Raw genomic sequence first — 108,644 nt, forward strand, 5'->3', positions numbered from 1 at the left:
GGCCGCACCCGGCCCGGCCCCGCGCCCGTCGGACAACCGTCAGGCCGGCCGGTACGTGACCGTCGGCGCCGCGTCCCCCGTCCGTCAGCCGTCGGAGCTGCCCGAGAGCCAGGGGCGGATCTGACGGCGGGCGTGGTGCAGGCGGGACTTCACGGTGCCGAGCGGGATGCCGAGCCGGTCGACGATCTCCGCGTACTCCATCTGGCACAGGTCCCGGTACACGAGCGGGGCCACCAGGTGGGGGCTGTCGCGGTCCAGCTTCTCCAGCGCCTCCAGGAAGTCCACGCGGGAACCGGCGATGACGCTGGTCGTGCGCGGGTCGGGGGCGCCGCTCTCGTACTCGGGGTGCGAGGCGAGGGGCTGCTCGGCCGAGCGCCGCTTCAGTTCGCGGTACTTCTGGCGCGCGCAGTTGGCGACGACGGTGTGCAGCCAGGTGCTGAAGCGGCTGCGCCCCTCGAAGCGGTGGATGTTGCGCGCGACCTGGAGCAGCACGTCCTGTGCTGCCTCCTCCGCGTCCTCGCGGAACAGGAGGAAACGGCCGCAGCGCCGTACGATCTCGGGGCGGATCGCCCGTAGGAGCTGATCAAGTGCTGCGGAGTCACCGGCGGCGGCACGCGTGGCGAGGGCCTCGGTGTCCTCACCACCGGCACCCTTTCGCGTACCGGTACCCGCACCGGGGGTGCCGGGTATGTCGGTCTTGTCGGGCCTGTCTGGCTCGTTCACGGCGTCTGCTGAGGCGGTGGACACATCAAGGCATCATAAGGGGCATGCCCGCACTTGATCAGATCGGCCGTTACCGAGTGGAGCGACGTCTCGGGGCGGGGGCCTTCGCCGTCGTATGGCTGGCACACGACGACAGACTCCAGGCGCCCGTCGCGATCAAGGTGATGGCCGAGAACTGGGCCTTCCGCATGGATATCCGAGAACGCTTCCTGGACGAGGCACGGCTGTTGCGCAAGGCGACGGCCGGTGGCGTGGTCCAGGTCTTCGACATCGGTGAGCTGAGCGACGAGCGCCCCTACTTCGTCATGGAGTACGCCGACCGCGGCACCGTGGAGGACCGCATGATGGCGGGCCCCCTCCCGGTCTCCGAGGCATTGGAGCTGATGGCGCAGGTGGCGCGCGGCGTCCAGGGGCTGCACGAGACGGGGATCGTGCACCGCGATCTGAAGCCGTCGAACGTGCTGCTGGCCGGCGGGGGCACCGCGGGCCGGGAACGCGTCCTGGTCTCCGACCTCGGCCTCGCCAAGAACCTCGCGCAGGCTTCGGGGCTGACGGTGGTGGCGGGTTCCGTCGGCTACATGGCTCCCGAGCAGGCGGAGCCGTACGAGGGCATCGACGGCCGCGCCGACGTCTACAGCCTGGGCGCTGTCCTGTACCACCTGATGACCGGGACGGTACCGGCCTCGCCCGACAAGGTCATGCCGCTGGACCAGTTGCGCGAGGGGCTGCCGCCCGGGGTGGTGCACGCCGTCTCCCGCGCCATGGAGCCCGACCGGAAGAACCGCTGGCCCACCGCTGCGGCGTTCGCCGAGGAGCTGGACGCGCTCGCGGAGCAGGTCGCCGCGGGTGCGGGGGAGTCGCAGTCCCCCGCGCCTCCCGCGTCGCCCGTGCCGACGGGGGAGCCGTCGTCGCTGTGGGGGTGGGGGTCCTCCATAGCGGAGCCGGAGTCGGCCCCGAAGTCCGCACCGCCCTCGCCGTCCCCCGTGCCGGAACCCTCCCCCGTGCCGGAACCCGCGCCCTCACCGGTTCCCGAGCCCGCGCCCTCACCGGCGCCTGAGCGCGCGCCCGAGCCCGCGCCGGAACCGGAGAAGGCGGTCGCCGAGCACCCGCCCGCAAGCCCGTCTCCGGCCCCGTCCCCGCCCGCTGCCCCCTCCCCTGCGCCGTCCGCTTCCCCGTCGCCCCAGTCGTCCCCGTCGTCGTTCTCGTCCTCCGCCGAGGTCCTCTCCTCGTCCGGCTCCGGCTCCGGCTCCGGCCCCGGTTCCGGCGTCAGCACCCGGCGCGGCCGGGCGCGCGGGAAGGCCGTCGTGGTCGGTGTCGTGGCGGCGGCGCTGGTGGCGGCGCTGGGCGTGGCCATCACACAGAACGACGGCAGCCCGGCCCCCGCCAGCACGGTCCAGGTGAGCGACTCCACGAAGCGGGTCAGTGTCGACGTCCCGGCCGAGTGGGCGGACGAGGCGGTGGATTCCGGCTGGAGTCCTTCCTCGCTCGGCCTGAGCACGAAGCACGCGCCCGGCCTGCTCGTCGCGGAGGACGTGAGCAGTTGGCCCGACCTCACGGCGGACATCAGCGGCGTCTTCATCGGCACCGGCGGGGTGCGGCAGGCCGAAGGCGCCAAGGCGAACGCGCTGACGGACAAGGTCGCGGGGATCAAGCACGGCGGCTGCTCGTACGGCGGCAGCCGCGCCTACAGCAGCTCGGCGTGGCGCGGCAGCGTCCGCTCCTGGTCCTCCTGCGACTCCCCCGGGCACTCGCTGCGGGAGATCGGGCTCACCTCGAAGAAGAAGGGCGTGCCGCAGGTATATGTGCAGATCCGCTGCGACGCGGACTGCGCCGAGCGCACGGACGCGGTGCTGCGGAGCCTGAAGGTGAGCGGTTCATGAACAACATGAACCGAGGTGAGCGGATCATGAACCCTTTCGCCGGAGCCCACGTGGCGTGTTTGTGTACGCCTGTGGGGGCAGGCGGGGGATACGGGGCGCGTGGCATGCCGCGAGCGGCGGGGCCCACCGTGTGAAGGAACGACCAGGAAGTGACGGCAGCACCATGACACAGCACCAGGACATACCGGCCGCCGGGCCGGTTACCGGCACCGCCGGCGGTCCGGTCACCGCGCGCCCGGGTGTGCGTGTCCGGCTCACCGTGGCTGCCGCTGTGGTCCTGGCGGCGACGGCAGTGCTGTCCGGCTGCGGCGACAAGGTCGCCGGTGCTTCCGGGCCCCACAAGGTGTCGGGTACGGCCGCGCCCGCCGGGGGCGACGCGTCGGACGGCGCGAGCAAGAGCCCCGACGGCAAGGCGTCCAAGAGCGGCAAACCCAGTTCGGGCCCGTCCTCCGCGAAGGGGGAGAAGGGCTCGGGCGGCGGCTCGGCCGGGGGAGGCGGCCAGACGTCCCCTTCCGAGTCCGAGGGCCAGGGCGGCGCGGTGGGCGGGGCCGTGAGCGGCGGCGGGGGCGAGGCGGGCGGCGCCTGCCTCGCGTCGGACCTGGACGCTTCGGTCGGCCCCAACCATCCGGGCGGGGGCCAGCAGAACTACGCGCTGATCCTCACCAACAACTCGGGCCGCACCTGCACCGTCCACGGCTACCCGGGAGTGGCGTTCGTCGACGGCGCGGGCAAGCAGGTCTCCGTCGATCCGACGCGCGCGCCGGGCCAGCCCTCCACCGTCGAGCTGAGCGCCGGGAACAGCGCCTGGGCGCCGCTCAGCTTCGCCAACGTCCAGATGACCGGCGTCGAGACGGTCACTCCCGCCACGGTCGTCATCACGCCCCCGGACCAGCAGGCGTCCCTGCCCACCCCCTGGAACGGCGACCCCGTCACCAACTCGAATGAGGGCTCGGTCCCGAAGGTGGGTCCCCTCACGGCGGGCACCGGCTCCTGATCCGGGCTGTCGAGGGCCGTTGCCGTCGAGGGCTCCGGGGGCTCCGAGGGCTCCGGGACTACGTCTCGCCGCGGTCGTCGCCGTCGTCGCCGTCGGCGCCCTGACCCAGCTCGTCCGGCACGACGACGATGCTGACGAGATGGCGGGTGCGGCCGTCGCCGGGGGTGCTCGTGGTGCGTGAGGTGACCGCCTTCTGGATCTCCTCGACCAGCGCCTCGTACTCCTCGCGGGTCAGCCACACCGCGCCCTGCCGGTACATCAGGCCGTCGGAGGCGGGCTCGATGCCGTCGCGGGAGAGATAGCGCTCGAAGTCCGACATCATCGCGCCCGAGAACGCGGTGAACGCCTGCCGGTGGTCGTCCGGCGTCATCGCCGTCCGCGCGTCCTCGTCGACGAGCGCCCGGTCCTGGCGCACCTGGTAGCTGCGCTCCACCGTCCCGCGCACCTTCTTCTCGCCCACCACCTCCAGCACGCCCGCCTTGGTGAGCGTGGCGATGTGCCGGTACATCGTCGCCGGCGGGACGTCGGGCAGACGGTCCCGCAACTGCGCGGTCGTCAGCGGCTCGGAGCCGACGAGCGTCTGGAGGATGCGCAGCCGGACGGGGTGGAGAAGAAGATTCGCGTTCGTCATGACGCTATGATCTCACGTCTGATAACGTTCTCACTGTTGAGATTGATGAGGGCGGGAAGCGAGAGGCGTAAGCGTGCGCAACATCGATATGACGGTCATCGCGGACGACGCGGTGCCCCTGGCGGGAACGCTGACCCTGCCCGCGGGTCCTGGCCCGCACCCGGCGGTCCTGCTGCTGCACGGATCGGGACCGATCGACCGCGAAGGCAACAGCGCCAAGCTCCGCCTTGACCTGGGCGCCCCGATGGCCGCCGCGCTGGCGGCGGAGGGGATCGCCGTACTGCGGTACGACCGGCGCGGCACCGGCGAGACCCCCGGCGACTGGCGTGCGGCCGGATTCACCGGCAACCGCGAGGACGCCGCCGCCGCGGTCCGCGCACTGGCCGCGCACGCCGACATCCGCGCCGACGCGATCGGCGTGGCCGGCCACAGCGAGGGCGCCCTGCACGCCATGGCCCTCGGCGCGCGTCCTGACGTCAGCGCCGTGGTGCTGCTGGCCGGGTTCGCCCGTACCGGCGAGGACGCCTTCCGCTGGCAGACCCGCTCGGTCACACGCGGCCTCCCCGCGCCCGTACGGCGGCTCGTGCGCGCGCTGATCGCCCGGCAGCTCGACCGGCTCAAGCACACGACCACGGACGTGACGCGCGTGGCGGGGCTGCTGCCCATGAACGCGCGCTGGATGCGGGAGATGCTGCGCCACGACACTCGCGCCGACCTCGCGGACGTGCGGGCGCCCGTGCTGGCCGTCACGGGGGAGAAGGACCTCCAGGTCGATCCCGCCGACCTGGACGAGATCCGCCGCCTGGTGCCCGGCGGGGCCGAGGTCCACCGGATGCCCGGCCTCACCCATCTGCTGCGCCGCGACGAGGGGACGCCCTCGGTGCGCTCCTACCGGCGGCTGCTGCGCGAGCCCGTCGACGCCGACGTGCTGGGGCTGGTCGCCGACTGGCTCGGGCGCCGGCTCGGCGAGACGCCCGGGGGGACGACGCGGGAAACGGAGCGCACGGCCTCCTCCTGAACGCGGGCGCTGCCGCCTCGGCCCGCCTTCCCCCTTCCTCCTCCCTTCCCCCTCCCTTCCCCCTCCGGCTCTGTGAACCCGGCCCGCCGCCCCAGGGGCGGTGTCGGCCCTGTCCTTGGCATGCCCATGCCCATGCCCTTACCCATGCCCACACCCATGCCCGCATCCACGCGAACCCCGTAAAGGACTGACGTCATGAGCGCGACCACCACTCCCACCCGTCGGCGCGGCGGCGGCCTCCCCCTCTTCCTGGCCGTCACCTTCCTCACGAGCTGGACCGCCTGGGCCCTCGCGATGGCGCTCGGCGGGACGGCGATGTCCGCGCCCGCCGTCGCGCCCTATCTGCTCGGCGCCTTCGGGCCGCTGTTCGGCGCGCTCGCGCTCCGTGTCCGACGGGCCCGACGCAAGGAACCCGCACCGGAGCACGCCGTCCGCACTCGCCCCAGGGCGCTGTTCTGGGCGCCGCTGATGCTGGTGCTCACCGTCGCGAGCGTCGTGGGAGGCGCGCTGCTGGCCCGTGCGCTGGGCGGCCCCGACGTGAACCTGTCGGCGGCCGACGGCCTGTTCAAGACGGCGGGCGGCGCCGCGCCGTTCTTCGTCAGCATCCTGGTCTCAGGGCCGCTGTCCGAGGAGGCGGGCTGGCGCGGCACGATGTACCCCCGGCTGCGCGCCTCGATGGGCCGCTTCCTGACCAGCCTGCTGGTCGGCGTCGTCTGGGCCATATGGCACCTGCCGCTGTTCCTCATCAACGGCACCGTCCAGCAGAAGCTGGGCCTCGACACCCTGGGCGGCCTGCTCTTCGCGGTCAGCACCATTCCGATGGCGCTGCTGACCGGTTACGCCTACGAGCGCGCCGGTGTCTTCGCCGCCGTAGCGGTGCACTTCGCGACCAACGGGAGCATGACGATGCTGGGCGTCGAGGCGCCCCTGGTGCAGGGCGCCATCATCGCGACCCAGACGCTGCTCGCGCTGCTCCTGCTGGCGACCCACCGCCGCCCGGCCCCCCACGCCTCCGCCGAACCCCGCCCCGCCACCGCCCCGGCACCACTGGTCACCCACCCCGGAGCCTGACCCCTCCCTCCTCTCCGCCCCCCGGGCCCCTGGCCGCACCGCTCGACACGGTGCGGCCGGGGCCCGTGCGGGTCGTGGTCACAGAATGGCCACTTCTCCCACTTACCCCTCACATGTCGCCTCTGTAGAGCACTACGGTCACGTCACGCGAAATGCACTGGGGGGACGAAATGACCGACCCGTACACCACGCCCATACCGCCGACACCGCCGACGCCGCGCCCGCCCGACACCCGGCCGCTCCACCAGCGCGCGCTCGTGTGGGCGGGGGGAGCGGCGCTGTTCCTCGTGGGGACGCTCTTCGGCGCCGTCGGGAGCGACGGATCGCAGCCCGCGGGGAACACCGCCAGGCCCGCGACGACCGTCACCGCGACCGCGACCACCACGGCCGAGCCCGAGCCCGGCCCGACCGTCACCGAGACCACCAAGGCCAAGGCGAAGCCGGGCCCCACGGTCACCGTCACCAAGACGGCCCCCGCCAAGGCCGCGGACTCCGGCTCCGGCAGCGGCAGTGACAGCGCCGACGAGGACAGCTCCGGCACATGCTCGATCGTCTCCAGCTCGGGTAACTGTTACTCAGCGGGCCAGTTCTGCCGCAACAGCGACCACGGCGCGACGACCACCACCGCGAGCGGCACGAGGATCAAATGCGCCTACAGCTCGAACGCGTGGCGCTGGACCCGTATTTGACGTAAGGCGACGGGCCGCACCCCGGCGAAAAAATCACCTCCAGGCGCCTGCGGCGGCGCTACGTTGGGCACCTCTGAACGGCGAGGTACGCACATGGAGGGGAGTGACGCGTGTGCCGGAGGGCGAGCAGGTTCAGGTGGTGCAGGCGAGTGAGGCCCATATTCCACAGATCGTCCGGCTCGCGGAGTCGCGGAGCTTAGGCAGCGCGGCGCGGGCTCACGAAGGCAGGGCGGTGGCGGACGGGTTCCTGGTGTCCGCGTACACCGAGGCCGACTACCGCTCCCGGCTGGCGACCGCCGAATGCTTCTACGTGGCGGTCAAGGGCACGAAGGTGCTCGCGTTCCTGCTCGCCTACAGCTCCGAGCGGGTCGGGCAGGACGAGTGGCTGAACCGGCGGATCAGGACGACGCTCGGCCGCTTTCTCGTCATCAAGCAGATCTGCGTGGCGAGGGACGCCGCACGCGGCGGCATCGCCTCGATGCTCTACTACCACGTACTGGAGCGGTGGGAGGAGAGCCCCGTGATCGCGGCGGTGGTCAACAGGCCGCCCAACCTGGCCTCCGCGAGGTTCCACCAGAAAATGGGGTTCCAGGAACTCACGCGGATGACCCCTCCCGACGGAATGCCCCGGGTGGTCTGGGTGTGGCGCAAGCCGAGAGAGGCCATGCTGCACGCCCAGTACGCGATCTCCGTCGACCTGTACAAGCACGAGGACAACACCAACTGGCAGAAGTTGAACAACTTCTTCTACATCACCGCCGGCCTCGCGGCCGCCACGGCCTTCGCGCTCGACAACGCGAGCTCGGGCGGGGAGTTCGGGAAGGCCATTGCCGTCATCATCGCGGTCATCGGAGTCGGGTCCTCCCTCGCCTTCGCCATCATGCTGGCCTTCGGGCGGAAATACCTGCTGGCGCGCAAGTCGGCGCTGACCGAGCTTGAGGAATTCATGGCCTGGCACGGTGGCCAGAGAATAGTGACCTGGCATTCGGGCGAGCCGGGGAACGCCTATCTGAAGGTGTCGCCGACCGGGGCCGTCATGGTGTGTCTCCCCGTCCTGGTGGGGCTGTGCTGGCTGGGCGTCCTCGTCATCCTGATCCGCGGCTGAGCGGCTGAGCGGCTGAGCGGCTGAGCGGCCGAGCGGCCGAGCGGCTGCGCCCGCACTCGCTCGCGGCACAGCGCCACCACAGCCGCCCCACCTGCGCAGTCATCGACATGTCAACGGGATGTGATCACCGCTGCCTAGCGTCAGACGCGTTGGTAGCCAGGCAGGTTCACAACCCAAGGGGGACATCACTCATGTCGAAGACGAGCAAGGTGGGGCGGTCCGTTCGTGCCGCGGCCGTCGCGGCGGTGCTGACCGCGGGCACCGCTGTCGCGTTCCCGTCCGCCGCGCAGGCGGCCGACGCGGGGCACTACTACATCCAGATCGGCGGTACAGGGCCCACGCAGGACAAGGACGGCTGCCCCACCACGACGACCACCTACGACACCGCGAACAACGCGCTCGGCCTCGGCTCCTCTGCGGTCAAGGTGTGCTACCCGGCCACCGCGGGCCCGATCATCGGCCCCACCGGCGCCCTCGTCGAGCCTTCCGGGCAGGTGCACCCCGAGGCGCTCACCGCGCCGACCTACGACGCCAGCGTGCGCGTCGGCGTCGAGCGGGGACTCCAGGCGGCGAAGGACACCCACGAGGCCCACCCCGACGCGCGGATCACGATCACCGGCTACTCCCAGGGCGCGCAGGCGGCGGACGAGGTGCTCCAGCAGATCGCGGGCGGCGACACCGGGATCCCGCTCTCGCAGGTCGACGGCGTCCTCTACGCCGACCCGATGCAGCCCGAGACCGGCCTCGGGGCGCACCTCCCCAGGGGACTGGGCATCCCCGGGGTGGCCACCTCCCCCGGCGCGGGGCCCGCGGAGTTCAACGGCATCCCGGTCAAGCGGTACTGCATCGTCGGCGACCCGGTGTGCGATCTGAGGTCCCCCGCGAACGCGCCCAACTACTTCACCCTGCACCCGAAGTACCCGGAGTCCGTCATCCCCAAGAACCTCACCCGGACCGGTGAGAGCGGCGTCCAGTGGCTGAACCAGAACGGGGACCCGGTGTAGGACGCCTGACGTAACGGGGGCAGGGGGCGCCCCCAGGGGGCACGGGGAAACAGGGGAGCGGGGGACACGGGGGAACAGGGGGAAACAGGGGGACGACGGCCCGGCCGGTCATGCTCCGGCCGGGCCCGGTCCGTCCCGCTCCGGCCGCGCCCGCCGGTCCCCCAAGTCGTCCAGCACCCGGGAGATCCTCGCCCGGTTGTCGTCGGCGTCGGGGAGCGCGGTGCCGCGTTCGAAGAAGTCGCGGGACCCGGACAGGTCCCCGGCCTCCGCTTCGTTCCAGACCAGCCGGTGCCGTATCGCGATCTCCGGCGCCGAGCCGGCCTCCTCGTCCAGCACCGTGCGCGCCCGGCGGCGGAGTTCGGCGGCGGCGCCCTGGTTGCCCAGGTCCGCCTCGGCCGTGGACAGCCGGTCGAGGACGGCGGAGTACAGGGGAAGGTCCCCGAGGCGTCTGGCCAGGTCCTCGGCCTTCCCGAGGGTGCCGACGGCCTCGGCGGGCCGGCCGAGGTCGAGTTGGAGCCCGCCGAGGCGCAGCAGCGTCTTGCCGTGGAGCCGGGGGCTGCCCGCCTTCTCGGCCAGGGCGATCGCCTTCAGATAGCGGTCGTACGCCTTGTCGTGCTCCCCGAGCTGATGGTGCATGTCACCTGCCCGCGTCATGATCGAGCCGGTGAGCCAGTCGTCATGCGTCAACCCGCCCGCGAGACGGAGGACTTCGGCGAAATGCTCCATGGACTCGGCGATCCGACCCTCCAGATTGGTGAAGGTGCCGAGACCGGCCGAGGCCCTGGCCTGTTCATGCTCGTCACCGGCCCGACGGCTGATGTCCAGCGCCTCCGTGAACCAGTCCCGCGCCTGCTCGTAACGGCCCTGCACCCCGTACAGGATGCCCAGTCCCGAGCGCAGCGCCGAGTCCATCCGACGGTCGGTGGCCCGGCCCAGCAGCGGCAGCAGCGACTCCAGCGTGGTGCGGCACTCGTGGAAGCGGCCCTGCCGGGTGAGGTAGTCGACGAGGCCCTCGGCGATCCAGCACGCCTCGTCCAGCCTGCCCGCTTCCACCGCCTGGCCGGTCACGTCGACGAGTTCACCGCCCGCCTCGTCCAGCCAGGCCGTCGCCTCCTCCCAGTCGGCGAAGGGGCCGTTGCCCTGCGGTCCTGTCGGGCAGGACGACGTGCCCCAGTCGCTCGCGCACCGCGCGGCGGCCACGTACAGCCGGAACACCCCTTCGCGGGCCGCCGCTGCCTCGTCGGGTGGCGACGCGGCGGCGACGCGACGGGCGTAGACCGCGACCAGGTCGTGCAGGCGGTAGCGCTCGGCGGTCACCCGCTGCACCAGGCTCGCGTCGGCCAGGCTCTCCAGCGCGCGCTCGGCCTCGGGAGGCGCCCAGCCGAGCAGCGCCGCCAGCGTCAGCCGGTCCAGCCGTACGGTCGGCGACAGGCCCAGGGCGCGGAACGCGCGCTGCTCGGCGGCCGGAAGCTGCGCGTAGGAGAGCCGGAACGCGGCTTCGACGCTGCGGTCCTCCACCGCCAGTTCGTCGAGGCGGCGCTCGTCGTCCGTCAGCCGCGCCACCAGGGACTCCACCGCCCACGACGGGCGGTCCTGTATCCGCGCCCCGACGATGCGCAGCGCGAGCGGGAGCCGTCCGCACAGCGTGGCGAGTTCGCGCACGGCCACCCGCGTCCGGTCGGCCCGATCGTCGCGGTCGCGGTCGCCGTCGCCCCCGTCACTCCCGTTCTCCTCGCGGCCGACGATGCGGGTCAGCAGCCCCGTCGCCTCGTCGATGCCGAGCGGGGACAGCGAGACCCTGCGGTCCGCGTCGAGGCCCGTCAGCCGGCGGCGGCTCGTCACCAGCACCAGCGAGCCGCGGCCGGCGGGGAGCAGGGGGCGCACCTGCTCGGCGCGCGCCGCGTCGTCGAGCACGAGGAGCAGCCGGAGGGAGGCGGTCGCTGCGCGCCACGACGCGGCCAGCTCGTCCAGGTCCTCGGAGTCCTCCCCCTCCCCCGCGCCCACGGAGCGCAGCAACCGGCGCAGTACGCGCTGCCGCCCCGCCGTCTCGCGGTCGGCGCGGTGCCCGTGCAGCTCCACGAACAGGCAGCCGTCGGGGTACCGGTCCCGCAGGGCGCTCGCCGCGCGCACCACCAGCGCTGTCTTCCCGACCCCGGCCATGCCGTCCACAGCGCGGACGGTGACCTCGCGTGCGTCGGCGGGCGCGACGAGAAGCTGGTGCTGCCGGTCCCTGCCCGTGAAGTTGCCCGTCTCGACGGGCAGTTCGAGCCGGGCCTGGTGCGTGCGGCGGGCGTGGTCGGGCCGCCGGGGTCCGGCAGGCGGGTCCGGTGGGGACGTCGCGCGCTGCGGAGCCCGCGCTTGCGGTACGGGGTCGCCGCTGCTGCGGTTGCCGCTTTTGCCGTTGGACCTGCTGGACCTGCCGGGCCTGTTGGGTCTGCCGGGCCTGTCGGGCCTGTCGGGCCCGCCGAGTAAGGAGGCGTCGTCGCCACGGAGAACCGCCGCGTGCACCCGCCGCAGTTCGGCGCCGGGCTCCACGCCTTGCTCGTCCACCAGCCGACGGCGCACGGCGGCGTAGACGTCCAGCGCGTCGGCCTGCCGGTTGGCGGCGTGGAGGGCACGCATGAGCAGGGTGGCCAGCGCCTCGTTGTAGGGGTGGGCCGTCGTCAGGGAGAACAGCTCCGCGACGGCCTCCGCGTGCCGTCCGGAACGGAGCTGGCAGTCCACCTTGTCCTGCACCGACAAGAGCCGCTGCTCCGCCAGCCGCAGCCGCTCCCCTTCCGCGAAGGGGCCGGGGATTCCGGCCAGTGGCTCGCCGTAGAACAGCCCCAGCGCGCGGGACCACGCGTCGACGGCGGCGTCCAGGTCCCCGGAGTCCCGCGCCGCACGCCCCTCGGCGGCGGCCTCCTCCCACCGCGCCACGTCCACCCGCGCGCTGCCCGGAGCGAAGCGGTAGCCGCCCCGAACGGTGCCGATCACGGACCGGGCCGTGCCCTCCCCGGCCGGGGCTTCCCCGTGGGCGTCCAGGCGTCGCCGTATCCGGTGCACATAGACGGGGATCACCCTGTTGCCCGTGCCGGGGGGCTCCGTGCCCCAGACCCCGTCGAGCAGTTGCTGCCGGCTGACGGTCCTGCCCGGCCGGAGCAGCAGGGCGACCAGGAGCGCCTGCTCACGCACCGGCCCCAGCTCCAGGTCCACGTCCCCGCGCCGGGCCTGGGGAGGCCCGAGCAGAGTGAAGCGAAGTTGCTGATTTGCTTCCGTGGACAAATCGCGCGGAATCGGCACTCAGCGAGCCTACCCACCCCTCAACCACCCTGCGGCGACCCCCACAAGACCTGCGCTCATCGCGTACGGCGACACCACACTGCCACTGCAAAACAACCAAACCCGGACCCGGCATGCTGGCGGCGTAGCCGCCTTCCCGACCACGCAACGGCCACGCGACCGGTAGCGCCCTCGCACAACAAACAACCCCCAGGTCTTCGACCTGGGGGTTCGTGGTGGAGCGGGCGACGGGAATCGAACCCGCGCTCTGAGCTTGGGAATCTCTTGCGCCTGCGGCTTGGCCTGGGGCCTGAACTGGGGTTTCTCTGCGTGCGGGGGTGATGCGTGGTGAGGTGGGTGGCCGGTGTTGACCTTGCTGTACCGGCCTGGCTGGCACGGGCGTGGCACGAGGGTTTGGGGGCGTCCGGGGCGGTGGTTAGCGGAGCGGGCCGTGAGGTGAAGAGGACCAGCTTCGCAGGTGGGCTAGCGTGCGTTGTTGCTCAGGTGAAGATGCCCGCGGTCGGTCAAGCTGGGCAGATTCCCGCGCGCGGAGATATGAATGTGGGATCGCCTGTGAGACGCGAGTCCTACGGCGTCGGGGGTTCGCCGGGTTGATGGTCACCGGTGCTGAGGCGGAGATCGGGGGCCGCCGGGTACAGATGGATCTCTTCCTCGTGCATGTAGGCGTTGCCGAGTCGGCCAGGACGGGCGGAGGGCGCTCGAAGATCCGCGTCGGCATAGGTATGCGGACTGATGGCGGGCGCACAGTTAGTTACAGGAAGCAACTGACTGTACCGACGGGACTACGAGACGTGTGAGACTCGCTGCGTAGAACCGCACACGCAGGGGGGACGTTGACGAGCACTCATCCCATCGCGGACCAGCAGGAGAGCGCCGCAGCCATGCGCGTACTCAAAGCCATCGCCGTGGCTTACCTCCGCAACCAGCGGGCGCAGACGTTGATCTTCGCCGTCTCGATCGCCTTAGCCCTCGCTGGCCTGCTGACCGGGCCAGATTCGCGGTACGGCCCCGTCATCATTCTCGGCGGCACCCTCTGGGCCGCGCTCTACAAGGGGGTGGTGGCACCCTGGTCCGAGAGGTACCTGCGGATCGCCGCGACTCTTCAGGAGATGTTTGACGCCGACGTGCTTGGCCTGCCGTGGAACAGCGTGGTGGCCGGGAACCGGATCGGCGACGACGAGGTGAGCCGCCTTAGCAGGCGCTTCCGCGGCGGCGAGGACCGGTTGCGAGGCTACTACCTCGTGCTGCGTGCCATCGAGCCCTACGACGTGCTCTTCTGCCTGGAACAGAATCTGGCCTGGGGATCCCGGATTCGGCTTCGCTTCGCCCAGTTGATGCTCGGCGTGCTAGTGCTGTGGTCCACGGCGGGTGTCCTGCTTACCCTTGCCACAGGCGCAACGGTAAGTCGGCTGGTCACCGGGTGGTTCGTTCCCTCGCTCGGCCTATTGCTCCTGTGCCTGGATACGTACCGCACTCAGATGGCGAGCATTCAGGAAAGGCTGCGCGTCCTCGGGTTGGTGCGTGCGGTTATCGACGATCCTACGCAACCGACGATCTCCACACAGGTCGCGCTGAACAGCTTCGCTCGTCAGGTTCAGGACACGCTCTATCAGATGCGGCGGCTCCAGCCGCGGCTGCCATCCTGGTACTTCCGGCGTTACCACGACCAGGACAAGTGCGACTTCCGGATCAGAATGCAAGAGCTGGAAGCGAGGTTTCCTCGATCATGACCGCCCTGGAGGAGCTGACTCGCGAGTTCGGGGACGCTGCCGTCGCGTCGGCGGTCATCGAGTCGCTACTCGACAATGGCCTTGAGATCCGTAGTGGCACCGTCAAGGCGCTCCGTCGCGGCTACACCGGGGCGCGGCTGGCGAAGGCGCAGTTGGCTAACGTCAAAGGGCAGCCCAAACCGCGTTGGTGTGTGATCAAACTCTGTCATCCGGTGCCGATGAGCCACCGAAGGGAGAGCCGACTGCATTCTGCGGCTATGACAGAGGCGCCCCAGGAGTTCCGCCAGCGGCACCTCACTGAGATCGCCTTTTCGCCGGTTACGTGCCCCCAGAATGTTCTCGTTATCGGCCAATCCAAGGCTGACGGGATTCCGTTGGGAACGGTGGAACTCGACCAACTGGCTGACGTCTGCAAGGCGATCTGGGACAAGATGCTCTTCGGGTGGACTGGTGACTGGTACGACAGCGAGCAGTCGACAGTAGCCGAACTGCTGATGTGTGAACTGGGTGATAGTTTCAAGAAGGGGGGATGGCTACACGGCTGGGCGCAATATCGCGGTCTGCTCGCGCCCGCTTATCTGGAACTGCCGGGCGAGGATATTCCGCTGCCCAATCCGTGGCGCCTGTTCGCCGAGGACACGCCCGCGACACGGATGAGGATTGACTATCTGGTGGGCCGGGCACACGGCGACTTGCACGGGGACAACGTCCTCATACCCGAGCACGACGGGACCGTCGATCCGTCCGGCTTCAGGCTGATCGACCTCGCTACCTACGATGCGCGGGCACCGCTAAGCCGAGATCTCGCGACTCTGCTGATCTCGCTCTGCTGGCGCGAGATCGGGGCTTCCTCTTCGGACAGCCAGTCGACCTTCCTCACCTACCTGGAGCGCGACAAGCGTGACGGACGTCTCGACGACGGCATGACGGGTAAGGTGCGCAAGGTTATTGATGCGCTTCGAGAACCTGCGCTCCAGTTCGTCGTCGGAAAGAGCTGGGATTCGGCGCTCTGGTATCAGCAGCTGAAGGTTTCCCTCCTCGCCCAGGCGATGTTGCACAGCGCATACACGTCAGGTACGGCGGATGCTCGTCGCTGGTGCTCGCGATTGGCAGGCAGGCTCACCCGAGTTCTGCTCGGGCCGGGGGACCCTCAGATGGCCCTGACGATACCCTTCGACGCGGGAGAGGTTCTCGGGGCGACTGGCACGGTGGCGACGCGGGCAACCGGCCGAAAGGCGCGGGGCGAACCCATCTTCGTCGACCGGACGGGTCAGCGAAGTCGCCTTCGCGCGGCGCTGGACGACGAGGTCACCTCCGTAATCGTGGTCAGCGGCCCGGCCGGGATAGGCAAGACGGCGCTCGTGCGCGAGGTGCTCGCTGATCTGGGCTGGGCCGATCCGGACGAGGAGTCTTCAGCGGTTCGCTGGCACGAAGCCACGCCGTACGGGGAGATCGGCGTGCTCGCCTTGATCGAGGACATCGAACCACCCCGATCGAGTCAGGTAGCTGGTCCCTCCGCACGGGCACGACTGGAGATCGCTTTGGACGATCTTGACGAAACCGGCGGCATCCGGCCGGTGATCGTGATCGATTCGGCGGAGAACCTCCTCAAAGAGGGGCACGTTCTGCGCGACTCAGAGCTGGACCTGGCGCTGGAGGCTGTGCAATGCCGGTCGCACTCCGTCGTCAAGGTCGTTTTCGTGACCCAGCACGTACCCTCCGCGACGCCAGGCGTGGCGTGGACGGAAACCGCGAGTCAGATCAGGTTGGAGGGGCTTGAACCACCCTCGCTGCGGGATCATTTCGCCGTACTTGATCCGAGTGGCAAGTACGGCCTGGCCGCTCTACCCGAGGACGATCTGCGGCGCATTCACGGTCGTCTGGCCGGTAACCCGCGGCTCGCCGAATTGCTCGTTGCGGTCCTTAGTAGCGATCCGCCGGGGCTACAGATTCATGAGATCGGAGCATGGTTGTCTTCTGTGTCGGCGAGCGAGGTACACCATCGCCTGGTGTACAAATTCGTCGACCAGCTTCCCGCCGAACAGCAGCGGGTGGCGGAGGGTCTGGCGGCGCTTGGCATCCCGGTCAGCACCGAAGTCATCATCGGTGTCCTAGAGCCGTACGTGCCAGCGTCACGAGTTGAGCCAGCTTTGCATGCGCTCGTAGCGGCTCGTCTTGTTCTGGAGCGCCGAGACGGCCGCCTGTATCTGCGAAAGACCGAGATCGGGGCAGTTCTCAGTCGGTTGGACGGAGGTGATCGGTGGGCGGGCGAGGGCGAGCCGCCAACCCGGCGCGAACTCGTCCTGAGAGCGGCCGAGGTGTTGCACGACATGCAGAACGACGAAGACGACGTCCACGGCATGGTCGACCTGGACATGCACTTCGCGCGCGTCGACGTCTGGCTGCGGGCCGGAATGTATGAAGAGGCGCACAGCCTCATCGAGGCGATGGACGATCTTGTGAACCTCTGGGGCAGCGGGGTGGAGTTGCGTACCCAGCGGGAAGCCGTGTGTGGCCAGCTCGGTGACGATCGAGAAGGCGAGATGATGAACCTCGCCGCGCTAGGGGATATCTATTCGTACAGTGGCGATTTCCCCTCCGCTCTGTCAGTTTACAAGGCGGCGCTGAACATTAGCCAGGAATACCAGGACCGCGAGGCGATACGCCGTATCCATATAGGCATGGGCTACATGTTCTGGGAACACGGACATCTCGTGGAGGCCGAGAAGCACTATGGGTATGCTTTGGGGCTGGCCGGTGAGGACCATGACGATGGCGGCGACCGTGCCGCCGCATTAATCGGGTTGGCTGATTGCCGACAGCGGCATGGCAACTATCGGCGCGCGATCACGGATGCTCTCTCGGCTTTCGGAGCCGCCCGTGAGACCGATGTCGGACTGGCATCCGACATCGCACTGCGGCTGGCCGGCTGGTACGCCGAGTTGGACGAAATCCGAGACGCGCTGACGATGCTGGCCAGGTGTGGTGAGCTGATCACGGCCCGTCCAAGTCCCTCGGCACAGGCGGACCTGTTCAGCTCGAAGGCCGACCTGTACCTCTATCGGGATAGGTACGTCGAGGCGCGATCGGCGGCCGAGCGGGCAATCGGCATCGCGCGTGACCGCCGAGATCCGATCAATCTGCGGCGGTCGCTCACCATACTGGCTCACGCTCACCTGCACTTGGACGATTTTTCGGCGGCCCGAAAAGCGATTGAGGAGTCGGCCCGGTATCGGGTAGGCGCTGACCGGGACACAGTGGCACCCGCACTGCGGGGGATCATCGCGCACCATTCCGGTCTCCCGGGCACTGCAAGGGATCTCTTCCGACAACTCCGCGACGAGGCGAGCAGTCGCACTCAGGCGGATCCGAACGACTTGGTCGCCTGGGACTTCACGGGGATAGCCCAGTGCTATTCGGTCCTCCTCGGCGAGGCAGAACCTGCGACAGCGTTAGAGGCGTTCCGTCGGGCACGGCCGGACTCAGCCGAGCGGACGCCGGGGCTGGACGACCGGTTGAGGTTCATGGTGGAGACTCTGGCCAGTGGCGACCCACACCTTGAACCGGTACTTACGGAGCTGGCACGCATACGACCAGGCCGTGTTGCTTAGTTACCGAACCAGCCCCTGTCATGCGCCAGCATGATGGCTTCCAGGCGAGTGCTGACGCCGAGCTTCTGGTAAAGCGCCCGGAGCAGCCGGTACATCGCTCGCTCCGAGTAGCCGGTGTCAAAGGCCAACTGGGACACGGTCCGGCCGTCGGAGAGTTGGCGCAACCATGCGACTTGCTCCGCAGAGGGAGTTGAACCGCGTCGGACCCGGCCGCCCCTTCCGGTCACCAGGAGATCGGCCACATTGGCCGGCATGACAGCCTCGCCGTTGAGGGTCGCGGACACCGCCCGTTGCAATGTCGACGCCGTCGCCTCGCGCGCTACTACCGACCGGGCGCCAGCCCGCATGGCACGCACGCCCAGCGAGGCGTCGTCAGCGGATGACAGCGCGACGACGAGTGGGCGGGGCCGCAGAAGGCAGAGAGTGGTCAGCCGGTCCAGGTCTTCTGCGGAGTTCACGGTCAACACCACCACCCCGCCCGGACGTTCGCGCAACCAAGTTTCGGCGTTCGTAGGCTCCTCTACCAGGTGCCCCAGGCCCGACAGGGATGCTGCGACCCCACGCCGAAACATTGGCAAGGGGTCCAGGACCGCGACATGAACGGTTGCCGTGATCCTGCACCTCCCTGTGACCGCCGGGCTACCAGCCGGAACGGCAGCCGATAGCTTAGGACGGGGCAGGAACCTGCCAGCGGACGGTCATGGTTGCGCACGATCAGTCATGGACCTGCAACGCTCCGCTCCTCTAGCGTCGGATCATCTGACGTTGCTGGGGGAGGTGCGCGTGGTCTACTTCGACAACTCTGGCCGCCGCATCCGTCGGCCCCTTCGGCGTCGCATCCCACCGGCCGGTGACGGGCTCGACAACGCCAAGACCCGGTACATTCGCCAGGTTGCGGCGGAATACCCCAGGTTCACGCCTGACGAGGTGTACGCAGTGATTTACTACCGTCGGCGCCGCCACGATATTCCCAGGCATATGGTGCGCAAGGTCCTGGGTAAGCGGCGACGCAAACTATCGCTGTGGCCCTTCGGCCGTTGACAATGGCCTGGGAGTTCGACCTGCACGGTCGCGGCAGTACATCCGGTGATCTGGCCACCTTTGCCCAATGCAACGGCACCGTGTATGGCCTGGCGAACAGCTAGGTGTCAGTCGATGGTGGCGCTCCAGCCCCTGACCTCCAGGGGCACCGCGCCGTCGGAGCAGATGCGGACGCGGGCGTCCCGGACAGGGAGGTCGCCCTCCGTAGCGAGCCAGTAGACGGCGCTGTAGACCTCGGGGAGGGACCTCCAGCCGTCCGAGGGCGAGGTCGGCTCGGAGCAAGGGGCGGTCACCGGACACACATCGGCGTATACGGGCGTCGGGCTTGGGCGAGGAGGGTGCCGACGTCGCGCGGGTCGAGGGCGTCGAGGAGGCGGACGTTGATGTCGGTGTAGCCGTGTCGGTGGAGCTGGGCGGCCCATTCGTCGGGTTCGTAGGCCCAGCGGTGGACGTGGTTGCGGCGGCCGGTGAAGCCGTTGGCGTACATGCCCTGGATGCCGTAGGCGCCGGGGACGGCCGGGGCGTGGGAGAAGACGAGCCGTCCGCCGGGGGTCAGCCGGTCCCGGATCAGGGGCAGCAGCCGCTCGGGGTCGGTGAACCAGCACGCGCCGAAGATCGAGTAGATCGCGTCCCACTGTTCCCGGGCCTTGCCGAGGAAGTCGAGCGCGTCGGCGTGGAGGAAGGTGGCGGCGGGCAGGTGGGCCCAGCGGGTGCGGGCCTGTTCGCAGAAGTGGGGGGAGAGGTCGATGCCGGTGGTGGCGATGCCCTTGGTGGCCAGGGCGGCTACCTCGTTGCCGCGTCCGGATCCCAGTTCCAGGGCGGTGGCGGGCTCGCCGAGGAGTTCGTCGCCGGGGCCGTGGCCCTCGTACTGGGTCCAGCCGAACGCTGTCTTCAGGGCTTGGGCGTCGCTCTGTTCGGGGACGTTCGCGGCGTAGCGGTCCCAGTATCCGGTGAGGTCCGTGGTGTCCATGCGCAGCCTTGTCCGTGGGTGGCCGGGGAGGCGCCACGGTACGCAGCCGCGAGGTGAGGTCACCGCCGTATTCGGGGAATTCGCCCGGGAGGGGCGGTCGGGAGCACGGGGGCGGGGGCCGGGATGTGCTGTCCCGGCCCCCGCAGTGGTGCGGTTCAGTGGCAGTTGGTGCCGTGCGCGCACGGGGTGCACGCGAGGGAGTCCTTCTCCCACAGCGGCCAGTCGACGATGAAGCCGTTCGCCTCGATGACGCCGGCGGTGCGCATCACGGTGCCGTCCGCCTTGCGGTCGATCTCGGGGACGTGGTGCAGGAAGCGTCCGAAGTGCCGCTGGCAGAAGTCGGCGTAGTTGCGGGTGTCGAGGATCAGCGCGTGGACGGCGGTGTCGACGAGCTGGCCGCAGCCGATCTCCAGCTTCTCGCCCCACTTCTCCATCGCGGTGATCAGGTAGGCGATGGCCTGTCCGAAGAGCCGCTCGGCCATGACGGTGTCGAAGGGGTAGTCACGCACCAGGAGCTTGATCTCCCGGTCCCAGACCTCGGGGGCGAGGAACTGCCGCGGGTCGCGCAGGGCGGTCTTCTCGCTCCCGCCGGTCCGTACAGGGGTTGCCGTTGCCATGGGATGCCTCCAGGAAGAGGGGGTTTCCTGCTGTGCTTCCAGGAGACCGCTGCGGCGGCCCGCTGCCCACAGCCGCCCGGAAGGGCGCACACGGTGTGCGGATCCCGCACATGCTGCCCGAATGCCCCCGTGCGCTGTTGACCGCGCCCTCCCCGCGGCGGACACCGCCGCTAGCGTCGAAGGACCGCCGATGCCTGCGCGCCGGGAGGACCTGGTGCAGACAGCCGAGATGCCCGAGATGCTGCTTCCTCCGCCCGACTTAGGGGCCGTGGTGCGCGCCGCGCGGGCCGCCGCCCGGATGACCCAGACCCAGCTCGGCCTGAAGTGCGGGTACTCCCACAGCGCCATCAGCCGGATCGAGACCGGACAGGTCACCCCCGACTGGCACACCGTACGCACCCTGGCCACGGTCCTGCGCATCCCGCCCGAGGCCCTGGGGATGCCCCGTACGGGCGGATCGCCTCCGCTCCCGCCCCACTGGGGCGCCGACCCCACTAGGGTGCCGGGGAGAGGCGACTTCGAGGCCCCGGAGGATGCGGTGCGACGCAGGAAACTCCTCGCCCTGACCGGCCAGGCCGCCGCTGCGACGGCCCTGGCCGGAGTTCTGCCCGCGCCGTCCGCGGCAGCCGCCCCCGGACGGGACCCGGACCTGAGCGCGTTGGAGCAGGCCCTGGTCCACGGGACGCCGCAGCCGGACATCGAGCCGACGGCCGTCGCACGGCAGCGGGCGGTGGCCGCCGCTCGCCGGGCCCTGGCCGCCGGAGACTATCTACAGCTCGCCGCCGATCTGCCCCGGCACCTCGCGCTCGCCGACGCCACTGAGGGAGAACAGGGCGCGAGCACGCGCTCGGCCCTCTACAGCATCGCCGCCCGCGCAGCCATCAAGTCGGGGGATGACCCACTGGTGCTCCTCGCGGCCGACCGCGCGCTGCTGCACGCCCGCGCCTGCGGGGACGCCGTAGCACTGGCCGAGGCACGCCGCATGCTCTCCTCCGGCTACCGCCGCCACGACCGTCACGACCGCGCCCTGGACACCATCGTGCGGGCCGCCGACGACCTGGCCGCCGACCGCACCGCACCAGCCCCCACCCGCCTCTCCGAACTCGGCAACCTCTACGCCACCGCCGCCTACACCGCCGCCAAGGCAGGCGACGGGCCGACCGCACGGGAACTGCTCGACTCCGCACGCGCCACCGCCGCCCGCCTGACCACCACACCCGCAGTACAGGGAACACCCGGCGGTGCGGGCTGGTTCGGGCCCCGCCAGGTGGCCCTCCACGAGGTTTCCGTTCACCACATCCTGGGCGACCCCGGGGCAGCCCTCGCGTGCGCCCGTCGCGTCGACCCTCGCGGCCTGCCCCGCGAGCGAGCCGCCCGCCTCTTCCTGGACACCGCCCGTGCCCACCTCGCGGCAGGACGCCCCCGCGAGGGCTTCCGAGCGCTGCTCGCCATCGAGCGGGCTGCCCCGCAGGAGGCCCACCGCGAGTCCGTGCGCACCTTGACCCGCAGCCTCCTCAACCGCCGGGGCACCACCGCCGAACTGACCGCCTTCGCCCAGCGCACCGGCGCCGCGTGAACGTACGGCGAAGCGACCCGACGAACGACCGCAAGTGACAACAGCATTGCGGGTGTTGTCGACGGTGGCCGTCACGAAGGCAGCGCGCTCATCACGCCAACGGGTCGGTGGTGCTGTCGCGCAGGTACCACAGTGCGTCTCGGAGGTCACTTGGTGCTCGATCCGCCGCATCTGTGCTGACCACGCGTCGAAGAGTGTTCAGCGTCGCGATGGAGGACACTTCCGCTACCGCGGGAATGAGGGCTTCTGCCGTCTCCCGCGCTTCGTCCCACGCCTCCACATGCAGCAACGAGTCGAGCAACCAGACGTTCGACGCTATGCCGCACCCGACGTGGACGCCCTGGCGCTCGTCCGACGCGCGACGCAGTACCGGGATCGCCTCCCGCCACCGTCCGACCGTGGACAGGACGCGGCCGTGCTGCCGGTCGATCTCGCGTGCCGACACCCACCACGCCCATGGCGGGGCGTCCTCCGGCGGCCCCTCCTCGATCAGACTTCGCGCGCGGGCGAAGGACCGGTCTGCTTCCTTGCGGGCGCCCGCGACGCAGTAGCGGAGGGTGAGTCGACGGACGACACGGTCGTTCCCCTGCGGGCGCGGTGGCTGGCCTGCCACGCTGTCGTCGTGACATACGTCGTGAGCGTGGACACGCGCGTCCCGGAGGGGGCGCCGGAGCTGGATGCGTTGCAGCGAGCGGGGGCCACCGCGTTGCTGAAGGACGGAATCGATTCCGTCGAGGCCGTCGAGGGGCCGGACGGTATCGAGGTCGATGTCGGCGAGGGCATCGTGGCCGTGTATCCAGGCGGGGCCCTGCTCAAGGTCTTCGTGGAGGCGCCGTCGCTGGAGATGGCAGAGGAAGCCGTCGGCTCGGTCATCGAGGAGTTGCTGGAACGGTCGGAGCTGCTGGCCGACTGGACCGTCGAGAGCAGCGAGGTCCAGCTCCACCCCGAACTCGCCCAGGAGAGCCTGGACGCCGCGGACGGCCCGGCATCCCGCCGGGCGCTGCACACGGCCAAGTCCGCGGGAGAGGGCCCTGGCCCGGCGGAGCTGGACGCTGAACGAGAGGCCATGCGGCGCCGGATCACCGCGATGTCCGCTGAACTCAGGTCCTTCGTACCTGCTTCCTTCGGAGTGCTCGATGAGGAGGACAAGGAGGACGGGGGCGAGGAGTACGACAGCGGTATCGGAAGAGGACGCGCGCCTCGCTGCCGGGGCAGTGGTCTGGGGAACGGTCGTGCTCGTGGACGAGCTGTTCCAGGACGTGCACGCGCTGATGAAGGAGAAGTCGAACGTCGCCCAGTGCGAACGCCCGATGTGGGTCCTCGACGAGCTGCCGGACCGCTATGTGTTGCGGTACGACGAGCGATTTGCCCGCCGTTTCCTCGTCACCGTCGTGGCGATGACCACGCGGTTCACCGACGGTAGCTTCCAACAGCTCACCTGCGTTGCGGAGGAACTGGCGCTGAAGTTCCTCCTGGACCAGGCAACCGTCACCTTGGATAGCTTCGGGCTCCTTAGCCCCGGAGTATCGGAAGCACTCGAATGCTTCGCCGACGAGATCTACGAGGACAGGGACTTCGAGTGGCTGTACGACGACTCGATGGACGGCATTGACGAGGACCCTGCGGCCGACTCGCTCGGCGTCACTCCTCTGGGTATCGCCTCATGGTTCAAGCCCTTCGGCAGGGGCAGGCGCGGCCACCCGTTCGCCTTGGACGAGCCCGCCGCGTAGCGGCGCCCCGCAAACGCCCTCTTCGCAGCGGCAACAGCGCCCCCAGCCCACCCATGAGTGGCGCAGGCCACACGAAGTCCGTCTCATGATGCGGAATGACGCCTCATCGGAAGTGTTGGCGAGGGCTTGCGCGACCCTCTCGGTGCGCGGTAACTGGGCACTTGTGGCACGCGAGTGGCACGCGGCCCCGAATTGGCCTAGACAACAAACAACCCCCAGGCCGGTGACCTGGGGGTTCTGTGCTGAGCGGGCGACGGGAATCGAACCCGCGCTCTGAGCTTGGGAATCTGCGCGACATGCAGCAAAAAGGCACTCTGACCTGGGAAAACAACGAGGTCGGTGGGGCGGCAGTTGACCATGTTTTACCGTCAGTTCCCGACCCAAGTGGTGCGGAAGTGGTGCACCTTCGCCTAGCGCGTAGGGGGTGTTACGTGCACTGAGCACTGACGAAGGCGCGGCAGTACGGTGAATCCCCGCCCGAATTATTAGGCAGGGCCTCACCACCATCTTCTCGAAGGCTACGCCTCGTCGACCCGGCCTGAGCTGAGCTCAATCCCGCGAATGCGACGCAGCCACCGCCCCAGGGCGAACAGGCCGCCACCGAGGATCGCGCAGGGCTCGGCGCCGTCCGTCACTACGCTGTGGAAGCCGCCGTCGTAGGCGAAGTAGACCACCATCCCACCCGTTGACAGAGTGATCACGGCGTTCATTCGCGAAGACGTCGAGAGCAGCCAGTCCACCGGTCGCCAGAGCGGCGCCCCTAGGTCATTCATCCGCATCCGGACCGCAGCCCAGAGGAAACCAAGTGCCAGACGACGCCTCTGCCACGGTGTGTACGTCACCCCGTCCCCTGCTAGGTGGGAACACCACACGGGGCCCATATTCCGCTGCTTTCCTGCAAGAGATTCGGCAATATGAGCGACGCATGTACCGGCCGAGGTGCGGCGAGATAGATGTTTCTTCCGGCTGCGAATTTCCATCATTCCCGCTGCGAAACCGCATAGCATTTGTCCCAAGAACAATAGAAGCCAACCGGTCTTTGAAAACCCTGCGTAGTTTGCCGTCGTGACTGATACGACGGAGAAGGGGAGCGCGGGTAGCATGTGTCGCTGCATTCTGGCGCGACGCCTACTTGCGCGGTGTTTTCTCACGCCGTACCACCAGCGAAACCGAACTTTCGAGCCCGTTTTGCGGCGCGCTCTGATATTGACTCCGAAGCCTTCTGGCGACCGCCGCCGGTGAGTTCGTAGTAGCGGCGCGGGGGCCTGCCCGGATGCGGATCAGTCTCGTCGTGAGAAATGATCCAACCGCGCCCGACGAGGCGGTCGAGAATCGGGTAGACCGTGCCGGGGCCAAGATCTGCATCGTTGCAGATCTTGAGGCCCCAGACTGGATCGTCAGGCGTGGCCCTGAGCAACACCATGAGGACGTCTAGGGTGGGTCTCGTGAGTCTCAAGGCGGACATGGGTTCATCTTGGCGTCAGGCGTGAGCATATATCGAGCGCGAGATATGCATTTACGTATTCTGTACGCTAAATGTGGTACGTGTATTGCAGCCCTGAGGTGGAGGGAATTTCAGCGGGGGGATTGGGTACGCGAGAACAGGCGGTGAGTGCTTTCTCGAATGTCTCGTTAGTGGACGCAGCCCGCCGACGCGCAAGCCACTCCAGGTCACGACTACGAGAGATATACGGTGCGGCGTGTCGCAGGCAGGCCAGCACGTCCTGCACCCCGCCCTTCCCCTCCTGCGGAACCGCAGGGATCACCTCGACTGCGGAACTCCACTCGGCGCAGTCCGCGCACGGGCCGAGCGGGTACCAGGGCATCGTCTCGGTACCCATTACCGCGTCCCCTCCCGGTCGGGGCAGCGGGAGGAGCCACAGCGGCACAGCGGGTACCGCTGGCTGATCAGCGGGCCATCCGGCGTCGAGTCCACCGCAGGCAGCTCTGTGCGGGCCCCGGTCTCTGCGTTGATCCGATACACCCGCAGCCTCAACATCGACTGACGGGGCGCTTCATCCGTTCGGCCGCTGCGGCTAGAGTCGTTCACGGCGTCAGCTCCTCAGGCTGGTGTCCGCGCCCCGAAGCCGTTCGCCCGGCTGTCGGGGCTTCTGCGTATCGGCAGCGTAGACCTACTTGTATCGCCCTGTCTCGACTCGTATCGATACGTATCTCAAAGTGCCGCCGCGTATAGGGCTGCATAGCGTCGTGACCATGGCCGCAGACCCGAACGCGGAGATTGACCACGAGGGACCGGTGACCCCGTACCGGCAGCTCGCCGAGATCCTGCGTGCCCGTATCGCGCGTGGCGACTGGGCGGAGGGGCGGCCGATCCCCTCGGAGACCCGCCTCGTGCAGGAGTACGGCTTGGCCCGCTCCACGGTCCGCCGCGCCATCGCACTGCTGGCCGAGGACGGCGTGGTGTGGACCGTGCAGGGACGCGGCACCTACGTTGGCCAACCGCCCGCCGACACCTGAGCGGCCCACCGGCCCCTTTTCTACGACGCCACCAGGCGGCTCGTGAACCCCTCGTCGCGCAGCCGGTCGTAAGCGCCCATCACGTCGTCGGGCACCGGCAGGGCGACCATGAATCCCTGCTCGGGGTAGATCAGCAAGCGCTGGAGCGCCCCCACAAGCATGTCGATGACCAGCCGCGCATCCCCGATCGAGTCGACGTAATCAGTAAGCGTCATCGGCGTGGACGCGCTCACGATCTCGACGTCCGGCCACAGCTTGTGGGCCGTGGCGTACGCCCGGCGCTCCTCGTAGGGCTTGCTGACCAGCAGCACCGACTTGACGTCGACGCCCTGCTCTTCGAGCACGGTCCGGCTGAAGCGGATGTTCTCGCCCGTGTTGCGGGCGTTCGGCTCGACGAGCACGGCGGACTCGGGGACGCCCAGTTCAAGGGCGCGCTCTCGGTAGTGGACCGCTTCACCGCGCGGCATGCGCTCCCGCGTCGTGGGGCTCGTCGAGCCCGTGAAGAGGATGAGCGGCGCCATGCCGCGCCGATAGAGACCGACCGTCGTATCAGCTACGCCCAGGTCGTGGCTGCCCAGGCCGACCGCGACCGAGCACGGGCGCGGTTCGTGGTGCATCTGGTGGTAGTCCCAGATGGTCTGAGCGTCTTCCCATGCCTGTGCTGAGATCACTTCGCCTTCCCGCCTCCCACGAGGCGCAGCGCCTCGGTGGCCTCGTCGTCCGGGAGCTGCTCGGCCCACGTCATGAACTCGGCCTGGACCTGTGCGAGGTCGGTCGCGCCGAGCGCTCCCGCGAGCTGTTCCCATGTCGCTCCGTGCCGCAGCCCCTCGAACAGCAGACGCTGCTCCTGGTCGTCGAGGACGCGGCGGATCACGGTGCCGAGGGCGAGTGCGGCGAGCACGTCCGTGGCGCCGGCATCGCTCGCGTCCTGGCCGAGAACACGTGCGGTGTGGTGCTCCCGCCGGGGCGTCAGTTGCCACAGGTCCGCAGTGGGGACGTCACTGGGGGTCGTGATGACCGCAGTGTCGATCGGCTGCGGCTTTCCTTCACTCGGCACGGGGGCTTCCTTTCTCGGGGTTCTGGTCGTTGGCGGAGTCGGGGACCTTGAAGTCGTACGCCCAGGCGAAGCGGGACGCCGCGTGCACGCCGATGGCGAACTCGACCAGGGTTCCGTCAGCCGTGAATGTGCTCCGGTGCAGTTCTACGACGGGTTCGCCCACTGGCAGCAGGAGCAGCTTCACCTCGTCCGGGGTCGGGGTGCGGGCGAACAGCTCTTCTCGCATGTGGTCGATCTCGTACCCGGCGTCGTACAGCACCCGGTAACCGCCACCGCGACCGGCCGGGCCCGGGGTTGGGTCCACGAGGCGTGTTCCCTCGACGTGTTCTGGTCGGTAGTAGCTGGTGAGGGAATGCGTCGGCTGCTCGCCTTCCTTCACGAGCCGCGCCCGCGCGTACACCTCGGAGCCGGGCGGCAGGCCGTGAGCTTCCGCGACGACCGGCGGCGCCTCGACGAGGCCGACCGTCTGCGTCTGCTCGCCACGGCGGTACGCGCGCCCGGACGCGACGCGGTCCGCGATGAACGCGACTTCGTCGCCGTCGCGCCACTTCGCCTTGTCGTATCGCTCGATGCTCAGCCGCTTGAGGGGAGTCTGCGGCCGTACGACGGTGCCGTGCCCGCGTGACGAGGTCACCAGCCCTTCGGCCTCCAGGGCCCTATAGGCAGCGTGAACCGTCGACTTGGAGCCTTCCCCGGCCTCGACAAGGTCCCGGATGTACGGCAACTGCTCACCCGGGGCGAACTCGCCGTTCCGGATCTGTAGGGCCAAGCGGTCCGCCAGCTCTCGCCATTTGGGCGCCATGCAGAACTCCTCTCGCCGGACTCCAGTGAAACATAGTCCTAGGACTGTTGACAGTCCCAGGACTGCTAGTGCATGGTCGTTCCAGTCGCCGCGCAGTCCTAGGACTGCAAGGCGGTCGCCATGGGTGGCCCTCTTCGGGCTGCCTGGCGCCGTGCGCGACGAGGGGCCCGGGACAGAGCGGGCCGAGGGACCCGGGTCCTTGTCATCCCGGAGGGCTTAGGCCGAAAGGCCACGTCTCCATACGCCTGAAACGGGAGCGCGCTCCCGAAGGAGACACCGCACGAACTCTGACCGCTTCGCAGCGCACAGCGCTGCGGTCTGTTATCTCCCCGCCCGTCCGGCACAGCCGTACGGGCGGGGCTACCCCTTAACGGCGCGCGGCCCCGGTGCTGGAACACCGGGGCCGCTGTAGGGCCGTCCTGTCTGAGAGGACACACCCGTGAATCACATCGTGACTGTTCAGGAGGCTGTTACGGCCTTCGCTCCGTGGCGTGAGCCCACGGCCGCTGAGCTGGATGCCATCGAGGCGGAGATGCCCGTCATCGACGCTGAGGTCGAGTTGCTGGACGCGCAGATCATCACCATGAACCGCACGCCGTCCGAGCTGGACGCGCGGCGTCTGCGCCGCGCGTTCCACAAGGTGCTGGACGCCCGCGCTGCCGCTGCCAACCTGGCGGGGACGGGGGATGCGGCATGACCCGCGAGGACGCGCTGTCCGCAGCGCATGCCGAGGTGAAGGCGGAGATCACCCGTACCGACAGCAAGACCGCTCTGCTGCTGGCGTTCGTCGGCGCCGTGCTGGCCGGAGCCTGGACGGTGGCCAAGGACGCCCCCCTGACCGCTCCCGCCCTCGTGGTGGGCGGGCTTGGCATGGGGCTGCTGGTCGCGGCGGCCGGGCTGCTGCTGCGCTCGGTCCGCCCCAACCTGGGCGGCCGTCACGGCTTCCCCCTGTGGGCCACCCTCACGGCCGAGGAGATCACCGCCACCACCACCGACCGCGACCTCGCGGCCGACGTCGCCGGACTCTCCCGCCTCGCCGTGGCCAAGTACCGGGGCCTGCGACGCGCGGTAGACCTGACCTGCGTAGGCGGGGCCCTGCTAGTCCTCGCCGCTCTCCTGGCCGCCAGGGGTGTGGCATGAGGGCCTGGGCGCGCCGGATGCGCGCGACGACGATGCTGCCCGCCGTCGCCATGACGGCCGTCTCCATGGTCCTGACCCTGGCCGTGGTCGTGATGTGGCTGGGCGGGGCGGTGCCCAAGCCGGTCGCGCTGGTCGTCGGTCTGGGCATCGACGGGGGATGGCTGGCCACCCTCGCCTACGAACGCCGTCTGGCCGCCCAGGGTGACCACAACCGCACCGTGACCGTCATCGGCTGGGCCTTCGGCCTGGGCGCCACGGGCGTGCTGGTCGCGCACGCGCTCACCGCCGAACACTCCGCCGTCGCGTGGCTGTCCGTCGCCTGGCTGCCGCTGGCGGCCAAAGCCCTCTGGGTCGTCCACAGCCTGTGGGAGCGCACCGCGCTCACCCCCACCGCGTTGGAGGCGATCCAGGGCATCCAGCAGGAAGCACGGGACGAGGCGGCCGTGGCCCGCGCCCGACTGCGGGCCGAGGCAGGCACGGAAGAGACCCGCCTTGCGGCCGTGACCCAGGCGGGGGCACGCGTCGCACGCGTCCAGGCGGCGACCGCCGAAACCCTCTCCCACGCGTGGGCCACCCTGGAGAAGGCGCGGAAGGGGGAGGGCACGGGCAGGGCGCTGACCAGCGTGACGGCCCCCGTCACACCCGGCGTCACACCCCGCTGGGAACTCCCCATCTGGGGCCCCACCGAACCCGTGCCCGCGCTGGAGGCAGCGCCCGCGCTCACGGATGAGGCACTGGACGCGCTGGTCCTCCAGATCCGGGACAGCGACACCCCGCCCCTGTCATACCGGGAGACGGCCGCCCGCTTCCGCGCGGCCGGTCACGCCGCCTCCGAGGTCCGCCTGCGGGCCGCCTGGAAGCGCGTGGCCACTTCGGCTGACTCCCGCGTGGGCGGGGAGGGGCGGTCATGACGCGCTGCCCCGCCGCCCACCCCGAAGACCCCGACGCCTGCTGTGGCCCGGTGACGGTCACCGTCCAGGACGCGCAGGGCTCCGGCCTTGCGGGCTGCGGGCATCACGCGGCCCGGCTCCTGGCCTCCCTGGACGGCGGCAGCGTTCACCCGCTGCCCGACGCCCCGCCCGGTGCCGCGATCCGGGTCCACCAGGCGGCTGACGGCATCCGCCCCTTCCCCTGGCACACCACCACACCACGCGTGCGGGCCGATCAGCTCAGCCGCGCGGAAGCCCGCACAACCGGCGCCGTGGCCTGAGCCCGCGCCCTACCACCCCTTTCCGGAGGTTCCCGTGAACGTTCCCGCGCATCGGCATGAGGCCGGGTGCGGCTGCTACGACCGCCCGCAGCCGCCCGCCTGCACCCAGCCGCACTACCCGCCCGCCCCGCAGAACGGCGGGGGCGCCGTGAAGTGGATCGGTATCGGGGTCGGCGGCAGCTTCCTGGCCGTGGCCCTGTCGGTGTCCATGGTCGCGTTCGCGATCGGCGCCGTGTCCCTGACCGTGTGCGTCGTCGTTCTGCGGTCCGTGTGGGCCGACTTCACCAAGGAGCACTGACCCATGGCTGACCGCCTCTACACCCGCACCGAGAAGCTGTCCCGCGCCCGGCTGCTGGCCAAGGGAGCCAAGAAGTCGGCAGGCGACATCTCGCCCATCGAGCGGCAGCTCGACGCGATCGACCGCCGCGCCGAGGACCGCGCCCATCGTGAAGCCGCCGCCCACGCAGCCGCGTTGAAGGCCGCCCGCAACGAGGTGGCCGCCACGACGGTCGCGGAGCGCACCGCCCCTCGCGGCCCCGAGCGCGCCGCAGCCCGCGAGAAGCGCAAGGCCGCCGAACGCCACCTGCGCGCCGTCGAGCGCGCCCGCAGGTAAGTCCGCCCCGCGACGGCCGCCCAAGCCTGCCAGCAACGTCGGCCGTCGCGGGCCCCTGCACCACCCGAGAGCAGACAGGAGAAGACCAGCATGCCCGAGCCCGAAGCCACTCCGCAGCAAGAGCCCGTGATGGGCACCGTGCACCACCTCGACGACCACCGCCCCGCCCCCACGCCTGCGGTCAGCCTGGTCAAGGACGAGCCCGGTTCTGCGCCGGGTGAGGATTCGGCCGGCACCGGGACCGTGCGCGTGGTGGAGGCGGTGGACCGGCCGGACAACCCGTTGGCGGACTGGCTGACCGTGCCGGATGCGCCGGTCCTGCCCGCCTGGGCCCGCTCCCGCGCCTCCATCCAGGCGAACGTGACCGCGCTGGCGCGGCTGTCGTGGTGGCACACCCGCTACCACGGCGTACGCGCCCCCAAGTACCTGCTCAAGGCCGTACTGCTGGCCGCACGCGGCCTGTTCCGGGCCTGCGCGGGCATCTGGCCCACCCTGACCGCGCAGGACCACACCGCCACCGTCAAAGCCCTGCGCGCCCAGACCCGGGCACGGCCGGAGGATGTGGAGCTGGCCGCCCGCCACCAGGCCGCGCACGCCGCCCGTACCCAGACGCGGCGGTGGCGGTTCGGTATCGCCGCGACCGGGGTGGCCGCCGCCGCTACGGGGCTGTACCTGGCTGACCCCCTCTTGCAGACCGGAGTGGCCGCCGCAGTCGGCGTCCCGCTCGCCTACCTCGGGCGCGGGGAGGAGACCCGTCTCCTGGACCAGGGCGCCCCGCCCCTGCGCGTGGACATGTCCGCCACCCAGCTCAACGACGCGCTGCGCGCCGCAGGACTCCTCAAGGCAGGCAAGGGCGACGACGACGGGCCGAAGGTGACCTGCGTGATGGGCCCGGTCCGTGACGGCAAGGGCTGGGCCGTGGTCTTCGACCTCCCGCGCGGCGGCGGCAAGACCGCCTCCGATGTCCTGGCCAAGCGGGAAGTTCTCGCCCAGGAACTCGGGGTGGATGAGATCCAGGTCATCATGTCCCGCGTGCGCGCCGCGAAGGGCGGCAACGCGGGCCGCGTCTCGATGTGGGTCGCCGACGATGACCCCTACCTGGCCGACCCGGTTCCCTCCGCCCTCGCGCGCATGGAGCGCTTCTCCATCTGGGACCCGATCCCCTTCGGGCAGGACGCACGCGGCAACCGCGTCGATGTCCCGGTCATCTGGCAGTCGATGTTCTTCGGCGGCCTCCCGAGGCGGGGGAAGACGTTCACGCAGCGCCTGATGACGGCGGCCGGACTGCTGGACCCGTGGGTGCGCCACTACGTCGCGGACTTCAAGGGCGGGCAGGACTGGATGGGCATGCGCCACGTCGCCCACCGCCTCGTCCTGGGCGCCGAACAGGACGCCATCGAGGCGTTCAAGGCCATGCTCAAGGAGCTGCTGGCGGAGATGGAACGCCGCTTCGCGCTCTTCAGGGGCCTGCCCACCTCCATCTGCCCCGAGGGCAAGCTCACCCCGCAGATCATCGAGAAGTACCGGCTCCCGTTCATCTTCCTGACCGTCGATGAGCTGCAAGAAGCCTTCCTCACCATGGACGACAAGGAGCGTGAGGAGGTCGTGGACGACCTGGGCCGCATCGCGCGGCGCGGCCCGGCCGCCGGGTTCATCTCCAACTACGCCTCACAGCGGCCGGACGCCAAGTCGGTGCCGACGAAGCTGCGGGAGATCATCACCATCCGCTGCTGCACCCAGGTCACCGACAAGACCAGCTCGGACATGGTTCTCGGCTCGGGCAAGGCCGCCACCGGCGCGGATGCCTCGCTGCTGTCGGAGGACCACAAGGGCGTCACCGTGCTGGTCACCGGCCCCGCCTCCTACGCCACGGTCAAGAACGACCTGCTGACCACCACCGAGTTCAACACCCTGTGCCTCAAGGGCCGCGCGCTGCGCGAAGCAGTCGGGCAGATCAGCGGCGACGCCGCCGGAGACGTGACCGCCAAGGCTGACCAGGCCGGGCTCGTCATCGCCCCGGTCCTCTCGGACTGCCTGGACGCCATGCGCCACTCCGACCGCATGCACACCGCCGACCTCCTCAACCGCCTGGTCAACGCGGACGAGGACCGCTACGGCGACTGGGACGCGGACAAGCTCGCGGCCGAACTGGAAACCGCGGGGGTCGAACGCACCAGCAAGCAGGTCAAGATCTCCGGCGTCAACCGGGCCGGATGGCGCCGCTCCGACCTCGAAGCCGCCGTCCCCGAGGAACTGCTGCTCGCCGCCCGCCAGAGCACCCCCACGCAGCCGGTAGAGGGCACCCCCACTACCTGACCCCCTACCCCAGGCCCCCGCGACGGGGCTCTACCCGCACCCGTCGCGTAGCGGGGGACCACTACCCAGGCAGACCCCCCGGTAGAGCCCCCCTGACCAGCCAAGTAGCACCCCGTAGAGGGGGTAACGCAACCCCCGCCGCCCCCCTCAACACCCTCTGTTTCACACACGAGGGCGGCCCCCCATCTCGCCAAAGAAAACGGGGCCGCCCTCATCCAGCAACTCAACTGGAGGTCTCCAGCATGACCCAACTCACCGACAGTCCACGAGCGCGGAACAGGCCGTGCCTGGACACCGCGCTTGCACTCGCGGCCTCGGGTGTCCCTGTGCTGCCGCTGCGGCGAGGCAAGGTGCCGTTCGGCAACTGCCGCGCGTGCGCCAACAACGTCTGTGGCGGGCGGCCGAACATGAAGAGCGCAGGAGCCTGCGAGTGCCCCGGTGTCTGTCACGGGTGGGCCGCCGCCACGACCGACCCGGACGTCGTCAGCTCCGGTCCCTGGCGGTACGCGTGGGGACAAGCGGCGGCCGTCGCCTACCACCCCGGCGGGGCCGGGCTGACCGTCGTGGACCTCGACACCCCGGACGCCATCGCCTGGGCCCGCAAGAACCTGCCTGCCACGCGGACCGTGCCGACGACGCGGGGTGAGCACTGGATCTACCGGGGCGTCATGCAGTCCGCCAACGCCGTACGGCCCGGTGTGGATGTGAAGTCGTCCATGCAGTACGCCCGCTGGCTCGGTTCCGGCACCGGCACCATGGCGGACCTGCCGGATGCCGTGCGCGCGCTGGCCGTGAAGGAGCCGCCCCCGGTCCGTCCGGTGACGCAGGCGATCGCTGTGCCCGCACTCGCCGGGGGCGGGGTGTGCCGTCACCGCACCCCCGCCTACCTGGAACGCGGCATCGCCATGGCGGAGCAGCGCATCAGCGAGGCCCGCGCGGCGGTGCACGCCACCGTCTACCGCACGTTCCTCGCGGTGCTGGCCACGCACGGGCGGTGTGGCTGCCTCACCGACGCTCACGTCGGCAGGCTGTTCACGGCCGCGCAAGCCAAGGGGGAGACGGTCCGGCACTGCACGGACGCGTGGACCAACGCCCGCACCGCATTGGGGCTGTGACATGTCCGAGGACGAGAAGACTCCGGCCCGCGAGGTCATCACCGACTACGCGCAGCAGCATTTCCGCTACTTCCGCACCGCCGACGGCACCGTGTACGCGCAGAAGAACGGCCACCCCGTGGCCCGCCCCATCCGCTCCCAGGGCACCACGGGCAGCCACCGCCAGGAACTCATGGTCGGACTCTTCCGCGACGGGGTCGGTGTGTTCAACGGCACCGCGCTCAAGGAGGCGCTGGACTTGATCGAAGCACTCGCGCTGACCGAGGACACCCAGCCCGTGCACATCCGCGTCGCCCCCGGCTTCGACGGCGCGACGTGGCTGGACCTGGGACGGGCCGACGGGCAGTCGGTGCGCATCCACCCCACCGGCTGGGAGATCACCACCCCCGACCCGCGTGAGGTGTGCTGGCGCCGTACCCAGCTCACCGGGGAACTCCCCCTCCCGGTCAAGGACACCGACGGCAAGGGCATCGACCTGCTGCTGCGGCTGTGCAACTTCGCCACAGCCGAGACCGAATGCCTGGCCCTCGCCTGGCTCATCGGCTGCCTGGGACCGTCCGTACCGGTGCCCGCGCCGTTCCTCACCGGGCCGCAGGGCGCGGGCAAGTCCACCGGGGGGCGGATGCTGGTGCGGATCATCGAGGGCATGAGCGGCGACCTGCGCCGCGCTCCGAAGGATGAAGAGAACCTGATCGCAGCGGTCGCGGCCGGGTGGGTCACCGCGCTGGACAACCTCTCCCACCTGACGCCGGACCTGTCGGACGCCGTGTGCTGCATCGTCACGGGCGCGGAGAACGTCAAGCGGGCCCTGTTCACCGACGGGGACGTGTTCCGCGTCGGCTACCGCCGCCCCCTGCTCCTGACCGGCATCGACGTGGGCGTCATCCGTGGCGACCTCGCGGAACGGCTCCTGCCGCTCCGTCTGGAACGCCCCCGCGTGCGGCGCACCGAGGCGGAGCTGTGGGCGGAGTTCGAGGAGATCCTGCCCGTCGTCCTCGGGTCGCTCCTGGATCTGACGGTGAAGGTGCGTGCTGCCGAGGCGGAGACCCCGACGGATCTGCGGATGGCGGACTTCGCGCACCTGTGCGCGCAGCTCGACGCGGCCACAGGCCTCGGAGCGCTGGCCGCCTACCGCACGAGTCTGGATGACCTGAATGACGACGTGATCGAGGGCGACCTGCTGGCGCAGACCGTGTTGCAGCACGCCGCCAGCATCGAGCCGGGGGCGGCGCAGCGGATGACCTCCACCGAGTGGCTGCACCACCTCAGCCGCCTCTACGCGGGCGAGGAGCTGCGGCCGATGCCCAAGGGGTGGCCGACCACGGGCAAGGTCCTCTCCGACCGGCTCAAGCGGCTCCAGCCCACCCTTGCCGCCCGGGGTGTCCTCATCGACTCGGGCCGCACCCGGGAGGGCCGCTACCTGGAGATGACCCGACAGGCACCCCCACCCCCGCAGGAACAGGGCGAGGTCTTCTGACCGTGCCCGTCGCCGGGACAAGCAAGAGGAGCACCCCGGTTCACGGCGACGGGTGCTCCTCTTGCTGTTCGGCGCAACGCGCCGCCCAAGAGACGTGCCGCGAAGCGGCTCCTTCTCCACGCCTTGAGCGGCACCACACCACCACAGACACCCCCTCTTTTTTCCTAAGAAAGAAACCCTGCGTCACCTGCGTCACCGCAGGACGGAAAACGGCCCCTGGCCTGCGGCGACAGCCGTGACGCAGACGGCCAACGGCTGCGTCATCCTGCGTCATCCGCGTCACGGGTGACGCAGCCCTGCGTCACCCGATGACGCACCCCCACACCCCTGCGTCACCCAAAACCGCAGGCCAGGGCCACGCATGACGCAGATGACGCGGTGACGCAGAAATCCGCAGCTCGGACACACGCAAGCACCTGGAACCCACGTTGCCGCTACCGGCCCGCCCTCGCGGAGTCGGGCCGGTAGCGGCCCCAATCCGCGACTAAGCAAAGCCGCTGACCTGCGTGTTAGCGGAAGTAGCGGACTGAAAAGGAGGGCCCCGCCCTCCGTTGGAGGAACGTTATGGGAAGCACCTTGAGAGTGGTAAAGCCTCTCGAACCTCATCTGTCCGTGCGCGAGGCCGCCGTGTACCTGGGCGGTGAGCGCTACGTGCGCCGCCTGATCGCTGAGCGGCGCATCACGTACGTCAAGGACACGCACCGCGTCCTCATCCCAGAGAGCGCGGTCCTCGAATACCTGGAAGCGCGAACAGTCCCGGCTTTGCCCAGTCGGCCGGTTTCCCGTCGGTACAGGAAGGTGGCTTGATGGCAGGCAAGGGCAAGAAGTTCCGCCGGTTCGGAGCGGTAAGGCGTTACCGCTCCGGTCGGTGGTCCGCTTCCTACATCGGCCCCGATGGGCAGCGGCGCCGCGCCCCGGAGACTTTCGACAGCGAGACCGCAGCCGAGGTCTGGCTGTCTCAGGTGGAGGCGGACCTCACCCGTGGCGATTGGCGTGACCCGGATGTTGGCGCGGTCAACTTCGAGAAGTACGCGCTCACCTGGGTTGATGAACGGGAACTGTCCGCAACGACAGTCGAGCTGTACCAGCGCCTTCTCCGGCTGCACATTCTGCCCACCTTCGGGGAACTGGACTTGGACGAGATCACGCCCCCTCGTGTCCGCTCGTGGCGCACGGAACGTCTCAAGACCACGGGGGCCAAGACCACCGTGGCCAAGTCCTACCGGCTGCTCAAGGCCATCATGGAAACCGCCACGGACGATGAACTGGTCCGCCGCAACCCCTGCCGCATCAAGGGGGCGGGGAAGGAGAAGGCTGCGGAGCGACGCATCGCCACTGTCCCCCAGGTCGATGCCGTGGCGGACGCGATTGGCCCCCGCTGGCGCCTGATGGTGTACATAGCGGCCTACGGCCCTGCCCGGCCGGAAGAGCAAGCGGCGCTCCGTCGCCCGGATGTGGACCTGGACCGGGTCGGTGTGTGGATTGACGATGCCGAGCCTGAGCTGTGCACGGGGCGGCGTGCTCCCGGCGAGACGAAGTCAGAGGCCGGGAAGCGCTTCGTTGCCCTGCCCCGGTTCATGAAGCGGGAACTTCGCTGGCACCTGGAGTGGTTCGCGGAGCCGGGTCCGAACGGGCTGCTGTTCGTCGGGGAGAAGGGCGCCCCCTTTCGCCGCTCTTCCTTCGGGCGGAAGTGGCGCAAGGCCCGTGTGGTGGCCGGTCTGCCGGAGGGCTTCCGGTTCTATGACCTACGCCACACGGGGCACACCCTCTCGACGCGTTCGGGGGCGACGCTCAAGGACACGATGGTGCGCGCTGGACAGTCCTCGGAGAAGGCCGCGCTCATCTACCAGCACTCTGACGACGACCGGCAGATAGAGGTCGCGGCCGGACTCGAAAGCATGATCCAGAAAGAGCGAGAGAAGGCCAGGAAGTCGCGCGCTGATCATGAAGGTGGTGCGGAGGTGGTGCGCGACGCCTGAATCGGTCTAGACAACACAAGGGCCCAGCTTGGGGATCATGTCCCTGAGCTGGGCCTTAGTCGTTGGAGCGGGCGACGGGAATCGAACCCGCGCTCTGAGCTTGGGAAGCTCATGTTCTACCATTAAACTACGCCCGCGAGGAGCCGCAGAGTGACCGGCTCATCAGCGGATACTGTACCCCATCCCGGACCCCGGCCGCACAGCGCGAGGGGTCCTTTTGCTGTTCCTCGGGAGGGGAACGGGGCACGGGGTGGGGGAGTTGAGGCGTACGGTTGGGGAGCGGAGTGCCGCTGGTGGTCACGCCCGCTTCATCCCCTAACGTGGCTTTTGTCGTCCACGTACATGGGGAGAGGGAAGCGATGGAGTCCACCGTCGTTCGGTGTGCCGAAGGGCACGTGTTCAGCACCTCGACGTTCCCGATGCAGAATCTCGGCTCCGGCCGGATCGGACCGGGCAGGCTGCTGCGCTGCCCGCGATGCGCGCGGCTGCGGCACGCGGTGCCCGTAGGCGAGCAGAAGCGCTAGGCCCGGTTACGGGCCGGGCCCGGCTACGGGCGAAGAGCAAGGCAAGCGCAAGCGCGAGAGAGCAAGGGCAAGGCCCGGACCCGGTCAGGGACCGGACGAAGGGCAGCGAGCAGCGAGACAGCAGGCAGTGAGACGCGGGGCCGGTCCGATTGGGCCGGCCCCGCGTCGTGCGCGTAGTCTCGGTCCGTGCTTCTCTCAGACAAGGACATCCGGACCGAGATCGACGCAGGCCGGGTGCGGATCGACCCGTACGATCCGTCGATGGTGCAGCCGTCCAGCATCGATGTCCGGCTCGACCGTTTCTTCCGGGTGTTCGAGAATCACCGCTACCCCCACATCGACCCCGCCGTCGAGCAGGCCGACCTGACGCGGCTGATCGAGGCCGAGGGGGACGACCCGTTCATCCTCCACCCCGGCGAGTTCGTGCTGGCCTCCACCTACGAGGTGGTCTCGCTGCCGGACGACATCGCCTCGCGCCTGGAGGGCAAGAGCTCGCTCGGACGGCTGGGGCTGCTGACGCACTCGACGGCCGGCTTCATCGACCCCGGGTTCTCGGGCCATGTGACGCTGGAGCTGTCGAACGTCGCGACGCTCCCCATAAAGCTGTGGCCGGGCATGAAGATCGGTCAGCTCTGCATGTTCCGGCTGACGTCCCCGTCCGAGTTCCCGTACGGGTCCGCCCGCTACGGCTCCCGTTATCAGGGCCAGCGCGGGCCCACGCCGTCGCGCTCGTTCCTGAACTTCCATCGCACCCAGGTCTGAGGGAGACCCGGGAAGGTCTGAGAGAGGCAAGCAAGACACGTGAGTGACGAGCGCGAGAACCTGACGTATTCGCTGTTCGGGCAGGCCATCCGCGAGCTGGCGCAGACCGTCGCCGACGACGGGTACGAGCCGGACATCATCCTGTCCATCGCACGCGGCGGGCTCTTCGTCGCCGGTGGCCTCGGCTACGCCCTGGACGTGAAGAACCTCCACGTCATGAACGTCGAGTTCTACACCGGGGTCGGCGAGACGCTCGACCTGCCCGTGATGCTGCCGCCGGTGCCGAACGTCGTGGACCTGAGCGCCAAGAAGGTGCTCATCGCGGACGATGTCGCCGACACCGGCAAGACGCTGAAGCTGGTGCAGGACTTCTGCGCCGAGCACGTCGCGGACACGCGCAGCGCGGTGATCTATGAGAAGTCGCACTCCCTGGTGAAGTGCGAGTACGTGTGGAAGCGGACCGATCAGTGGATCAACTTCCCCTGGTCCGTCGAGCCGCCCGTCGTACGGCGCGAGGGTCAGGTCCTCGACGCCTGACGGCCCTGGGCCCACGGCTGGATACGGAGGGCGCGCGCGGCGGATGGCCTGCGCGCGCCCTTCCCTTCTGCGATACCTGCGGGTAAGAACCGCGGGTAACGGATGAGGCCAGCCGGAGGGAGACCACCTCATGGCACGTGCGAGACCTGCGAGACCCGCGAAAACCGCGCGACCCCCGAAAACCGCGCGACCCGCGAAATCCGCGAGGCCCGCGAGATCCGTCGCGGCCACGATCGCGGCGGTGACGGCGCTGGCGCTGGCGTACGGCGGCGGGACCCTGGTGAACCCGCCAGACGCCGCCGCGGCGGCAGGGGGAACGGCGGCGACGGACGCCGCAGCGCCCCTGTCACCGGAGCTGGAGAAGATCAGGGCGGCCGAGGCCGCGAAGCTGTACGGAGATCCCGCGCAGCGCCCCGTGGAAGAGCGCCAGTCCTCCCTCATCTCGCTGGGCGACAGCGAGATCTCGGGCGAGGGCGTCGGCACCTACGAACCGGGCACGAACGGGCCCGACAACTGGTGCCACCGTTCGCCCGACGCGGCCGTGCACCGCACCGGTATCGCCGCGGACGTGACGTACAACGTCGCCTGCTCGGGCGCGAGCACGGCGAACATCCGCATCGGCGGGACCAAGCAGTACGCGGACGAGCTGGTGCAGAGCGACAGCCTGGCCATCGCCGCGCGCAACACCAGGCTGAAGCAGATCACGCTGGTCGCGGGCGCCAACGACGACCTCCAGTTCGGGCCCGTGATGACGGACTGCGTCACGCGCTGGTTCCTGCTCCAGGGGCCGTGCCAGCCGAAGTACGCGCCGGGCTGGCAGGCGCGGGTCGACGGGCTCGTGCCGAAGGTCGAGCAGACCGTGAACGACCTGAAGACCGTGATGCGGGACGCGGGTTACGCGGACGGCGACTACCAGCTCGTCGTCATGGGCTACCCCAGCCCCATCGGGCCCGACATCGAGGACAACCCGCGGTACCCCGGCAAGCTCCCTGGCGGCTGCACCGGCTACACCAGCGACTCGGCGTGGGGCCGCAACGAGGCCGTGCCCGCCTTCGAGAAGGGCATGCGCACGGTCGCGCAGCGCACGGGCGCGACGTACCTGGACGCCTCGCGGCTCTTCCACGGCCACGAGGTCTGCATGGACGACACCAGGGCGCGGGGCCTGTACGTCGATCTGACGAACCCGTTCCCGCCGGACTCCAACTCCGTACGCCAGTCCTTCCACCCCAACGCGCGCGGGCACGGCGCCTTCGCCGAGTGCCTGACCCGCGTCTACGAGGCGGGGACGGCGAACGGCGTGCGCGAGGCGTCCTGCGCCGACCCGGCGGGCTCGGGGCAGCCGAAGCTGTACGAGATCGCCTGGGACGACGTCTTCACGTCGCTGCGCAACGCGGGCACCGGAAGCTGCCTCGACGTGCGCGGCAGTTCCACGCGCAACGGCACGGCCGTCGGCGGCTGGGACTGCGCCGCGTCGCAGCGCAACCAGGGCTGGTGGCGGGACTCCGCTACGGGGACCGTGCACACCGAGCTGACCCAGGACAGGTGCCTGGACGTGCCCGGATCGCGCTACGAGCCGGGCGTCGAACTGGTGCTGTGGAACTGCTCGGCTGACGGCAACCAGCGGTTCACACGGCAGGGCGACACCCTCCGGCCCACCGAGGCGCAGAGCCTGTGCCTGACCCTTACGGGTGCGCGTGAGGAGGTGCGGCTGGAGAGCTGCGACGGCTCTGCCGGGCAGCGGTTCATCCAGGGGTGAGCCGCTCAGGGGCGAACCCGCACCCGACCCTGACGCGGCGCCTGTGACGCGGCGCCTGTGACGCGGCGCCCGTGACACAGTGCCCGTGACACACGTGGGCCCCGCCGGAGCGTCCGGCGGGGCCCACGCACGCTTGCTCGTGACCGGCAGCGGCAGCTAGGAGCCAGGTGCTACAGCGTGCCGAGCTTCATCAGCACCAGCAGCGCGATGAGCTGGATCGCGGAGGCGCCCAGTGCCTTGGGCCAGGGCAGGTCGTGCGAGCGGCTGACCATGGAGGTGAAGAGCGCGCCCGCAATGACCCAGGTCACCCAGCCCAGCACCTGCACGAGCGGTGCGGTGCCGCCCAGGAAGAGGGCGAAGAGGAGGCGGGGCGCGTCCGTCAGCGACATGATCAGCATCGAGAGGCCTGCGGTCGGCGCCCAGGCACCGTCACCGCCGAACTGCCGCGCCAGCGTGTGCGTCACCGCGCCCAGGATCAGCCCGACGAGCACGACCGCGACGGCGGTGGTGAGCACGTACGGGATGGCGCTGGACAGCGTCGCGTTGATGACCTCCTCGCGGGCCTGGTCGAGGCCGAAGATCGCGAGCAGGCCGTAGAGGAACGTGACGATGAGCGCCGGGCCCCAGACGGGGTAGTCGCGCATCTGGTAGAAGGTCGCGTTCGGGCGCGTCACGATGCCGCGCAGCAGGTCCTTCCAGTGCAGCCGCGGACCAGGGGGCGGTCCCGGGGGGCCGCCCGCGTCGTAGCTCCCGCCGTCGCCGTACCCGCCGTCACCACCGCCCTGACCGTACGGGTCGTGGATGCTGAACGCCTGGGTGTGGCCCGGGTTGTTGGCGTACGGGTCCTGTGCCGGGCCCTGTCCGTGGCCCTGCGGGCTCCCATAGCCGGGCCCGTGGCCCTGCGGCGCCTGACCGTGTCCGTGTCCGTGCCCCTGGCCGTATCCGCCTGCCGCGCGCGGGTCGCCGAGGTACTCGGGCTCGTCAGGCCCGCCGTGTCGGCCCTGCCCGCCGCCCGCCTGGGGCCACGCGCCCTGCGCGCCGTACGGGGGCTGCTGCGGTGCCCGCTGTCCGTACGCGCTCGGCGCGCCGCCCGGCGCCTGCTGCGGGGGGTACTGCCCATGCTGTTGCGCGCTCCGGGTGTCCCGGCCGCGTCCCATCCTGAAACCAGCCACGTCATCGAACGTACCTTGTCCGGTGGGCCACGACGCGGGCCCGAAGGGCGTCGGAGCCGCATTGTGGCCGTTCCGGTACAACCCGTAGGGCCCAGTCCCTAGGGGGCCCACGGGTGTCCACGCGATCTTCACGTCACCTCCCGACGCGGCCCCCCGTCACGCCCCGGCGCCCGTCACGCCCCTGCGCTCGTCAGCTCGGCTCCCACAGCGGGGCGTAGGCCGGGCCCGCGAAGGAGGCGCCGAAGCGCGCGGTCGTGGCCGGGGCGCCGAGGGCGCCGGGGCCGAAGGCACGCGAGCCCGTCGCCGTCAGCCCGCCGGAGGCGCCGCGCAGGGACCAGACGGCGCCGTTGCCGCCGTTCTCGCCCGGCGCCGAGACGGCGAGACCGGCCTTGCCGTCGCCGCTGGAGTCGAGCAGCCGGACGGCGCCGCCGAAGCGGTCACCGGCCTCGGCGACGCCGCCGACGCCCGCGCTGTCCTGGTGGAACGCCTGCGCGCCCGTGCCCGTCAGCCCGGCCTTGGCACCCCTCAGCAGGACGGTGGAGCCCGCCGCCTTCTTGGTGCCGATCGCCTCGAAGGGCACACCGGCAGCGAGGTCGTCGTACCCGTCGCCGTTTACGTCGCCCGCGGAGAGGGTGGCGCCGAACTGGTCGTTGGCCTCGCTCGTGCCCGGGACGCCCGCCGTGGCCTGGGTGAAGGTGGCGGTGCGGGTGCCGGGGCCCGAGGCGGTGCCGTAGAGGACCTTCACGGTGCCGGAGTCGTAGGGCAGGTTCTCGACGACGCCGCCGGGGACCTGGCGGTAGGCGTAGTCGCCGAAGCCGTCCTTGTCGAAGTCGCCGACGGCGCCTGTCGCGGCGGAGGGGAGCAGGGTGCCGCGCGCGGTGAGGCCGTCGTCGCCGCCCGCGAAGAAGCGGGTGCCGCGGCCCATCTCCTCGAACGACTGGAGCACGAAGAGGTCGTCGGCGCCGTCCCCCGTGACGTCGCCGGCGGCCAGGCTCAGCACGTAGCTGTCACCGGTGGTCAGCTCGACGGCCTCCTCCGAGGCGGGCGCGCCGGCGCGGGTGAAGGGGCCGCGGAGGACGGTGTAGCCGCGCGCGTCGCCGCGGAACATCAGCAGGTCCTGTGCGCCGTCGCCGTCGAAGTCGCCGCCGGTCAGGTCGTCGCCCACCCCGTACGTCTCGTCCTCGCCGGGGTCGACGACCACCGAGCCCTGCCCCGACAGCCCGCTCCGCGCGCCCCACAGCACCGTCGCGCTGCCCGCGCCGACCGGGTTCGCGCGGCTCTCGCCCGGGCTGCTGACGGCGAGGTCGGTCAGCCCGTCCCCGTCGAGGTCACGGGCCACGAGGCGGTGGCCGAACAGGTCACCCCGCTCGGCCGCGCCGGGTACGCCCGGGCTGTCCTGGCCGAGGACGGTGCGGGTGGCGGGGTCCAAGCCGGTGGGCGAGCCGTAGACGACGGCTACGTAGCCCGCGGAGGAGTCCTGGCCGTACGTGCCGGGGGCGCCGATGGCCAGGTCCTGGTAGCCGTCGCCGTTGAAGTCCTCGCGCACCTGCTGCGCGGCCTGGGCGCCAGGCGCCGCCGCGCCCGCCGTGCCCGCCGTGAGGGCCGTGAGGGCGAAGCCGCCGGTCAGCGCGGCGGCCAGGCCGACCGCCGCCGCGCTCCGTGTACGTCTCTGTGTACGTGTACGGGTACGTGTGCGCATGGAGTCCCCCTCCGTTGGTCGCCGGGCCGCTCGGAACGTCGGCCTGGTCGTGCATCGGTGCGTTGGTGCGTTGGTGCGTCGGTGCGTCAGTCCGGCAGTACGGAGCCGAACTGCCGGCCCGCGAGGCCGAGTCCGAAGCGTGGGGCGCTGAAGGCGGTGGCCTGCTGCGTGGTCAGGCCGCCGGAGGCGCCCCGCAGCACCCAGACGCCGCCGTCCTCGTCGCTGCCCTCCACCACGTCCTCGCCCCGCGCGCTGACGGCGAGATCGGCCCTGCCGTCGCCGCTGACGTCGGACAGGTGCACGGCGGAACCGAAGTAGTCGTACTCCTCCGGGACGCCGGGCACGCCGGACGTGGCCTGGTGGAACGACTGGTTCCCGCTCGTGGCCAGGCCCTTCGCGCTCCCCTTGAGGAGGACGGCGGCGCCCGTGCTGGTCACCCCGTCCACGTTCTCCCGCTCGACGCCGACGGCGAGGTCCGCGTAGCCGTCGCCGGTCACGTCCCCGACCGAGACCGAGGCGCCGAACCAGTCGTTCGGCTCGTCGGCACCGGGCACCCCGGGGCTGTCCTGGCCGATCGTGACGGGCTCGCGCGCGGTGCCGGGGCCGCCCGGGCCGCCGTAGCGGATGGTGACGGTGCCGCCGGTGCCGTCGAACTTGTCGCCCGTGACCAGGTCGTCGATGCCGTCGCCGTCGATGTCGCCCGTCGCCGCCGCTGTACGGGTACCGGTGCCGATGCCGTCCCGCTCGATCAGATCGCTGTCGAAGGCGAGCCCGGCGGGGCCGCAGGTGAAGTAGCCGGTCCAGTCAGGGCCGTAGTCCGACTCCCAGCCGTACGCGACGAGCCCCGCGCTCCCAGAGCCGGTGACATCGGCCGCCACCACGTCCTGGGCGCGCGCGTCGCGGCCGTTCCAGCCGCCCTCGGCGGGTATCGGCGCGTTGTCGTCGTTGTCCTCGCGCGAGAAGCCGTCGGGCACGTACCAGGCGTTGGCCCGGCTGACGACGGCGATGTTGAGCCCGGCGTCGCCGTCGAGATCGGCCACCGCGACACCCTCGCCGAAGTCCTGGTCGTACGCGCGGGGGCTGGTGACCGGCGTGCCGCCGTACGCCAGCCCCTTCGGGCCGCCCCACAGCACGGTGACCATGCCGCCCCTGCCGTCGGCCAATTGCTCGCCGGGGGCGCCGACGACGAGATCGGCGTAGCCGTCGCCGTCCACGTCGCCGCTCGCCGTCGACTCACCGAACTCGTCGCCGCTCTCGCCCGCGCCGGGCACGGACGGCGAGTCCTGGCCGAGGGTGACGGAGCGGGCAGGGGAGACGCCGGAGGCCGAGCCGTAGGTGACGGTGACGGCGCCGCCCGTGAACTGGCCCGGGGCCTCGGCCTTCGGGGTGCCGACGACGAGATCGCCGTAGCCGTCGCCGTTGAAGTCGGCGCGGGCGGTCGCGGCTTCGGTCGAAGCAGTGGCAGCGGCAGCGGCGGCGGTGCGGGGCGCCGAGTGGGCCGACGGCGCGGTCACGGCGGTGAGGCCGCCCGCCACGAGGACGACGACGGCCGCCGGACCGAGGGCTGACACGCGTGGACGCAAGGGGACTCCAGGTTCCGTGGGCAGCGGCGGCTGATGGCCGCTGGTACACGGGTTCGACCCGTCAGGTCCACGGAAGGTTGTGTCCACGTCCCGGGCACATCGCGCGCCCGCCCGCTCACGCGTCAGCCGGACCCGCCCGTCACACGGGTCCTGTCACACCCACCCCGTCACACCCGCCGCGTCACACCCACCCCGTCACGCCCGTACGTGCGCGCCGTTCCTGGAGCCGTCGGAACCGTCGGGGCCCGGGAGCCGGACGACGAGGGTGACCAGGGCGCCGGAGCCGTCGCCCGGTTCGACCGTCAGGCGGTCGGTGACCAGCCGCGCGAGCCACAGCCCGCGCCCCGAGGGCGCCCCGGCGACGCCGGGGGCCAGTTCGGGGATCACGTCCTCGGAGAAGCCAGGACCCGAGTCCTCGACCGTGCACTCCAGCTCGGAGCCGAGCTGACGCAGCACCAGCCTGCCCTGGCCCCCCGCGTGTTCGACGGCGTTCGTGGCGACGGCGTCCACCGCGACCACGAACTCCCCCCTGCGCGGCTCGCCCAGACCCGCCCACGCCGCGCACTCCTCCACCTCGATGCGGAGCCTGGGCAGGTCCCGTGACGTGAAGTGCAGTCGGCAGAGGCGTTCGTTCGTCAGCATGTCGACCCCTTCTCCACCGCGAGTGTCAGGGAGCTGATGGAGTCGGCACCGAGTCTGCGGAGCGTACGGGCCTGGAAGGGGGTGCAGTTCACTGTCACGTCTATGCCCCCCGCCCCTCCGGGCACTGCGCCGCCTGTGCCGCCTGCGCCGTCCGTGCCGCTTGTGCCGCTTGCGCCGTCCGCGCCATCTGGGGTGACCGTACCGCCCGACCGGCTTCCGTCAGCCCCGTACGCGCCGCTCGGCAGGCGGACCCGTGCGTGCCCCGCCTCCGCGCTCAGCCGTAAGAGGTCGGCCGCGCAGCCGACGCCCAGGAAGTGCAGCGAGGTGAGATCGACGTGCAGCCCCGTGCCCGGACTCGGGCCCGACGCGAGCGCGGAGAGTGCCGCGCGCAGCGCGCCGGAGAACTCGGCGCCCGTGGACGCGTCCGCCTCCCCCACCAGCCGCACCGAGGGCATCCCGGGCCCCGGACCGGTGCCGTCAGGGCCGGGCGGCGCTGAGCTGTGGATGACGCGCAGCGAGCCGAGGCGGTCGAGCAGGGTGGTGGGGTGCGCGTCGAGCATCGCGTCCAGCACGTCCGTGCTGAACCAGCGCCCGTCGTAGGCGCAGATCTCGCTGTACGGACGGCCACCGTCGAAGAGGTGCGTCGCGCCGCGCTCCCGTCGCATCACGTCCTGGACGTCCGTGCCGAGGTCGGCGACCCAGGCCATGTCGATGTACGCGCGCATCGCCGGATAGCCCTGCCGGACCGCGAGATCGGCCTCCTCGATGAGGCGCTGCCACTGGCGCGCCGCCGTGAAGGCGGTGTCCGGTTCGATCAGCGCCCGCATGCTGCTGAGAACGAGCTGGCCGCCCGCCCAGGCGTTGAGGACGGCGGGCGTACGGGATTCGAGGCGGCCCAGCAGTTCGTCGCCGGTCACTTCGGGCGACATGAAGACGAGGACCTTCTCGCCCTCGATCAGGCCCTGGCGCACGAACGCGCTGATGACCCCCCATTGGTCCGCTTCACTCTCGTACGCCGTGAACGCGTGATCGCCGGGGCGCATCCGCTGCACGGGGATGAGGCGGTCGCCGTAATCCGCCGCACCGACTTCCGACACCTCGTGTCGCCTCCTCTGACGCTGCTGACCTGGAGGCTAGAGGGCATGCCGGGGATTGGGTATCCCCCGTCGAGGGTTGGCTCTATGTGTGATGACAACTGACCAAATACGAACGGAGCTTGCCGTTCCACGGCAAGCTCCGCCCATGTGCGCCGATTACTGACGACAAGGGTACGGACCTGCGTCCTTCCCCTCCGCAGCCGCTACTTCGCGGGCCGCTTCTCGGCTACTTCGCGGGTTCCGGTTCCGGTGCCTCCTCGGACTCCGGGTCGCCCGCGGGGTCGGCCGGGGGCTTGACGGAGTCCAGCAGGAGCTGGGCCACGTCCACGACCTGGAGTTCCTCCTTGGCCTTCCCATCGTTCTTCTTGCCGTTGACGGAGTCGGTCAGCATGACCAGGCAGAACGGGCAGGCCGTCGAGACGATGTCCGGGTTGAGGGAGAGGGCCTCGTCCACGCGCTCGTTGTTGATGCGCTTGCCGATGCGCTCTTCCATCCACATCCTGGCGCCGCCCGCGCCGCAGCAGAAGCCGCGCTCCTTGTGGCGGTGCATCTCCTCGTTCCGCAGCCCGGGCACGCGGCCGATGATCTCGCGCGGCGGCGTGTAGACCTTGTTGTGACGGCCCAGGTAGCACGGGTCGTGATAGGTGATCAGGCCCTCCACCGGGGTGACCGGCACCAGCTTGCCCTCGTCGATGAGGTGCTGGAGGAGCTGGGTGTGGTGGATGACCTCGTAGTGGCCGCCGAGCTGCGGGTACTCGTTGGCGAGGGTGTTGAAGCAGTGCGGGCAGGTCGCGACGATCTTCTTCTTCGACTGCTCGACCGTCACCCCCTCGTCCTCATCCTCACCGAAGGCGGCGTTCAGCGTGGCGACGTTCTCCTCGCCGAGCTGCTGGAAGAGGAACTCGTTGCCCAGGCGGCGGGCCGAGTCACCGGTGCACTTCTCGTCGCCGCCCATGATCGCGAACTTGACGCCCGCGATGTGCAGCAGCTCGGCGAACGCCTTGGTGGTCTTCTTGGCCCGGTCCTCCAGGGCGCCCGCGCAGCCGACCCAGTAGAGGTACTCGACCTCGGTGAGGTCCTCGACCGTCTTGCCGACGACCGGCACCTCGAAGTCGACCTCCTTGGTCCACTCCAGGCGCTGCTTCTTGGCCAGGCCCCAGGGGTTGCCCTTCTTCTCCAGGTTCTTGAGCATCGTCCCGGCCTCGCTCGGGAACGCGCTCTCGATCATCACCTGGTAGCGGCGCATGTCGACGATGTGGTCGACGTGCTCGATGTCCACGGGGCACTGCTCCACGCACGCGCCGCAGGTGGTGCAGGACCACAGCACGTCGGGGTCGATGACCCCGTTCTCTTCGGCGGTGCCGATCAGCGGGCGCTCGGCCTCGTCCAGCGCTGACTGCGGCACGTCCTTGAGCTGCTCCTCCGTGGCCTTCTCCTCGCCCTCCATGGTCTTGCCGCCGCCGGCCAGCAGGTAGGGGGCCTTGGCGTGCGCGTGGTCGCGCAGCGACATGATCAGCAGCTTGGGCGAGAGCGGCTTCCCGGTGTTCCAGGCGGGGCACTGCGACTGGCAGCGCCCGCACTCGGTGCACGTCGAGAAGTCGAGGATGCCCTTCCAGGAGAAGTGCTCGACCTGGGAGGCACCGAAGGTGACCTCCTCCTCGTTGTCGTCGTCGAGCGCGGTCTCGAAGTCGATCTCCTTGCCGCCCGAGACCATCGGCTTCAGCTCACCGAGGGCTGTGCCGCCCTTCGCGTCGCGCTTGAACCAGATGTTGGGGAAGGCGAGGAACCGGTGCCAGGCGACACCCATGTTGGTGTTCATGCTGACGGTGATCATCCAGATCATCGTGGTGCCCAGCTTCACCATCGCCCAGAAGTAGACGAGGGTCTGGAGCGTCCCGGTGTCCAGGCCGTCGTAGGCGGCGACCAGCGGGTACGAGACGAAGTAGGCCGGGTCGTAGCCGTCGACGTGGTGCAGCGCGCCCTCCAGGCCGCGGAGCATCACGATGGCGAGGCCGATGATGAAGATGACGTACTCGACGAAGTACGCCTGCCACGCCTTCGATCCGGCGAACCGGGACTTGCGGCCCGCGCGCGAGGGCAGGTTCAGCAGCCGGATCACCATCAGGACGGCGATGCCCACCGTCGTCGCGGCGCCGATGAACTCGATGTACATCTCGTACGGCAGCCAGCCGCCGATGACCGGCAGCGTCCAGTCGGCCTTGAAGAGCTGCCCGTACGCGTTGATGATCGTGGGCGGCAGCGTCAGGAAGCCGATGGCAACGAACCAGTGGGCGACGCCGACGACGCCCCACCGGTTCATCCTGGTGTGGCCCAGGAACTCCTTGACGAGGGTGGCGGTGCGCTGCTTCGGGCTGTCGGTGCGTGAGCCCGCGGGGATCGGCTGGCCGAGCTTCACGAACCGGTAGATCTGCGCGACAGCGCGAGCGATGAGCGCAATGCCGACCGCGGTGAGCACCAGCGTGACGACGATCGCGGCGAGTTGCATGTCGGCTCCTCGAACCTGCGGGGCAGCTTGCTCTTACGAATCCTGTGGGGCGGTCCGGCGAGGCTCGCCCGGTCTTACTAAGCGGTAACTTATCCAGTCCGTTCGAGATTACCCACTCCGCGCCGCCCGCTGTAGCGGATGAGGCGGTGATTTGCGTCGCTGAGGCCACCCTCAGTGACGATCCCATGGCGCCCCGGGTCCGCAGGACAGGAGGGGGTCACGACACTCCCGCGTCCTCCCCGTACCGCTCCGACCTGCGCTGATGACACCGTGCGCATAAACAGAGCATAAGAGTTGAGTCGCCCCCACTCAGCTCTGTTGACGGGTTTGACTCTGTGGTGCACTCTTGAGTCAGCTTCACTCAAGACATCAGCGGGAGGAACACGAAATGGCACGTGCGGTCGGCATCGACCTGGGTACGACGAACTCCGTCGTCAGTGTTCTCGAAGGCGGTGAGCCCACCGTCATCACCAACGCCGAGGGCGCCAGGACCACGCCGTCCGTCGTCGCCTTCGCGAAGAACGGTGAGGTCCTGGTCGGCGAGGTCGCCAAGCGCCAGGCTGTCACCAACGTCGACAGGACGGTCCGGTCGGTCAAGCGCCACATGGGCACCGACTGGAAGATCAACCTGGACGGCAAGGACTTCAACCCGCAGCAGATGAGCGCCTTCATCCTGCAAAAGCTCAAGCGGGACGCGGAGGCGTACCTCGGCGAGAAGGTCGAGGACGCGGTCGTCACCGTACCGGCGTACTTCAACGACGCCGAGCGCCAGGCCACCAAGGAGGCCGGTGAGATCGCGGGCCTCAACGTCCTGCGCATCGTCAACGAGCCCACCGCCGCCGCTCTCGCCTACGGGCTGGAGAAGGAGGACCAGACCATCCTGGTCTTCGACCTCGGTGGCGGCACCTTCGACGTCTCGCTGCTGGAGATCGGCGACGGCGTCGTCGAGGTCAAGGCCACCAACGGTGACAACCACCTCGGTGGTGACGACTGGGACCAGCGCATCGTCGACTACCTGGTCAAGCAGTTCCAGTCCGGCCACGGCGTGGACCTGGGCAAGGACAAGATGGCTCTCCAGCGTCTCCGCGAGGCCGCGGAGAAGGCGAAGATCGAGCTGTCCTCGTCCACCGAGACCACGATCAACCTGCCCTACATCACGGCGTCCGCCGAGGGCCCGCTGCACCTGGACGAGAAGCTCAGCCGCGCCCAGTTCCAGCAGCTCACCCAGGACCTGCTGGAGCGCTGCAAGACGCCGTTCCACAACGTCATCAAGGACGCGGGCATCCAGCTCTCCGAGATCGACCACGTGGTCCTCGTCGGTGGTTCGACGCGTATGCCCGCCGTCGCCGAGCTGGTCAAGGACCTGACGGGCGGCAAGGACGCCAACAAGGGCGTGAACCCGGACGAGGTCGTCGCCATCGGCGCCAGCCTCCAGGCCGGTGTGCTCAAGGGCGAGGTCAAGGACGTCCTCCTGCTGGACGTCACCCCGCTGTCCCTCGGTATCGAGACCAAGGGCGGCATCATGACCAAGCTGATCGAGCGCAACACCACGATCCCGACGAAGCGCTCGGAGACCTTCACCACGGCCGAGGACAACCAGCCGTCGGTGCAGATCCAGGTCTTCCAGGGCGAGCGCGAGATCGCGGCCTACAACAAGAAGCTCGGCATGTTCGAGCTGACGGGCCTGCCGCCCGCGCCGCGCAACGTCCCGCAGATCGAGGTCACCTTCGACATCGACGCGAACGGCATCATGCACGTGTCGGCCAAGGACCTCGGCACCGGCAAGGAGCAGCGCATGACCGTCACCGGCGGTTCCGCGCTCCCCAAGGACGACATCGAGCGCATGATGCGCGACGCCGAGCAGTACGCCGACGAGGATGCCAAGCGCCGCGAGTCCGCCGAGACCCGTAACCAGGCCGAGCAGCTCGTCTACACGACCGAGAAGTTCCTCAAGGACAACGAGGACAAGGTCCAGGCCGACATCAAGACCGAGGTCGAGACGGCCGTCAGCGATCTCAAGGAGAAGCTGAAGGGCGAGGACACCGCGGCCATCCGCGAGGCCAGCGAGAAGGTCGCCGCCACCAGCCAGAAGCTGGGCCAGGCGATGTACGCCGACGCGCAGGCAGCGCAGGGCGGCGAAGAGGGTGCCCAGGCGGGTGCCGGTGCCGCGGGCGCGGGTGACGCCAAGGCCGACGGCGACGACGACGTCGTGGACGCCGAGATCGTGGACGACGAGCAGCAGCAGAAGCCCAAGGACGGTGCCGCGTGACGGAGGAGACCCCGGGCTTCGACAAGAAGCCCGACGTCCCCGCCGAAGCAGACGCCGCACAGCCCGAAGACGCTGCGGCGCAGGCCGCCGGTGCCGCCCCCTCCGAGGAGGCGGGCGGCCCGGCGGACCGGGCCGGGGACGTTCACGAGAACGACCAGGACATCCAGGACATGCAGGGACCGGACCTCCAGGACGCCTCGCTCGTGGCTCAGCTCGACCAGACCCGCACCGCGCTCAACGAGCGCACGCAGGATCTCCAGCGGCTCCAGGCGGAGTTCCAGAACTACCGCCGCCGGGTCGACCGCGACCGCGCCGCCGTCAAGGAGGTCGCCGTCGCGAACCTGCTGACGGAGCTCCTTCCCGTGCTCGACGACATCGGCCGGGCCCGGGACCACGGGGAGCTGGTCGGCGGCTTCAAGTCGGTGGCCGAATCGCTGGAGATGGTCGCGGCGAAGATGGGCCTGATGCAGTTCGGCAAGGAGGGCGAGCCCTTCGACCCGACGGTCCACGAGGCGCTCATGCACTCGTATTCGCCGGATGTCACAGAGACGACGTGCGTGCAGATCCTCCAGCCCGGGTACCGAATCGGCGAGCGGACCATCCGTCCGGCGCGGGTCGGCGTGGCCGAGCCGCAGCCCGGCGCCCAGCCGGGGGCACCGGCTTCGCCGAAGGACGGAGAGCCGGCGGACGAAGAGGAGAGCGGTGGCCCGGACGAGGGCTGACCAGGCAGGCCAGGCTGATCGCGGCGGTGAACGGACCGGCGAGCGGGAGGAGGGACGTCGGGGTTGAGTACCAAGGACTTCATCGAGAAGGACTACTACAAGGTCCTCGGCGTCCCCAAGGACGCCACCGAGGCCGAGATCAAGAAGGCGTACCGGAAGCTCGCCCGCGAGAACCATCCGGACGCCAACCGGGGCGACGCCAAGGCCGAGGAGCGGTTCAAGGACGCGTCGGAGGCGTATGACGTCCTCGGCGATCCCAAGCGCCGCAAGGAGTACGACGAGGCGCGCACCCTCTTCGGCAACGGCGGCTTCCGCCCCGGCGGTGCTGGCGGCCCGGGCGGCGGCAGCTTCAACTTCGACCTGAGCGACCTCTTCGGGGCCGGTCAGGCCGGAGGCGGAGCCGGTGGTCCGGGCGGCGCGGGCGGCTTCGGCGGCGGCCTGGGCGATGTCTTCGGCGGCCTGTTCAACCGGAGCGGCGGTGGCACGCGCACGCAGCCGCGCCGTGGCCAGGACATCGAGTCCGAGGTGACGCTCAGCTTCACCGAGGCGGTGGACGGTGCCACGGTCCCGCTGCGGATGTCCTCGTCGGCCGCGTGCAAGGCGTGTGCGGGCACGGGCGACAAGAACGGCAGCCCCCGCGTCTGCCCCACGTGCGTCGGCACGGGGCAGGTCTCGCGCGGCGGCGGTGGCGGCTTCTCGCTGACGGACCCGTGCGTCGACTGCAAGGGCCGGGGCCTGATCGCCCAGGACCCGTGCGACACGTGCAAGGGCTCGGGCCGGGCGACCAGCTCGCGCACCATGCAGGTCCGCATCCCCGCGGGCGTCTCCGACGGGCAGCGCATCAGGCTGCGCGGCAAGGGGGCCCCCGGTGAGCGCGGCGGGCCCAACGGCGATCTCTATGTGGTGGTCCACGTCGACAAGCACCCCGTCTTCGGGCGCAGGGGCGACAACCTGACCGTGACCGTGCCCGTCACCTTCCCGGAGGCGGCGCTCGGCGGCGAGATCAAGGTGCCCACGCTCGGCGGTCCCCCCGTCACCCTGAAGCTCCCGCCCGGCACCCCGAGCGGGCGCACGATGCGGGCCCGTGGCAAGGGAGCCGTGCGCAAGGACGGGACACGCGGGGATCTGCTGGTCACTATTGAGGTAGCCGTACCGAAGGATCTGAGCGAGAAGGCGAGAGACACCCTGGAGTCTTTCCGCGACGCGACAGCGGGGAAGGATCCGCGGGCGGCGTTGTTCAAGGCCGCGAAGGGAGAGTAGATGTGAACGGCCGAGGTGGACGCAGGAACAACCCTTACGAGCTGACGGACGAGTCGCCGGTCTACGTCATCTCGGTCGCCGCTCAGCTCTCCGGTCTGCATCCGCAGACCCTCCGCCAGTACGACCGCCTCGGCCTGGTCTCTCCCGACCGCACGGCCGGGCGCGGTCGTCGTTACTCCGCGCGTGACATCGAACTCCTCCGCCAGGTGCAGGAGCTGAGCCAGGACGAGGGCATCAACCTCGCGGGCATCAAGCGCATCATCGAGCTGGAGAACCAGGTGACCGCGCTCCAGGCGCGGGTCGCCGAACTCCAGCAGGCGGTGGAGGGCGCGGCGGCGGCGATGCAGCAGCGCGAGGCGCAGGTCCACGCGTCGTACCGCCGCGATCTGGTGCCGTACCAGGACGTCCACCAGTCCAGCGCGCTCGTGGTGTGGCGGCCGAAGAAGCGCCGGGACTGACGCGGCGGGACTGACGCGCCGGGACTGACGCGGGCCGCCGCGAGGGACAACCACACAGGACAGTCGCAGAGCAGGACCGGACGAAAGGGCCGGGGCCGGGCACACGCCTGGCCCCGGCCCTCTGCGTGTGCGTCCCCGTATGCCACCCCGTGCGCATCCCGTCGCAGATGACTGCCGTCACATGAGAACCGGTAGCCCCAACCACACGTAGTGCCCTCTGAGTTCACCCCGGACAACCGCTGGTGAGGCCGTCCGACCGAAGGGGCGAGTGATGTTCAGATCTTTAACCCCCGGGTCTAGATGGACAGTTCACCTTCTTCAAGAGGTTGACATGGTCCGTACCTGCTGTGAACCTGACAACGTTTTCCGCCCCCCACGCTGAGGAGGAACAGGATGCTCCCCCCACGCAGGCTGACCAAGCGCAGGCTGATCGCATCCGCCACTGCCGCCGCGGCCATCGCCACCGGAATCATCGTGACCGGACAGGCCAACGGCCTGCCGGCCAACATGCTTTCGAGCGACAAGGCCGACTCGGCGAACGCTGAGGCCGTGGCGGACACCATTCCGCTCACCCTCAAGAACAACTCAGGACGTGACGAGCCGGTCCACGTCTACGTCATCGGCACCGAACTCGCCTCGGGCACGCAGGGATACGCCGACGAGAGCGGCGCCTTCCACGCCTGGCCGGGCGGGGGCGCGCCGCCCATCCCGGCGCCCGACGCCTCCTTCGAGGGTCCGAAGAACGGCGAGACCAAGACCATCCAGTTGCCGAAGTTCTCCGGCCGGGTCTACTTCTCGTACGGCGACAAGCTGGAGTTCCAGCTCGCCGAGGGCGGCCTCGTGCAGCCCGCCGTGCAGAACGAGAGCGACCCGAACCACGACAAGCTCTTCAACTGGACCGAGTACACGCTCAACGACTCCGGTCTGTGGCTCAACTCCACCCAGGTGGACATGTTCTCCGCGCCGTACTCCGTGGGCCTGACCTCGGGCGACGGCTCCACCAAGGAGACCGGCAAGCTCAAGCCGGGCGGCTACAAGGCCGTCATCGACGGGCTCAAGGAGCAGGGCGGCGGCTGGGAGAACCTGGTCCAGACCCGCGAGGACGGCACCCCACTGCGCGTCCTGGCTCCCGGCCACGCCACCGGCAACGGCTCCCTGCCGGGCGATGTGCTGGACGACTACATCAATCGCGTCTGGGAGAAGTACCAGAGCGAGACGCTCACCGTCACTCCGTTCAAGGAGGAGCCGGACACCAAGTTCACCGGCAAGGTCAACGGCGACAAGATGGACTTCACCGACGGCTCGGGCCAGGTCGTGACCTCCTTCGAGAAGCCCGACTCCGACTCGGTCTTCGGCTGCTACAAGAAGCTGGACGCGCCCAACGACAAGGTCCGGGGCCCGATCTCCCGCACCCTGTGCGCCGCGCTCAACCGCGGCACGCTGCTGACCAACAACCAGCAGCCCGACGCGGACAACTCCGGCTTCTACCAGGACGAGGTGACCAACCACTACGCCCGCCTGGTGCACGGCCAGATGGAGGACGGCAAGGCGTACGCCTTCGCCTTTGACGACGTCGGGGCGCAGGAGTCGCTGGTGCACGACGGGGCTCCGAAGGACGCGACGATCTCGCTCGAGCCCTTCGAGTAAGCCGCGGGGCGGGCTGCGGCTCGCTCAGCGGTAACGGTGTGAGGGAGGACCGCCGCCTCGGCAGGAGGCGGCGGTCCTGTCGTGTGCGCCCGTCCCCCGGCCCGCACCGGGGGGCGGGGGACGGGGTGCGGACGGGGCGCGTCAAGCGTGACCCGCGCACCGCACCGGAATACCGCGCGCGTGACCCGACCAGGTGAACGTGAGTGGGCGTTCGGTGCCCCCGGCCAGGAGCGTGGGGGAATGATCTCGATACGTGCGGCCGTAGCCGCCCTCGTGACCACCGCCACCGCCTTCGCCGTCATGGGCGCCTCGGCGCCCACCGTCGCACCCCTGCCCGACTCCCCGGGCGACAGGTGGCCAGGCGGCACCTCCAAGACCGTCGGGAAGCTCGTATCCCAGCTTCCCGGGGGCCAGGGCGAGGTGTGCTCGGCCGCCATCGTCGACTCCCCCAACGGCAGCGTTCTCGCCACCGCCGCGCACTGCGTGCGCAGCCCGGAGCAGAAGAGCGAACCCCAGGCCATGTACTTCCTCCCCGGCTACGACCGGGCGGGCGGCGCGGAGGCCGTGGTCAAGAAGGGGTGGAAGATCGAGTCCTGGCACACCGCGCCCCAGTGGGACGTCAACAAGCAGGTCGAGCAGGTGCTGCCGCACGACTGGGCCTTCCTCAAGGTCGCCAAGCGGAACGGGAGGACCATCCAGGAGACGCAGGGCGCGGGCAACACGCTCCAGTTCGAACCCGTGGGGGGCGGCAGGACGGCGACGCTCGGCTATCCCGTCGCGCCGCCGTACGACGGGGAGACGCTGCACTACTGCTCGGGCAACGCCCACCTCTACAAGAGGGGCGAGATCGCCGACGCCAACGTCGGCGCCCTCGCGCTCAAGCCCTGCAAGCTCACCCAGGGGGTGAGCGGCGGCCCCTGGCTGCGGAACTACGACTCGGCGAAGCAGGCGGGCACGCTGGTGGCCGTCACCTCGGTCGGCGACCAGGACGAGCTGCTGGGGCGGCCGTATCCGGCGTCGGCGCGGTCGCTCTTCGCGCGGGTCGGCGGCGGCTGACGGGCTGACCGGCTGGTTCAGGAAGCTGTCCCGCGGCGCGGGCGGCCCGGTGCTACGGGCTGTCCGCGCCGTCGCGTGTCCGGGTCCCGCGCCGTCGCGTGTCCCGGACACGGCCCTCTCACGGCGTGCGGGACATCGTCCTGTCCACCGCGATCTCGATGAGGACGCGGTCCGGGTTGGGCCGGGGCTCGCGCCCGTACCGCTCCGCGTAGCGCCGCTCCGCTTCCGCGACGAGGTCCGCTTCCGTACGGACCAGGGCGCGGCCCTCCAGGGTGGCCCAGTGCCGCCCCTCGACCTGGCACAGGGCCACCCGCATGCCCTCGGCGCCCGCCGCCTCGACATTGCGGACCTTGCGGCTGCCCCGGCTCGCGATGACACGCGCGGTCCTGGTTCCGGGTTCGTACGTCACGCTGACGGGCACCACGTGCGGGGTGCCGTCCGGGCGGACGGTGGTGAGGGTGGCGTAGCCGCGCCCGCGCCAGAAGGCCAGGAACCCCGGCTCGTCGCTGACGCGGTGGCGGGAACGCGGGCGGGGCGTGGGGCTCGCGCCGCCGTCTGTCGGGTTCGTGCTCGTCATGGGAACGAATCTAGCCGGAGGATAGTTGAGTGGAATAGACTCAACTTGCTGGATGCTGAACCTAGCAGAGGGATCCGACACAGGAGGAGCGCAGGACAGTGGACGCCGAGCTCACCAACAAGAGCCGGGACGCGATCAGCGCGGCCAACAGCCGCGCCGTGACCGATGGGCACCCCGACATCACCCCGGCCCATCTGCTGCTCGCCCTGCTGGAGGGCGAGGACAACGAGAACATCCAGGACCTGATCGCCGCCGCCGACGCCGACCAGGCAGCGCTCCGCTCGGGCGCCGAGCGGCAGCTCGCCGCCGTCCCCAGCGTCCAGGGCTCCACCGTCGCCAAGCCGGAGCCCGACCGCGATCTGCTCTCCGTCATCGCGGACGCCACGCAGCGCGCCAAGGAGCTGGGCGACGCCTACATCTCCACCGAGCACCTGCTCATCGGCATCGCCGCGAAGGGCGGCCCCGCGGGCAAGCTGCTCAGGGAGCAGGGCGCCACGGACAAGAAGCTGCTGGCGGCCTTCCAGGAGAGCCGGGGCGCACAGCGCGTGACGAACCCGGACCCCGAGGGCACCTACAAGGCGCTGGAGAAGTTCGGCACGGACCTCACCGCCTCGGCCCGCGAGGGCAGGCTCGATCCCGTCATCGGCCGTGACCAGGAGATCCGCCGCGTCGTCCAGGTGCTCTCGCGGCGCACGAAGAACAACCCCGTCCTCATCGGCGAGCCGGGCGTCGGCAAGACCGCCGTCGTCGAGGGCCTGGCGCAGCGCATCGTGAAGGGCGACGTACCGGAGTCGCTGCGCGACAAGCGGCTGGTCGCGCTGGATCTGGGCGCCATGGTCGCGGGCGCGAAGTACCGCGGCGAGTTCGAGGAGCGGCTGAAGACCGTCCTCTCCGAGATCAAGCAGAGCGACGGCCAGGTCATCACCTTCATCGACGAGCTGCACACCGTCGTCGGCGCGGGCGCCGGCGGCGATTCCGCCATGGACGCGGGCAACATGCTCAAGCCGATGCTGGCGCGCGGCGAGCTGCGCATGGTCGGCGCCACCACGCTGGACGAGTACCGCGAGCGGATCGAAAAGGACGCCGCGCTGGAGCGCCGCTTCCAGCAGGTTCTGGTGGCCGAGCCCACCGTCGAGGACTCGATCGCGATCCTGCGCGGGCTCAAGAGCCGCTACGAGGCACACCACAAGGTCCAGATCTCCGACGGCGCCCTGGTGGCCGCCGCCGCGCTCTCGGACCGGTACATCACCTCGCGCTTCCTCCCTGACAAGGCCATCGATCTCGTGGACGAGGCCGCGTCGCGGCTGCGCATGGAGATCGACTCCTCACCGGTCGAGATCGACGAGCTCCAGCGCGCCGTGGACCGGCTCAAGATGGAGGAGCTGGCGCTGGCCAACGAGACGGACCCCGGCTCCGTCGAGCGGCTGGAGCGGCTGCGCCGTGAGCTGGCCGACCGCGAGGAGGAGCTGCGCGGGCTCACCGCGCGCTGGGAGAAGGAGAAGCAGGGCCTCAACCGCGTCGGCGAGCTGAAGGAGAAGCTGGACGAGCTGCGCGGCCAGGCCGAGCGCGCCCAGCGCGACGGCGATTTCGCCGCCGCCTCCCAGCTGCTGTACGGGGAGATCCCCACCCTGGAGCGCGAGCTGGAGGCGGCCTCGGCCGCCGAGGAGGAGGCGTCCAAGGAGCCGCGCGACGCCAAGGACACCATGGTCAAGGAGGAGGTCGGCGCCGATGACATCGCCGATGTGGTCGCCTCCTGGACCGGCATCCCGGCCGGGCGGCTCCTGGAGGGCGAGACGCAGAAGCTGCTGCGCATGGAGGACGAGCTGGGCAAGCGGCTGATCGGCCAGTCCGAGGCCGTGCGCGCGGTGTCCGACGCCGTACGCCGCACCCGCGCGGGCATCGCCGACCCGGACCGCCCCACAGGATCCTTCCTCTTCCTCGGCCCGACGGGCGTCGGCAAGACCGAGCTGGCCAAGGCGCTCGCGGACTTCCTCTTCGACGACGAGCGGGCGATGGTCCGCATCGACATGAGCGAGTACGGCGAGAAGCACTCGGTCGCCCGCCTCGTCGGCGCTCCCCCCGGCTACGTCGGCTATGAGGAGGGCGGCCAGCTCACGGAGGCGGTGCGGCGGCGCCCGTACAGCGTGGTGCTGCTGGACGAGGTGGAGAAGGCGCACCACGAGGTCTTCGACGTGCTGCTCCAGGTCTTGGACGACGGCCGTCTCACCGACGGGCAGGGCCGGACGGTGGACTTCCGCAACACCATCCTCGTGCTCACCTCCAACCTCGGCAGCCAGCATCTGATGGACCCGCTGGAGAAGGAGGAGGAGAAGAAGGAGAACGTCCTCGCCACGGTCCGCGCCTCCTTCCGGCCCGAGTTCCTGAACCGGCTCGACGATCTCGTCGTCTTCTCCGCGCTGAGCGGCACGGAGCTGCGCCGCATCGCCCAGCTCCAGATCGAAGCGCTCCAGCGGCGCCTCGCCGACCGCAGGCTGACGCTGGACGTCACGGAGGCCGCGCTCGACTGGCTGGCCATCGAGGGCAACGACCCGGCCTACGGCGCGCGCCCCCTGCGCCGCCTCGTCCAGACCGCGATCGGCGATCCGCTGGCCCGCGAGATCCTCTCGGGCGAGGTCCGCGACGGCGACACGGTCCGGGTGGACCAGGTCGAGGGCTGGGACGGCCTGATGGTCGGCGCCGCGACGAAGACGGAAGCGGGCACGGACACGGGCCCGGGTACGGACGCGGGCGCGGAAGCGGGCGCGAAGGGGACGTGAAGCGGGCCTGGAGGGGGCCCCGAAGGAGCACCGTTGGCCGGGTCTCGCCGTGCGGCCCGGCCACGGGCTTGCCATGACGGGCCCGGGATGGGGGAGGATGGCGGAATCCGTACGAAGGGAAAACCACGGTGAGCATCGACCCGTCCTCGATTCCGAATTTCGGGGGCCAGGAGCCAGAACCGCAGGAGTCCGCCCCGAGCGGCCCTGTCATCCCCGACCAGGACCTGGTGAAGCAGCTCCTGGAGCAGATGGAGCTGAAGTACGTCGTCGACGACGAGGGTGACCTCGCGGCGCCGTGGGAGGAATTCCGCACCTACTTCATGTTCCGGGGAGAGGAGGAGCAGCAGGTCTTCTCCGTGCGCACGTTCTACGACCGTCCGCACTCCATCGAGGACAAGCCGAAGCTGCTGGAGGCCATCGACGACTGGAACCGTCGCACCCTGTGGCCGAAGGTCTACAGCCACACGCACGACGACGGCACGGTCCGCCTCATCGGCGAGGCGCAGATGCTGATCGGCACCGGCGTCTCGCTGGAGCACTTCGTGTCCAGCACGGTGAGCTGGGTGCGGGCCTCGATCGAGTTCGACAAGTGGCTCGTCGAGCAGTTCGGCCTGGAGAAGGACGCGGACTCTCCGCCGGAGGGAGAGTAGTCGCGCCACGCGATGGCCGGGACCAAGGCCATCGGGCGCCCCCGCCCGCCCTCGCCGCGACGGCTCTACGGCCGTCGCGGCGAGGGCTTTCTCATGGGCGTGGTGACCGGCGCCCGTCAGGACGTCAGCCGCGCGAGGCGGGCCGCCGCCTCCTCCAGGACGTCCGCGCGCTTGCAGAAGGCGAAGCGGACGAAGGGCGCGCCCTCGGACTGGTGGTCGTAGAAGACCTGCGTGGGGACGGCCACCACGCCGCAGCGTTCGGGCAGCGCGAGGCAGAAGTCGATGCCCGAACCGGCCCCGAGCGGCCGGATGTCGGTGGTGATGAAGTACGTGCCCGCGGGCCGGAAGACGGTGAACCCGGCGGCGCTGAGGCCCTTCGCCAGCAGGTCCCGCTTCGCGCGCAGATCGTCGCGCAGCCCCGTGAAGTAGCTGTCGGGCAGCCGCAGGGCCTCGGCCACCGCGTACTGGAAGGGCCCGGCCGACACGTAGGTGAGGTACTGCTTCGCGGAGCGGACGGCCGTGACCAGCTCGGGCGGCGCCGTCACCCAGCCCACCTTCCAGCCCGTGAAGGAGAAGGTCTTGCCCGCCGAGCCGATCGTGACGGTGCGCTCGCGCATGCCGGGGAACGAGGCGAGGGGGAGATGCGCGCCCTCGAAGACGAGGTGTTCGTAGACCTCGTCGGTGACCGCCAGCAGATCGCGCTCGACGCACAGTTCGGCGATCGCGGCCAGCTCGTCGCGGGTGAGGACGGTGCCGGTGGGGTTGTGCGGGGTGTTGAGCAGGATGAGGCGCGTGCGGTCGGTGACCGCGTCGCGCAGCTCGTCCAGGTCCAGCCGGTACGCACCGCCGCCGCCACCGTCGGCGTCGGGCTCCGCTTCTGCTTCCGCTTCCGCCGCCCGGGGGCGCAGCGTGACCGGCACGCGGGTGCCGCCCGCCATGGCGATGGAGGCGGCGTACGAGTCGTAGTACGGCTCCAGCGCGATCACCTCGTCGCCGGGCTCGACGAGCGCCAGCAGCGAGGCGGCGATGGCCTCCGTCGCGCCCGCGGTGATCAGGACCTCGCGCTCCGGGTCGTAGGAGAGGCCGAGGTGTCCGTACCAGTGCGCCTGGTGCGCGGCCACCGCCTCGCGCAGCTCGGGGATGCCGGGACCCGGCGGGTACTGGTTGCCGCGCCCGTCGCGCAGTGCCCGTACGGCAGCCTCCCTGACCTCCTCGGGGCCGTCCGTGTCGGGGAAGCCCTGGCCGAGGTTGATGGCGCCGGTCCGTACGGCGAGGGCCGACATCTCGGCGAAGATCGTCGTGCCGAACTCGGACAGCCTGCGGTTGAGCAGCGGACGTCCTCGCCCGGGGGCGCGGTCTCGGCCGGGCCCGGGGGTTCCCTCAGCGGCAGCGGATGTCATGGCGTCATCCTCCGCGAAGCTCTGGTCTTCCTCAACTCGGCTTTTGACTCCCGCGCTCCGGGGCAGGAGCCCGTCCACGCGCCGACGGGGCGTGCCGGAGCGGGCCGCACAACCCGCGGTACATCCGTACGACCGGCACGACGAACGACAACACCTCGGTGCGGAAGAGGACTTGGGAACTCAGAACACTCAGAGCAGTCAGAACAGTCAGCACAAAGGGGGAACCGCACATGGTCAAGCTACTGATGGTCGTTCTGCTGGTGGCGGTGCTGATCGCGGTCATTGCCGCCATCGCCAAGGGGTCGAGCGCCGGAAACGGCAGGGGCCGCAGGTCGGGCGGTGCCGCGGCGGGCGGAGGCGGCGGCTGGTGGGCCGGTGACAGCGGCGGCAACAACGGCGGCTGCGGAGGCGGTTCGTCCTGCGGCAGCAGCTCCTCCTGCGGCGGTGGTGGCGGCGGTGGCGGTGGCTGCGGTGGCGGTGGCGGGGGCGGTGGCTCCTGAGACGTATGGTCTCTCCGTCCCCCCGTGGGGTGCTTTGGGGTTGAACAACTGACCTGTCCGGCCCCCGGGGGGATGGAAACCCGGCGAAGATGGGTAAAAACGCTGTAGGCGCCGCGCATTCCATGATTCGGTGAATCCGTATCCCGGACCCTGACGTGGGCACAGGCCGGCGAACGAATGTCCCCTGGTCCCTTGTCGAGGGGTGGGCCGGCCCACCCTCCACTGCGTGCTTGCGGAGCCGACCCATGCTCACCACTCTCCAGACCCCTTACACAGATACCCGCGCGGGCGACCTGGCCTGGGCGCTGGGGCGCGAGCCGCTCCCGGCCCTGGCCTCGCTCGATCTCGAACTCACCGGCGCACGCGTCCAGTTGCGCCTGCTCGGAGCCTCCCATCAGGTGTTGCTCGACGAGGAGAAGGGCACCTGCTCCGAGACCGTCGCCTGCATGCCGGGCAGCAGCACACCGCTGCCGCTCGGCGTCTCGAAGCGCTTCGGGGAGTGGGAGTACGAGTTCGCGGCGCGCGTCGAGACGCTCTCCACCGGCTCGTTCGCGGGGCGCGCGCAGGAGTTGCTCGCGCTCGTCGCCGACCACCCCAACGGCCTCGCCGGTACCTTCCCCGGCGCCCCGCACGCCTTCACGGCGCTGCTGGTGCAGCGTCACGGCGGGCAAGTGCACTGGCGTACCTGGCACTCGTATCCCCAGGAGGGGCGGCTGGTCTCCACCCGGACCCGGGTGGGGGCGCGCACGCGCGAAGGGGCGGCGGCAATGGCCTGAGCCGGCCTTGAGCACGTCCTGAGCCGGCCTTGGGTCCGCCCTGAGCGCGCTCTGAGCACGCCCCGAGTGCGCCCCGGGCACAACACCGAGCGCGCTCCGTTCGCGCGACTCGCCTCGAGTTTCGGCCTGCGAGAGCACCCTTGTGGGTGACCGGGTGTGCTAATTCCGTCACGTAGCGTTCACGGCATGATCGACCGCCCCTTCAGCCACCCTGAGCACGCGAGGCTGCCCGTACCAGCGGGGCTCGGGCGCGGTCTCGTGCTCGGCTCAGTCTTCGTCTGCGCCGCCTGCGGGCTCGTCTACGAACTCGAACTCGTCGCACTGGCCTCCTATTTGGCGGGCGATTCGGTCACGCAGGCGTCCGTCGTGCTCTCGGTGATGGTCTTCGCGATGGGGGTCGGCTCGCTCGTCGCCAAGCGGCTGCGCTGCCGTGCCGCCGTCGGATTCGGCGTCGTCGAGGCGCTGCTCGCGCTCGTGGGCGGCTGCTCCGCGATGGCGCTGTACGCGAGCTTCGCGTGGGCCGGTGAGGCGCGGATCGCGCTGGTCGTCTTCTCGTTCGCGATCGGTCTGCTCATCGGCGCCGAGATGCCCCTGCTGATGACGCTCATCCAGCGCATCAGACAGCAGGACGCGGGCGGCGCCGTGGCCGATCTCTTCGCCGCCGACTACGTCGGCGCGCTCGTCGGCGGCCTCACCTTCCCCTTCCTCCTCCTGCCGTTCTTCGGCCAGTTGACCGGCGCACTCCTGACGGGGGTGGTCAACGTGCTCGCGGGCGGCGTGGTGGTGCTCTGGCTCTTCCGGCACGATCTGAGCGCCCGCGCCCGCTGGGGCACGGGCGTCATGAGCGCGGCCGTCGTCCTCTTCCTCGCGGCCTGCATGTCCTTCACCGTCGCGTTCGAACGCGCCGCGCGCGACGCGGTGTACGGCGGGGACGTGCGCGTCGCACTCCGCAGCGACGTACAGGAACTGGTCCTCACCGGCAGCACGGAGCCCGCGCCACCGGGCCGCGACGGCGAGCACCTCGAACTGTTCCTCGACGGGCGGCTGCGCGTCTCCTCGGCCGACGAGTCCCGCTTCCACGAGGGCCTGGTCCACCCCGCCATGGCGGACGGGCCCCGCGCCCGCGTCCTGATCCTCGGCGGCGGCGACGGGCTGGCGTTGCGCGAGGTGCTGCGGTACGCGGGGGTGCGCGAGGTGACCGTCGTCGAACTGGACCCGGAGGTCACCCGGCTCGGCCGCACGGACCCGGGACTGCGGCGGCTGAACGCGGACGCGCACCGCGATCCGCGCGTGAAGCTGGAGAGCGGCGACGCGTTCCAGTGGCTGCGCGCGCACGCCCGGAAGCCGGACGCGCTGCCGTACGACGTGATCGTCTCCGATCTGCCCGATCCCGCGATCTCGCCCAGCACGAAGCTCTACTCCCAGGAGTTCTACGGCCTCGCCTCGCGCGCCCTGGCCCGGAGCGGACGCCTCGCCGTCCACGCCGGAGCGCCCGGCGAGCGGCCCCGCGACTACTGGACCGTCGAGTCGACGATGCGCGCGGTCGGCCTGCGGACCTCGCCGTACGTGGTGGACGGCAGGCTCTCCGGCTTCACCTCCGGGCCGGACCGCTCGGTGCACGGCGGGGGCGGTGCCGGGGAGCGGGGTGAGCAGCCGCGGGACTGGGGCTACGTGCTGGCCTCGCGGGGCGGGGGTGACGACGGTGACGGCAGCGGCGACGGCGACGACGAGGGGGCGCTGCCCGTGCGCGCCCAGTCCGGGGCGGGTGCGGGTGCGGGTGCCGGTGCGGAGAGGGGGCGGGGTGCCGGGTCCGGCGCGCCCAGGTCCCGGTCACTGACCGCGAGCGATTTCCGCGAGGCGCGGGCCCGTGCCGAGCGCGGCCGGATCACGGGGCTTCCCCCGTCCTCGCTGATGCGTCCGCGCTACCTGGAGTGAGGCGAGCCGTGCGGGCCCGTCGCGCGGGAGACGGAACGGCGCGCGGCGGAAAGTGGATGACCGCTCACACGTACGGGGCGTGATGGGTAGGCTCCGCCCCATGGAGCATGAGGTGTACGTTCCGTTTTCCGTCGGTTCGGTCCGTGCGGCGCTCGCCGAGAGGGAGCGCGTGGCGGGCTGCGTACCGGGTCTGCAACTGGACGCGTCCGGGGCGTCGGGTTCCGGCTCCGGTGGCGCGGCGCCCGCGGCCTCCGGCGCGGGTGGCGAGGTGGTCGAGGGCAGGCTGCGCGTCCGCATCGGCGGCTCCAGCATCACGTACCGGGGCCGCCTGACCCTCGTGCCCACGGGCGACGGCTTCACGGCCGAGGGCACCGGGAGCGAGGCGCGGGGGGACGGCTCCGTCGCGCTGTCCCTGACCGTCGTGCCCCGCCCGTCCGAGGACGCCGAGGGCACCCGGCTGGTGTGCTCGGGCACGGTGACCGCGGAAGAGAGCGCGGGCCGCCTCGCGGAGTTCGAGGAGAAGACGGTGACCTCGGCCGGGCAGCGGCTGCTGGACCGCTTCGGGGCCGCGCTCGCCGAGAGCATCCGTGAGCGGGCGCCCGAGGGCGCGGACGCGGGTGCGGGTTCCGGTGCGGAGGTGGCCGAGGTCGCGGGGGGCATCGGCGAGCCCGACGACAACGAGCGTGCCATTCCGGGCATCCCCGGGCCCGAGACGGGGGACGCGGAGGCGTCGTCCGGTGCTGAGGACGAGGCGTCCGGCGAGGCGGGGGACGACGCGCACGAGGTACGGGGCGGTGAGCGCGCCAGTGTCTTCGAGACGGACGTGCCGCCGCCGTCGCTCGATCCGCTCGAGGACGACGAGGAGGACGGGGTCGACGGGGCCGATCCGGCGACCGCGGAGGCGGCGCATGCGCGCCGCACGATGATCGGGCGCAGCGCGGAGGAGGTCGATCACGCGCCGCCGCGTGGGCGGTACGCGCCCGTGCCGGCGCCTGAGCCCGCTGCGGCTACGGCGACTCTGCGGTGGGCGGCGCCCGCTGCGGCGGTCGTGGTCGCGGGCGCGGTGGTCATCGGCCGAGCCCTGCGCCGCCGCCGCTAACCCCTTCGCGGGGTGCGCAAGGAAACGCAGGGTTCCCCCTTCACCGGTTGCCCCCCTTCACGGGGTGCGCGGTGAAGGCCACACGGGGTGCCCGTTTCTCGTAGGGGTGCGCCTTCCCTGGTGCCTCTTGGGGGTGCGTGCGCGTGTTGCGGGCCGGTGGCACGGGTTGTGCCCACCCGTCCCGCCAGCGGGACGATTGCCCACAACAGTTTTGGCGTCGTCGCCCGGTGGGGTGCGCCTGGGTGCGTCTTGGGGTTTCGTTGCCGGGTGCGGCTGCGTGGCTTCGGCGCGGCGTGTGGTGCGGTGCGTTGCGGCTTGCGCCGCGTGATTCCGGGTTTCCGTTGGGGTTGTGGGCGCGTGGGTGGGGGGTGTCCGGTGCCGCGGTGGGGTGTCTCCTCGGCGTGAAGCTTTCGTTTTCGGCTTTCTGCCGTCGTTCGTCTCGACCTGCGGGGACACCCCACCGCGTCCCCGTCCCGCCGGTGGCCCACCTCCCCCCGGGGTGGGCCAATGCCCACCCCCCTTCGCGGGGTGCGCCTCCTTGCCGTGCGGCGGCACAACAACCAGCGCGGGACCTACGGTCCCCACTCCCCGGGCCAACCGTCCCGCGCAACACCCCCTTGGCAGGGGGCGCCTACCCGATTGCCCCCTGGGGGTTCGTTCGCGTGCCGCGGCCCGGTGGCACGGGTTGTGCCCACCCTCCCCCAGCTACCGCTGGGAGGTGCCCCCTCGCCTTGCGGGACGATTGCCCACAACAGTGGGGGAGCCGTCGCCTTCGGCTTCCCGTGGCAGCGCTGGGCCCGTACCGCAAGGTGCGGGCACACAGCATGGGGACAACCGCAGGGGGCACCGGCCGTTAGTTGGTCACCGGGTGGGAGGGGACGTGGTGGGGTGTCCCCGCAAGTGGTGGCGACGAGTATGTACAGGCAGCCGAAAAGCCGACCCGCACTTGTCGCCGCCCGAGGAGACACCCCGGCGCGGCACCGACCCCCACCACACAGCAACCCCACACGACCACCGGCACAAGCCAAGAATCACGCGGCGCCAGCCGCGTCGTACCGGTCCATACGCCGCGCCGAAGCCACCCACCCGCACCCGGAACACAACGCACCGCCCAGCGCAGCGCCCCGCACCCCGTGACGCGGCGCAAAAATCAGCGCGGGACCCTGCGGCACCCACCACACCGGCCGACCGTCCCGCGCAACACCCCCGTGAAGGGGGCACCCGGATAGGCGCACCCCTACGGGAGGCGGGGGCCCCGTGTGGCGGTCAACCTTGTACCCCGTGAGGGGGTGCAGCCCCGTGAAGGGGAAACCCTGCGTAGGGTCGGCGTATGACGCATTCCTCCACCCCCGCCGACGGCGTCACCCTCCGCGCCGCCGACGCCGAGCTCACCGTCGAGCCCGGACACGGATGCCGCCTGGCTTCGCTGAAGGTCGCCGGCACAGAGCTGCTGCGGCAGGGCGACAAGTACGGCTCGTTCGTGATGGCGCCCTGGTGCGGGCGTACCGATCAGGGGCGCTTCCGCAGCGGCGGTGATCTGTATCAGTTGCCGGTCAGCAGCGGCCCGCACGCCATCCACGGCACCGTCAGGCACGCCGCCTGGCGCACCGTCCGCACCGACGAACGCAGCGCCGCGTTCACGTACGACCTCACGGACCCGTGGCCCTGGGAGGGCCGGATCACCCAGGTCGTGGAGCTGGCGGAGGACGGCGGCGGGGTCACGCTGACGCTGGGCGTGGAGACGCTTCAGGATTCGTTCCCCGCGCAAGCGGGCTGGCACCCGTGGTTCCTGCGCAGGCTGAGCGACGGCGGCCAGGACGTCCGTATCGACTTCACCGCCGAGTGGCAGGAGGAGCGCGGCGAGGACCACATCCCGACGGGCAAGCGGATCGAGCCCCGCCCGGGCCCGTGGGACGACTGCTTCGGGATGCCGGACGGCGTCGACGTGACCCTGACCTGGCCGGAGGAGCTGGAGCTGAACGTCTCCAGCAGGGCGGAGTGGGCCGTGGTCTACGACGAGCAGCCGGAGGCCGTCTGCGTCGAGCCGCAGTCGGGGCCGCCCAACGGGCTGAACACGCACCCGCGTCTGGTGACCCTCATCGATCCGCTGGAGGTCTCCACGACGTGGACCTGGCGCAAGCCGGCCTAGCGCTCGCATAGGCTCGTATCCCATGAGCATGAGCCCCGACAGCGACGGCGTACGCGACGACGTACGCGCCAAGCTGCTGCGTCAGATCAAGGACAAGGCCGTGGTGCACGGCAAGGTCACCCTTTCCTCCGGGCAGGAGGCCGACTTCTACATCGACCTGCGCCGGATCACCCTCGACGGCGAGGCGGCCCCGCTCACGGGCCAGGTGATGCTGGACGCCACGGCGCACCTGGACTTCGACGCGGTGGGCGGCCTGACGCTGGGCGCCGACCCGGTCGCCACCTCGATGCTGCACGCCGCCGCCGCGCGCGGCCGGAAGCTGGACGCTTTCGTCGTGCGCAAGGCGGGCAAGGCCCACGGTCTCCAGCGCCGCATCGAGGGCCCGGACATCGCGGGCCGCCGGGTGCTGATCGTGGAGGACACCTCGACGACGGGGAACTCGCCGCTCACCGCCGTCGAGGCCGCGCGTGAGGCGGGCGCCGAGGTCGTGGCCGTCGCGACGATCGTCGAGCGCGGTGCCGCGTCGGCGATGGAGCGCGAGGGGCTGACGTATGTGCACGCGTACGACCTCAAGGACCTCGGCCTGGCCTGAGCGGCGCCCCGAGCGCCCTTGGGCGCCCTGCGCGCCCCGCGCGCTGGTCCGGGACCCGGCCCCCGCGCACCGCCCGGGGGCCGTTTTCCGCACCGTGTTATGTACCGTCCGATTCAAAACTGCTAGCGTGCCGCACATGCCCCGGCCCAGGAACTTCGACGAGGACCGCGCGGTCGACGCCGCGCTGGAGGCGTTCCGGGCCACCGGGTACGAGGCGACCTCCACCCAGGACCTGTGCGAGGCCACGGGCCTGGGCCGCAGCAGCATCTACAACACCTTCCGCAGCAAGCACGACCTCTTCCGGCGCACCCTCGTCCGCTACACGGAGCGGCTGTGCGCCGAGCAGCGTGAGCTGATGGCGCGGGAGGACCTTCCCGCGCGCGAGAAGGTCCGTGTGCTGCTGGACTCGGCGCGGCTGACGGCCGCCCGCGGCTGTCTCCTCGTCAACACGGCCGTCGAACTCGCCGACCGCGACGAGGAGATCGCGCGGCTGCTGCGCGAGGGCCATGAGCGGCGCGTGGCCGGGCTGCGAGCGATGTTCGAGTCGGCCCGGCGCGCGGGCGAGATCGACGGGGGCAAGGATCCGCACGGGCTCGCGCTCTTCGTCCTCGCCACGGTCAGCGGGATGAGGGTCAGCGCCCGCAGCGGCGCGGACGAGAGCGCGCTGAGCGCCATCGCGGAGACGGCCCTCACCGCCTTCTGAGCCCTTCTGAGCCCTTCTGGGCCCGGCCCGGAGGGGGAGAGGCGAATGTTCCACGTGAAACCATCCGCGGCGGGCTCGTGGGCTCGTGAACCCGTGAAGCAGAGGGCTGGAGCATCCGGGTTCGTCTGGGAAGATGGGGGCGACGATGACGTCGATCCGTTGAGCTGAACAGAGCCGATACCGCACTCGCACACCCCAAGGAGCGGACAGATGCCCATCGCAACCCCCGAGGTCTACACCGAGATGCTCGACAGGGCAAAGGTGGGCAAGTTTGCCTACCCCGCCATCAATGTCACCTCGACGCAGACCCTGCACGCGGCGCTGCGCGGCTTCGCCGAGGCGGAGAGCGACGGCATCATCCAGATCTCCACCGGCGGTGCGGAGTTCCTGGGCGGCCAGTACAGCAAGGACATGGTGAGCGGCGCGGTCGCGCTGGCCGAGTTCGCGCACATCGTCGCGAAGAAGTACCCGGTCAACGTCGCGCTGCACACCGACCACTGCCCGAAGGACAAGCTCGACGGCTACGTCCGGCCGCTGCTCGCCCTCTCCAAGGAGCGCGTCGACGCCGGTCAGAACCCCCTCTTCCAGTCCCACATGTGGGACGGGTCGGCCGAGAACCTCAAGGACAACCTGGAGATCGGCGAGGAGCTGCTGGCCCTGGCCGCAGCGGCCAAGATCATCCTTGAGGTCGAGATCACCCCGACCGGCGGCGAGGAGGACGGCGTCACCCACGAGATCAACGACGAGCTGTACACGACCGTGGACGACGCCCTGCGCACCGCCGAGGCCTTGGGCCTGGGCGAGAAGGGCCGCTATCTGCTGGCCGCCTCGTTCGGCAACGTGCACGGCGTCTACAAGCCGGGCAACGTCGTGCTCCGTCCCGAGCTGCTGAAGGACCTTCAGGAGGGCGTGGGCGCGAAGTTCGGCAAGCAGAGCCCGTTCGACTTCGTCTTCCACGGCGGCTCCGGCTCCACGGAGCAGGAGATCGCCACCGCGCTGGAGAACGGCGTCGTGAAGATGAACCTCGACACCGACACCCAGTACGCCTTCACGCGGCCCGTCGCCGACCACATGTTCAGCAACTACGACGGTGTGCTGAAGGTGGACGGCGAGGTCGGCAACAAGAAGTTCTACGACCCGCGGAGCTGGGGCAAGGCGGCCGAGAAGGGCATGGCCGAGCGCGTGCAGCAGGCGTGCGGCAACCTGCGCTCGGCGGGCACCAAGCTGAAGTGACGCGTCGCGACTGACGTGTTCGCGCTGACGCGCTGACGACGGGCCCGGCTCCCTCCTCGGAGGGGCCGGGCCCTCGGCGTTCCCCGGGCCTCCGGCGCGGAACGCGTCGCGTCCGCGCTGTGGCGGGAGGCGCCGGGCGCGGGCAGGATCCCCGTATGAGTGATCCGCCACGCGACCCCGAGCAACCGGCGACATCAGCGGAACCGGCCACGTCCGCGCACCCGGAGACGTCAGCGGAACACGCCGCACCCGGCACCCTCTCCCTGGGCGGCGGCCCCGGCCGCTGGGTGCTGTTCGTCGCCGTGCTGGGCTCGGGTATGGCGATGCTCGACAGCACCGTCGTCAACGTCGCCCTTCCCCGCATCGGCCGCGACCTCGACGCCGGCATGGCCGTGCTCCAGTGGACGGTCAACGCCTACATGCTCACCCTCGCGGGCCTGATCCTGCTGGGCGGGGCGCTCGGGGACCGGTACGGGCGGCGCCGCGTGTTCGTGGTGGGGGTGGTGTGGTTCGCGGCGGCTTCGCTGCTGTGCGGGCTCGCGCCCAGCTCGGAGGTGCTGATCGCGGCTCGCGCGCTCCAGGGCATCGGCGGCGCCCTGCTCACGCCCGGCTCCCTCGCGCTGCTCCAGGCCACCTTCGCGCCCGACCAGCGGGCGCGCGCCGTGGGCGCGTGGTCGGGGCTCGGTGGGGTGGCCTCCGCCGTCGGCCCGTTCATCGGCGGCTGGCTGGTCGACGGGCCCGGCTGGCGCTGGGTGTTCCTGCTCAACATCCCGCTCGCCGCGCTCTGCGTCCCCGTCGCGCTGCGCCACGTACCGGAGTCCAGGGATCCGGCGGCGCGCGGCCGGTTCGACGCGACGGGCGCGGCGCTGGCGGCGCTCGCGCTGGGCGCGGTGACGTACGCGCTGATCGCCGCGCCCGACCGGGGCGCCTCCCCCGGCGTGCTGGTGCCCGCTGCCGTCGGACTCGTGCTGGGCGCGGTGTTCCTGCGGTGGGAGCGGCGTACGGCGGAGCCGATGATGCCGCTCGCGATCTTCGCGTCGCGCCAGTTCTCCGCGGTCAACGCCGTCACCGTGTGCGTCTACGCGGCCTTCGGCGGCTTCTTCTTCCTCTCCGTGCTCCAGCTCCAGACCGTCGCGGGCTACTCCGCGCTCCAGGCGGGCACCGCGCTGCTGCCCACCACCGTGCTGATGCTGCTGCTGTCCGCGCGCTCCGGCGAGCTGGGGCAGCGGATCGGGCCGCGCGTTCCGCTCACCGTCGGGCCGCTGCTGTGCGCGGCGGGGATGCTGCTGATGATGCGGGTGGGGCCGGAGGCCGACTACGTGACGGACGTGCTGCCCGCGCTCGTCGTGCTGGGCTGCGGCATGGTCGCGCTCGTGGCGCCGCTCACCGCGACCGTGCTCGCCTCGGTCGACGTGGCCCGCGCCGGGCTGGCCAGCGGCATCAACAACGCCGCCGCCCGCGCGGCCGGTCTGGTGGCCGTCGCGGCGCTGCCGCTGCTGGCGGGGATGGGGCCGGAGGCGTACCGCTCGGCCGACGAGTTCGCGGCGACGTTCCGGCGCGCGATGCCCCTGTGCGCGGGGCTCCTGGTCTGCGCCGCCGCGCTGGCCTGGGCGACGGTGCGCGCCGACGTGCTGCGGGACGCGCGGGATGTGCCGCCCGCGCCGGATGCGTCCGGTGCGCCGGAAGCGCGGGACGGTGCGGGGCGCGAGGCGGCCGGGACGGGCACCGGCGCGGGCGCTGGCACGGGGGCCGGTGACGGTGCCGGTGCTGGGGAGCGGCGGTGCCGGCCCGAGAGCACGTACCACTGCGGCGTCGCCGCACCCCCGCTCGACCCCGGGAACGCGGACCCGGATCCGGACCCGCGACCGGGCCCCCGACCGGGCCCGGAACGGCCCTCCGCGCCGCCCTCCCCGTAACCCCGGCCCTGGGGCGGCTCCGCCCGTGCCCGACATCTCGGGGGAAGGCAGACTGGGGACCATGTCCATTCACGAGAACCTTCTCGGGGGACCGCCCCCGACCCATCTCCCCGACGACCCCGAGCCGCGCGAGCTGCTCGCTTCCGGGACGGCCCCGGCCGAGGTCGCCGCGAAGTACCCGACCTCCTCGCTGGCGTGGGCGCAGCTCGCCGACGACGCCTTCGAGGGCGGCCGGGTCGTCGAGTCCTACGCGTACGCCCGCACCGGGTACCACCGTGGCCTCGACGCGCTGCGCCGCAACGGCTGGAAGGGCCATGGCCCCGTGCCGTTCGAGCACGAGCCGAACCGCGGGTTCCTGCGGGCGCTGCACGCGCTCGCGCGCGCCGCGCAGGCCATCGGCGAGCAGGAGGAGTACGAGCGCTGCTGGACCTTCCTGAAGGAGAGCTCGCCGACCGCGGCCTCCACCCTGTCCTGACGGGGAGCGGCGGCACGGGGGAGCCACGGCACGGGGGAGCCGCAGGCGCCACAGGCGCCAAAAGCACACCAGGCAGCACGTGGTGGCGAACGCCACAGGGCCCGTCCGGGCGGAGATCCGGGCGGGCCTTGCCCCTGCGCGGGGCATTGCCCATGATTCCTGTGGGCCCGCCCGCAGGCCGCGCAAGCGCAGGTCGTGGGCCGGGTCCGAGGGGACCGGGGCTCCGAAACCGTCGAGACGACAGGAGGGGCGGACCGCTACCCGGCAGCTTGCGTCGAGGAGACAGCGATGTCGCACCGACCCGATGCCCCGGAGACCGGTTCGGCCGAACCGAACCTGGACTTCGAAGGCACCACCCCGTACGAGGACTACGTCCAGGCGGACGTCCTCACCCACCTCCAGCACCCACTTTCCGACGATCCGGGCGAGATGGTCTTCCTCGTCACGACCCAGGTCATGGAGCTGTGGTTCACCGTCATCGTGCACGAGTGGCGCACCGCGGCCGACCGGCTGCGCGCCGACGACGTGCCGGGCGCGCTGGCCGCGCTGAAGCGCTCCACCTACGAACTCCAGGCGCTCAACGCCTCCTGGGAACCCTTGGCCCATCTCACCCCCGCGCAGTTCAACGCGTACCGCTCCGCGCTCGGTGAGGGCTCCGGCTTCCAGTCGGCGATGTACCGGCGCATGGAGTTCCTGCTCGGCGAGAAGTCGGCGTCCATGCTCGTACCGCACCAGGGCGCGCCCCGCGTGCACGGCGAGCTGGAGAAGTCGCTGTACGAGCCGAGCCTCTACGACGAGGTGCTGCGCTTCCTCGCCCGCCGTGGCGAGGACATACCGGCCGACGTCCTGGAGCGCGACGTCTCCCGGCGCTACGAGCCCGACCCGGCCGTCGAGGCCGTGTGGGCCCGCGTCTACGCGGCGTCGGACGACAGCGGCCGGGGCAGGGACGAGGCGGGGGAACTGCTCCGGCTGGGCGAGGCGTTGACCGAGGTCGCCGAGCTGGTGTGGCGATGGCGCAACGACCACCTCGTGGCCACGCGCCGCGCCATGGGCGCCAAGACGGGCACCGGCGGCTCGGCCGGGGTCGCCTGGCTGGAGAAGCGCGCGGCGAAGAACGTCTTCCCCGAGCTGTGGACGGCGCGCAGCCATGTCTGAGCGCGGTGGTCACGGTGGTATCGCGGAGGGGCGCGGCCCGCTGGCGGCGGAGGCGGCGGCGCTGGACGCCGAGGACGTGCTGGCCGCCAAGCGCAAGGACTTCGTGCTGGACGACACCGTCTATCTCGACGGCAACTCGCTGGGCGCCCTCCCCCGTTCCGTGCCCGGCAGGCTCGCGGACGTGGTGGAGCGCGAGTGGGGGCGGCTGCGCATCCGCTCCTGGCAAGAGTCGGGCTGGTGGACGGCGCCCGAGCGCGTCGGCGATCTGATCGCCCCGCTCATCGGCGCCGCCGGGGGGCAGGTCGTCGCCGGGGACTCGACCAGTGTCAATGTGTTCAAGGCGGTCGTCGCCGCGGTCCGCATGGCCCAGAACGACGGCGACGGCGAGGGCGGCGCGGGCGAGGGCGGCAGCGGACCGGCCCGTACCGAAGTCCTCGTCGACGCGACGACGTTCCCCACCGACGGATACATCGCCGAGTCGGCCGCGCGGATGACGGGCGCTACGGTCCGTGCCGTCGCCCCGGCGGACATGGCGGCCGAGGCGGGCCCGACGACCGCGGTGGCCCTCGTCAACCATGTGGACTACCGCACCGGCGAGCTGAACGATCTGCCCGGCATCACGGCCGCCGTCCACCGCGCGGGGGCCCGCGTCGTGTGGGACCTGTGCCACAGCGCGGGCGCACTACCCGTGGACCTCGACGCCTCGGGCGCCGATCTGGCCGTCGGCTGCACGTACAAGTACCTCAACGGAGGGCCTGGTTCGCCCGCGTACCTGTACGTGCGCCGCGCGCTCCAGCCGCGCTTCGACTCGCCCCTTCCGGGCTGGAACTCGCACGCGGACCCGTTCGCCATGTCCGCCGGTTACCGCCCCGCAGAGGGCGCGGCGAGGGGGCGCGTCGGCACGCCCGACATCCTGTCGCTGCTGGCGCTGGAGGAGGCGCTGGGCGTGTGGGAGGGCGTCGAGCTGACGGCCGTGCGCGCCAAGAGCCTCGCCCTCACGGACTTCTTCCTGCGCTGCGTGCGCGCCTACGTACCGGAGGGGCGCACGCGCTCCCTCACCCCGGAGGCGCACGGGCGGCGCGGCAGCCAGGTGTCGCTGCTGTGCGAGGACGGAGTGGACGCGGGCCAGGCGATGGAAGCCCTGATCGCGCGGGGAATAGTGGGGGATTTCCGGCGTCCCGGCGTACTCCGCTTCGGCTTCACCCCGCTCTACACTTCGTTCGCGGACGTCGAGCGCGCGGCTCGCGTCCTGGGGGAGGTGACGGGGGTGACGGGGTGAGCGACGAGGAATTCAAGGCTCTGCTCTCACTGGAACCGGTGGAGCCGGAGCGCGTCGAACGGTACGGCGAGCATCCTTCGCAGGTCATCGATTTCTATGGGGTGGGGGCACCAGGACCGCGGATCACGGTCCTGCACGGCGGCTTCTGGCGCGAACGGTACGACCGCGCCCATCTGTCCCCCTTCGCCGCCGCGTTGGCGGGGCGCGGGATGCGGGTGGAGCTGGTCGAGTACCGGCGCGTGGGAGGTGGCGGCGGCTGGCCGACGACCGCCGAGGACGTGGACGCGGCACTGGAGCATCTCGGGTCACCGCCCGATGTGCTGCTCGGGCACTCCGCCGGCGGTCAACTGGCGCTGTGGGCCGCGGCCAGGAGGGAGCGCGCGGCGGGCCGCATCGTGGCCGTCTCCCCGGTCGCCGACCTGGGGCGCGCCCACCAGCTCGGCCTGAGCGACGGCGCGGTCGCCGAGTTCCTCGGCGGCCCCGACCTGGTGGCGGGACGGCTGTACGAGGCCGACCCGATGAAGCTGCTGCCCCGCGTCGCGGTGGAGATCCTGCACGGCACGGCCGACAAGGACGTCCCGCTGGAACTGTCCCGCCGCTACGCCAACGACTGGGGCACCCGCCTCCACCTGCTCCCCGGCGTCGGCCACTTCGCGCCGTTCACCCCACGAACGGCGGCCTTCGACGTCCTGCTGGACACCTTGAAGTGACGGCCCCGCGCCCCCGTACGCACCATGCGGGGGCGCCGGGCCGACCGGGCCCCTCAGCGGACCCAGTTCTTCAGCGGCTCGGTGTCGAGGACGATCCCCACCGGTCCGGGCAGCTCGACGCTCTTGCCGAAGGGGACGCGCGCCGTGCGCTCGTAGCGCACCCCGTCCGGCTCGCTGTGCACGACGGTCTCGCCGCTTTCCCGGTCGACGAGGAGATAGACGGGGATGCCGCTCTCCGCGTAGGCGCGGGGCTTCTCCACGCGGTCTCGCAGATCTGTGCCCGAGTCGTAGGAGGTCACCTCCACCGCCATCAGCACGGGCGCGGGGTCGGCCCACTCGCCGTGCCCCGCGAAGGCGTCGGCGGGCACGAGGCTCCCGTCGGGGCGGGCCCGCCCGTCGCGGTACGTCTCGATCCGCAGCCCCTGCTGGGAGTCGAGCCACAGCTCGGGCCTGTGCTGCATGCAGACGCGGGTCAGCCACTGGATGACGCGTCCGTGATCGCCGTCGGGCACGGCCTTCTCCCCGATCCGTCCGCCGATGAACTCCAACGTGACGGTCTCGGGCGCGGCGGCGGCGATCTGCTCGAAGTCCGCCACTGACATCAGAGAAGTGCGCTCGGCCATGACCGTCATGGTGCATCCCCTTCCAGGTGATGGCCAGTGTGGCGCGTCCCGCACGCCGAACGGCCCTGTCCGTACCTCCGTTCACCTGTGCGAGTGAACGGAGGTACGGACAGGGCCGGTCCGGGCGCCCCAGGAGGCCCTACTTCGTCTCCAGATCCCTCCTGCGGAAGCCCGCCAGGCCGAGCGCGAACAGGGCCGCTGCCACGGCCGTCAGGATCAGCAGCGGGGTCCACTCCAGGTCGTGGGCGGGGAGCTGGGGGATGTGGCCGAAGGGGGAGAGGTTGTTCATCCAGGCGGGGAACTGGAGGATCTGGCCGAGGTAGCCGACGACGAACGCGTAGACCGGCACGAGCCACACCGCGGCCGTCGCCCGCGGCAGCCAGCCGAAGAGCAGCGTGGCCAGGCCCGCCGTGACCCACAGCGCGGGCGCGTAGGCCAGCGCGGCGCCCGCCAGCTTCGCGACCAGCGCGCCGTCCCCCGTCGAGGCCGCGCCCGCGAGGCCGAAGCCGAGTCCGGCCAGGAGCAGCGCCGCCGTGCCGCCGACGACGGCGATGACGAGGTGGCTGCCCGCCCAGCGGGTGCGCGAGAGGCCCGTGGCCAGCAGGGGTTCGGCGCGGCCCGCACTCTCCTCGGCGCGGGGCCTGAGCGTTGCCATGACGACGTACACGGCGGCCAGGATCGCGTTGACGATCATGACGATGGAGGCGAAGGAGTCCGTGAACGAGGCGCCGCCCGCCTGCGCGAGCGCCTTGTCCATCGCGTCGACGTCCTTGAGCATGTCCTCGACGTCGCCGAGGATCGACCCGTACATCGCGCCCAGCACGAGCAGCGCGGCGCCGAAGCCCGCCATCGTGCCCCGCTGGAGCCGCAGCGCGAAGCCGAGCGGGCGCACCAGTGCGGCGGAGGCGGCCGAGGCGCCCTGCTTCTGGGCGCGCAGCCCGGCGCCCACGTCGCGCCGGGTGCTGAGCACGTACGCCGTGGCCGTGACGACGGCCGCGGCGCCGAGTGCCAGGAGCAGCGGCCACCAGCTGTTGTCGACGTAGGGGTAGGTGCGCTGCGCCCAGCCGATGGGGGAGAGCCAGGAGAGCGCGTCGGTGCCGACGTCACCGGCCGCGCGCAGCACGTAAGCGGCCCCGATGACGGCCATGGCCATGCCGGAGGCGCCCCGCGTGTGCCCGGTGATCTGCGCGGTGACGCAGGCGACAGCCGCGAAGAAGATCCCGATCGCGGCGTGCGCGGCCCCGTAGAGCAGCGAGCCGCCCGTGGTCACCCCGTCCATGCCGAGCCCGGGGAGGCCGACGCCCAGCAGCAGGGCGAGCCCGAGGTTGGCGAGGACGGCGAGGGCCAGTGCCGAGGTCAGCGAGGCGTGCCGTCCGACGACACCGGAACGCACCAGTTCGGCGCGTCCCGTCTCCTCCTCGGCGCGGGTGTGCCGCACCACGATGAGCACGCTCATCAGGCCGACGAGGACTCCGGTGAAGCCCATCATCTGGTGGCCGAGCATGGAGCCGAAGTTGTAGTCGTCGAGGTAGTGGCGCGGGCCCGTCATGGCGAGCCCGGCGGGGCTGTCCATGGTCCTGGCGACGGTGGCGCGGTCGGCGCCGCCGGAGTAGAGCTGCTCGAACTTGCTGGTCGAGGTCAGGGTGCCCAGGAACAGGGCGAGGATCCAGACGGGGGTGCGGACGCGGTCGCGGCGCAGTCCGAAGCGCAGCAGGGTGCCGGTGCCCGCGAGCGCGTGGCGTCCGGTACGGCCGTCGCCCGAGGTGTGCGGCCGGGCCGGGGTCGCGGTGCCGGTTCCGGCGCCCGCTCCCGGCCCGGCGCCGGTGGGGGTCTCGGTGCTCATGACGCGGCCTCTCCGGTCCCGGCTCCGGCGTCGGCGTCGGCACCGGCACCGGCACCGGCACGGTGGCCGTTCGCGGCCAGCTCGTCGCCGTAGTGCCGCAGCATCAGCTCTTCGAGGGTGGGCGGGTGGCTGGTGAGGCTGCGCAGGCCGAGCCCGGTGAGGTGGCGTACGGCGCCGTCCAGGTGCGCCCCGTCGACGGCGAAGTGCACGCGCCCCTCGTCCGTCCGCAGGTTGTGGACGCCGGGCAGCTCGCGCAGCCCGGTGACGGGGCGCTCGGTCTCCGCCTCGATCGTCGTACGGGTCAGGTGCCGCATCTCGCTGAGCGTCCCTGACTGGACGGTCCTGCCCAGCCGGATGATGCTGACGCGGTCGCAGAGCTTCTCGACCTGGGCCAGGATGTGGCTGGAGAGCAGCACCGTCTTCCCGGCGTCCTTCGCCTGGAAGATGACGTCCTGGAAGATCACCTCCATGAGCGGGTCGAGCCCCGCCGTCGGCTCGTCGAGGAGCAGCAGCTCCGCGTCCGAGGCCAGCGCGGCGACGATGGCGACCTTCTGCCTGTTGCCCTTCGAGTACGTGCGGCCCTTCTTCGTCGGGTCGAGGTCGAACCGCTCGATGAGTTCGTCCCTGCGCCCCTTGTCGATGCCCCCGCGCAGGCGCGCGAGCAGGTCGATGGCCTCGCCGCCGGTGAGGTTCGGCCAGAGTTCGACGTCTCCGGGCACGTAGGCGAGGCGCCGGTGCAGCTCGACGGCGTCGTCCCAGGGGTCCTGGCCCAGCAGGCGCGCGCTGCCGGTGTCCGCGCGCAGCAGGCCGAGCAGGACGCGGATGGTGGTGGATTTCCCGGCGCCGTTCGGCCCGAGGAAGCCGTGCACCTCGCCGGTTCCGACCTCCAGGTCGAGACCGTCCAGCGCGCGGGTCCGGCCGAAGGTCTTCACGAGGCCGGATACGGAGATGGCTGTGGCCGTGTTCATGTTTTGGAAGCTACGCTTATTTCACAAACTTGTGAAGTTAAGGAAGCGTTAGAGTCTTCCCGTACGTGAGCTGAGCAGGGAGAAGCTGGAACGGTGACGCGAGAGCGACGACGGCAGGGGCCCGCCGAGCACGAGGAGCCCGCCTCGGAGCGGCACTACGAGAGCGCCGTCTCCCCGTTCGTCGAGCGCTTCGCCGCCGACCTCACCGAGGCCGGTATGCAGCGCATGTCGTCCCGGGTCTTCGCCTGTCTGCTCGCCTCGGACGAGGGTGCGCTGTCCTCGGCGCAGCTCGCCGAGCGCCTCCGGGTCAGCCCGGCGGCCATCTCGGGCGCCGTCCGCTATCTGTCCCAGGTCCGCATGGTCAGCCGCGAGCGCGAGCCGGGCTCACGGCGCGAGCGCTACCGCGTCCACCACGACGTCTGGTTCGAGGCGATCACCAGCCGCGACACCCTGCTGCACCGCTGGACCGCCACGCTCCGCACCGGGGTCGACGCGGTCGGCGCGGACAGCGCGGCGGGGCGCCGCATCGAGGAGAGCCTGGAGTTCCTGGACTTCGTGGCGGAGGAGATGAACGGTCTGCGGGAGCGCTGGCTCAAGCAGCGCGCGGAGCGGGAAGCTGAGCGCGAGGCCGAGCGCGAGGCCGAGCGGGAGACCGGCCGGGGCGGGCCCGGCGGCCCGGTCTGACCCGTCGAGGGCACGTCGGGCGGGCGCGTGCGCGGGGTCCGTCGGGCGCGGGCGTGGGCGCGGGCGTGAGCGCGAGACGATCGCCGTACGGTGCGGGAGGCGGCGCAGCGGTCCGTCGGGGCGAGCGTGGGCGCGAGGGCGAGGGCGAAGGGGGCGGCACGGCGGCACCGGAGCCGACGGCCGCTGACGCCTCCGCCCCGCCCCCTTCGCCCCCTCGGCGAACCCCGCCCCCTCAACGCATGGGCACCATCAGCCGCAGCGCGGACGGCACCACCGTCCACGTCCGGGTACCCCGCACGGGCCCCCGTTCCGCGCACCCCGCGCGGTAGCGGAATTCGGGCCCCGCGACGGTCACGGCCCGCGCCCTGGCCCGTACCGGCGCGGACACCGCGCGCTCGCGCACCGTCACCTCCGCCATGCCGCCGTCGTCCGTCGAGACGGACACCTCCTCGACGGGCCGGTCCCAGTCGGCGAGCAGCTCACCGTCCGCCTCCACCCGGAGCCGCTGCGCGGGCACGCGGCCCGTGACCGCGCCCGGCTGGGGGGCCAGGACCGTACGCGCGAGGCTGCGGCAGGCGCGGCGCCAGGGCGAGTCCGCCGGGCCGCCGCCGTCACCGTCGGACGGGACCGCGCCGCCCGCGCCGCCCGTGCCACGCGCACCGCCCGCACCACGCGCCCCTCGCGCCCCGCCCACGCCGTCCGTGCCCGGGATGCGCAGGCCGCCCAGCACGACGCCCCCGCTGTCGTCCACCAGCAGATCGAGCCACTGCTCGGCCCCGCCCAGCGCGGCCCGCGCCGCGCCCACCGCGTCCGGCGGCACCCCCAGCGCGCGGGTCAGCGCCACGCTCGGCTCCGCGCCGACGGGGACCACCGAGAGCACCGACTCGCTCAGCTTCCGCTCCCCGTGCAGCAACTGCACCGCCCGCAGCAGCGCGAGGTCGTCACCGATGACCACGGGACGCCGCGCGCCCCTGCGCGCGAAGGCCCGCGCGATCTCCTCCGGGTTGTCCGGCACGCACACCTTCACACCCGGTGCACCCGCACACAGCACGTCCCTCGCGATCCTCACGGACTCTCCGTCCGTCAGCCGTGCGGCGGGGTCGATGACCACGAGCAGGGGAGGGCCGGGAGCCCTCGCGGGGTCTGGAGCCGACACCTTGTTCCTCTCTCAGGTAACCTCTCGGTGCAAGAGCCCCTGTCGCTGTTGCGCCAGGGGCTTCCTCTATCTGGGGCACCGGTCCACGGCTCTTGCGATGGCAAAAGCGCCATGCACGTGGGACATGCCCCGCCCGGAAGGGGTGTACGCCTGTGCCCGCACTTGTGCTGCTCGGTGCTCAGTGGGGTGATGAAGGCAAGGGAAAGGCCACCGATCTGCTCGGTGGGTCCGTGGACTATGTGGTGCGCTACCAGGGCGGCAACAACGCCGGCCACACGGTCGTCGTAGGCGACCAGAAGTACGCGCTGCACCTCCTCCCTTCCGGAATCCTCTCCCCGGGGTGCACCCCGGTCATCGGCAACGGAGTCGTCGTCGACCCGTCGGTCCTGCTCTCCGAGCTGAGCGGACTCGACGAGCGCGGCGTCGACACGTCCAAGCTGCTGATCAGCGGTAACGCGCACCTGATCACGCCGTACAACATCACCGTCGACAAGGTGACGGAACGCTTCCTCGGGAAGCGCAAGATCGGCACGACGGGGCGCGGCATCGGCCCGACCTACGCCGACAAGATCAACCGCACCGGCATCCGCGTGCAGGACCTCTTCGACGAGTCGATCCTGCACCAGAAGGTCGAGGCGGCCCTGGAGTACAAGAACCAGGTCCTCGCCAAGCTCTACAACCACCGCGCCATCGTCACCGAGCAGGTCGTCGAGGAGATGCTCGGCTACGCGGACGCGCTCAAGGGCTACGTCGCCGACACCACCCTGCTCCTCAACGACGCCATCGACGAGGGCAAGGTCGTCCTCTTCGAGGGCGGCCAGGGCACGCTGCTCGACGTCGACCACGGCACGTATCCCTTCGTGACCTCCTCGAACCCGACCGCGGGCGGCGCCTGCACGGGCGCGGGCGTGGGCCCGACGAAGATCAGCCGCGTGATCGGCATCCTGAAGGCGTACACGACGCGCGTCGGCGCGGGCCCCTTCCCGACCGAGCTGTTCGACGCCGACGGCGAGGCGCTGCGCAGCATCGGCGGCGAGCGCGGGGTCACCACGGGCCGCGACCGCCGCTGCGGCTGGTTCGACGCCGTGATCGCCCGCTACGCGACCCGCGTCAACGGCCTCACCGACTTCTTCCTGACGAAGCTCGACGTGCTGACGGGCTGGGAGCAGATCCCGGTCTGCGTCGCGTACGAGATCGACGGCAAGCGCGTCGAGGAACTGCCGTACAGCCAGACGGACTTCCACCACGCGAAGCCCGTCTACGAGTACCTGCCGGGCTGGACCGAGGACATCACCAAGGCGAAGTCCTTCTCGGACCTGCCGAAGAACGCGCAGGCGTACGTGAAGGCGCTGGAGGAGATGTCCGGCGCCCCGATCTCCGCGATCGGCGTCGGCCCTGGCCGCGACGAGACGATCCAGGTCAACTCCTTCCTGAGCTGACCTGAGCTGACACCGGGCCGCCCGCCGAGGGGCGCCCCGCTCACGCGGAGGCTCGTCGGCGGGCCGCGCCTCTTACCTATGGCGCGCGGTGGACCGGGCGCCGATCAGGTAGGAGAGGTCGCGCACGCCGGGCGCTTGCGGGTGCTGGCGCACCAGGTCCACGGCGATGCGGCGGATGGAGGGGCGGCCGAGTACCTCGGTCCGGGCCTCGCGGGCGGCGGACAGCAGAGCCTCGGCGGTCTGCTCAGGGCGTCCCCACTGCCACCAGGCGCGGGCGAGGTCGGTGTGGAGCCGTCCGCGCCGTTCCGGGCTGCGGAACTGTGTGGGGTGCAGTCGTTGTCCTGCCTCGACGGCCGCTCCGGCGTCGTGGAGTGCCCAGTGCACGCCCACTTCGTAGAGGCCGACAGCTGCCGGGGTGATGGTGGCCGCCTCGCGCGGGGTGGCAGGCAGGCGACGTGTGCTCCGCCTGGCCTCGGCGATCAGCTCGTGCGCGTCGTCGCGGTCCCCGGCACGGGCCGCGGTATAGGCCGCGGTGCACAGCATCTGCGCGTACATCGCGGTGAGTCGGGGGGTGGGCAGACCGGTGGCCTCGATGCGGTTCAGGGCTGTCCGAGTGACCAGTGCCGCGTCCTGGGGCTGGTCCTGGTGGCGCAGGACGATGCTCAGGGCCCTGGCCGATGCTCCTTCCGCCAGCGGGTCGCCGGAGAGTTTCGCCCAGGTGCGGGCCCGATCGGCGGCTTGTCCGGAGAGACGGTACTGGGCGATCTTGCTCAGGTAGTGGGAGGCGAGGGTGTAGCAGTGCGACACCTGCGCGCAGGCGGCCGGAGTGCGGTCCTCGGCCGCCGCCTCGGCAGTGGCCAGCAGCTCCTCCAGCGCCTGTGGCATCCGCTTTAGCCGCCCACTGTCGAACAGGGCTTGGGCGCGTCGGAGCTGCCGGGGAACACCGCTCGGCGGCTGCTTGGGCGAGGGCATGGCCGCGAACGCCGTGTCCAGGGAGACGAGAGAGGCGGGAACGCTCAGGCCGGCGGCCGTGACGAGCGAGCGACGTCGCATCGGATCATCCTCCTGGGACGCAGGCGCGGGACGCGATCCGGCCACCCTAGAACCATGTGGGTACACGAGCCCCAGCACCGCGCCAATTACCCACGCAGGGATGGAAAGCTCCACGGCCAGGGGCCGCAGCTCGTCCGTGGAGACGGCCCGGCGTTGCTCCATACGGCTGAGGGCGGACTTGGACCGGCCCATCCGGACAGCCAGCTCGCACTGCTGCATGCCATGGTGTTCGCGGGCGAGCTGGATCAGGGCCCCGACGTGCTGACGGGCGATGACCTGCCGGGCCCGAGGAGAGTCCCAAAACGGATCGCGCATCCGAGCCCCCGGTCTGGAGTGCCGGAATCCGAAACCTCACCACGGTAGGGGCGCCGTCACAGACCGTCCAGGGAAGTTGCACATTCCGCAACCGTGTTGCGGCTTGCGGGAGTCGGCTCCTCTCCGTCGTCCGGCGGCGGTGTGCTGGCCGGACAGGCACCACGCCAGCGAGAGGAGCACACACATGGCAACCGCGACCGCACTGGAGCCGCGCACCGCACACCGCGACCCCCGCGACTTCGTGACACCGGAGCTGTGGAACCGGCAGATCCACCTGCTCACCCGCGACTGGCCGTGGGACGCGGTCATGGCCGAGCGGGTCTTCGGCCAGGCCGTCTCCTACCTGATCACCGCGATGGAGACCTGGGGGAAGCAACTGGAGCTGTGCTGCGGCCGTCTCATCGACATCGCCGTGCACAACTTCATCCTGGACACCGTGTACTACCGCGAGTTCTGCGCGCGGCACTTCGACGGCGGCTTCCTGGAGCACATCCCGGAGATCACGTTCAAATACGACGGGTCGGTGCGGCGCACCGCCCAGGTCATCGCCGAGCACGGCTTCGAGGTGGACTGGAAGCTGTGGGAGCGGGACTACGCCCGCTGCGGGCCCTGCCGCCCTGGCGCGAACTGCCACTGAAAGAAGGGCGCGGCCCGCGACCGGCACGTAGCGGTCGCGGGCCGCACCATGCCGTGCGGGAACGGATGAAAATCCGGCTCTTGGCGGTGCGGGGAAGAGCGCGAGGGCTACGGTGTCAGCCACCTCGCCCACCGTCGCACCAGGAGTTCCCGCATGCCCCCCGCCCCCCAGGCGCAGCCGCGCCCCGCCTCGGAGGGCCGCCCGGACCTCTCGCGGTTCGACTGGACCCAATACCCCGGCCACGGGCCGGGCGCCGAGTTGCTGGGCACTCCCCGAACCGCCCTGGACCTGGGATGCGGCGATGGCGCGGAAGCCGCCTACCTCGCCCGACACCACGGCGTCCAGGTCACCGGCGTCGACCACTCCTCCGCGCAGATCCAACGCGCCCGGCGAAGTCGAACCGACCCCGGCCTGACGTTCATGGAGGCAGAGGCTTGCGCGTTCCTCGCCGCCACCGACACCGTCTGGGACGCCGTCTACAGTTGCTGGGGCGCGATCTGGTTCACCGACCCCGAACGCCTGCTGCCCCTGATCGCACCCCGCCTCGCCCCCGGGGGCATGCTCGTCTTCGCGCACGCAGAGGCACTGGAGGGCTACTACGGACCGCAGGGCATCTACGCCCACGGTCTGCGAGGGCCGCGACGCCTCGAAGTGCGCTGGGCCTACACCCCCGACGCCTGGGCCGACCTCCTCAAACACCACGGCTTCACCGACATCGATATCCGGCTGGAAGCGCCGGACCCCCAGGACGTCCGCACCCTGCTCGTCCGCGCTCGCTCCGTTCTCGCTGGCTACTAGGCTGCGCCGGGGATTCGGGGAACAGAAGGGTGGCCGATGCCTGCGAGGAAGCCCGCGACGGAGCGGCAGCGGCGGTTGGGTGCGGAGCTGCGCAAGATGCGTGAGCATGTGGGGCTGACGATCAACGAGGCCGCCGCCATCCACCGGACGGACCGTACGACGGTGAGCAACACGGAGTCCGCGCGGTCCGGTGTGAGCAGTGACCGGGTGCGGGTGTGGGCGGCGAACTACTCCTGTCCCGACACGGATTACATCGACGCGCTCGCGGAAATGGCCAGGGAGCGCGGCACGCACTGGTGGGACGAGTACCGGGGCGTCATGGCCGCCGGAGCACTCGACCTCGCGGAGATGGAACACCACGCGAGTGCGCTCAGGTCCGTCCAGCTCACGCACATGCCAGGACTCCTCCAGCACGAGGACTACGCGCGAGCGGTCTTCAGGGAGGCCGTGCCCGCGCCGAGCGACAGTGCCCTCGGGGTCCGGCTCGCCTACCGGATGCGGCGGGCCGAGGTGCTGACGGGAGAGGCCGCGCCGACGGCCGTGTTCCTCATTCATGAGGCGGCGCTGCGCATGCAATTCGGCGGCCGGACCGTCGCGCGTACGCAACTCGACCACTTGCTGGAACAGTCCGAGCGGGAGAACGTCACGGTCCGAGTGATGCCGTTCGCGATGGGTGGCTTCCCGAGCGCGGGCAGTTCCACCTTGTACGCATCGGGGCCGGTGCCCCCGTTGGACACCGTGCAAACTGATACTCCGGTGGGGCCGGGTTTCCTGCACTCGGAGACGTACCTCGCCAACTACCGGACGGTGATCGACCGTTTGGAAGAACGGTCGCTCGAACCCAATCGGTCACGCGACCTCATCCGCGACGTGGCCCGAGAGATGTGAAGGCTGGAGACCGTGCACATTCAGTGGCGCAAGTCCTCGTTCTCGGAGGACGCCGAAGGCAACAACTGCGTTGAACTCGCATCGCATGAAGGCCAGATCCTCATACGTGAGAGCGACGATCCGGAGGTGGTCGTCAGGACGACACCGGAGAAGCTGCGCGCGTTCCTAGCCGGAGCCAAGGCCGGTGAGTTCGACAGCTTCGCGTAGCTGTCGTCGCAGACGCTTCTATGGGCGAGGCATATGCCAACCTGTGAGCTGTTTCACGCAACATGTGGTCTCAGGGAACAAGTTGCCGCTACGCTCACAAAGAAGCGCCCCGGCGGTGTCTGAACCACACCCCGGGGCTTGGCCAACGCCACCCTTAACCAGGAGCGTCAGCATGACTCACCGTATCGGCCCTGCCCTGAAACGAACACTCGCCCACATCCTTGCGGTGCTCGCCCCACGGGCGCGCCCCCTTCCGGCAGCCCACACGCCCCGCACCCTCAGCGGGCGGCGGCTGCTCACCCGCGTCGTCGAACCGCCGCACCTCCCGGTGAGCGCGCGCGGTCACCGGGACGCGCCCGCGTTCGACGGTGCCGCCGGGCCACTCGTGCGGCCGTACTTCCTGGCGCACGAGCGTCAGGAACGCCGCACCGCGCTCGCCCTCGCGCTGGACGGGATCGATGTCGGGCCGTGGGTCATCCACGGGCACCCCGTCGGCGCCCCGGCCGTGGCGGGGGTGGCCGCCTGATGGGTACCGCCCCTGACCGGAACGGCAACCGCAACGGCAACGCCGACGCGCTGCACGTCAGCCGCGTGCCCGGCAAGCCCGTGCGGCGGGAGGCGGACGGGCGGCTCGCCGTCCACCTGTGGCTGCGGAAGGGCGGCACGTTCGACGGCGACCTGGCCCTACGGCTCGGCCCCGCGGAAGCGGAACCCCTGCACGCGCAGCTCTGTTTCGCCCTCGCGGCGGAACCCGCCGCGCCGACCACGTCGAGCGGCGCCGTCCCCGGCTGCCGTCAGCCCGTCCAGGGGCCCTCGGGAGTGCGCTGGTAGGACCCCGCCAGCCCCCCGCCCCAGGGGCCCGCGTCAGTTCACGCGGGTGTACGTCAGCGACGTGTAGCCGCCGGGGAACTCGCGGACGAGGTGGCCGTCACCGGTGACGCGCAGTTCCGACGCGTCGCCGGTGGCGCAGTCGCCCGAGGAGCGCTTCTGGTTCACCAAGGGGGGCGCCACGCGCAGGGGTTCGTCCGTGCCGCCCGCGGAGAAGAGGTCGACGGACGCCTCGCAGTGTTCGCCGCCGCCCTCGGAGACCAGGGTGACGGCGGCGCTGCCCACGGGCTTGCGCTCCACCGTCATGCGCTGGGTGCCGCCGTTGGCCAGGGGGCGCTGCCAGGTGCCGATGTAGGCGTCGGGGATCTTCTCGGCGCCGGTGACCTTGCGGAGCTTCGCCGAGCGGCCGGCGGCCTTCCAGGTGAGGGTGCCGTCGGAGTTGTGGATGAGGGTGTGGGAGCCCAGGGCCGAACACCTGCCGTCGGGCACGCTCTTGACGACCTTGGTGTCCAGTTCTATCGACGTCTCGCCCTTGGAGTTCGTCTTGGTCTCGTCGAGCTTGCCGTCGCTCTTGCACTCGTAGGTCTTGCCCAGGCTGATGCTGTCGGCGACGATCTCGCCCATGCCGCCTTTCGAGATGACGAAGCGCCGGTACTGACCCGTCGGCTCGCCGTACCTGTCGACGGGGCCGCTCCAGGTGCCGACGAAGTCGGCGGGGACGTCCGAAGCGCCGCTGCCGCTCGCGTCGTCCGCGCCCGAGACCGAGCCCAGCAGCGGCACGTCGGCCCCCGAGGCGACGACCCCAGCGCAGGCCACCAGCACCACGGCGCCCAGAGCCAGCAGGAGGCGGCGCCGCCGGGACCGTCCGCCACGCGCGCTTCCGGTCTCCGCGCCGCCCGCGCCGCCGGACCTGGCCCCCGTGCCGACGAGCCCCGTCTCCGCACCGTAGGACGCGCTCGCGAGCGCACCGTGCCGCGCGGCCAGCTCGGCCGACGGCGCCCCGGAGCCGGAACCGGCCCCCGAACCGGCCCCCGGCGGCGGCGTCGCGGACGCCTCCGCGCCCTGTCCCTGCCCTGCCCCCGTACGGGCCGTGTCGCGCGAGCCCGAAGGCGGCGTGTCCGTATCGAGGAGCTGCACGGCGTGCCGCCCCAGTTCGGCGATGAGCGTCGCGGGGAGCCAGGGCGCGGAGGCGGTGCCCGTGGAGATGGGCTGGACGCGCGCGACGACGTCCTCGGGCGCCGGCCGCTTCTCGGGGTCCTTCGCCATGCAGTCCTTGATCAGGCTCAGCAGCGGCTCGGTGATGCCCTCCAGATCGGGGTCCTCCGTCGCGATGCGGAACATCACCGAGTGGACGCCGCCGGGACCGCCCCCGCCGAACGGCGGCCGACCCGTCGCCGCGTACGCCAGCAGCGTGCCCATGCAGAACACATCGCTCGCCGGGGTCAGATGCTGGCTCTTGATCTGCTCGGGCGACATGAAGGTGGGGGAGCCGACGGTGACCCCGGTGCTGGTCATCGAGGACTCGGGGAGCGCGTAGAGGGCGCGGGCTATGCCGAAGTCGATGACGCGGGGGCCGTCGATCGTGAGCAGGACGTTGGACGGCTTGAGGTCGCGGTGGATCAGTCCGGCGCCGTGGATGTCGAGGAGGGCGCTGGCGAGCCCGTAGGCGAGGGTGCGTACGGAGCGCTCGGGCAGCGGACCGTGGCCGCCCCGCACGCTGCCGGAGACGACCTCGTCGAGAGAGGGGCCCGCGATGTAACCGGTGGCGACCCAGGGCGTGTCCGCCTCGGTGTCGGCGTCCAGGACGGGCGCCGTCCAGCGCGCGCCGACGCGCCGTGCCGCCTCCACCTCCTGACGGAAGCGGGCGCGGAACAGTTCCTGGGAGGCCAGTTCGGTCTTGACGAGCTTGACCGCGACGGTCCTGCCGCCCTCGGAGCGCGCGAGATAGACGCGGCCCATGCCGCCGCTGCCGAGCCTGCTCAGCAGCCGGTAACCGCCTATCCACTGCGGGTCGTCCGCTGCCAGGTCTCCCATCCCGTCCCTCATCTCGGTTCGTGTGCGTCCGTCCTGAGACCTTCTCACTGTCGTTCACGAAGGTCACAGGAGGGCTGCCAACCGGTTCCCTTTCAGCCGTTACGGGTGGGGCCGACGCCGCACTGTTCGGACATCTGGGCAGGTCAGGGGGGTGGTGAAGGTGGTGCGACGGGAGTGGGGAGGTGCTGCGGTCACGGTGTGGCGGTCAGCCCGCGGTCAGCCTGTCGTGCTGTACGGAGCTGAGGCGGATGACGTAGACGAGGGCGAGGATCGTGGCCGGGACGCCGAAGAAGTCCGTGAACAGGCGGACGGCGACGAGTCCTTGCGCGTCGCTCAGGCTGACCGCGTCGTACCAGCTCTCCCAGAAGCCGAGGAAGCCGAGGCAGAAGTAGATCATCCACAGTGTCCACCAGGCGTTGACCACGCCGCGCGGCACGCGCGGGCGCTGCTGCCCGTACCACTGGCCCGTGCCGGGAAGGCTGGCCGTCCACACGTCGTTGGCGATCTGCTTCGGCATGAACAGGTTGCAGAACGGGATGTACCAGCAGGCTGCGGCCATCTCGGGCGCGTAGCGGATGCGGCCGGGCGCGAAGTGCTCCGCGTTGATCCGTACCCGCCAGAACCACACCGTCCACAGCACGGTCAGCGGCAGCCCGATGACGACGGCGAGGACCTCCATCGCGATGGTGGAGTTCTTCAGCAGGACGAAGTCGGTGGCCGTGCTGACCTCGCGCAGGGAGCCTTCCAGCGCGGTCAGCGACGAGTCGACCATCAGCACGACGACGAGGTCGGCGACGGTCCACGCCAGGATGAGGCCCAGCAGCACATTGATGTACCGGGCCAGCGGCTGCGGCGAGCGCGCGGGGCGGCTCGGGGGCGGCGGCGCGGCTGCGGGTGCGGGCGCGGGCGCGGGGGCGCCGTTGGGGCCGTAGGACGGGCCGACGGCGAAGCCCGGGTTCGGGGTGTTCGGGATGCCGGGTCCGGGGCCCGGCGGCTGGGGCTGCCACGGCTGCGGCTGCGGCTGCCCGTACGGTCCCGGGCCCGGAGCGCCCATGACGCCCGTGGGCGGCCCGTACACGCCGGTCGGCGCGCCGAAGGACGGCGGCGGGGTGGAGGAGACCGGGGGCGGCGGGGTGGAGGCCGCGACGTGGGACGTCGACGGGGGAGGCGTGGAGGAAGCGGAGCCGGAGCCGGAACCGGAACCGGAGCCGGAGCCGGAGCCGGAGCCGGAACCGGAAGCCGGGTCGGACGCCGGTCCTGGTGGTGAGGGCTGCTGGCCCTCCGGGTCCTCGCTGTCCAGGAGCTGGACGGCGTGCCGCCCGAGCTGGGCCAGCACCTCGCCGGGCAGCCACGTCGCGGCGAGTGCGCCGCCGCCGGTCCGCTCGGTGAGCGCGTCGAGACCGGGGCGGCCCGCCGGGTCCTTGACGAGGCAGTCGGCTATCAGCTCGCGCAGCGCGCCGGATATGCCCGTCAGATCGGGCTCCTCTTCGGCGATGCGGAAGAGCAGCGCGTGGATGCCGCTGTCGGAGGTGCCGAAGGGCATCCGGCCCGTCGCCGCGTACGCGAGCACGGCGCCGAGGCAGAAGACGTCGCTCGCGGTCGTCACCCGCTCCCCCCGCACTTGTTCGGGCGACATGAAGCCGGGCGAGCCCACGAGCGCGCCCGTGCGGGTCAGCCCGCCCGCCGACTGGACGGCCGTGTCGAGCGCGCGGGCGATGCCGAAGTCGATGACGCGGGGGCCGTCGATGGTGATCAGGACGTTGGACGGCTTGAGGTCGCGGTGGATGAGCCCGGCGTCGTGCACGGCGCGCAGCGCCTGGACCAGGCCGGAGGCCAGCGCGGTGACGGAGTGCTCCGGCAGCGGACCGTAGTGCTCGTCGACGACCTCGGTGAGGGAGGGGCCCGCGACGTAACCCGTCGCGACCCAGGGCGTGTCCGCCTCGGTGTCGGCGTCCAGGACGGGCGCCGTCCAGGCGCCGCCGACGCGGCGGGCCGCCGCGATCTCCAGCGCGAACCTGCGGCGGAAGTCGGGCTGCCTGGCAAGCTCGGACTGCACGACCTTGACCGCGACCGTACGGCCGCGCTCGGAGCGCGCCAGATACACGAGGCCCATGCCGCCCTCGCCCAGCCTGCCGAGCAGCCGGTAACCCCCGATCCAGCGCGGATCTTCGGTACTCAGCCGCTTCATGTGTGCTACCTCTCCCCCGATGCCCGGTGTCGGCTGGTCCGAGGATAGAGGTGCCCGGACGGCCGGATGTGCGAGGGAGCGCATCCGATTCGGTCTCGATACGTTCGCCGCCGCCCGGTCGCGGAACGTCGCCCGATCGCGGGAGGCCGCCCGGTCGCGGAACCCGGGATCTTCCCCGTGACCTTTAACGGCTGGAGGAGGTCGCGTTAACCCTCGGCTGCCTAGCGTCCTCGGCATGGATTCGATCAGTCAACTCCTCGCCCACCTGGGCCTCGACCTCGTCGCCGTCCTGACGCTGACGTTCGCGGTCTACTACCCGAGACACCGGCGCCGGGACCTCGTGCCCGCCTACCTCGCGCTGAACGTCTCGCTGTTCGCGGTGGTCGCGGCGCTCGCCCGGGTCGGCGGCGACGGCGGGCTCGCGCTCGGCTTCGGCCTCTTCGGCGTGCTGTCGATGATCAGGCTGCGGTCGGAGTCCATCCAGAACGAGGAGGTCGCCTACTACTTCACGACCCTCGTCCTCGGCCTCATAGCGGGCCTGCCCCACCTGCCTTTCGCGCTCGCCGCCACGCTGTGCGCGCTGCCGCTCGCCGTGGTCTGGGCCGCCGACCACCCGCGCCTCTTCGCCCGTACGCACCGCGCGGTCGTCACCTTCGACGCGGCGCTGACCGAGCCGGAGGCCGTGGAGGCGTATGTGCGCGAGCGCTTGGGGGAACCGCAGTCGTGGAAGGTTCAGGAGATCGACTACGTACGAGATCTCGCCGTCGTCGACGTCCGCTACCGCCTGAGCGCGGCGCCCGCGCACCGCGCGGACGGTACGGGACACGCGGCCCGCGCCGAGCGCACCGACAGGGCCGACCGCACGGCTCCGGCGCCCGCCCCCGCCCCCTACGCCGCGTCCACGACCGGGTCCGCGATCGCCGACCACTCGCAGGAGGCCGCCGTATGACCGCCCCCGCCGTCCGCGCCATTGGCCGCGCCGCGCTCTCCGCGCACCCCATCGCGCTCGAAGACGTCCTCGCCCGCGCCCAGCTCCTGGCCAGGTTCGACCGCGCCTACTTCGTCCCGGCCCGCGTCTTCCTGGACTTCGCGGCCCGCCTCACCGACCCGCGCCGCCGCGACCCCTTCCGCGCGCTGTCCATCGACGGCCGCCGCTGGTTCCGCTACCACTCCGTCTACTACGACACCGAGGGACTGCGCTCGTACCACGACCACCGCCAGGAGCGCCGTCACCGGTTCAAGATCCGGGAGCGGCTCTACGAGGACTCTGGGGAGCGGCAGTTCGAGCTGAAGCTGAAGGGGAGCAGGGGCGAGACGGTGAAGTACCGCCAGCCCCTGGAGGGCTCCGCGCTCGGCGCCCGGCCCCGGCGCTTCCTGGAAGAGACCCTGTCCTCCGTCTACGGGATCGAGGCGCCCACCTCCCTGCGCCCCTCCCTCGTCACGGACTACCTGCGCGCGACGCTCGTCGCCGAGGGCCAGCGCATCACGTGCGACGCGGGCCTGGTCTGCCGGGACGCGGCGGCCGACGGAACCGGAACCGGAACCGGAACCGGCGCGGGCGGGGTACGGGGCGCGAGCGATCTCGTCCTCGTCGAGACGAAGTCGGCCGGGCATCTGACGGAGGCGGACCGGATGCTGCACGCGTACGGGATCCGGCCCGCCGACTTCACCAAGTACGCGGCCCTGGGCGCGCTCCGCCCCTCGCTGCCCTCCAACCGCTGGCACCGTGGCCTGGCGACGGCGTTCCCCGGCCGCGGGTGACGGACGTACCGGATGCGCCCGATGAGCCCCGGCGAGCCCTCTCAGGCGAGCCCGAACTCTCAGGCGAGCCCGAAGCGGCACCGCACGCGCGCGCCCCGCGCCCGCCCCCGCCCTTCGTCGTCCGCCGCGCCGAAGGTGACCTCGCCGCCGGAGTCCTCCGCCGTGCGGCGGGCGATGTCCAGGCCGAGCCCCGTCGAGCCCGCGCCGCTGCTGCCCCGTGCCGTCACGCTCTCGCCGCCCCCGCCCCCGTCGCCGTCGTCGGGGAAGCCGGGCCCGTCGTCCTCCACCAGCAGGACGCCGTCGTCCGTGACGGTCACCCACAGCCCGGTGCCGTCGGGGGTGTGGTCCAGTACGTTGCCGATCAGCGCGTCGAGCAGCGCTCGCAGATCGTCGCCCGACACCCGCACCACGACGCTCCCGGACGGCACCGTCACCGACACGGCCCGGCCCTGGTCCTCGGCGAGCGGCGCCCAGAACCCGGCGCGTTCCCTGGCGACGGCGGCGAGGTCGGCGCGCTCGCTGCCCGGCTCGGCGCCCGCCCTGCGCGCCGTGCGGATCACCTCGTCCACGCTGCGCTCCAGTGCCACGACCCCGGCCCCGATCCTGGCCGCCTCCTCCGGGTCGCGCAGGCCCTCGGCGTCGAGGCGCAGCGCGGCGACGGGCGTACGCAGCCGGTGCGCGAGGTCGGCGGCGCGCTCCCGCTCGGCGGCGACGAGCCCGTCGATGCGCTCCCCGAGTTCGTTCAGCCGCCCCGCGACGAGGCGCAGCTCGTCGGGCCCCAACGGCTCGGCCCGCGCGTCGAGCTGCCCGCCCGCCAGCCGGTCGGCGACCCCGGCGAGCAGCCGCGTGGCCCGCACGAGGCGCGCCGCGAGCCGGTCCGCGAAGGCGAGACCCAGCAGCATGAGGGCCACGCCGAGCCCCGCGACCGCCAGCCAGGACGGCAGCACCCCGGCCCGCAACTGCCCCTCGCTCACGGCGACCTGCACGACGGAGGCGCCGTTCTCCCTCGCATCCGAGCCCGTGCCCGAGCCCGTGCCCGTGCCCGTGCCCGAGCCCGTGCCCGCCGCGTCGCCCGTCCCCAGCACGGGAACCATGACCACGCGCCCGCCCGAGGCGGGCGAGTAGGTGAAGGCCCGCCCGTGCCGGGCCAGCCGCAGCGCCGCCGCGCTCACGTCGGGCGCCCGCTCGCCCAGGGTGTCCCCGTCGGCGAGGACGACCGACGTACGCGGCTGCCCCCTCCCGTTCAGCCCGTCCAGCACACCACGCACCACGTCGCGCCCGTCCCGCTCGGCCGCGCCCCCCGAACCGGCGCCGACGAGCGAGCCGCCCACGACGGCCGCGACGGACTGCCCGCGCTCGGTCGCGTCCGTCATCGCGCGGTCCTCCGCGTGGCTGCGGGCCAGCAGGGCCAGCGGGACCAGGAGGACGGCGAGGACGACGGCGGTCGTCGTCCCGATCAGCACCAGCAGTTGCCTACGCACGGCCGCCCTCCCCGTCCCCGGCGCCCCCGGCGTCCCCGTCGCCTTCCGGTTCCTCCTCCGGAGCCGCGAGCTTCACGCCGACCGTGCGCACCGTGTGCAGATAGCGCGGGCGCTGGGCCGTCTCGCCCAGCTTCCGCCGCAGCCAGGACAGGTGCACGTCGACGGTCTTGTCCGCGCCGCCCAGCGGCTGCTGCCAGACCTCGGCCAGCAGTTCGCGCCGCGAGACGACCTGGCCCTCGCGCCGGGCGAGGTAGCACAGCAGGTCGAACTCGCGCGGCGTCAGCTCCAGCGGCTCCCCGTCGAGCGTCACCTCGCGGGCCGAGGGCGAGACGCTGAGCCCGCCGACCCGTACGGGCGCCTCCGGCTCCTCGGCGGCGCCCGCGCCCAGCCGCCGCAGCACCGCCTTGATCCGCGCGTCCAGCTCGCCGGATCCGAAGGGCTTGACGATGTAGTCGTCGGCGCCGTCGCCGAGCGCCGCGACGATGTCGGTCTCCTCGTCCCTGGCCGTCGCGACGATGACGGGCACGTCGCTCACGGACCGCAGCATCCGCAGCACGCTGCCGCCGTCCACGTCGGGCAGACCCAGGTCGAGGACCACGAGGTCGGGGCGGTGTGTGACGGCCGCGTCCAGGCCCGCCATCCCGGTCGAGGCGGTGGCCACGGCGTGCCCGCGGTCGCGCAGCGCGCGTACGAGAGCGCCGCGGAGCTGGGGGTCGTCCTCGACGACCAGGAGATGGGACATACCCGTCACGGTAGCGAGGGCCCGGAGTATGGAAACACCGGGTACATGTACCGGCCAGCGATTTTGTGGGGGCCTTAACCGGACGTTAGGGAAGCGCGCGCCACACTGGCGGCATGGGTGAGGACGAGACCTCCGCGCGCGGCGCGGGCGAGGGGACCGAGGGGGCCGAGGGGCCCGCGCGGCGGCGCGGTGTGGCCGCGGCGGCGTGGGTGTGCTCGGTGGCCGCGGCTGCGGTACTGGGCGCGTGGTCGTTCGCGCACGCGGACCCGGGCGGCCAGTACGAGCGGCCCGAGCCGCTGAGCGACGCGGGCGTACGGCAGGAGCTGGCCCAGGAGCGCGCCGCCGCTGCCTCCGCTTCGGCTTCCGCTTCCGCGAGCGCGTCCCCGTCGAAGGGGGCGCCGTCCAAGGAAGCGCCGTCGAAGGGGACGCCCTCCAGCGGGGCAGCCTCCAGCGGGGCGCCCTCCGAGAAGCCCGCGCCGCCCTCCACCGTCCGCTTCCCCGACGGCGTCGCCACCGCCACGGCCGACTGCCGCCCCGACGGCACCGTCCGCCTCCTGAGCTGGAGCCCCGCCGAGGGCTACAGCGTGGACGAGGTCGAGCGCGGCCCAGCGCGCAGCGCCACCGTCGAGCTGGAACCGCTCGCGGACGACGCCGACGACATCACCGTCGCCGTACGCTGCGACGATGGGAAACCCCACACGACAGTCGTACCGGAGGACGAGGACGACGACTGATCCATAGGGTGGGGGCGTCCGTCCTCCCCCGCGCTCCCCCACGGGCGCGGGAGGCCCCCTGTCCGGGCGGACGACACGCGACGAACCGAGGTAGCGACCGTGACGACGACGCACTCCGCGACGCACTCCGCCGAGACGCCCGCAGCCGACCCCGCCGCCGGCGCGGCGGTCAAGGCAGCCGACCGCGCCCACGTCTTCCACTCCTGGTCGGCCCAGGGCCTCATCGACCCCCTGCCCATCGCGGGCGGCGAGGGCTCGTACTTCTGGGACTACGAGGGCAACCGCTACCTCGACTTCGCCTCCCAGCTCGTCAACACCAACATCGGCCACCAGCACCCCAAGGTCGTCGCCGCCATCCAGGAGCAGGCGGGGCGCATGTGCACGATGGCGCCCGGCTTCGCCGTGGACGTGCGGGCCGAGGCCGCGCGGCTCATCGCCGAGCGCACGCCGGGCGACCTCGACAAGATCTTCTTCACCAACGGCGGCGCCGAGGCCGTCGAGCACGCCGTGCGCATGGCCCGCGTCCACACGGGCCGCCCCAAGATCCTGAGCACCTACCGCTCGTACCACGGCGCCACGGGCGCGGCCATCAACATCACGGGGGACGCCCGCCGCTGGCCCTCCGACAACGGCACGGCGGGCGTCGTCCACTTCTTCGGCCCGCACGCCTACCGCTCCCACTTCTACGCCGAGACCGAGGAGCAGGAGTGCGAGCGGGCGCTGGCCCACCTGGAGGAGACCATCGCCTTCGAGGGCCCGCAGACCGTGGCGGCGGTCGTCCTGGAGACCGTCGTCGGCACGGCGGGCATCCTCGTGCCGCCGCCCGGCTACCTCGCGGGCGTGCGCGAGATCTGCGACCGCCACGGCATCGTCTTCGTCCTCGACGAGGTCATGGCGGGCTTCGGACGCACAGGCGCCTGGTTCGCCGCCGACCACTTCGACGTCGTGCCCGACCTCATCACCTTCGCCAAGGGCGTCAACTCCGGCTACGTGCCGCTCGGCGGCGTCGCCATCTCCGGTGCCGTCGCGGCCACCTTCGACCAGCGCCCCTACCCCGGCGGCCTCACCTACTCGGGGCACCCGCTGGCCTGCGCCTCCGCCGTCGCGACGATCAACGCCATGGCCGAGGAGGGCATCGTCGAGCACGCGGCGCACATCGGCGAGAACGTGATCGGCCCGGCGCTGCGCGAGATCGCCGAGCGGCACCCGTCGGTCGGCGAGGTGCGCGGCATGGGCGTCTTCTGGGCGCTCGATCTGGTGAAGGACCGCGCGACGCGCGAGCCGCTGGTGCCGTACAACGCGAGCGGCGCCGCGAACGCGCCGATGGCCGCCTTCGCGGCGGCCTGCAAGCGCGGCGGCGTGTGGCCCTTCGTGAACATGAACCGCACGCACGTCGTCCCGCCGTGCACCGTCACCGAGGCGGAGGCGAAGGAGGGCCTGGCCGTCCTCGACGCGGCGCTGAACGAGGCCGACGCACACACCGTCGACGCCGTCTCGCGTGACTGACCAGGGAGGCGTCGGCGGCACGACCGTTGACGGGGAGGGCCGACGGCCATGATCCGGCGCAGCACCCTGCGCGCGCAGATCGCCGCCGCACTGCGCGACGAGATCCTGGCCGGACGCCTGCCGACGGGCCGGGACTTCACCGTCAAGGAGATCGCCGAGCAGTACGGCGTCTCCGCCACCCCTGTGCGCGAGGCCCTGGTGGACCTCGCCGCACAGGGGCTCCTGGACATGGAGCAGCACCGGGGCTTCCGGGTGCACGAGTTCACGCTCGGCGACTTCCGCGCGATGGTCGAGGCGCGCACCCTCGTGCTCGACGGCATCTTCCACCGCGCGCACCTCGCGGGCGAGTGGCTCGCGGACACCGAGCCCGAGGTGCTCGCCTCCGTGCACCGCCGCGCCGAGTCCGCCGAACGGGCCGCGCTCACCGGCGACCTCGACGTCCTGATCGGCTACGACCTCCGCTACTGGCGCGAGTTGGGCGGCCTCGTCAGCAACCCGTACATCTGCGACTTCCTCGACCGCCTCCGCGTCCAGTGCTGGGTGTTCTCGGTGCCGTGGCTGCGCCGCGAGCGCTCGCTCGCGGGGCGCCTGTGGTCCGGGCACAGGGAGCTGGCCGACGCGGTGACCCGGCGCGACGCGGCCACGGCGCAGCGCCTCGTCGCCGCCTACAACCAGCACGCGCTGGACCAGGTGGCCAACTGCCGCGCGGCACGCGAGGAGGGGGAGGGTCAGGAGGGCCCGGAGGGCCGGGAGGGCCGGGACGGTCCGGATGAGAACCAGGACGTCCCGCGTGACGAGCGGGACGCCTCCGAAACGTGACGGCCCGTGTGCGTGGGGCGAGCGGGGCACTACGCTGTCACGTCTGACAGACCGAACGGCACCTTTGCCGCTGCTCGACTGCTCGGCCGCGGGCGGACTGACGCGGCGGCCGACCGGGCACAGTGAGTCCAACAGCGTCCGTGCGGTCTCCGCGCGGCTCGCCACCCGTTGTGGATGGGAGCAATTCCTTGGCGTGTGATCTCTGGCTGGTTCCCCTCGTCGACGTGCTGTGTCACAGCCCCGACAATCCGTTCGCGGAGGAGATCGCCTCCTACGACAAGGCACTGAACGACGCGGGGCTGCCTCCGGTCCCCGTCTACAACTACATGCCGGGTCTGTCAGGCGACGTCGCGCCCGTCGCGGGCTTCGACTACGACGCGCTGCACTTCCTGCGCCGCGCCTACCTCCTCCAGTTGCACGGCCTGGAGGTCACGCCCGTCGACGAACTGGGCGGCGACTACGAACAACTGCTGGAGATGTTCGAGGCGACGGCCCAGCAGTCCCACCTCGTCTGGCACTACGACCACGCGGGCGCCTACGTCCCCATCGACTTCGCCGCACCCCTGGCGAACGACGAACTCCTGGAGGGCGGCGGCCCGCTCGGCTCGGGGCACGGGCTGCTGCGCGAACTGGAAGCGGTCGCCCCGTATCTGGGCATCGACCACGCCAACCCGCCCGCCGCGCCCGAGCCGCCGTCCCACCCGACGGAGCTGGAGGAGCCCGCGACCTCACCCGTCGCCTACGGGGACGGCCCCTTCGCCCGCGAACGGCACGTCTGGCTCGGCCTGCACGCGGCGGTGACGCGCAGCCTGGCCCAGGGATCGATGATCGTCTTCAGCTGACCCGCGCTCAGCGGGACGTGCTGCCCGCCCGTGCTCCGGCCGGGGGCGCTCACCACCCGCGCCGCCCCGGCGGGCCCGCCGCGGATCAGCCCCTGGCCGACTGCTGTGCAGGCGCGGTCAGCCGCTGGTCAGCCGAACCGTGGTGGCCCGCCGGGCCCGCCCGAGCCGTTCGGGCCGCCGAATCCGCCGGGGCCGGCGGGCCCGCCGGGGCCGCTGCCCGGCGGGCGCTGACGGGGCATGCTCGGCCGGGTCCCCGGCGGCAGCGTGAACCGCTCGTTCGCCGTCGGACAGCCGCCTCGCGCGAACCCGTCCTCCTCCTGCCGCTGCGCGCGCGGCGCCGCGCGCGAGGCGACGGCCTGCGTCTGGAGCGGTACGGGCCCGGCACGGAACCCGGTCATCCAGTCCGTGGTCTCGTCCCGCACGATCTCCGCGACGTCCTCGGCGAACCGCCGCAGCACCCCCAGCGACCGCTCGGCCGCCTCTCCCGTGGTGCCCTCGGCGGGGCCCAGCACCTCGCGGATGCTCTCCGTCGCCCAGTCGTACTGGAGCGCCTCCAGCCGCCGCTGGACCGCCTGCGCGGTGGCCACGTCCCGCATCCACCCGGCCGTCAGCCCGAAATAGCGGTCGGCGCCGACGCAGGCGGCGGCGCCGAGCAGCGCCACATACCCCCAGGCGCCGACATCCGGCACGGTGCCCGTCACCTCCAGGAGCGGCAGCGCGGCGCCCGCGGCGACGCCCGCCGCGGCACCGGCCCGCAGCACGCGGGCGCCCCTGCGCTTCCACACGCGGTCGACGAGATACCACTCCACGATCCGCAGCGCGCCGTGCTCCACCCACTGGTACAGCTCGTTGAGCCGCCCGTAGGGCTCCTCCCAGTCCCCCTGCGGAAACGCCCGGCCCAGCAGATCCCCGCGCCGCGGATCCCGGCGCCGCAGATCCCCACGCCGCGCACCGCCCTTCCGGTAAGCGCCCTCGGGCTGCATCCCCGGCTGACTCACCCCGCCACTCCCAACAACCCTTGCGACAGGCCGTATCCCGACCACCCGGAAAGTCTGACGTATCCCCCAAACGTCCCTACACCGCCACACCCCCCTGCTCCCCACCCCTAACCAGCACCCATCCCCCCACACCGCCTCAACCCCCTCACCCGAAAGAGTTCCCGCCGTAGGGCGCGACCCGCGTCCCCCGGCCCCCGAGGGAGGGCGGGGAGACGCGGCGCGGAGCGCGGATAGGCTGGGGGCGTGAGGATCCTGGTCATTGGCGGCGGTGCCCGCGAACACGCCCTGTGCCGCTCTTTTTCGCTCGACCCCGACGTCACAGCGCTCCACTGCGCCCCCGGCAACGCCGGTACAGCGGAGATCGCCACGTCGCACGCCGTCGATGCCCTCGACGGTGCCGCCGTCGCCGGCCTCGCGCAGGAGGTCGCGGCCGACCTCGTCGTCGTCGGCCCGGAGGCCCCGCTCGTCGCGGGCGTCGCCGACGCCGTGCGCGCCCGGGGCATCCCCGTGTTCGGCCCGTCGGCGGAGGCGGCCCAGCTCGAGGGCTCCAAGGCGTTCGCCAAGGACGTCATGGCGGCTGCGGGCGTCCCCACGGCCCGCAGCTACGTGTGCACCGAGCCCGCGCAGATCGACGAGGCCCTCGACGCCTTCGGCCCCCCGTACGTCGTCAAGGACGACGGCCTCGCAGCCGGCAAGGGCGTCGTGGTGACCCCGGACGTCGAGGAGGCCCGCGCGCACGCGCTGGCCTGCGAGCGGGTCGTCATCGAGGAGTTCCTGGACGGCCCCGAGGTCTCCCTCTTCGCGGTCACCGACGGCGAGACCGTCGTCCCGCTCCAGCCCGCACAGGACTTCAAGCGCGCCTACGACGGCGACGAGGGCCCGAACACGGGCGGCATGGGCGCCTACTCCCCGCTGCCCTGGGCCGACCCCAAGCTCGTGGACGAGATCGAGCAGACGGTGCTCCAGCCGACCGTCGACGAGCTGCGCCGCCGCGGCACGCCCTTCTCGGGACTGCTGTACGCGGGCCTCGCGATCACCTCGCGCGGCGTGCGCGTCATCGAGTTCAACGCGCGCTTCGGCGATCCGGAGACCCAGGCCGTGCTCGCCCGGCTCAGGACGCCGCTGGCGGGACTGCTGCATGCCGCCGCGACGGGGCAACTGGCGGAGTTCCCGCCGCTGCGCTGGAGCGACGGCGCGGCCGTCACGGTCGTCGTCGCCGCGCACGGCTACCCGGCGGCGCCCCGCACGGGTGACCCGATCGAGGGACTGGCGGAGGTCGCCGAGCAGGACGCGCCCAAGGCGTACGTGCTGCACGCGGGCACCAAGCTGGACGAGCGGGAGCGCGTCGTCAGCGCGGGAGGGCGCGTGCTGTCGGTCACCGCGACCGGCTCGGACCTGGGGAAGGCGCGCGAGCGCGCGTACGCCGCCGTCGGGCGCGTCCGTCTCGACGGCTCGCACCACCGCACGGACATCGCGCGCAAGGCGGCGGAGGGCGCTGGGGACGCGGAGGACGCTGAGGACGCGGCCGGGGGCCACTGACCTGCGGCCCCGCCACCCGCGCCCCACCGCCCCGTCCCGTCGCACCCCCAGCCGCATATGGGGCACCTCTCCCACCCCCCTCACGCGCAATAGCTCTCCCCAAAGCCATTCCATCGGGTGACCGCTCGGCTTTACGGCTGACGGGTGACCGGCCCCCAACTAGGGTTCCGCGCAAGCCGTGTGGAGCGTCCGTCGACTGGCCCCGCGCACATTGCGCTGTCAGTCCCCGGTGCCACAGTGGGGTGAAGCCGGAAAATCCCGGGCCCGGGAAGGCCGGTGCTCCGGGAACGCCGTCTGGGGGTGAGCAAGCTCGTGGTTGGCCAGGAGGCAGGCACGCGGTCCGCGCGTGCACACGCACTCGCGGTGCTGCGCATCCGCAGCACCGTGCTCGGCGTCGCGCTGCTGCCCGCGGCCGTCGCGGTGGTGCTGCTCGTCGGGGGTGCGACGGGACGGATCGGTCCGGACTGGAACGGCGTGCGCTGGGGCGTCAGTGCCTTCGCGCTGCTGGTGCTCCTGCCCGTGCTGTGCGTCTCGGCCGTGGTGTCACGGGCGCGGCCCGCCGTGTCGCCGACGGTTCCGCTGGAGGAGCGCTCGGCCCCCGATCTCTACAACCTGGTGCGGGACCTGGCCGACCGCCTGGACGTGCCCGTCCCCTCCGCGATAGCCCTCACCCCGGACTGCGACAGCTGGCTGGAGGACCGCACCCACCCGGCGCAGCGCGCGGGCTCCGCCTTTCGGTCGCGGAGCGCCTCGCGCGCCGCGCCCGTGCTGGTCATCGGCTCGCCCTTCATGTGGTGGATGCGGGTGGCGGAGCTGCGCGCCCTGCTGGCCCCCGTGGTCGCGGGCACGGGCCCCTCGGCGCACCCGGACATAGCCGCCTCGCGCCGTTTCGTGCGGGGTCTCGACGCGGCCGTCGCCGTCGCCGACCGCGCCCGCAAGGGCGCCGGGCCGGCGCCCGCGCCGGGCTCCGGTGCGGAATCCGGGGGCGCGGGGGCGCGGCTGGCCCGCGCGCTGGGCCGCGCCGCCTCGCGGCCCGTCCTCCGCTTCGTGGGCCGCGCGGCCAGGATGATGCTGCGCGCCGCAGGCCCGCACGCCGCCGAGATGGAGCGCGGCGTCGCAGCGGCTGCCGCCTCCCGCGCGCAGAACGTGGACTACGGCCTGCGGACGGTGGCCCAGGAACAGGTCGGCCTCGCCTACGCGGGCTGGGACAGATTGTTGACACGCGTCGCGCTCCCCGCCTGGCGCATCGGCCGCTGGCCCGCGCGGCTGGACGCGGGAGTGGTCTCAGCCCTCACCGAGCTGTCCCGCCGGGACCGCCTCGCCGAGGGCTTCGCGAGCAGGCTGGGGGAGCGCCCGGCCTGCGATCTGCTCGAAGAGCCCGGCGCCGTCGACGGCGCGGTCTCCCTCCTCGCGGCGCGCCTCTTCATCGGCTCCCCGCCCCCGGAGAGCGGCACGGGCAGGGGAGCGGACGGGCGCGGCCCGCACTGGTCCCCCGTGGACTGGTCCGCGTATCCGGAGGAGGTCGTGGACGTCATCTGGCGTACGGAGGCGTCCCGCCTCTTCGCGGCGCTCGACGAGGTGCCGGACCTGTGCGCGGACCGCTCCGGAGACGGCAGCATTGGCGAGGCCCGCACGGGCCACCCCGACGGCTCCGACGGTTCCGGAAGCTCCGGCGGCCCGGAAGGTGAGGATCTCCAGGGCCCGACCCTCGCCCGGATCATGGACAGGCTGTCCGGGGGAGGTGGTGCGACGGATGCCCTCGCGGCCCGGATCACCAGAGCCGTGTCCCAGGCGGACCCCGCGGAGACGTCGGGCGGACCGCTCATACCCGGCGCCGGGGACGTCACGGCCTCTCCCCTCGGGCTGCCGCTCCAGCCGCCGCGCAGTGGCCGGGAGCTGATGGCGGACCACATCACGGCGGCCGTGTGCTGCGCCGCCGTGGACACCGCGGGCGCCTCGGCGGGGCTCGACTGGCTGGACGGCCCGGCCCTGCTCGTCGGCGGTGAGCGCAGGGCGGATCTGACGGGCCCTGTGCTCGACCTGGTGGAGGAAGGGGACGCCGGGCCGCTGCGCGACTGGCTCGCGGAGGTCGGCGTGCGCCCGGACAAGCCCGTCCGGCTCGTCTGAGCCCGCGCAAGGCGCCCTCCGGTGCGCCTCCCCGGGCAACGGCTCTTCACCGGATTCGCGACGAACGGTAACGGTGCGTTCGCTTTATGTGATGTGCTGGGCGTGCGTGGACAGCCGGAGCACGGGCACACGGTGCATGGCCGCCGGCCCCGAACCATCAGCCCGCCAGGGCCAGGGCCAGGGCCACGGCCAAGAGCGACCGCCACGGGCAATGGCCACGCGCAACGGCAACGAGCAACGGCGACGAAGAACGGCGCGACGGGGTGTGACCAGCCTCGACCGGCAGCGGAGGAGCAGCGCGGGGGACGAGGGAGGGGAGCAGCAATGGGTACGGAGCAGATCCGGCGCTGGGAGTCCGGCGCGCTCGCACACGCGGTCACCGATCCCTTCGGGCAGGGCCCGGTGCCCTGGCTCCGGGGCAGCGAGCACTACTTCGAGAACGGCCAGGTCGTTCCCTGGTACGTGGACTCCGTAGACCTCGGCCGGGTGCTCCCGGCCCACCGCATCCGCAGCGGCAGCGGCCCCCGCACCGCCGACGACGTACGGTGCCAGATCAAGGGCTTCGCCTCCCACGACGGCGGCACGGCGCCCGGTGAGTCCATCGACTTCCGGGTCACGGTCAATCCGCCCCAGCCCTTCAGCGTCGACATCTACCGCATCGGTCACTACGGCGGCGAGGGCGCCACCAAGATCACCACCAGCCCGCGCCTCTCCGGCATCGTCCAGCCCGCGCCGCTCACCGCCGCCCGCACCGTCTCCTGCCACCACTGGTGGCTTTCCTGGCGCCTCCAGATCCCGGAGTACTGGTCGACGGGCGCCCATGTCGCCGTCCTCACCACCGCCGACGGCTGCCGCTCCCACGTCGCCTTCACCGTCCGCGACCAGGACCCCGCCGATCTGCTCCTGGTGATGCCCGACGTCACCTGGCAGGCGTACAACCTCTTCCCCGAGGACGGCCGCACGGGCGCCAGCCTCTACCACGCCTGGGACGAGGACGGGCGGCTGCTGGGCGAGTCGGAGGCCGCCGTGACGGTGTCCTTCGACCGCCCGCACGCGGGCGCGGGGCTCCCCCTCCACGTCGGCCACGCCTACGACTTCATCCGCTGGGCCGAGCGCTACGGCTATGACGTCGCGTACGCCGACGCCCGCGATCTGCACGCGGGCCGCGTCGATCCCACCCAGTACAGGGGGCTGGTCTTCCCCGGTCACGACGAGTACTGGACGGTGCCGATGCGCCGTGCCGCCGAGAAGGCCAGGGACAACGGCACCTCGCTGGTCTTCCTGTCCGCCAACACCATGTACTGGCAGGTGGAGCTGGAGGCGCTGTCCAGCGGAGCGCCCGACCGGCTGCTGTCCTGCCGCAAGCGCCGCGGCCCGGGGCGCCCCGCGCTCTGGCGCGAACAGGGCGAGCCGGAGCAGCAGTTGCTGGGCATCCAGTACGCGGGCCAGGTGCCGGAGCCGTATCCGCTCATCGTCCGCAACGCCGGCCACTGGATGTGGGAGGCCACCGGGGCGTCCGAGGGCGACGAACTGCCCGATCTCGTCGCGGGCGAGGCCGACCGCTATTTCCCGCGCACCAGCCTGCCCGAGCACACCCACCGCGTGCTGCTCGCGCACTCCCCGTACCGCGACGAGCGCAGGACCCGGCGCCACCAGGAGACGTCCCTCTACCGCGCCGCCTCCGGCGCCCTGGTCTTCTCCTCCGGCACCTTCGCCTGGTCGCCGGCGCTGGACCGGCCCGGCTGCGTCGACGCGCGGGTCCAGCGTGCGACGTCCAATCTGCTCGACCACATCTGCAAACGCGACTGAACGCGACGGAGCGCGGCGGGCCGCCCCGGCCCCCGTCCGGCACGAGCACGACGTGAGCACGAAGCGAGCGCGACAATTCCGGCCTTCGCCGCACCCTCCCGGGGGACGCGGGGGACCGTACGGAAGAATCGGGCTCCCGACCAGGTCCGGTTGGACCGTAACCCCCGGAGGACCAGTGTCCGGATTCGTGGAGAAGCCCGACCCCGCACAGGTGCCCGGCCTGGTGCATCTGCACACGGGCAAGGTGCGCGATCTGTACCGGAACGAGGCGGGCGACCTCGTGATGGTCGCCAGTGACCGCACGTCCGCGTACGACTGGGTACTGCCCACCGAGATCCCCGACAAGGGCAGGATCCTCACCCAGCTGTCGCTGTGGTGGTTCGAGCAGCTCGCCGACATCGTGCCGAACCACGTGATCAGCACGGACGTCCCCGAGGGCGCCCCCGCCGACTGGGAGGGGCGCACCATGGTGTGCCGTTCGCTGCGGATGATCCCCGTCGAGTGCGTGGCGCGCGGCTATCTGACCGGTTCGGGTCTGAAGGAGTACGAGCGCTCGCGCACCGTCTGCGGCCTCGCGCTCCCCGAGGGGCTGACCGACGGCTCCGAGCTGCCGGGCCCGCTCTTCACCCCGGCGACGAAGGCCGAGGTGGGCGAGCACGACGAGAACGTGTCGTACGAGGAGGTTGCCCGCCAGGTCGGGGCCGACACCGCCGCGCTGCTGCGCCAGGCCACCCTCGCCATCTACCAGCGCGCCCGCGACATCGCACGCGAGCGCGGCATCATCCTCGCCGACACGAAGTTCGAGTTCGGCTTCGCCGAGGGGAAGGGCGCGGACGGGGCCGCCGAGGGCGAACTGGTGCTGGCCGACGAGGTGCTGACGCCCGACTCGTCCCGTTTCTGGCCCGCCGACCAGTGGCAGCCGGGGCGCCCGCAGCCCTCCTTCGACAAGCAGTTCGTCCGCGACTGGCTGACGAGCCCCGCTTCGGGCTGGGACCACGACGGCGAGCAGCCCCCGCCGCCCCTCCCGCCGGAGATCGTCGAGCAGACCCGCGCCAAGTACGCGGAGGCGTACCGCCTGCTGACCGGCCTCCCCTGGTCCTGAGCAGCACCGCGCACCCGGGCCGTTCCGCGTGGCGCCGGCGCCACGCGG

The 108,644-nt window shown here is 71.4% G+C and carries 98 protein-coding genes, 1 tRNA gene and 1 pseudogene; 67 read left to right on the forward strand and 33 right to left on the reverse strand.

Annotation, left to right across the window (positions count from 1 at the left end; all coding sequences use genetic code 11):
* Nucleotides 1-84 precede the first annotated feature (84 nt).
* A complete protein-coding gene (locus ACWGJ2_RS24200) occupies nucleotides 85-690 on the reverse strand; it encodes an RNA polymerase sigma factor (protein ID WP_453348382.1) in 606 nt (201 codons plus the stop codon).
* 77 nt (nucleotides 691-767) lie between these two features.
* On the opposite strand from ACWGJ2_RS24200, the gene ACWGJ2_RS24205 reads away from it, so the two are divergent.
* Together ACWGJ2_RS24205 and ACWGJ2_RS24210 are read left to right on the forward strand one after the other, a co-directional pair.
* Nucleotides 768-2,603 (forward strand): serine/threonine-protein kinase, encoded by a 1,836-nt coding sequence (locus ACWGJ2_RS24205; RefSeq protein ID WP_453348291.1) that lies wholly within the window; start codon nucleotides 768-770, stop codon nucleotides 2,601-2,603.
* Between the two features lie 163 nt (nucleotides 2,604-2,766).
* On the forward strand, nucleotides 2,767-3,597 hold the full coding sequence (locus ACWGJ2_RS24210) for a DUF4232 domain-containing protein (RefSeq protein ID WP_453348292.1): 831 nt from the start codon (nucleotides 2,767-2,769) through the stop codon (nucleotides 3,595-3,597).
* A 58-nt stretch (nucleotides 3,598-3,655) separates the two neighbouring features.
* On the opposite strand, the gene ACWGJ2_RS24215 is transcribed toward ACWGJ2_RS24210, so the two are convergent.
* On the reverse strand, nucleotides 3,656-4,228 hold the full coding sequence (locus ACWGJ2_RS24215; protein WP_453348293.1) for a helix-turn-helix domain-containing protein: 573 nt from the start codon (nucleotides 4,226-4,228) through the stop codon (nucleotides 3,656-3,658).
* 88 nt (nucleotides 4,229-4,316) lie between these two features.
* On the opposite strand from ACWGJ2_RS24215, the gene ACWGJ2_RS24220 reads away from it, so the two are divergent.
* The 5 genes from ACWGJ2_RS24220 to ACWGJ2_RS24240 all read left to right on the forward strand — a co-directional run bounded on the left by ACWGJ2_RS24220 (nucleotide 4,317) and on the right by ACWGJ2_RS24240 (nucleotide 9,115).
* Entirely contained in the window at nucleotides 4,317-5,246 is a 930-nt protein-coding gene (locus ACWGJ2_RS24220) for an alpha/beta hydrolase (protein ID WP_453348383.1), read from the forward strand.
* 195 nt (nucleotides 5,247-5,441) lie between these two features.
* Nucleotides 5,442-6,317 (forward strand): CPBP family intramembrane glutamic endopeptidase, encoded by an 876-nt coding sequence (locus ACWGJ2_RS24225; RefSeq protein ID WP_453348294.1) that lies wholly within the window; start codon nucleotides 5,442-5,444, stop codon nucleotides 6,315-6,317.
* Between the two features lie 170 nt (nucleotides 6,318-6,487).
* Nucleotides 6,488-7,006 carry a hypothetical protein gene (locus tag ACWGJ2_RS24230; RefSeq protein WP_453348295.1) on the forward strand — a complete coding sequence of 173 codons (519 nt, stop codon included), beginning with the start codon at nucleotides 6,488-6,490 and terminating at the stop codon, nucleotides 7,004-7,006.
* 103 nt (nucleotides 7,007-7,109) lie between these two features.
* On the forward strand, nucleotides 7,110-8,111 hold the full coding sequence (locus ACWGJ2_RS24235; RefSeq protein ID WP_453348296.1) for a GNAT family N-acetyltransferase: 1,002 nt from the start codon (nucleotides 7,110-7,112) through the stop codon (nucleotides 8,109-8,111).
* A gap of 191 nt (nucleotides 8,112-8,302) precedes the next feature.
* Nucleotides 8,303-9,115, forward strand: a complete 813-nt coding sequence (locus tag ACWGJ2_RS24240; protein WP_453348297.1) for a cutinase family protein — start codon at nucleotides 8,303-8,305, stop codon at nucleotides 9,113-9,115.
* A 108-nt stretch (nucleotides 9,116-9,223) separates the two neighbouring features.
* On the opposite strand, the gene ACWGJ2_RS24245 is transcribed toward ACWGJ2_RS24240, so the two are convergent.
* Both ACWGJ2_RS24245 and ACWGJ2_RS24250 read right to left on the reverse strand, forming a co-directional pair.
* The gene (locus ACWGJ2_RS24245; protein WP_453348384.1) at nucleotides 9,224-11,248 is read right to left on the reverse strand and encodes a tetratricopeptide repeat protein; all 2,025 of its coding nucleotides are present in this window, start codon (nucleotides 11,246-11,248) and stop codon (nucleotides 9,224-9,226) included.
* Between the two features lie 369 nt (nucleotides 11,249-11,617).
* A pseudogene (locus ACWGJ2_RS24250) lies at nucleotides 11,618-12,397 on the reverse strand (AfsR/SARP family transcriptional regulator); the annotation flags it as partial.
* A gap of 833 nt (nucleotides 12,398-13,230) precedes the next feature.
* Here ACWGJ2_RS24250 and ACWGJ2_RS24255 point away from each other — a divergent pair.
* A complete protein-coding gene (locus ACWGJ2_RS24255) occupies nucleotides 13,231-14,127 on the forward strand; it encodes an S-4TM family putative pore-forming effector (protein WP_453348298.1) in 897 nt (298 codons plus the stop codon).
* Nucleotides 14,124-17,738 (forward strand): hypothetical protein, encoded by a 3,615-nt coding sequence (locus ACWGJ2_RS24260; protein WP_453348299.1) that lies wholly within the window; start codon nucleotides 14,124-14,126, stop codon nucleotides 17,736-17,738. Before ACWGJ2_RS24255 ends, ACWGJ2_RS24260 begins: the two co-directional genes overlap by 4 nt.
* Here the strand turns inward: ACWGJ2_RS24260 and ACWGJ2_RS24265 are convergent.
* Nucleotides 17,735-18,196: a hypothetical protein gene (locus ACWGJ2_RS24265; protein WP_453348300.1), complete on the reverse strand. Its 462-nt coding sequence runs from the start codon at nucleotides 18,194-18,196 to the stop codon at nucleotides 17,735-17,737. The two genes, ACWGJ2_RS24260 and ACWGJ2_RS24265, sit on opposite strands and share 4 nt — an antisense overlap.
* Nucleotides 18,197-18,458: 262 nt before the next feature.
* On the opposite strand from ACWGJ2_RS24265, the gene ACWGJ2_RS24270 reads away from it, so the two are divergent.
* Nucleotides 18,459-18,779 carry a hypothetical protein gene (locus ACWGJ2_RS24270; RefSeq protein WP_453348301.1) on the forward strand — a complete coding sequence of 107 codons (321 nt, stop codon included), beginning with the start codon at nucleotides 18,459-18,461 and terminating at the stop codon, nucleotides 18,777-18,779.
* 107 nt (nucleotides 18,780-18,886) lie between these two features.
* Here the strand turns inward: ACWGJ2_RS24270 and ACWGJ2_RS24275 are convergent, their stop codons facing one another.
* The 3 genes from ACWGJ2_RS24275 to ACWGJ2_RS24285 form a co-directional block, all read right to left on the reverse strand.
* On the reverse strand, nucleotides 18,887-19,072 hold the full coding sequence (locus ACWGJ2_RS24275) for a hypothetical protein (RefSeq protein WP_453348302.1): 186 nt from the start codon (nucleotides 19,070-19,072) through the stop codon (nucleotides 18,887-18,889).
* On the reverse strand, nucleotides 19,069-19,749 hold the full coding sequence (locus ACWGJ2_RS24280) for a class I SAM-dependent methyltransferase (protein ID WP_453348303.1): 681 nt from the start codon (nucleotides 19,747-19,749) through the stop codon (nucleotides 19,069-19,071). Before ACWGJ2_RS24280 ends, ACWGJ2_RS24275 begins: the two co-directional genes overlap by 4 nt.
* Before the next feature lie 155 nt (nucleotides 19,750-19,904).
* Nucleotides 19,905-20,366: a glycine-rich domain-containing protein gene (locus ACWGJ2_RS24285; protein WP_453348304.1), complete on the reverse strand. Its 462-nt coding sequence runs from the start codon at nucleotides 20,364-20,366 to the stop codon at nucleotides 19,905-19,907.
* Between the two features lie 190 nt (nucleotides 20,367-20,556).
* On the opposite strand from ACWGJ2_RS24285, the gene ACWGJ2_RS24290 reads away from it, so the two are divergent.
* Entirely contained in the window at nucleotides 20,557-21,942 is a 1,386-nt protein-coding gene (locus tag ACWGJ2_RS24290) for a helix-turn-helix domain-containing protein (protein WP_453348305.1), read from the forward strand.
* A 91-nt stretch (nucleotides 21,943-22,033) separates the two neighbouring features.
* Here ACWGJ2_RS24290 and ACWGJ2_RS24295 read toward each other — a convergent pair whose 3' ends face one another.
* On the reverse strand, nucleotides 22,034-22,948 hold the full coding sequence (locus ACWGJ2_RS24295; protein ID WP_453348306.1) for a hypothetical protein: 915 nt from the start codon (nucleotides 22,946-22,948) through the stop codon (nucleotides 22,034-22,036).
* 208 nt (nucleotides 22,949-23,156) lie between these two features.
* Here ACWGJ2_RS24295 and ACWGJ2_RS24300 point away from each other — a divergent pair, with 208 nt between their 5' ends.
* Nucleotides 23,157-23,672 carry a hypothetical protein gene (locus ACWGJ2_RS24300; protein WP_453348307.1) on the forward strand — a complete coding sequence of 172 codons (516 nt, stop codon included), beginning with the start codon at nucleotides 23,157-23,159 and terminating at the stop codon, nucleotides 23,670-23,672.
* 518 nt (nucleotides 23,673-24,190) lie between these two features.
* Here ACWGJ2_RS24300 and ACWGJ2_RS24305 read toward each other — a convergent pair.
* Both ACWGJ2_RS24305 and ACWGJ2_RS24310 read right to left on the reverse strand, forming a co-directional pair.
* Nucleotides 24,191-24,373: a hypothetical protein gene (locus tag ACWGJ2_RS24305; protein ID WP_453348308.1), complete on the reverse strand. Its 183-nt coding sequence runs from the start codon at nucleotides 24,371-24,373 to the stop codon at nucleotides 24,191-24,193.
* Between the two features lie 446 nt (nucleotides 24,374-24,819).
* The gene (locus tag ACWGJ2_RS24310; protein ID WP_453348309.1) at nucleotides 24,820-25,095 is read right to left on the reverse strand and encodes a PadR family transcriptional regulator; all 276 of its coding nucleotides are present in this window, start codon (nucleotides 25,093-25,095) and stop codon (nucleotides 24,820-24,822) included.
* A 791-nt stretch (nucleotides 25,096-25,886) separates the two neighbouring features.
* Here ACWGJ2_RS24310 and ACWGJ2_RS24315 point away from each other — a divergent pair.
* The gene (locus ACWGJ2_RS24315; RefSeq protein ID WP_453348310.1) at nucleotides 25,887-26,150 is read left to right on the forward strand and encodes a GntR family transcriptional regulator; all 264 of its coding nucleotides are present in this window, start codon (nucleotides 25,887-25,889) and stop codon (nucleotides 26,148-26,150) included.
* A 20-nt stretch (nucleotides 26,151-26,170) separates the two neighbouring features.
* On the opposite strand, the gene ACWGJ2_RS24320 is transcribed toward ACWGJ2_RS24315, so the two are convergent.
* From ACWGJ2_RS24320 to ACWGJ2_RS24330, 3 genes are read right to left on the reverse strand one after another with little or no spacing between them, the layout of a single operon-like run.
* Nucleotides 26,171-26,821, reverse strand: a complete 651-nt coding sequence (locus ACWGJ2_RS24320) for a YdcF family protein (RefSeq protein WP_453348311.1) — start codon at nucleotides 26,819-26,821, stop codon at nucleotides 26,171-26,173.
* A complete protein-coding gene (locus ACWGJ2_RS24325; RefSeq protein ID WP_453348312.1) occupies nucleotides 26,818-27,207 on the reverse strand; it encodes a hypothetical protein in 390 nt (129 codons plus the stop codon). The genes ACWGJ2_RS24320 and ACWGJ2_RS24325 overlap by 4 nt, the downstream gene beginning before the upstream one ends.
* Nucleotides 27,197-28,009: a GntR family transcriptional regulator gene (locus ACWGJ2_RS24330; RefSeq protein ID WP_453348313.1), complete on the reverse strand. Its 813-nt coding sequence runs from the start codon at nucleotides 28,007-28,009 to the stop codon at nucleotides 27,197-27,199. Before ACWGJ2_RS24330 ends, ACWGJ2_RS24325 begins: the two co-directional genes overlap by 11 nt.
* Nucleotides 28,010-28,448: 439 nt before the next feature.
* On the opposite strand from ACWGJ2_RS24330, the gene ACWGJ2_RS24335 reads away from it, so the two are divergent.
* From ACWGJ2_RS24335 to ACWGJ2_RS24385, 11 genes are all read left to right on the forward strand, one after another.
* Nucleotides 28,449-28,706, forward strand: coding sequence for a DUF6284 family protein (locus ACWGJ2_RS24335; RefSeq protein WP_453348314.1), 258 nt, complete (start codon nucleotides 28,449-28,451; stop codon nucleotides 28,704-28,706).
* Nucleotides 28,703-29,149 carry a Pycsar system effector family protein gene (locus tag ACWGJ2_RS24340; protein WP_453348315.1) on the forward strand — a complete coding sequence of 149 codons (447 nt, stop codon included), beginning with the start codon at nucleotides 28,703-28,705 and terminating at the stop codon, nucleotides 29,147-29,149. Before ACWGJ2_RS24335 ends, ACWGJ2_RS24340 begins: the two co-directional genes overlap by 4 nt.
* 17 nt (nucleotides 29,150-29,166) lie before the next feature.
* Complete coding sequence (locus tag ACWGJ2_RS24345) at nucleotides 29,167-30,060, forward strand: protein spdB (RefSeq protein ID WP_453348385.1); 894 nt, start codon at nucleotides 29,167-29,169, stop codon at nucleotides 30,058-30,060.
* The gene (locus ACWGJ2_RS24350; protein WP_453348316.1) at nucleotides 30,057-30,359 is read left to right on the forward strand and encodes a hypothetical protein; all 303 of its coding nucleotides are present in this window, start codon (nucleotides 30,057-30,059) and stop codon (nucleotides 30,357-30,359) included. The genes ACWGJ2_RS24345 and ACWGJ2_RS24350 overlap by 4 nt, the downstream gene beginning before the upstream one ends.
* Nucleotides 30,360-30,393: 34 nt before the next feature.
* Nucleotides 30,394-30,657 carry a hypothetical protein gene (locus ACWGJ2_RS24355; RefSeq protein ID WP_453348317.1) on the forward strand — a complete coding sequence of 88 codons (264 nt, stop codon included), beginning with the start codon at nucleotides 30,394-30,396 and terminating at the stop codon, nucleotides 30,655-30,657.
* A 3-nt stretch (nucleotides 30,658-30,660) separates the two neighbouring features.
* On the forward strand, nucleotides 30,661-30,972 hold the full coding sequence (locus ACWGJ2_RS24360) for a hypothetical protein (protein WP_453348318.1): 312 nt from the start codon (nucleotides 30,661-30,663) through the stop codon (nucleotides 30,970-30,972).
* Between the two features lie 90 nt (nucleotides 30,973-31,062).
* Nucleotides 31,063-33,288, forward strand: a complete 2,226-nt coding sequence (locus ACWGJ2_RS24365; protein ID WP_453348319.1) for an FtsK/SpoIIIE domain-containing protein — start codon at nucleotides 31,063-31,065, stop codon at nucleotides 33,286-33,288.
* Nucleotides 33,289-33,530: 242 nt separating this feature from the next.
* Nucleotides 33,531-34,403, forward strand: coding sequence for a bifunctional DNA primase/polymerase (locus tag ACWGJ2_RS24370; RefSeq protein ID WP_453348320.1), 873 nt, complete (start codon nucleotides 33,531-33,533; stop codon nucleotides 34,401-34,403).
* Between the two features lies 1 nt (nucleotide 34,404).
* Nucleotides 34,405-35,880 carry an ATP-binding protein gene (locus ACWGJ2_RS24375; protein WP_453348321.1) on the forward strand — a complete coding sequence of 492 codons (1,476 nt, stop codon included), beginning with the start codon at nucleotides 34,405-34,407 and terminating at the stop codon, nucleotides 35,878-35,880.
* Nucleotides 35,881-36,444: 564 nt separating this feature from the next.
* On the forward strand, nucleotides 36,445-36,687 hold the full coding sequence (locus ACWGJ2_RS24380; RefSeq protein WP_453348322.1) for an excisionase family DNA-binding protein: 243 nt from the start codon (nucleotides 36,445-36,447) through the stop codon (nucleotides 36,685-36,687).
* Nucleotides 36,687-37,859 (forward strand): tyrosine-type recombinase/integrase, encoded by a 1,173-nt coding sequence (locus ACWGJ2_RS24385; RefSeq protein WP_453348323.1) that lies wholly within the window; start codon nucleotides 36,687-36,689, stop codon nucleotides 37,857-37,859. The genes ACWGJ2_RS24380 and ACWGJ2_RS24385 overlap by 1 nt, the downstream gene beginning before the upstream one ends.
* Before the next feature lie 63 nt (nucleotides 37,860-37,922).
* Here ACWGJ2_RS24385 and ACWGJ2_RS24390 read toward each other — a convergent pair.
* Nucleotides 37,923-37,996 (reverse strand) — tRNA-Gly (locus ACWGJ2_RS24390).
* A 222-nt stretch (nucleotides 37,997-38,218) separates the two neighbouring features.
* Here ACWGJ2_RS24390 and ACWGJ2_RS24395 point away from each other — a divergent pair.
* From ACWGJ2_RS24395 to ACWGJ2_RS24410, 4 genes are all read left to right on the forward strand, one after another.
* A complete protein-coding gene (locus ACWGJ2_RS24395) occupies nucleotides 38,219-38,383 on the forward strand; it encodes a hypothetical protein (protein WP_453348324.1) in 165 nt (54 codons plus the stop codon).
* 186 nt (nucleotides 38,384-38,569) lie between these two features.
* Nucleotides 38,570-39,145 carry a dCTP deaminase gene (dcd, locus tag ACWGJ2_RS24400; protein ID WP_453348325.1) on the forward strand — a complete coding sequence of 192 codons (576 nt, stop codon included), beginning with the start codon at nucleotides 38,570-38,572 and terminating at the stop codon, nucleotides 39,143-39,145.
* Nucleotides 39,146-39,184: 39 nt separating this feature from the next.
* Nucleotides 39,185-39,682, forward strand: a complete 498-nt coding sequence (locus tag ACWGJ2_RS24405) for a phosphoribosyltransferase (protein WP_453348326.1) — start codon at nucleotides 39,185-39,187, stop codon at nucleotides 39,680-39,682.
* A 130-nt stretch (nucleotides 39,683-39,812) separates the two neighbouring features.
* The gene (locus ACWGJ2_RS24410; RefSeq protein WP_453348327.1) at nucleotides 39,813-41,438 is read left to right on the forward strand and encodes a ricin-type beta-trefoil lectin domain protein; all 1,626 of its coding nucleotides are present in this window, start codon (nucleotides 39,813-39,815) and stop codon (nucleotides 41,436-41,438) included.
* Nucleotides 41,439-41,608: 170 nt separating this feature from the next.
* Here ACWGJ2_RS24410 and ACWGJ2_RS24415 read toward each other — a convergent pair whose 3' ends face one another.
* The 6 genes from ACWGJ2_RS24415 to ACWGJ2_RS24440 all read right to left on the reverse strand — a co-directional run bounded on the left by ACWGJ2_RS24415 (nucleotide 41,609) and on the right by ACWGJ2_RS24440 (nucleotide 50,137).
* Nucleotides 41,609-42,610, reverse strand: a complete 1,002-nt coding sequence (locus ACWGJ2_RS24415; RefSeq protein WP_453348328.1) for a YIP1 family protein — start codon at nucleotides 42,608-42,610, stop codon at nucleotides 41,609-41,611.
* A gap of 190 nt (nucleotides 42,611-42,800) precedes the next feature.
* Entirely contained in the window at nucleotides 42,801-44,309 is a 1,509-nt protein-coding gene (locus ACWGJ2_RS24420) for an FG-GAP-like repeat-containing protein (RefSeq protein WP_453348329.1), read from the reverse strand.
* 86 nt (nucleotides 44,310-44,395) lie between these two features.
* Nucleotides 44,396-45,880 carry an FG-GAP repeat protein gene (locus ACWGJ2_RS24425; protein ID WP_453348330.1) on the reverse strand — a complete coding sequence of 495 codons (1,485 nt, stop codon included), beginning with the start codon at nucleotides 45,878-45,880 and terminating at the stop codon, nucleotides 44,396-44,398.
* 207 nt (nucleotides 45,881-46,087) lie between these two features.
* A complete protein-coding gene (locus tag ACWGJ2_RS24430; RefSeq protein WP_453348331.1) occupies nucleotides 46,088-46,534 on the reverse strand; it encodes an ATP-binding protein in 447 nt (148 codons plus the stop codon).
* Nucleotides 46,528-47,631 (reverse strand): MEDS domain-containing protein, encoded by a 1,104-nt coding sequence (locus tag ACWGJ2_RS24435; RefSeq protein ID WP_453348332.1) that lies wholly within the window; start codon nucleotides 47,629-47,631, stop codon nucleotides 46,528-46,530. The genes ACWGJ2_RS24430 and ACWGJ2_RS24435 overlap by 7 nt, the downstream gene beginning before the upstream one ends.
* Nucleotides 47,632-47,857: 226 nt before the next feature.
* Complete coding sequence (locus ACWGJ2_RS24440) at nucleotides 47,858-50,137, reverse strand: (Fe-S)-binding protein (RefSeq protein ID WP_453348333.1); 2,280 nt, start codon at nucleotides 50,135-50,137, stop codon at nucleotides 47,858-47,860.
* 388 nt (nucleotides 50,138-50,525) lie between these two features.
* Here ACWGJ2_RS24440 and dnaK point away from each other — a divergent pair, with 388 nt between their 5' ends.
* The 6 genes from dnaK (at nucleotide 50,526) to ACWGJ2_RS24470 (ending at nucleotide 57,549) form a co-directional block, all read left to right on the forward strand.
* Entirely contained in the window at nucleotides 50,526-52,406 is a 1,881-nt protein-coding gene (gene dnaK, locus ACWGJ2_RS24445; protein ID WP_453348334.1) for a molecular chaperone DnaK, read from the forward strand.
* Complete coding sequence (gene grpE, locus ACWGJ2_RS24450) at nucleotides 52,403-53,128, forward strand: nucleotide exchange factor GrpE (protein WP_453348335.1); 726 nt, start codon at nucleotides 52,403-52,405, stop codon at nucleotides 53,126-53,128. The genes dnaK and grpE overlap by 4 nt, the downstream gene beginning before the upstream one ends.
* A 63-nt stretch (nucleotides 53,129-53,191) precedes the next feature.
* A complete protein-coding gene (gene dnaJ, locus ACWGJ2_RS24455) occupies nucleotides 53,192-54,388 on the forward strand; it encodes a molecular chaperone DnaJ (RefSeq protein WP_453348336.1) in 1,197 nt (398 codons plus the stop codon).
* A 2-nt stretch (nucleotides 54,389-54,390) separates the two neighbouring features.
* The gene (locus ACWGJ2_RS24460; protein ID WP_453348337.1) at nucleotides 54,391-54,846 is read left to right on the forward strand and encodes a heat shock protein transcriptional repressor HspR; all 456 of its coding nucleotides are present in this window, start codon (nucleotides 54,391-54,393) and stop codon (nucleotides 54,844-54,846) included.
* Nucleotides 54,847-55,239: 393 nt separating this feature from the next.
* Nucleotides 55,240-56,493, forward strand: coding sequence for a glycoside hydrolase family 64 protein (locus ACWGJ2_RS24465; RefSeq protein WP_453348338.1), 1,254 nt, complete (start codon nucleotides 55,240-55,242; stop codon nucleotides 56,491-56,493).
* Between the two features lie 240 nt (nucleotides 56,494-56,733).
* Nucleotides 56,734-57,549: a trypsin-like serine peptidase gene (locus tag ACWGJ2_RS24470; RefSeq protein WP_453348339.1), complete on the forward strand. Its 816-nt coding sequence runs from the start codon at nucleotides 56,734-56,736 to the stop codon at nucleotides 57,547-57,549.
* A 118-nt stretch (nucleotides 57,550-57,667) separates the two neighbouring features.
* Here ACWGJ2_RS24470 and ACWGJ2_RS24475 read toward each other — a convergent pair whose 3' ends face one another.
* Entirely contained in the window at nucleotides 57,668-58,126 is a 459-nt protein-coding gene (locus ACWGJ2_RS24475; protein WP_453348340.1) for a pyridoxamine 5'-phosphate oxidase family protein, read from the reverse strand.
* A gap of 98 nt (nucleotides 58,127-58,224) precedes the next feature.
* On the opposite strand from ACWGJ2_RS24475, the gene clpB reads away from it, so the two are divergent.
* Both clpB and ACWGJ2_RS24485 read left to right on the forward strand, forming a co-directional pair.
* A complete protein-coding gene (gene clpB, locus ACWGJ2_RS24480; RefSeq protein ID WP_453348341.1) occupies nucleotides 58,225-60,903 on the forward strand; it encodes an ATP-dependent chaperone ClpB in 2,679 nt (892 codons plus the stop codon).
* Between the two features lie 128 nt (nucleotides 60,904-61,031).
* Nucleotides 61,032-61,553, forward strand: coding sequence for a YbjN domain-containing protein (locus ACWGJ2_RS24485; protein WP_453348342.1), 522 nt, complete (start codon nucleotides 61,032-61,034; stop codon nucleotides 61,551-61,553).
* 116 nt (nucleotides 61,554-61,669) lie between these two features.
* Here ACWGJ2_RS24485 and ACWGJ2_RS24490 read toward each other — a convergent pair whose 3' ends face one another.
* Entirely contained in the window at nucleotides 61,670-62,836 is a 1,167-nt protein-coding gene (locus ACWGJ2_RS24490) for a pyridoxal phosphate-dependent aminotransferase (RefSeq protein WP_453348386.1), read from the reverse strand.
* 347 nt (nucleotides 62,837-63,183) lie between these two features.
* Between ACWGJ2_RS24490 and ACWGJ2_RS24495 the strand changes: the two genes are divergently transcribed.
* The 13 genes from ACWGJ2_RS24495 to ACWGJ2_RS24555 all read left to right on the forward strand — a co-directional run bounded on the left by ACWGJ2_RS24495 (nucleotide 63,184) and on the right by ACWGJ2_RS24555 (nucleotide 77,475).
* Entirely contained in the window at nucleotides 63,184-63,453 is a 270-nt protein-coding gene (locus ACWGJ2_RS24495; protein ID WP_453348343.1) for a hypothetical protein, read from the forward strand.
* Between the two features lie 245 nt (nucleotides 63,454-63,698).
* Nucleotides 63,699-64,229 carry a DUF2617 family protein gene (locus ACWGJ2_RS24500; RefSeq protein WP_453348344.1) on the forward strand — a complete coding sequence of 177 codons (531 nt, stop codon included), beginning with the start codon at nucleotides 63,699-63,701 and terminating at the stop codon, nucleotides 64,227-64,229.
* Between the two features lie 186 nt (nucleotides 64,230-64,415).
* Entirely contained in the window at nucleotides 64,416-66,164 is a 1,749-nt protein-coding gene (locus ACWGJ2_RS24505; RefSeq protein ID WP_453348345.1) for a polyamine aminopropyltransferase, read from the forward strand.
* A 100-nt stretch (nucleotides 66,165-66,264) separates the two neighbouring features.
* A complete protein-coding gene (locus ACWGJ2_RS24510; protein ID WP_453348346.1) occupies nucleotides 66,265-67,263 on the forward strand; it encodes a hypothetical protein in 999 nt (332 codons plus the stop codon).
* A gap of 1,330 nt (nucleotides 67,264-68,593) precedes the next feature.
* On the forward strand, nucleotides 68,594-69,412 hold the full coding sequence (locus ACWGJ2_RS24515) for an aldose epimerase family protein (protein WP_453348347.1): 819 nt from the start codon (nucleotides 68,594-68,596) through the stop codon (nucleotides 69,410-69,412).
* Between the two features lie 28 nt (nucleotides 69,413-69,440).
* A complete protein-coding gene (gene pyrE, locus ACWGJ2_RS24520; RefSeq protein WP_453348387.1) occupies nucleotides 69,441-70,004 on the forward strand; it encodes an orotate phosphoribosyltransferase in 564 nt (187 codons plus the stop codon).
* 136 nt (nucleotides 70,005-70,140) lie between these two features.
* On the forward strand, nucleotides 70,141-70,707 hold the full coding sequence (locus ACWGJ2_RS24525) for a TetR/AcrR family transcriptional regulator (RefSeq protein ID WP_453348348.1): 567 nt from the start codon (nucleotides 70,141-70,143) through the stop codon (nucleotides 70,705-70,707).
* Nucleotides 70,708-70,917: 210 nt separating this feature from the next.
* Entirely contained in the window at nucleotides 70,918-71,940 is a 1,023-nt protein-coding gene (fbaA, locus tag ACWGJ2_RS24530; RefSeq protein WP_453348349.1) for a class II fructose-bisphosphate aldolase, read from the forward strand.
* A gap of 155 nt (nucleotides 71,941-72,095) precedes the next feature.
* Complete coding sequence (locus ACWGJ2_RS24535; RefSeq protein ID WP_453348350.1) at nucleotides 72,096-73,856, forward strand: MFS transporter; 1,761 nt, start codon at nucleotides 72,096-72,098, stop codon at nucleotides 73,854-73,856.
* Nucleotides 73,857-73,917: 61 nt separating this feature from the next.
* Nucleotides 73,918-74,331 (forward strand): DUF3151 domain-containing protein, encoded by a 414-nt coding sequence (locus tag ACWGJ2_RS24540; protein WP_453348351.1) that lies wholly within the window; start codon nucleotides 73,918-73,920, stop codon nucleotides 74,329-74,331.
* Between the two features lie 288 nt (nucleotides 74,332-74,619).
* Nucleotides 74,620-75,486 carry a tryptophan 2,3-dioxygenase family protein gene (locus ACWGJ2_RS24545; RefSeq protein ID WP_453348352.1) on the forward strand — a complete coding sequence of 289 codons (867 nt, stop codon included), beginning with the start codon at nucleotides 74,620-74,622 and terminating at the stop codon, nucleotides 75,484-75,486.
* The gene (locus ACWGJ2_RS24550) at nucleotides 75,479-76,765 is read left to right on the forward strand and encodes a kynureninase (RefSeq protein WP_453348353.1); all 1,287 of its coding nucleotides are present in this window, start codon (nucleotides 75,479-75,481) and stop codon (nucleotides 76,763-76,765) included. Before ACWGJ2_RS24545 ends, ACWGJ2_RS24550 begins: the two co-directional genes overlap by 8 nt.
* The gene (locus tag ACWGJ2_RS24555) at nucleotides 76,762-77,475 is read left to right on the forward strand and encodes an alpha/beta hydrolase family protein (RefSeq protein WP_453348354.1); all 714 of its coding nucleotides are present in this window, start codon (nucleotides 76,762-76,764) and stop codon (nucleotides 77,473-77,475) included. The genes ACWGJ2_RS24550 and ACWGJ2_RS24555 overlap by 4 nt, the downstream gene beginning before the upstream one ends.
* A gap of 53 nt (nucleotides 77,476-77,528) precedes the next feature.
* Here ACWGJ2_RS24555 and ACWGJ2_RS24560 read toward each other — a convergent pair whose 3' ends face one another.
* The 3 genes from ACWGJ2_RS24560 to ACWGJ2_RS24570 all read right to left on the reverse strand — a co-directional run bounded on the left by ACWGJ2_RS24560 (nucleotide 77,529) and on the right by ACWGJ2_RS24570 (nucleotide 80,909).
* The gene (locus ACWGJ2_RS24560) at nucleotides 77,529-78,107 is read right to left on the reverse strand and encodes a Uma2 family endonuclease (RefSeq protein WP_453348355.1); all 579 of its coding nucleotides are present in this window, start codon (nucleotides 78,105-78,107) and stop codon (nucleotides 77,529-77,531) included.
* A 130-nt stretch (nucleotides 78,108-78,237) separates the two neighbouring features.
* Complete coding sequence (locus tag ACWGJ2_RS24565; protein WP_453348356.1) at nucleotides 78,238-79,941, reverse strand: ABC transporter permease; 1,704 nt, start codon at nucleotides 79,939-79,941, stop codon at nucleotides 78,238-78,240.
* Complete coding sequence (locus ACWGJ2_RS24570) at nucleotides 79,938-80,909, reverse strand: ATP-binding cassette domain-containing protein (protein WP_453348357.1); 972 nt, start codon at nucleotides 80,907-80,909, stop codon at nucleotides 79,938-79,940. Before ACWGJ2_RS24570 ends, ACWGJ2_RS24565 begins: the two co-directional genes overlap by 4 nt.
* A 93-nt stretch (nucleotides 80,910-81,002) precedes the next feature.
* On the opposite strand from ACWGJ2_RS24570, the gene ACWGJ2_RS24575 reads away from it, so the two are divergent.
* The gene (locus tag ACWGJ2_RS24575; protein ID WP_453348358.1) at nucleotides 81,003-81,593 is read left to right on the forward strand and encodes a GbsR/MarR family transcriptional regulator; all 591 of its coding nucleotides are present in this window, start codon (nucleotides 81,003-81,005) and stop codon (nucleotides 81,591-81,593) included.
* Between the two features lie 232 nt (nucleotides 81,594-81,825).
* On the opposite strand, the gene ACWGJ2_RS24580 is transcribed toward ACWGJ2_RS24575, so the two are convergent.
* Nucleotides 81,826-82,704 (reverse strand): diacylglycerol kinase, encoded by an 879-nt coding sequence (locus tag ACWGJ2_RS24580; RefSeq protein ID WP_453348388.1) that lies wholly within the window; start codon nucleotides 82,702-82,704, stop codon nucleotides 81,826-81,828.
* A gap of 197 nt (nucleotides 82,705-82,901) precedes the next feature.
* Between ACWGJ2_RS24580 and ACWGJ2_RS24585 the strand changes: the two genes are divergently transcribed.
* Nucleotides 82,902-84,188, forward strand: coding sequence for an adenylosuccinate synthase (locus ACWGJ2_RS24585; RefSeq protein ID WP_453348359.1), 1,287 nt, complete (start codon nucleotides 82,902-82,904; stop codon nucleotides 84,186-84,188).
* 72 nt (nucleotides 84,189-84,260) lie between these two features.
* Here ACWGJ2_RS24585 and ACWGJ2_RS24590 read toward each other — a convergent pair whose 3' ends face one another.
* Entirely contained in the window at nucleotides 84,261-85,241 is a 981-nt protein-coding gene (locus tag ACWGJ2_RS24590) for a transcriptional regulator (protein WP_453348360.1), read from the reverse strand.
* Nucleotides 85,242-85,740: 499 nt separating this feature from the next.
* On the opposite strand from ACWGJ2_RS24590, the gene ACWGJ2_RS24595 reads away from it, so the two are divergent.
* The 6 genes from ACWGJ2_RS24595 to ACWGJ2_RS24620 all read left to right on the forward strand — a co-directional run bounded on the left by ACWGJ2_RS24595 (nucleotide 85,741) and on the right by ACWGJ2_RS24620 (nucleotide 88,917).
* Nucleotides 85,741-86,193, forward strand: coding sequence for a hypothetical protein (locus ACWGJ2_RS24595; RefSeq protein WP_453348361.1), 453 nt, complete (start codon nucleotides 85,741-85,743; stop codon nucleotides 86,191-86,193).
* A 153-nt stretch (nucleotides 86,194-86,346) separates the two neighbouring features.
* The gene (locus ACWGJ2_RS24600) at nucleotides 86,347-86,991 is read left to right on the forward strand and encodes a class I SAM-dependent methyltransferase (RefSeq protein ID WP_453348362.1); all 645 of its coding nucleotides are present in this window, start codon (nucleotides 86,347-86,349) and stop codon (nucleotides 86,989-86,991) included.
* Between the two features lie 36 nt (nucleotides 86,992-87,027).
* Entirely contained in the window at nucleotides 87,028-87,879 is an 852-nt protein-coding gene (locus ACWGJ2_RS24605) for a Scr1 family TA system antitoxin-like transcriptional regulator (protein ID WP_453348363.1), read from the forward strand.
* Nucleotides 87,880-87,891: 12 nt separating this feature from the next.
* Entirely contained in the window at nucleotides 87,892-88,086 is a 195-nt protein-coding gene (locus ACWGJ2_RS24610) for a DUF397 domain-containing protein (protein ID WP_453348364.1), read from the forward strand.
* A 172-nt stretch (nucleotides 88,087-88,258) separates the two neighbouring features.
* Nucleotides 88,259-88,612: a hypothetical protein gene (locus tag ACWGJ2_RS24615; protein WP_453348365.1), complete on the forward strand. Its 354-nt coding sequence runs from the start codon at nucleotides 88,259-88,261 to the stop codon at nucleotides 88,610-88,612.
* Nucleotides 88,612-88,917, forward strand: coding sequence for a hypothetical protein (locus ACWGJ2_RS24620; RefSeq protein WP_453348366.1), 306 nt, complete (start codon nucleotides 88,612-88,614; stop codon nucleotides 88,915-88,917). Before ACWGJ2_RS24615 ends, ACWGJ2_RS24620 begins: the two co-directional genes overlap by 1 nt.
* Before the next feature lie 33 nt (nucleotides 88,918-88,950).
* Here the strand turns inward: ACWGJ2_RS24620 and ACWGJ2_RS24625 are convergent, their stop codons facing one another.
* Together ACWGJ2_RS24625 and ACWGJ2_RS24630 are read right to left on the reverse strand one after the other, a co-directional pair.
* On the reverse strand, nucleotides 88,951-90,948 hold the full coding sequence (locus ACWGJ2_RS24625) for a serine/threonine-protein kinase (RefSeq protein ID WP_453348367.1): 1,998 nt from the start codon (nucleotides 90,946-90,948) through the stop codon (nucleotides 88,951-88,953).
* A gap of 205 nt (nucleotides 90,949-91,153) precedes the next feature.
* Nucleotides 91,154-93,136: a protein kinase domain-containing protein gene (locus ACWGJ2_RS24630; RefSeq protein WP_453348368.1), complete on the reverse strand. Its 1,983-nt coding sequence runs from the start codon at nucleotides 93,134-93,136 to the stop codon at nucleotides 91,154-91,156.
* Between the two features lie 235 nt (nucleotides 93,137-93,371).
* On the opposite strand from ACWGJ2_RS24630, the gene ACWGJ2_RS24635 reads away from it, so the two are divergent.
* The gene (locus tag ACWGJ2_RS24635; protein WP_453348369.1) at nucleotides 93,372-94,085 is read left to right on the forward strand and encodes a DUF4956 domain-containing protein; all 714 of its coding nucleotides are present in this window, start codon (nucleotides 93,372-93,374) and stop codon (nucleotides 94,083-94,085) included.
* The gene (locus ACWGJ2_RS24640; protein ID WP_453348370.1) at nucleotides 94,082-94,897 is read left to right on the forward strand and encodes a VTC domain-containing protein; all 816 of its coding nucleotides are present in this window, start codon (nucleotides 94,082-94,084) and stop codon (nucleotides 94,895-94,897) included. The genes ACWGJ2_RS24635 and ACWGJ2_RS24640 overlap by 4 nt, the downstream gene beginning before the upstream one ends.
* Nucleotides 94,898-94,956: 59 nt before the next feature.
* Here the strand turns inward: ACWGJ2_RS24640 and ACWGJ2_RS24645 are convergent, their stop codons facing one another.
* Both ACWGJ2_RS24645 and ACWGJ2_RS24650 read right to left on the reverse strand, forming a co-directional pair.
* On the reverse strand, nucleotides 94,957-96,378 hold the full coding sequence (locus ACWGJ2_RS24645) for an ATP-binding protein (RefSeq protein ID WP_453348371.1): 1,422 nt from the start codon (nucleotides 96,376-96,378) through the stop codon (nucleotides 94,957-94,959).
* Nucleotides 96,371-97,120, reverse strand: coding sequence for a response regulator transcription factor (locus tag ACWGJ2_RS24650; protein ID WP_453348372.1), 750 nt, complete (start codon nucleotides 97,118-97,120; stop codon nucleotides 96,371-96,373). Before ACWGJ2_RS24650 ends, ACWGJ2_RS24645 begins: the two co-directional genes overlap by 8 nt.
* Nucleotides 97,121-97,233: 113 nt before the next feature.
* On the opposite strand from ACWGJ2_RS24650, the gene ACWGJ2_RS24655 reads away from it, so the two are divergent.
* The 4 genes from ACWGJ2_RS24655 (at nucleotide 97,234) to ACWGJ2_RS24670 (ending at nucleotide 101,021) form a co-directional block, all read left to right on the forward strand.
* On the forward strand, nucleotides 97,234-97,854 hold the full coding sequence (locus ACWGJ2_RS24655; RefSeq protein WP_453348373.1) for a hypothetical protein: 621 nt from the start codon (nucleotides 97,234-97,236) through the stop codon (nucleotides 97,852-97,854).
* Nucleotides 97,855-97,953: 99 nt separating this feature from the next.
* Nucleotides 97,954-99,360, forward strand: coding sequence for an aminotransferase class III-fold pyridoxal phosphate-dependent enzyme (locus ACWGJ2_RS24660; RefSeq protein ID WP_453348374.1), 1,407 nt, complete (start codon nucleotides 97,954-97,956; stop codon nucleotides 99,358-99,360).
* A 48-nt stretch (nucleotides 99,361-99,408) separates the two neighbouring features.
* Nucleotides 99,409-100,179, forward strand: a complete 771-nt coding sequence (locus tag ACWGJ2_RS24665; protein ID WP_453348375.1) for a GntR family transcriptional regulator — start codon at nucleotides 99,409-99,411, stop codon at nucleotides 100,177-100,179.
* 188 nt (nucleotides 100,180-100,367) lie between these two features.
* Nucleotides 100,368-101,021 carry a hypothetical protein gene (locus ACWGJ2_RS24670; RefSeq protein WP_453348376.1) on the forward strand — a complete coding sequence of 218 codons (654 nt, stop codon included), beginning with the start codon at nucleotides 100,368-100,370 and terminating at the stop codon, nucleotides 101,019-101,021.
* Between the two features lie 128 nt (nucleotides 101,022-101,149).
* Here ACWGJ2_RS24670 and ACWGJ2_RS24675 read toward each other — a convergent pair whose 3' ends face one another.
* Nucleotides 101,150-102,019, reverse strand: coding sequence for an SLATT domain-containing protein (locus ACWGJ2_RS24675; protein ID WP_453348377.1), 870 nt, complete (start codon nucleotides 102,017-102,019; stop codon nucleotides 101,150-101,152).
* A gap of 243 nt (nucleotides 102,020-102,262) precedes the next feature.
* Here ACWGJ2_RS24675 and purD point away from each other — a divergent pair, with 243 nt between their 5' ends.
* From purD to ACWGJ2_RS24695, 4 genes are all read left to right on the forward strand, one after another.
* Nucleotides 102,263-103,558, forward strand: coding sequence for a phosphoribosylamine--glycine ligase (purD, locus tag ACWGJ2_RS24680; RefSeq protein ID WP_453348378.1), 1,296 nt, complete (start codon nucleotides 102,263-102,265; stop codon nucleotides 103,556-103,558).
* 300 nt (nucleotides 103,559-103,858) lie between these two features.
* Nucleotides 103,859-105,685 carry a hypothetical protein gene (locus tag ACWGJ2_RS24685; protein WP_453348379.1) on the forward strand — a complete coding sequence of 609 codons (1,827 nt, stop codon included), beginning with the start codon at nucleotides 103,859-103,861 and terminating at the stop codon, nucleotides 105,683-105,685.
* Between the two features lie 324 nt (nucleotides 105,686-106,009).
* A complete protein-coding gene (locus ACWGJ2_RS24690; RefSeq protein WP_453348380.1) occupies nucleotides 106,010-107,494 on the forward strand; it encodes a N,N-dimethylformamidase beta subunit family domain-containing protein in 1,485 nt (494 codons plus the stop codon).
* A 175-nt stretch (nucleotides 107,495-107,669) separates the two neighbouring features.
* The gene (locus ACWGJ2_RS24695; RefSeq protein WP_453348381.1) at nucleotides 107,670-108,596 is read left to right on the forward strand and encodes a phosphoribosylaminoimidazolesuccinocarboxamide synthase; all 927 of its coding nucleotides are present in this window, start codon (nucleotides 107,670-107,672) and stop codon (nucleotides 108,594-108,596) included.
* Nucleotides 108,597-108,644: the final 48 nt, after the last annotated feature.

The organism is Streptomyces sp. NPDC054796 (genome assembly GCF_053611545.1).

Coding starts and splice junctions, on each gene's coding strand:
- ACWGJ2_RS24205 (WP_453348291.1), top strand. CDS start 768: ATGCCCGCACTTGATCAGATCGGCCGTTACCGAGTGGAGCGACGTCTC.
- ACWGJ2_RS24210 (WP_453348292.1), top strand. CDS start 2,767: ATGACACAGCACCAGGACATACCGGCCGCCGGGCCGGTTACCGGCACC.
- ACWGJ2_RS24215 (WP_453348293.1), bottom strand. CDS start 4,228: ATGACGAACGCGAATCTTCTTCTCCACCCCGTCCGGCTGCGCATCCTC.
- ACWGJ2_RS24220 (WP_453348383.1), top strand. CDS start 4,317: ATGACGGTCATCGCGGACGACGCGGTGCCCCTGGCGGGAACGCTGACC.
- ACWGJ2_RS24225 (WP_453348294.1), top strand. CDS start 5,442: ATGAGCGCGACCACCACTCCCACCCGTCGGCGCGGCGGCGGCCTCCCC.
- ACWGJ2_RS24230 (WP_453348295.1), top strand. CDS start 6,488: ATGACCGACCCGTACACCACGCCCATACCGCCGACACCGCCGACGCCG.
- ACWGJ2_RS24240 (WP_453348297.1), top strand. CDS start 8,303: ATGTCGAAGACGAGCAAGGTGGGGCGGTCCGTTCGTGCCGCGGCCGTC.
- ACWGJ2_RS24260 (WP_453348299.1), top strand. CDS start 14,124: ATGACCGCCCTGGAGGAGCTGACTCGCGAGTTCGGGGACGCTGCCGTC.
- ACWGJ2_RS24270 (WP_453348301.1), top strand. CDS start 18,459: ATGGACCTGCAACGCTCCGCTCCTCTAGCGTCGGATCATCTGACGTTG.
- ACWGJ2_RS24280 (WP_453348303.1), bottom strand. CDS start 19,749: ATGGACACCACGGACCTCACCGGATACTGGGACCGCTACGCCGCGAAC.
- ACWGJ2_RS24285 (WP_453348304.1), bottom strand. CDS start 20,366: ATGGCAACGGCAACCCCTGTACGGACCGGCGGGAGCGAGAAGACCGCC.
- ACWGJ2_RS24290 (WP_453348305.1), top strand. CDS start 20,557: ATGCCTGCGCGCCGGGAGGACCTGGTGCAGACAGCCGAGATGCCCGAG.
- ACWGJ2_RS24310 (WP_453348309.1), bottom strand. CDS start 25,095: ATGGTGTTGCTCAGGGCCACGCCTGACGATCCAGTCTGGGGCCTCAAG.
- ACWGJ2_RS24315 (WP_453348310.1), top strand. CDS start 25,887: ATGGCCGCAGACCCGAACGCGGAGATTGACCACGAGGGACCGGTGACC.
- ACWGJ2_RS24330 (WP_453348313.1), bottom strand. CDS start 28,009: ATGGCGCCCAAATGGCGAGAGCTGGCGGACCGCTTGGCCCTACAGATC.
- ACWGJ2_RS24340 (WP_453348315.1), top strand. CDS start 28,703: ATGACCCGCGAGGACGCGCTGTCCGCAGCGCATGCCGAGGTGAAGGCG.
- ACWGJ2_RS24345 (WP_453348385.1), top strand. CDS start 29,167: ATGCGCGCGACGACGATGCTGCCCGCCGTCGCCATGACGGCCGTCTCC.
- ACWGJ2_RS24350 (WP_453348316.1), top strand. CDS start 30,057: ATGACGCGCTGCCCCGCCGCCCACCCCGAAGACCCCGACGCCTGCTGT.
- ACWGJ2_RS24360 (WP_453348318.1), top strand. CDS start 30,661: ATGGCTGACCGCCTCTACACCCGCACCGAGAAGCTGTCCCGCGCCCGG.
- ACWGJ2_RS24365 (WP_453348319.1), top strand. CDS start 31,063: ATGCCCGAGCCCGAAGCCACTCCGCAGCAAGAGCCCGTGATGGGCACC.
- ACWGJ2_RS24370 (WP_453348320.1), top strand. CDS start 33,531: ATGACCCAACTCACCGACAGTCCACGAGCGCGGAACAGGCCGTGCCTG.
- ACWGJ2_RS24375 (WP_453348321.1), top strand. CDS start 34,405: ATGTCCGAGGACGAGAAGACTCCGGCCCGCGAGGTCATCACCGACTAC.
- ACWGJ2_RS24380 (WP_453348322.1), top strand. CDS start 36,445: ATGGGAAGCACCTTGAGAGTGGTAAAGCCTCTCGAACCTCATCTGTCC.
- ACWGJ2_RS24385 (WP_453348323.1), top strand. CDS start 36,687: ATGGCAGGCAAGGGCAAGAAGTTCCGCCGGTTCGGAGCGGTAAGGCGT.
- ACWGJ2_RS24395 (WP_453348324.1), top strand. CDS start 38,219: ATGGAGTCCACCGTCGTTCGGTGTGCCGAAGGGCACGTGTTCAGCACC.
- ACWGJ2_RS24410 (WP_453348327.1), top strand. CDS start 39,813: ATGGCACGTGCGAGACCTGCGAGACCCGCGAAAACCGCGCGACCCCCG.
- ACWGJ2_RS24420 (WP_453348329.1), bottom strand. CDS start 44,309: ATGCGCACACGTACCCGTACACGTACACAGAGACGTACACGGAGCGCG.
- ACWGJ2_RS24430 (WP_453348331.1), bottom strand. CDS start 46,534: ATGCTGACGAACGAACGCCTCTGCCGACTGCACTTCACGTCACGGGAC.
- ACWGJ2_RS24440 (WP_453348333.1), bottom strand. CDS start 50,137: ATGCAACTCGCCGCGATCGTCGTCACGCTGGTGCTCACCGCGGTCGGC.
- dnaK (WP_453348334.1), top strand. CDS start 50,526: ATGGCACGTGCGGTCGGCATCGACCTGGGTACGACGAACTCCGTCGTC.
- ACWGJ2_RS24465 (WP_453348338.1), top strand. CDS start 55,240: ATGCTCCCCCCACGCAGGCTGACCAAGCGCAGGCTGATCGCATCCGCC.
- ACWGJ2_RS24470 (WP_453348339.1), top strand. CDS start 56,734: ATGATCTCGATACGTGCGGCCGTAGCCGCCCTCGTGACCACCGCCACC.
- ACWGJ2_RS24475 (WP_453348340.1), bottom strand. CDS start 58,126: ATGACGAGCACGAACCCGACAGACGGCGGCGCGAGCCCCACGCCCCGC.
- ACWGJ2_RS24490 (WP_453348386.1), bottom strand. CDS start 62,836: ATGTCGGCCCTCGCCGTACGGACCGGCGCCATCAACCTCGGCCAGGGC.
- ACWGJ2_RS24495 (WP_453348343.1), top strand. CDS start 63,184: ATGGTCAAGCTACTGATGGTCGTTCTGCTGGTGGCGGTGCTGATCGCG.
- ACWGJ2_RS24500 (WP_453348344.1), top strand. CDS start 63,699: ATGCTCACCACTCTCCAGACCCCTTACACAGATACCCGCGCGGGCGAC.
- ACWGJ2_RS24505 (WP_453348345.1), top strand. CDS start 64,416: ATGATCGACCGCCCCTTCAGCCACCCTGAGCACGCGAGGCTGCCCGTA.
- ACWGJ2_RS24510 (WP_453348346.1), top strand. CDS start 66,265: ATGGAGCATGAGGTGTACGTTCCGTTTTCCGTCGGTTCGGTCCGTGCG.
- ACWGJ2_RS24515 (WP_453348347.1), top strand. CDS start 68,594: ATGACGCATTCCTCCACCCCCGCCGACGGCGTCACCCTCCGCGCCGCC.
- pyrE (WP_453348387.1), top strand. CDS start 69,441: ATGAGCCCCGACAGCGACGGCGTACGCGACGACGTACGCGCCAAGCTG.
- ACWGJ2_RS24525 (WP_453348348.1), top strand. CDS start 70,141: ATGCCCCGGCCCAGGAACTTCGACGAGGACCGCGCGGTCGACGCCGCG.
- fbaA (WP_453348349.1), top strand. CDS start 70,918: ATGCCCATCGCAACCCCCGAGGTCTACACCGAGATGCTCGACAGGGCA.
- ACWGJ2_RS24535 (WP_453348350.1), top strand. CDS start 72,096: ATGAGTGATCCGCCACGCGACCCCGAGCAACCGGCGACATCAGCGGAA.
- ACWGJ2_RS24540 (WP_453348351.1), top strand. CDS start 73,918: ATGTCCATTCACGAGAACCTTCTCGGGGGACCGCCCCCGACCCATCTC.
- ACWGJ2_RS24545 (WP_453348352.1), top strand. CDS start 74,620: ATGTCGCACCGACCCGATGCCCCGGAGACCGGTTCGGCCGAACCGAAC.
- ACWGJ2_RS24550 (WP_453348353.1), top strand. CDS start 75,479: ATGTCTGAGCGCGGTGGTCACGGTGGTATCGCGGAGGGGCGCGGCCCG.
- ACWGJ2_RS24560 (WP_453348355.1), bottom strand. CDS start 78,107: ATGACGGTCATGGCCGAGCGCACTTCTCTGATGTCAGTGGCGGACTTC.
- ACWGJ2_RS24565 (WP_453348356.1), bottom strand. CDS start 79,941: ATGAGCACCGAGACCCCCACCGGCGCCGGGCCGGGAGCGGGCGCCGGA.
- ACWGJ2_RS24570 (WP_453348357.1), bottom strand. CDS start 80,909: ATGAACACGGCCACAGCCATCTCCGTATCCGGCCTCGTGAAGACCTTC.
- ACWGJ2_RS24590 (WP_453348360.1), bottom strand. CDS start 85,241: ATGCGACGTCGCTCGCTCGTCACGGCCGCCGGCCTGAGCGTTCCCGCC.
- ACWGJ2_RS24595 (WP_453348361.1), top strand. CDS start 85,741: ATGGCAACCGCGACCGCACTGGAGCCGCGCACCGCACACCGCGACCCC.
- ACWGJ2_RS24600 (WP_453348362.1), top strand. CDS start 86,347: ATGCCCCCCGCCCCCCAGGCGCAGCCGCGCCCCGCCTCGGAGGGCCGC.
- ACWGJ2_RS24605 (WP_453348363.1), top strand. CDS start 87,028: ATGCCTGCGAGGAAGCCCGCGACGGAGCGGCAGCGGCGGTTGGGTGCG.
- ACWGJ2_RS24615 (WP_453348365.1), top strand. CDS start 88,259: ATGACTCACCGTATCGGCCCTGCCCTGAAACGAACACTCGCCCACATC.
- ACWGJ2_RS24620 (WP_453348366.1), top strand. CDS start 88,612: ATGGGTACCGCCCCTGACCGGAACGGCAACCGCAACGGCAACGCCGAC.
- ACWGJ2_RS24625 (WP_453348367.1), bottom strand. CDS start 90,948: ATGGGAGACCTGGCAGCGGACGACCCGCAGTGGATAGGCGGTTACCGG.
- ACWGJ2_RS24630 (WP_453348368.1), bottom strand. CDS start 93,136: ATGAAGCGGCTGAGTACCGAAGATCCGCGCTGGATCGGGGGTTACCGG.
- ACWGJ2_RS24635 (WP_453348369.1), top strand. CDS start 93,372: ATGGATTCGATCAGTCAACTCCTCGCCCACCTGGGCCTCGACCTCGTC.
- ACWGJ2_RS24640 (WP_453348370.1), top strand. CDS start 94,082: ATGACCGCCCCCGCCGTCCGCGCCATTGGCCGCGCCGCGCTCTCCGCG.
- ACWGJ2_RS24650 (WP_453348372.1), bottom strand. CDS start 97,120: ATGTCCCATCTCCTGGTCGTCGAGGACGACCCCCAGCTCCGCGGCGCT.
- ACWGJ2_RS24655 (WP_453348373.1), top strand. CDS start 97,234: ATGGGTGAGGACGAGACCTCCGCGCGCGGCGCGGGCGAGGGGACCGAG.
- ACWGJ2_RS24665 (WP_453348375.1), top strand. CDS start 99,409: ATGATCCGGCGCAGCACCCTGCGCGCGCAGATCGCCGCCGCACTGCGC.
- ACWGJ2_RS24690 (WP_453348380.1), top strand. CDS start 106,010: ATGGGTACGGAGCAGATCCGGCGCTGGGAGTCCGGCGCGCTCGCACAC.